The organism is Rhodococcus sp. 27YEA15 (assembly GCF_049739425.1).
In the GTDB taxonomy this organism is placed as follows: domain Bacteria; phylum Actinomycetota; class Actinomycetes; order Mycobacteriales; family Mycobacteriaceae; genus Rhodococcus_F.
In genome coordinates, this window is sequence record NZ_JBMHHW010000001.1 from 5,195,194 (window position 1) to 5,310,536 (window position 115,343).

The 115,343-nt window shown below is 63.4% G+C and carries 92 protein-coding genes, 1 tRNA gene and 6 pseudogenes (2 of these 99 only partly in view); 49 read left to right on the forward strand and 50 right to left on the reverse strand.

Annotated features, from left to right (window positions below; genetic code table 11):
- The 11 genes and pseudogenes from ABH922_RS24285 to ABH922_RS24335 all read left to right on the forward strand — a co-directional run.
- Window positions 1-640, forward strand: partial view of a glycosyltransferase gene (locus tag ABH922_RS24285; protein ID WP_424809371.1) — the 3' end only. 1,226 nt of this gene lie to the left of the window's left edge; 640 of the gene's 1,866 nt are visible here — the last part of the coding sequence; its start codon lies off the left edge, out of view; the stop codon is at window positions 638-640.
- Window positions 621-1,139 (forward strand): phosphatase PAP2 family protein, encoded by a 519-nt coding sequence (locus ABH922_RS24290; protein ID WP_424809372.1) that lies wholly within the window; start codon window positions 621-623, stop codon window positions 1,137-1,139. The genes ABH922_RS24285 and ABH922_RS24290 overlap by 20 nt, the downstream gene beginning before the upstream one ends.
- A complete protein-coding gene (locus ABH922_RS24295) occupies window positions 1,136-2,041 on the forward strand; it encodes a decaprenyl-phosphate phosphoribosyltransferase (RefSeq protein WP_424809373.1) in 906 nt (301 codons plus the stop codon). The genes ABH922_RS24290 and ABH922_RS24295 overlap by 4 nt, the downstream gene beginning before the upstream one ends.
- Window positions 2,019-3,936, forward strand: a pseudogene (zomB, locus tag ABH922_RS24300) (flagellar motor control protein ZomB). The gene ABH922_RS24295 and the pseudogene zomB overlap by 23 nt, the downstream one beginning before the upstream one ends.
- A gap of 353 nt (window positions 3,937-4,289) precedes the next feature.
- Entirely contained in the window at window positions 4,290-5,300 is a 1,011-nt protein-coding gene (locus ABH922_RS24305; protein WP_424809374.1) for an alpha/beta hydrolase, read from the forward strand.
- A 237-nt stretch (window positions 5,301-5,537) separates the two neighbouring features.
- Entirely contained in the window at window positions 5,538-7,421 is a 1,884-nt protein-coding gene (locus tag ABH922_RS24310) for an alpha/beta hydrolase-fold protein (protein WP_424809375.1), read from the forward strand.
- A gap of 112 nt (window positions 7,422-7,533) precedes the next feature.
- Window positions 7,534-8,082 carry a DUF732 domain-containing protein gene (locus ABH922_RS24315; RefSeq protein ID WP_424809376.1) on the forward strand — a complete coding sequence of 183 codons (549 nt, stop codon included), beginning with the start codon at window positions 7,534-7,536 and terminating at the stop codon, window positions 8,080-8,082.
- Window positions 8,083-8,093: 11 nt separating this feature from the next.
- The gene (locus ABH922_RS24320; protein ID WP_424809769.1) at window positions 8,094-9,047 is read left to right on the forward strand and encodes a cutinase family protein; all 954 of its coding nucleotides are present in this window, start codon (window positions 8,094-8,096) and stop codon (window positions 9,045-9,047) included.
- Window positions 9,048-9,747: 700 nt separating this feature from the next.
- Window positions 9,748-11,637, forward strand: coding sequence for a long-chain-fatty-acid--AMP ligase FadD32 (gene fadD32, locus ABH922_RS24325; protein ID WP_424809377.1), 1,890 nt, complete (start codon window positions 9,748-9,750; stop codon window positions 11,635-11,637).
- Window positions 11,638-11,675: 38 nt separating this feature from the next.
- The gene (gene pks13, locus ABH922_RS24330) at window positions 11,676-16,586 is read left to right on the forward strand and encodes a polyketide synthase Pks13 (RefSeq protein WP_424809378.1); all 4,911 of its coding nucleotides are present in this window, start codon (window positions 11,676-11,678) and stop codon (window positions 16,584-16,586) included.
- Entirely contained in the window at window positions 16,583-18,124 is a 1,542-nt protein-coding gene (locus ABH922_RS24335) for an acyl-CoA carboxylase subunit beta (RefSeq protein ID WP_424809379.1), read from the forward strand. Before pks13 ends, ABH922_RS24335 begins: the two co-directional genes overlap by 4 nt.
- 63 nt (window positions 18,125-18,187) lie before the next feature.
- On the opposite strand, the gene ABH922_RS24340 is transcribed toward ABH922_RS24335, so the two are convergent.
- The gene (locus ABH922_RS24340; protein ID WP_424809380.1) at window positions 18,188-19,117 is read right to left on the reverse strand and encodes a LysR family transcriptional regulator; all 930 of its coding nucleotides are present in this window, start codon (window positions 19,115-19,117) and stop codon (window positions 18,188-18,190) included.
- 100 nt (window positions 19,118-19,217) lie between these two features.
- On the opposite strand from ABH922_RS24340, the gene ABH922_RS24345 reads away from it, so the two are divergent.
- Complete coding sequence (locus ABH922_RS24345) at window positions 19,218-20,177, forward strand: DMT family transporter (RefSeq protein WP_424809381.1); 960 nt, start codon at window positions 19,218-19,220, stop codon at window positions 20,175-20,177.
- On the opposite strand, the gene ABH922_RS24350 is transcribed toward ABH922_RS24345, so the two are convergent.
- From ABH922_RS24350 to ABH922_RS24365, 4 genes are all read right to left on the reverse strand, one after another.
- Window positions 20,131-23,448, reverse strand: coding sequence for an arabinosyltransferase domain-containing protein (locus ABH922_RS24350; RefSeq protein ID WP_424809382.1), 3,318 nt, complete (start codon window positions 23,446-23,448; stop codon window positions 20,131-20,133). The two genes, ABH922_RS24345 and ABH922_RS24350, sit on opposite strands and share 47 nt — an antisense overlap.
- A gap of 74 nt (window positions 23,449-23,522) precedes the next feature.
- Window positions 23,523-26,714 (reverse strand): arabinosyltransferase domain-containing protein, encoded by a 3,192-nt coding sequence (locus tag ABH922_RS24355; RefSeq protein WP_424809770.1) that lies wholly within the window; start codon window positions 26,712-26,714, stop codon window positions 23,523-23,525.
- A 157-nt stretch (window positions 26,715-26,871) separates the two neighbouring features.
- Window positions 26,872-27,141 (reverse strand): helix-turn-helix domain-containing protein, encoded by a 270-nt coding sequence (locus ABH922_RS24360; protein WP_424809383.1) that lies wholly within the window; start codon window positions 27,139-27,141, stop codon window positions 26,872-26,874.
- Window positions 27,142-27,191: 50 nt separating this feature from the next.
- Window positions 27,192-29,006, reverse strand: a complete 1,815-nt coding sequence (locus ABH922_RS24365) for a glycosyl transferase (protein WP_424809384.1) — start codon at window positions 29,004-29,006, stop codon at window positions 27,192-27,194.
- A gap of 625 nt (window positions 29,007-29,631) precedes the next feature.
- On the opposite strand from ABH922_RS24365, the gene katG reads away from it, so the two are divergent.
- The 3 genes from katG (at window position 29,632) to ABH922_RS24380 (ending at window position 34,197) form a co-directional block, all read left to right on the forward strand.
- Window positions 29,632-31,866, forward strand: a complete 2,235-nt coding sequence (gene katG / locus ABH922_RS24370) for a catalase/peroxidase HPI (protein ID WP_424809385.1) — start codon at window positions 29,632-29,634, stop codon at window positions 31,864-31,866.
- Between the two features lie 115 nt (window positions 31,867-31,981).
- A complete protein-coding gene (locus ABH922_RS24375) occupies window positions 31,982-32,584 on the forward strand; it encodes a TetR family transcriptional regulator (protein WP_424809386.1) in 603 nt (200 codons plus the stop codon).
- Between the two features lie 14 nt (window positions 32,585-32,598).
- Complete coding sequence (locus ABH922_RS24380; protein WP_424809387.1) at window positions 32,599-34,197, forward strand: MDR family MFS transporter; 1,599 nt, start codon at window positions 32,599-32,601, stop codon at window positions 34,195-34,197.
- Between the two features lie 187 nt (window positions 34,198-34,384).
- Here the strand turns inward: ABH922_RS24380 and ABH922_RS24385 are convergent, their stop codons facing one another.
- The 15 genes and pseudogenes from ABH922_RS24385 to ABH922_RS24455 form a co-directional block, all read right to left on the reverse strand.
- Window positions 34,385-34,606, reverse strand: coding sequence for a hypothetical protein (locus ABH922_RS24385; protein WP_424809388.1), 222 nt, complete (start codon window positions 34,604-34,606; stop codon window positions 34,385-34,387).
- Window positions 34,607-34,707: 101 nt separating this feature from the next.
- The gene (locus ABH922_RS24390; protein WP_424809771.1) at window positions 34,708-35,763 is read right to left on the reverse strand and encodes a substrate-binding domain-containing protein; all 1,056 of its coding nucleotides are present in this window, start codon (window positions 35,761-35,763) and stop codon (window positions 34,708-34,710) included.
- 145 nt (window positions 35,764-35,908) lie between these two features.
- Entirely contained in the window at window positions 35,909-36,526 is a 618-nt protein-coding gene (locus tag ABH922_RS24395) for an HAD family hydrolase (protein ID WP_424809389.1), read from the reverse strand.
- A gap of 93 nt (window positions 36,527-36,619) precedes the next feature.
- The gene (locus ABH922_RS24400; protein ID WP_424809390.1) at window positions 36,620-37,645 is read right to left on the reverse strand and encodes a glycoside hydrolase family 3 N-terminal domain-containing protein; all 1,026 of its coding nucleotides are present in this window, start codon (window positions 37,643-37,645) and stop codon (window positions 36,620-36,622) included.
- Window positions 37,646-37,728: 83 nt separating this feature from the next.
- Window positions 37,729-38,799 (reverse strand): glycoside hydrolase family 3 N-terminal domain-containing protein, encoded by a 1,071-nt coding sequence (locus tag ABH922_RS24405; protein ID WP_424809391.1) that lies wholly within the window; start codon window positions 38,797-38,799, stop codon window positions 37,729-37,731.
- Window positions 38,800-38,827: 28 nt separating this feature from the next.
- Window positions 38,828-39,835, reverse strand: a complete 1,008-nt coding sequence (locus ABH922_RS24410) for a Gfo/Idh/MocA family protein (protein ID WP_424809392.1) — start codon at window positions 39,833-39,835, stop codon at window positions 38,828-38,830.
- A 240-nt stretch (window positions 39,836-40,075) separates the two neighbouring features.
- Window positions 40,076-41,359 carry an MFS transporter gene (locus ABH922_RS24415; protein ID WP_424809393.1) on the reverse strand — a complete coding sequence of 428 codons (1,284 nt, stop codon included), beginning with the start codon at window positions 41,357-41,359 and terminating at the stop codon, window positions 40,076-40,078.
- 342 nt (window positions 41,360-41,701) lie between these two features.
- The gene (locus tag ABH922_RS24420) at window positions 41,702-43,096 is read right to left on the reverse strand and encodes an aspartate ammonia-lyase (RefSeq protein ID WP_424809394.1); all 1,395 of its coding nucleotides are present in this window, start codon (window positions 43,094-43,096) and stop codon (window positions 41,702-41,704) included.
- Window positions 43,096-44,433, reverse strand: a complete 1,338-nt coding sequence (gene hisD, locus ABH922_RS24425; RefSeq protein ID WP_424809395.1) for a histidinol dehydrogenase — start codon at window positions 44,431-44,433, stop codon at window positions 43,096-43,098. Before hisD ends, ABH922_RS24420 begins: the two co-directional genes overlap by 1 nt.
- Before the next feature lie 112 nt (window positions 44,434-44,545).
- Complete coding sequence (locus ABH922_RS24430) at window positions 44,546-44,968, reverse strand: hypothetical protein (RefSeq protein WP_424809396.1); 423 nt, start codon at window positions 44,966-44,968, stop codon at window positions 44,546-44,548.
- A 96-nt stretch (window positions 44,969-45,064) separates the two neighbouring features.
- Window positions 45,065-46,852, reverse strand: a complete 1,788-nt coding sequence (locus ABH922_RS24435; RefSeq protein ID WP_424809397.1) for a thiamine pyrophosphate-binding protein — start codon at window positions 46,850-46,852, stop codon at window positions 45,065-45,067.
- Window positions 46,853-47,061: 209 nt separating this feature from the next.
- A complete protein-coding gene (locus ABH922_RS24440) occupies window positions 47,062-48,603 on the reverse strand; it encodes a PucR family transcriptional regulator (RefSeq protein WP_424809398.1) in 1,542 nt (513 codons plus the stop codon).
- A 101-nt stretch (window positions 48,604-48,704) separates the two neighbouring features.
- Window positions 48,705-49,388 (reverse strand): ThuA domain-containing protein, encoded by a 684-nt coding sequence (locus ABH922_RS24445; RefSeq protein WP_424809399.1) that lies wholly within the window; start codon window positions 49,386-49,388, stop codon window positions 48,705-48,707.
- Between the two features lie 157 nt (window positions 49,389-49,545).
- Window positions 49,546-50,709: an iron-containing alcohol dehydrogenase gene (locus ABH922_RS24450; protein ID WP_424809772.1), complete on the reverse strand. Its 1,164-nt coding sequence runs from the start codon at window positions 50,707-50,709 to the stop codon at window positions 49,546-49,548.
- A gap of 90 nt (window positions 50,710-50,799) precedes the next feature.
- Window positions 50,800-51,303: pseudogene (locus ABH922_RS24455) on the reverse strand (aldehyde dehydrogenase family protein); the annotation flags it as partial.
- On the opposite strand from ABH922_RS24455, the pseudogene ABH922_RS24460 reads away from it, so the two are divergent.
- Window positions 51,303-51,608 (forward strand): annotated as a pseudogene (locus ABH922_RS24460) (LysR substrate-binding domain-containing protein); the annotation flags it as partial. The pseudogenes ABH922_RS24455 and ABH922_RS24460 overlap by 1 nt on opposite strands.
- Window positions 51,609-51,622: 14 nt before the next feature.
- Here the strand turns inward: ABH922_RS24460 and ABH922_RS24465 are convergent.
- Both ABH922_RS24465 and ABH922_RS24470 read right to left on the reverse strand, forming a co-directional pair.
- Complete coding sequence (locus ABH922_RS24465; RefSeq protein WP_424809400.1) at window positions 51,623-52,363, reverse strand: GntR family transcriptional regulator; 741 nt, start codon at window positions 52,361-52,363, stop codon at window positions 51,623-51,625.
- A gap of 69 nt (window positions 52,364-52,432) precedes the next feature.
- On the reverse strand, window positions 52,433-53,587 hold the full coding sequence (locus tag ABH922_RS24470) for an acyl-CoA dehydrogenase family protein (protein ID WP_424809401.1): 1,155 nt from the start codon (window positions 53,585-53,587) through the stop codon (window positions 52,433-52,435).
- Between the two features lie 203 nt (window positions 53,588-53,790).
- On the opposite strand from ABH922_RS24470, the pseudogene ABH922_RS24475 reads away from it, so the two are divergent.
- The 8 genes and pseudogenes from ABH922_RS24475 (at window position 53,791) to ABH922_RS24510 (ending at window position 61,971) form a co-directional block, all read left to right on the forward strand.
- Window positions 53,791-54,646, forward strand: a pseudogene (locus tag ABH922_RS24475) (HpcH/HpaI aldolase/citrate lyase family protein).
- Between the two features lies 1 nt (window position 54,647).
- Entirely contained in the window at window positions 54,648-55,655 is a 1,008-nt protein-coding gene (locus ABH922_RS24480; RefSeq protein ID WP_424809402.1) for a MaoC family dehydratase, read from the forward strand.
- 8 nt (window positions 55,656-55,663) lie between these two features.
- Window positions 55,664-55,957 carry a WhiB family transcriptional regulator gene (locus ABH922_RS24485; protein ID WP_424809403.1) on the forward strand — a complete coding sequence of 98 codons (294 nt, stop codon included), beginning with the start codon at window positions 55,664-55,666 and terminating at the stop codon, window positions 55,955-55,957.
- Between the two features lie 54 nt (window positions 55,958-56,011).
- The gene (locus ABH922_RS24490) at window positions 56,012-56,815 is read left to right on the forward strand and encodes an IclR family transcriptional regulator (protein ID WP_424809404.1); all 804 of its coding nucleotides are present in this window, start codon (window positions 56,012-56,014) and stop codon (window positions 56,813-56,815) included.
- Window positions 56,816-56,884: 69 nt separating this feature from the next.
- The gene (locus tag ABH922_RS24495; protein WP_424809405.1) at window positions 56,885-58,054 is read left to right on the forward strand and encodes a CaiB/BaiF CoA transferase family protein; all 1,170 of its coding nucleotides are present in this window, start codon (window positions 56,885-56,887) and stop codon (window positions 58,052-58,054) included.
- Entirely contained in the window at window positions 58,051-58,854 is an 804-nt protein-coding gene (locus tag ABH922_RS24500; RefSeq protein WP_424809406.1) for a crotonase/enoyl-CoA hydratase family protein, read from the forward strand. The genes ABH922_RS24495 and ABH922_RS24500 overlap by 4 nt, the downstream gene beginning before the upstream one ends.
- Window positions 58,855-58,921: 67 nt before the next feature.
- The gene (locus tag ABH922_RS24505) at window positions 58,922-60,325 is read left to right on the forward strand and encodes an aldehyde dehydrogenase family protein (protein ID WP_424809407.1); all 1,404 of its coding nucleotides are present in this window, start codon (window positions 58,922-58,924) and stop codon (window positions 60,323-60,325) included.
- A gap of 299 nt (window positions 60,326-60,624) precedes the next feature.
- Window positions 60,625-61,971 carry an MFS transporter gene (locus ABH922_RS24510; protein ID WP_424809408.1) on the forward strand — a complete coding sequence of 449 codons (1,347 nt, stop codon included), beginning with the start codon at window positions 60,625-60,627 and terminating at the stop codon, window positions 61,969-61,971.
- Window positions 61,972-62,089: 118 nt separating this feature from the next.
- Here the strand turns inward: ABH922_RS24510 and ABH922_RS24515 are convergent, their stop codons facing one another.
- The 4 genes from ABH922_RS24515 to ABH922_RS24530 form a co-directional block, all read right to left on the reverse strand.
- Window positions 62,090-62,602 carry a cupin domain-containing protein gene (locus ABH922_RS24515; RefSeq protein WP_424809409.1) on the reverse strand — a complete coding sequence of 171 codons (513 nt, stop codon included), beginning with the start codon at window positions 62,600-62,602 and terminating at the stop codon, window positions 62,090-62,092.
- Between the two features lie 54 nt (window positions 62,603-62,656).
- Complete coding sequence (locus tag ABH922_RS24520) at window positions 62,657-63,703, reverse strand: aldo/keto reductase (RefSeq protein WP_424809410.1); 1,047 nt, start codon at window positions 63,701-63,703, stop codon at window positions 62,657-62,659.
- 73 nt (window positions 63,704-63,776) lie between these two features.
- On the reverse strand, window positions 63,777-64,904 hold the full coding sequence (locus tag ABH922_RS24525) for a phosphotransferase family protein (RefSeq protein ID WP_424809411.1): 1,128 nt from the start codon (window positions 64,902-64,904) through the stop codon (window positions 63,777-63,779).
- 950 nt (window positions 64,905-65,854) lie between these two features.
- Window positions 65,855-66,373: a hypothetical protein gene (locus tag ABH922_RS24530; RefSeq protein WP_424809412.1), complete on the reverse strand. Its 519-nt coding sequence runs from the start codon at window positions 66,371-66,373 to the stop codon at window positions 65,855-65,857.
- A gap of 246 nt (window positions 66,374-66,619) precedes the next feature.
- Here ABH922_RS24530 and ABH922_RS24535 point away from each other — a divergent pair, with 246 nt between their 5' ends.
- The 4 genes from ABH922_RS24535 (at window position 66,620) to ABH922_RS24550 (ending at window position 69,923) form a co-directional block, all read left to right on the forward strand.
- Window positions 66,620-66,892 (forward strand): hypothetical protein, encoded by a 273-nt coding sequence (locus tag ABH922_RS24535; RefSeq protein WP_424809413.1) that lies wholly within the window; start codon window positions 66,620-66,622, stop codon window positions 66,890-66,892.
- 219 nt (window positions 66,893-67,111) lie between these two features.
- Window positions 67,112-67,960, forward strand: a complete 849-nt coding sequence (locus ABH922_RS24540) for a hypothetical protein (RefSeq protein ID WP_424809414.1) — start codon at window positions 67,112-67,114, stop codon at window positions 67,958-67,960.
- Window positions 67,961-67,998: 38 nt separating this feature from the next.
- The gene (locus ABH922_RS24545; RefSeq protein ID WP_424809773.1) at window positions 67,999-69,267 is read left to right on the forward strand and encodes a sensor histidine kinase; all 1,269 of its coding nucleotides are present in this window, start codon (window positions 67,999-68,001) and stop codon (window positions 69,265-69,267) included.
- Window positions 69,264-69,923, forward strand: a complete 660-nt coding sequence (locus tag ABH922_RS24550) for a response regulator (protein ID WP_424809415.1) — start codon at window positions 69,264-69,266, stop codon at window positions 69,921-69,923. Before ABH922_RS24545 ends, ABH922_RS24550 begins: the two co-directional genes overlap by 4 nt.
- A gap of 25 nt (window positions 69,924-69,948) precedes the next feature.
- Here ABH922_RS24550 and ABH922_RS24555 read toward each other — a convergent pair whose 3' ends face one another.
- From ABH922_RS24555 to ABH922_RS24570, 4 genes are all read right to left on the reverse strand, one after another.
- Entirely contained in the window at window positions 69,949-70,881 is a 933-nt protein-coding gene (locus ABH922_RS24555; RefSeq protein WP_424809416.1) for a helix-turn-helix domain-containing protein, read from the reverse strand.
- A 138-nt stretch (window positions 70,882-71,019) separates the two neighbouring features.
- A complete protein-coding gene (locus ABH922_RS24560) occupies window positions 71,020-72,864 on the reverse strand; it encodes a galactan 5-O-arabinofuranosyltransferase (protein ID WP_424809774.1) in 1,845 nt (614 codons plus the stop codon).
- Window positions 72,865-72,955: 91 nt separating this feature from the next.
- Window positions 72,956-73,717 (reverse strand): decaprenylphospho-beta-D-erythro-pentofuranosid-2-ulose 2-reductase, encoded by a 762-nt coding sequence (locus tag ABH922_RS24565; RefSeq protein WP_424809417.1) that lies wholly within the window; start codon window positions 73,715-73,717, stop codon window positions 72,956-72,958.
- Window positions 73,714-75,147, reverse strand: coding sequence for an FAD-binding protein (locus ABH922_RS24570; RefSeq protein ID WP_424809418.1), 1,434 nt, complete (start codon window positions 75,145-75,147; stop codon window positions 73,714-73,716). The genes ABH922_RS24565 and ABH922_RS24570 overlap by 4 nt, the downstream gene beginning before the upstream one ends.
- Window positions 75,148-75,229: 82 nt before the next feature.
- Here ABH922_RS24570 and ABH922_RS24575 point away from each other — a divergent pair, with 82 nt between their 5' ends.
- From ABH922_RS24575 to ABH922_RS24585, 3 genes are read left to right on the forward strand one after another with little or no spacing between them, the layout of a single operon-like run.
- The gene (locus tag ABH922_RS24575) at window positions 75,230-75,724 is read left to right on the forward strand and encodes a GtrA family protein (RefSeq protein ID WP_424809419.1); all 495 of its coding nucleotides are present in this window, start codon (window positions 75,230-75,232) and stop codon (window positions 75,722-75,724) included.
- A gap of 53 nt (window positions 75,725-75,777) precedes the next feature.
- Window positions 75,778-76,839 carry a PIN domain-containing protein gene (locus ABH922_RS24580; RefSeq protein WP_424809420.1) on the forward strand — a complete coding sequence of 354 codons (1,062 nt, stop codon included), beginning with the start codon at window positions 75,778-75,780 and terminating at the stop codon, window positions 76,837-76,839.
- Complete coding sequence (locus ABH922_RS24585; protein WP_424809421.1) at window positions 76,836-77,999, forward strand: DNA cytosine methyltransferase; 1,164 nt, start codon at window positions 76,836-76,838, stop codon at window positions 77,997-77,999. The genes ABH922_RS24580 and ABH922_RS24585 overlap by 4 nt, the downstream gene beginning before the upstream one ends.
- Here ABH922_RS24585 and ABH922_RS24590 read toward each other — a convergent pair.
- Genes ABH922_RS24590 through rfbA form a run of 5 tightly spaced genes read right to left on the reverse strand, consistent with a single transcriptional unit; the run spans window position 77,996 to window position 81,916 of the window.
- A complete protein-coding gene (locus ABH922_RS24590) occupies window positions 77,996-79,087 on the reverse strand; it encodes a S1C family serine protease (protein WP_424809422.1) in 1,092 nt (363 codons plus the stop codon). The two genes, ABH922_RS24585 and ABH922_RS24590, sit on opposite strands and share 4 nt — an antisense overlap.
- Window positions 79,088-79,130: 43 nt before the next feature.
- Complete coding sequence (locus tag ABH922_RS24595) at window positions 79,131-79,961, reverse strand: glycosyltransferase family 2 protein (RefSeq protein ID WP_424809423.1); 831 nt, start codon at window positions 79,959-79,961, stop codon at window positions 79,131-79,133.
- Window positions 79,958-80,428 carry a GtrA family protein gene (locus ABH922_RS24600; protein ID WP_424809424.1) on the reverse strand — a complete coding sequence of 157 codons (471 nt, stop codon included), beginning with the start codon at window positions 80,426-80,428 and terminating at the stop codon, window positions 79,958-79,960. The genes ABH922_RS24595 and ABH922_RS24600 overlap by 4 nt, the downstream gene beginning before the upstream one ends.
- The gene (locus ABH922_RS24605; RefSeq protein ID WP_424809425.1) at window positions 80,428-81,039 is read right to left on the reverse strand and encodes a dTDP-4-dehydrorhamnose 3,5-epimerase family protein; all 612 of its coding nucleotides are present in this window, start codon (window positions 81,037-81,039) and stop codon (window positions 80,428-80,430) included. Before ABH922_RS24605 ends, ABH922_RS24600 begins: the two co-directional genes overlap by 1 nt.
- A gap of 4 nt (window positions 81,040-81,043) precedes the next feature.
- Window positions 81,044-81,916: a glucose-1-phosphate thymidylyltransferase RfbA gene (gene rfbA, locus ABH922_RS24610; protein ID WP_424809426.1), complete on the reverse strand. Its 873-nt coding sequence runs from the start codon at window positions 81,914-81,916 to the stop codon at window positions 81,044-81,046.
- 108 nt (window positions 81,917-82,024) lie between these two features.
- Here rfbA and rfbB point away from each other — a divergent pair, with 108 nt between their 5' ends.
- On the forward strand, window positions 82,025-83,035 hold the full coding sequence (gene rfbB, locus ABH922_RS24615) for a dTDP-glucose 4,6-dehydratase (protein WP_424809427.1): 1,011 nt from the start codon (window positions 82,025-82,027) through the stop codon (window positions 83,033-83,035).
- Here rfbB and ABH922_RS24620 read toward each other — a convergent pair.
- Both ABH922_RS24620 and ABH922_RS24625 read right to left on the reverse strand, forming a co-directional pair.
- Window positions 83,032-83,958, reverse strand: a complete 927-nt coding sequence (locus ABH922_RS24620; RefSeq protein WP_424809428.1) for an NAD-dependent epimerase/dehydratase family protein — start codon at window positions 83,956-83,958, stop codon at window positions 83,032-83,034. The two genes, rfbB and ABH922_RS24620, sit on opposite strands and share 4 nt — an antisense overlap.
- Complete coding sequence (locus tag ABH922_RS24625; protein ID WP_424809775.1) at window positions 83,955-84,986, reverse strand: glycosyltransferase; 1,032 nt, start codon at window positions 84,984-84,986, stop codon at window positions 83,955-83,957. Before ABH922_RS24625 ends, ABH922_RS24620 begins: the two co-directional genes overlap by 4 nt.
- A gap of 133 nt (window positions 84,987-85,119) precedes the next feature.
- Between ABH922_RS24625 and ABH922_RS24630 the strand changes: the two genes are divergently transcribed.
- Window positions 85,120-85,749: a class I SAM-dependent methyltransferase gene (locus tag ABH922_RS24630; protein WP_424809429.1), complete on the forward strand. Its 630-nt coding sequence runs from the start codon at window positions 85,120-85,122 to the stop codon at window positions 85,747-85,749.
- On the opposite strand, the gene ABH922_RS24635 is transcribed toward ABH922_RS24630, so the two are convergent.
- Entirely contained in the window at window positions 85,704-87,923 is a 2,220-nt protein-coding gene (locus ABH922_RS24635) for a hypothetical protein (protein ID WP_424809430.1), read from the reverse strand. The genes ABH922_RS24630 and ABH922_RS24635 overlap by 46 nt on opposite strands.
- Before the next feature lie 137 nt (window positions 87,924-88,060).
- Between ABH922_RS24635 and ABH922_RS24640 the strand changes: the two genes are divergently transcribed.
- A complete protein-coding gene (locus tag ABH922_RS24640) occupies window positions 88,061-89,914 on the forward strand; it encodes a glycosyltransferase (RefSeq protein WP_424809431.1) in 1,854 nt (617 codons plus the stop codon).
- Between the two features lies 1 nt (window position 89,915).
- Here ABH922_RS24640 and ABH922_RS24645 read toward each other — a convergent pair whose 3' ends face one another.
- The 6 genes from ABH922_RS24645 to ABH922_RS24670 all read right to left on the reverse strand — a co-directional run bounded on the left by ABH922_RS24645 (window position 89,916) and on the right by ABH922_RS24670 (window position 95,202).
- Window positions 89,916-90,722 carry a TylF/MycF/NovP-related O-methyltransferase gene (locus ABH922_RS24645; protein ID WP_424809776.1) on the reverse strand — a complete coding sequence of 269 codons (807 nt, stop codon included), beginning with the start codon at window positions 90,720-90,722 and terminating at the stop codon, window positions 89,916-89,918.
- 48 nt (window positions 90,723-90,770) lie between these two features.
- Window positions 90,771-91,814, reverse strand: a complete 1,044-nt coding sequence (gene rsgA, locus ABH922_RS24650; RefSeq protein WP_424809432.1) for a ribosome small subunit-dependent GTPase A — start codon at window positions 91,812-91,814, stop codon at window positions 90,771-90,773.
- Window positions 91,815-91,968: 154 nt separating this feature from the next.
- Window positions 91,969-92,865 (reverse strand): glycosyltransferase, encoded by an 897-nt coding sequence (locus ABH922_RS24655; RefSeq protein ID WP_424809433.1) that lies wholly within the window; start codon window positions 92,863-92,865, stop codon window positions 91,969-91,971.
- A complete protein-coding gene (locus ABH922_RS24660; protein WP_424809434.1) occupies window positions 92,862-93,668 on the reverse strand; it encodes an ABC transporter ATP-binding protein in 807 nt (268 codons plus the stop codon). The genes ABH922_RS24655 and ABH922_RS24660 overlap by 4 nt, the downstream gene beginning before the upstream one ends.
- 12 nt (window positions 93,669-93,680) lie before the next feature.
- Complete coding sequence (locus ABH922_RS24665) at window positions 93,681-94,553, reverse strand: ABC transporter permease (RefSeq protein ID WP_424809435.1); 873 nt, start codon at window positions 94,551-94,553, stop codon at window positions 93,681-93,683.
- 85 nt (window positions 94,554-94,638) lie between these two features.
- Window positions 94,639-95,202, reverse strand: a complete 564-nt coding sequence (locus tag ABH922_RS24670; RefSeq protein WP_424809436.1) for a bacterial proteasome activator family protein — start codon at window positions 95,200-95,202, stop codon at window positions 94,639-94,641.
- A gap of 149 nt (window positions 95,203-95,351) precedes the next feature.
- On the opposite strand from ABH922_RS24670, the gene ABH922_RS24675 reads away from it, so the two are divergent.
- Complete coding sequence (locus ABH922_RS24675; RefSeq protein WP_424809437.1) at window positions 95,352-96,554, forward strand: cysteine desulfurase-like protein; 1,203 nt, start codon at window positions 95,352-95,354, stop codon at window positions 96,552-96,554.
- A gap of 66 nt (window positions 96,555-96,620) precedes the next feature.
- Here ABH922_RS24675 and ABH922_RS24680 read toward each other — a convergent pair whose 3' ends face one another.
- Window positions 96,621-97,610, reverse strand: coding sequence for an NAD(P)H-quinone oxidoreductase (locus ABH922_RS24680; protein WP_424809438.1), 990 nt, complete (start codon window positions 97,608-97,610; stop codon window positions 96,621-96,623).
- Between ABH922_RS24680 and ABH922_RS24685 the strand changes: the two genes are divergently transcribed.
- The 9 genes and pseudogenes from ABH922_RS24685 to ABH922_RS24725 all read left to right on the forward strand — a co-directional run bounded on the left by ABH922_RS24685 (window position 97,609) and on the right by ABH922_RS24725 (window position 106,265).
- Window positions 97,609-98,847 (forward strand): alpha-hydroxy-acid oxidizing protein, encoded by a 1,239-nt coding sequence (locus ABH922_RS24685; protein WP_424809439.1) that lies wholly within the window; start codon window positions 97,609-97,611, stop codon window positions 98,845-98,847. The genes ABH922_RS24680 and ABH922_RS24685 overlap by 2 nt on opposite strands.
- Window positions 98,848-98,975: 128 nt before the next feature.
- Window positions 98,976-99,401, forward strand: coding sequence for a MarR family winged helix-turn-helix transcriptional regulator (locus tag ABH922_RS24690; protein WP_424809777.1), 426 nt, complete (start codon window positions 98,976-98,978; stop codon window positions 99,399-99,401).
- Between the two features lie 52 nt (window positions 99,402-99,453).
- Window positions 99,454-99,543 (forward strand) — tRNA-Ser (locus ABH922_RS24695).
- A 457-nt stretch (window positions 99,544-100,000) separates the two neighbouring features.
- Window positions 100,001-100,714: a hypothetical protein gene (locus ABH922_RS24700; protein WP_424809440.1), complete on the forward strand. Its 714-nt coding sequence runs from the start codon at window positions 100,001-100,003 to the stop codon at window positions 100,712-100,714.
- Window positions 100,715-100,813: 99 nt separating this feature from the next.
- Window positions 100,814-101,912, forward strand: a pseudogene (locus tag ABH922_RS24705) (transposase).
- Between the two features lie 709 nt (window positions 101,913-102,621).
- A complete protein-coding gene (locus tag ABH922_RS24710; protein WP_424809441.1) occupies window positions 102,622-103,572 on the forward strand; it encodes a squalene cyclase in 951 nt (316 codons plus the stop codon).
- Window positions 103,573-103,678: 106 nt separating this feature from the next.
- The gene (locus ABH922_RS24715; protein WP_424809442.1) at window positions 103,679-104,605 is read left to right on the forward strand and encodes a D-isomer specific 2-hydroxyacid dehydrogenase family protein; all 927 of its coding nucleotides are present in this window, start codon (window positions 103,679-103,681) and stop codon (window positions 104,603-104,605) included.
- 787 nt (window positions 104,606-105,392) lie between these two features.
- Window positions 105,393-105,788: a hypothetical protein gene (locus ABH922_RS24720; protein ID WP_424809443.1), complete on the forward strand. Its 396-nt coding sequence runs from the start codon at window positions 105,393-105,395 to the stop codon at window positions 105,786-105,788.
- A gap of 42 nt (window positions 105,789-105,830) precedes the next feature.
- On the forward strand, window positions 105,831-106,265 hold the full coding sequence (locus ABH922_RS24725) for a hypothetical protein (RefSeq protein ID WP_424809444.1): 435 nt from the start codon (window positions 105,831-105,833) through the stop codon (window positions 106,263-106,265).
- A gap of 158 nt (window positions 106,266-106,423) precedes the next feature.
- Here the strand turns inward: ABH922_RS24725 and ABH922_RS24730 are convergent, their stop codons facing one another.
- Window positions 106,424-106,579 (reverse strand): hypothetical protein, encoded by a 156-nt coding sequence (locus tag ABH922_RS24730; protein WP_424809445.1) that lies wholly within the window; start codon window positions 106,577-106,579, stop codon window positions 106,424-106,426.
- 435 nt (window positions 106,580-107,014) lie between these two features.
- Between ABH922_RS24730 and ABH922_RS24735 the strand changes: the two genes are divergently transcribed.
- From ABH922_RS24735 to ABH922_RS24750, 4 genes are all read left to right on the forward strand, one after another.
- Window positions 107,015-107,704 (forward strand): hypothetical protein, encoded by a 690-nt coding sequence (locus tag ABH922_RS24735; protein WP_424809446.1) that lies wholly within the window; start codon window positions 107,015-107,017, stop codon window positions 107,702-107,704.
- Complete coding sequence (locus tag ABH922_RS24740) at window positions 107,701-108,036, forward strand: transcriptional regulator (RefSeq protein ID WP_424809447.1); 336 nt, start codon at window positions 107,701-107,703, stop codon at window positions 108,034-108,036. The genes ABH922_RS24735 and ABH922_RS24740 overlap by 4 nt, the downstream gene beginning before the upstream one ends.
- Before the next feature lie 141 nt (window positions 108,037-108,177).
- Complete coding sequence (locus ABH922_RS24745) at window positions 108,178-109,770, forward strand: ATP-binding cassette domain-containing protein (RefSeq protein ID WP_424809448.1); 1,593 nt, start codon at window positions 108,178-108,180, stop codon at window positions 109,768-109,770.
- The gene (locus ABH922_RS24750) at window positions 109,770-111,329 is read left to right on the forward strand and encodes an ABC transporter ATP-binding protein (RefSeq protein WP_424809449.1); all 1,560 of its coding nucleotides are present in this window, start codon (window positions 109,770-109,772) and stop codon (window positions 111,327-111,329) included. The genes ABH922_RS24745 and ABH922_RS24750 overlap by 1 nt, the downstream gene beginning before the upstream one ends.
- 11 nt (window positions 111,330-111,340) lie before the next feature.
- Here ABH922_RS24750 and ABH922_RS24755 read toward each other — a convergent pair whose 3' ends face one another.
- From ABH922_RS24755 to ABH922_RS24765, 3 genes and pseudogenes are all read right to left on the reverse strand, one after another.
- Window positions 111,341-111,964, reverse strand: coding sequence for a DUF899 family protein (locus tag ABH922_RS24755; RefSeq protein WP_424809450.1), 624 nt, complete (start codon window positions 111,962-111,964; stop codon window positions 111,341-111,343).
- 61 nt (window positions 111,965-112,025) lie between these two features.
- Window positions 112,026-112,127: pseudogene (locus ABH922_RS24760) on the reverse strand (hypothetical protein); the annotation flags it as partial.
- 127 nt (window positions 112,128-112,254) lie between these two features.
- A complete protein-coding gene (locus ABH922_RS24765; protein ID WP_424809451.1) occupies window positions 112,255-113,322 on the reverse strand; it encodes an ABC transporter substrate-binding protein in 1,068 nt (355 codons plus the stop codon).
- Window positions 113,323-113,570: 248 nt separating this feature from the next.
- Here ABH922_RS24765 and ABH922_RS24770 point away from each other — a divergent pair, with 248 nt between their 5' ends.
- A complete protein-coding gene (locus ABH922_RS24770; protein ID WP_424809452.1) occupies window positions 113,571-115,130 on the forward strand; it encodes a helix-turn-helix domain-containing protein in 1,560 nt (519 codons plus the stop codon).
- Here the strand turns inward: ABH922_RS24770 and ABH922_RS24775 are convergent.
- Window positions 115,082-115,343: the 3' end of a heavy metal translocating P-type ATPase gene (locus tag ABH922_RS24775; RefSeq protein ID WP_424809453.1), read on the reverse strand. The gene runs 1,724 nt beyond the window's last position; 262 of the gene's 1,986 nt are visible here — the last part of the coding sequence; the start codon falls outside the window, past its right edge; its stop codon occupies window positions 115,082-115,084. The genes ABH922_RS24770 and ABH922_RS24775 overlap by 49 nt on opposite strands.

Consider the following 115,343-nt stretch of genomic DNA (forward strand, 5'->3'; position numbering starts at 1 on the left):
CAACCGCCTCGTCGTCGCCGCCCTGCACATGCCGGGCAACGGCCGCGGACTCGTGATCAACTCGGTGAAAGCCACTCTCAAGCACCTCCTGTGCCTCGAATACTCCACCGTCGCCATCCAGAACAAGGCCATCGCGGACTTCCTCGCCGGCCCGGAACACATCGCGAATCTGCTCCCCACCGCACTCGGACAGGTACACGCTCAACGCAAGGAATACTCCGACGCCGTCGTACTGCCCTCGGCGACATCGCTGCCGCTCCCCTCCGGCGGCGGCGTCGGGGACGTGAGCGCACCCGTCGGAACACTCGCGAAACTCGTCCGCGTCGGCAAGGCCGCCGTCCACAACGTCAAGCCAGTGGACACCCACCATCACGAGCAACCGCAACTCAACGTGCCCACCATCGACGCCAGATGGTTCCTGCTCTCCCAGGTGGACGGCGTCACCGTCACCACCGCAGACGGGCGCGGTGTCGTCTACCGCAAACGCAATCCGGCGCAGGCCCGCGAACTGCTCAAGGAAGCGATGAGGTTGCGCCGCGAACTGGCGGCCCGATTCCCCGAACTCAAGAAGCAGTATCAGGACGCTGTTCCCTCACTGACCAGCACGGAAAGGTGGAAACGTGTCTTCGGCGTCTCCTGAAGTCAAGATCTTGCAGACAGTCCAGTCGACTGTCGGACAATTACCGGGAGCCGTCACGGTCGCCCGCGGTATGTCGCATTTCGGTGAGCACTCGCTCGGCTGGATCGCGATCGCCGCCGTCGGAGCGGCCGTGGACAAACCCCGTCGCCGCGAATGGGCAGGCGCCGCAGTCGGTGCGTTCGGTGCGCACGCCGCCTCCGTCGTCGTCAAGCGTGTCGTCCGACGCAAGCGGCCGTCCGATCCGTCACTGCAGGTCAACGTGTCCACGCCGAGCAAGCTCAGCTTCCCGTCGTCCCACGCCACGTCCACAACGGCGGCGGCTGTCCTGATCGGACGGCTCACCGGGCTACCCTTACCCGCGGTACTGGTCCCCCCGATGATGCTCTCGCGCCTGGTTCTGGGAGTCCATTACCCGACGGACGTGCTCGCCGGAGCAGCGCTGGGCGCAGCTTCTGCAGCGGTGGTACTCAAAGCAGAACAGAAATGTGGAGATAAATGAGCGAGGAACCGGCCACGGTCAGCGGACCCCCCAAGTCGCTGCCCGCCGGCATCGTCAAGGCGCTCCGTCCACGCCAGTGGGTCAAGAACGTCCTGGTGTTGGCCGCGCCCATCGCGGCGGGGACCGCCACCGAAGGCGCCGTCCTGCTGCCGGTGGCACTCGCCTTCGTGGTGTTCTGCCTGGCCGCGTCGGGCATCTACCTCGTCAACGACGCGATGGACGTCGAAGCGGACCGCGCTCACCCCACCAAACGGTTCCGGCCCATCGCCGCCGGAGTGCTGCCCGTCAACCTCGCCTACGCGATGGCCGTGGTGCTCTTGGTCGCGGCGATCGGTCTGTCGTTCATCGCGAACTGGCAACTTGCCGTCGTCATGGGCATCTACATCGCCATCCAGCTCGCCTACTGCTTCGGACTCAAGCACCAGGCCGTTCTCGACATCTGCATCGTCTCGTCCGGCTTCCTGCTGCGGGCCATCGCCGGTGGTGTGGCCGCCGAGATCGACCTCTCGCAGTGGTTCCTGTTGATGATGGCGTTCGGTTCACTGTTCATGGCCGCCGGAAAACGGTATGCGGAATTGCAGTTGGCCGAGCGAACCGGTGCCAAGATTCGTAAATCTCTCGAGAGCTACACGACCACCTACCTGCGATTCGTGTGGACGATGGCCGCAACGACGCTGGTGCTCTGCTACGGGTTGTGGGCGTTCCAGCAGGATGCCATCAAGGACACCAACTGGTACGCGATCTCGATGGTGCCTTTCACCATCGCTGTTCTGCGCTATGCCGTCGACGTCGACGGCGGCGTGGCGGGCGAGCCGGAGGAGATCGCGCTCGGAGACCGTGTTCTGCAACTCCTCGCCATCGCGTGGATCGGGGTAGTGGGTGTCGCTGTCTACCTCGTCTGAGGCCGAGTTCGCGGCCGATCCGGCGCTCGAAGCACCGGTACAGCGCACCACCCTTGGTCGAGGAGTTTTCCTCGGTGGGGTGGTGCTTGCTGCTGCCCTGATGCTGTGGGGAGCGTGGGAACGCCGCTGGATAGCAGACGACGGACTCATCGTGCTGCGGACGGTGCGAAACCTGCTCGCGGGAAACGGCCCGGTGTTCAACGCCGGGGAACGGGTCGAGGCGAATACGAGTACCGCGTGGACGTACGTCGTCTACGCCTTCGGGTGGCTGACCCAGATCCGGCTCGAATACGTGGTTCTGACCATCGCGTTGGTGCTCTCGACCGCCGCGATCGTCTTGGCGATGCTCGGCACCGCCCGGTTGTACCGCGGTGTCCGGCCGCTCGCCGGGGGAACGGTCCTGTTGGCCCCGGCCGGTGTGCTCGTGTACATCGCCGTCCCGCCCGCCCGCGACTTCGCCACGTCCGGCCTCGAGACCTGCCTGGTCATATTCTGGCTCGCACTCCTGTGGTTGCTGCTCATACGCTGGACGCAGGCTTCGGTGCCGTCGACCGCATCGGTACTGACACTGTCCTTCGTGGCCGGTCTGGCGCCGTTGATCCGGCCCGAGATGGCGATTCCCGGCGCGGTGGCGCTGCTCATGATCATCCTGTCGGCCGGCCTCGGTTGGAAGGTGCGAGTTCTGATCGTGCTCGTCGCGGGCCTCGTCCCGGTCGGTTACCAGATCTGGCGCATGGGCTACTACGCGTTGCCCTACCCCAACACCGCGGTGTCGAAGGATGCAGGCGGTGCCAAGTGGGCGCAGGGGTTTGCCTACCTGTGGAACCTCGTCGGGCCCTACCTGCTGTGGCTGCCGCTGCTGTTCCTGCTCGTCGGCGCGATTCTGCTCGGTTGGCGTCGCCGCGGTGAGACTCCCGCGCCGACCACGCAGGAGTCGTCGTCGCGAGTGGTTCGACTGCAGGCATTCCTGCGAACTCCTCGCGCAGCGGTCGCGTTCGTGCTGGGCAGCGGACTGATCCTGGGTGTGTACTCGCTCCGGGTCGGCGGCGATTTCATGCACGGTCGGGTGCTGCTTCCGGTCCTGTTCCTGCTGTTGATTCCGGTTGCCGTCATACCCTTGCGGCTTCCGGCCCGCACCGCTCTGGGTGCCAATCGTGACACCGCGGTCTTCGGCGTCTCGGTCGTGTTGTGGATCGGAACGATCGTCTGGGCGTTCTTCGCCGCCAACACCACGGGCATGCCCCAGGGCGCGATCGTCGGACGATCCGGCATCGTCGACGAGCGAGCGTTCTACAACCCTCAACACCGGGCACGATCACCCGATCCGGGCCGAGGACTACCTCGACTACCCGCGGATGCGGGCCATGACGGAGGCCATCGCCAACACCCCCGAGGGTGGTCTGCTGCTGCCGTCCGGAAACTACGACCACTGGTTCGTCGTGCCGCCGCCGGGCCCGTTGGGCCAACCGGACGAGCACATCGTCTACTTCCTCAACCTGGGGATGACGTCCATGAACGTCGGTCTCGACGTCCGTGTTCTCGACCAGATGGGGCTGGCGTATCCGTTGGCGGCGCATACCGAGCGCCTCGAGGACGGCCGGATCGGGCACGACAAATACCTGTACCCGGACTGGGTCGTCGCCGATACCGGGATGACGGACGTGCATCCGTGGTTGCCGTACTTCCTCGACGAGGACTGGGTAGCAGACGCGAAGTTGGCGCTGACGTGTCCGCAGACGCAAGACCTCCTCACCTCGTACCGGTCGGAGCTGACGTGGGCTCGGTTCAAGCAGAACTTCCGTGATGCCTTCGAATTTGCCGGCTACCGGTTCGATCGGGTGCCCAAGTACGAATTACAACGTTGTGGTCTACTGCCGCCGACATCGACCGAATAAGATGCCGACAGGCGTGACGCCGGGCATAATGTTAAACAGAATTTTAATATCTCGATTTTGTAACGGCGACGCAGTCGTCGTCGATGTACCCGAAGACGAATCATCCATTTCGAGGCCTTGGACGGGTTTCGGAAGGTTGCTCGGACGGTTGTGAAACCAATTGTCCGAATGGCAGGTGATCATTTGTCACAGCTCGAGCTGTGACATACAGTCCACCGAGCGCAGTGTGACTTGGAAGAGGTCCGCTGCCGACCCGAGTTCTTGCTGGGGCCGGCAGGAAAGCCTGTTCCCCGACGGAATCCGTCGGACCCGCCTCCGAGTGGGCCCGCAGACGAAGAGAGAGAGCAGTATTCATGCGTTTTGCCAGAAAGAGGCTGTCCGAGCGCCTCAAGCACCGAGCGATGGCCATCGGTGCCGCGGCACTCGTGCTTCCCCTTGCTGCAGGCGTAACCGGTAGCGCAGTCGCATCTGCTGCTCCCGCTCACTCGGCCCCCAGCCACACTGCTCCTTGGGGCGGTTACGACGAGCTGTGGGTGCCCTCCTCCATGGGCAACATCAAGGTCCAGGTGCAGTGGGCCGCCCGCGGCGGAAACGCAGCGCTTTACCTTCTCGACGGACTCCGCGCCCGCGACGATCGCAACGCCTGGAGCTTCGAGACCAACGCTCTGGACCAGTTCCGCAACGACAACATCACCCTCGTGATGCCGGTCGGCGGTCAGTCCAGCTTCTACACCGACTGGTACGCGCCGTCGAACTTCAACGGTCAGCAGATCACCTACAAGTGGGAAACCTTCCTCACCCAGGAACTGCCGAACTTCCTCGCCAACTACGGCGTCTCGAAGTCCAACAACGCGGTCCTCGGTCTGTCGATGGGCGGCAGCGCCGCACTGACCTTGGCTGCCTACCACCGTGACCAGTTCAAGTTCGCCGGTTCGCTCTCCGGCTACCTGAACATCTCGGCCCCCGGTATGCGTGAGGCGATCCGCGTCGCCATGCTCGACGCCGGCCGCTTCAACGTCGACTCGATGTGGGGTCCGCCGTGGAGCCCGGAATGGCTGCGTAACGATCCCTTCGTCTTCGCGCCGCGCCTGCAGGGTCTCTCGATGTACATCTCGTCGGCCAGCGGCCTGCCGGGCGAATACGATCAGCCCCGCGCTCCGATCGACTATTACAACACCGCCAACGGCATGGGTCTCGAAGCCCTCGCTCTGGTGAACACTCGCGCATTCCAGATCCGGATGAACTCGCTGGGCATTCCGGCCACCTACAGCTTCCCCGCCAACGGCACGCATTCCTGGCCGTACTGGTCGGCAGAGCTGTGGAAGGCTCGCGGCCAGATTCTCGACACCATGAACGCCTGGTGATCGCGGTCAACCGCGTCAACTGACAATCTCTGCACACGTGCCGTTCTGATCTCCGCTTCCGGAGAACCAGGACGGCACGTGTGCGTTCGACGGTCCACCATCGCTGGGTCTGCGTAACAATTGCACCACCGGTAACAGCGCGGCTACCCCGACCGGGGGTCGTTTGCGTGTAGAAAGAGTTCGAACGCGGGGCCCGATCGATGCGCGGACCGAACGTCAGGGAAAGAGAGTGAACTCATGCGAGTAGGCCTTGCCAGGGCGGACCGTCACAGGTCCCGGGCAACCCTCCGGACGAAGGTCGTCGGCGCGCTGGCAGCGCTGCTGGTGGTTCCGCTCGCTGCGGGCGTGACGGGAGCCGGAGTTGCCGCCGCGGCACCGACACCGGCACTGAGCGCCCCGGCAGCGACCCAGAACGCCACCGGCGCCACCGTGACCAAGGTGGAGTGGCTCAGCGAGCGCCGCGTCGCACTGTGGGTGAACTCTCCTGCGATGGGGATTCCGATCCAGGTGCAGATACTGCTGGCACGCGACTGGAATCTCAACCCGTCCGCGTCGTTCCCGTCGGTGTGGATGCTCGACGGTCTGCGCGCCACCGACATCGAGAACGGCTGGACCGCCGAAACCGATGCCGAATCCTTCTACGCCGACAAGAACGTCAACGTGATTCTTCCCGTCGGCGGCCAATCCAGTTTCTACTCCGACTGGCTCTCGCCCGACAACGGCAAGAACTACCAGTGGGAGACGTTCCTGACGAAGGAACTTCCCCCCATCCTCGAGAAAGACTGGCGCACCAATCAGACCCGTGGCGTCGTCGGCCTCTCGATGGGCGGCACCTCGGCGATGTTCCTCGCCGCCAGGAACCAGGGCTTCTTCAAGTTCGCAGCCTCGCTCTCGGGCATTTTGACCACCACCTCGCTCGGCATGCCGCAGGCGATCGGTTTCGCGATGAACGACGCCGGCGGCTTCAACTCGGCCGCGATGTGGGGTCCGCCGTCCGATCCGCAGTGGCCCGCCCACGATCCGTATCAGCTCGCCGACAAGCTCAAGGGTGTGAGCCTGTACGTCTCGAGCGGCAGCGGCACCACCGGTCCGTACGATCAGCCGTCCGGCATTCCCGGTGTCAGCACCAACTACGCGGGTATGGGTCTGGAAATTCTCGCTCGCCTCACATCGCAGACCTTCGCGACCAAGCTCAACCAGCTGGGGATCCCGGCGCAGGTGAACTACCGCCCTTCCGGCACCCACTCGTGGCCGTACTGGCAGTTCGAGCTGCACCAGCTCTGGCCGCAGCTGGCCAACGCGCTCGGTACCGACGTGGACAAGCCCGGCTGCAATGCGGCTGGCGCGATCGGTGCCACCGCCGGCGCCAACGCGTGGATCGGTGATTGTGTCACTCCCGAGTACAACGTGGCCGGTGGTATCGCTCAGGACTTCCGTAACGGCCGCATCTACTTCACCCCCGGAACCGGAGCGCAGCCGGTCGCCGGACGTATCGCCGGTGCCTACATGAACACGGGAGCTGCAGCCGGCCCACTCGGATTCCCGAAGACTCCGGAATTCGGTACGCCGGACGGACGTGGCCGGTACAACCACTTCCAGAACGGGTCGATCTACTGGACTCCGCAGACCGGCGCACATCCCGTCAGCGGTGACATTCTCGCCGAATGGTCGGCGCAGGGATGGGAGGGCGGCCCGCTCGGTTACCCGACCGCCGACGAGATCGCGACACCCGGAAAGGCCGGTAAGGTCCAGGGCTTCGAGATCGGAGCGATGTACAGCAGCGCCGCCGGAACGTACGCGGTGCTCGGCATGATCATGGGCAAATACGGTGAGCTCGGTTGGGAAAACGGATGGCTCGGCTTCCCGAAGTCCAACGAGATCCCGATCAAGGACAACGGTAGGTTCACCGCCTTCGAGGGCGGGAACATCTACTGGAGTCCGGGTACCGGTGCCTGGTCGGTCGAGAACGGCCCCCTGTTCGACGGGTGGAAGAGTGTCGGCTACGAGGGTGGCAGGCTCGGTTTCCCGATCAGCGACAAGTTCGACATAGCCGGTGGCGTTCAGCAGAACTTCCAGTTCGGCTACATCACGGTGATCGACGGTAAGACCGAAGTTCACTAGAGGAAATCGTCGCAGTGACACATGCCGGGCGGGCCCGATCATGGATCGGAGCCCGCCCCTGTGTTGCGTAACCTGATGATGGACTTTCGATCGAAGGCAAGGACGGAAACTGATGGCGCTTTTCTCGGGTAACCGACACACCGTTGCGCGGGCATTCGCGTTGGGTTCGCTGGCGTTGGCCACCAGCACCGCGCTCGTCGCCTGCGGCAGCGACGATTCGACGGCGTCTTCCGATCCGACGTCCGCGGCCACCGCGTCTACTTCCGCAGGCGCCGCTACCTCGTCCGCCGGCGGGTCGACCGCGTCGACGTCCACGGCGGTCACGAGTCCGGGAGCGGCCGCCACGGCGCCGCCGGAGCAGCCGCAGAGCATCGAGGGTTTCCCGGGGCCCACCGTGGTGGAGGTGAGTCCGCAGGCCCAGCAGTTCCTCGACGGACTGAAGGCGCGCGGTATCGACCCGGCCGGTGACGGCAGTGTCGCGGTCAACACGGCGAACTACATCTGCGCGGCCGGGGCGCAGACCGACGACGAAGTACGTACGTTCGTGATCGCGTTCGTCGGTCAGGAGGCCGAAGTCGCCGGCCGGGCGATCACGCCGGAGCAGGCTCAGAAGGACGCTCAGACGTACATCGACGTCGCACACGACAGTTACTGCAAGTAGGCCCGCCGGTGATGGCAAGGCGCGGTAAGCGTCGCGGTTGTCTGGTTCCGCTTCTGATCATCGTGGTGGTCGCGGCGGTCGTCGTGGGCGGCTGGTATCTGTTGGCGGGACGGGTACCCGAGGACAAACCGCTACCGCCCGGTCCGCCGCCGCCAGCCGCGCAATCGGCCGATTGTCCGGATGTCCAGGTAGTTGCCACACCGGGCACGTGGGAGTCGAGTGCCACCGACGATCCGTACAACCCCACGGCCAACCCGGCGTCGTTGATGCTCAACGTGACCAGGCCGCTGCAGCAGCAGTTCGCTCCGGGTCGGGCCGACGTCTACACGGTTCCGTATGTTGCGCAGTTCTCGAATCCGGTCGCGATTCCGCCGGACGGTCAGCAGTCGTACAACAACTCTCGTGCCGCGGGAACCGCTGCGGCAAACGATTTTCTGGTCGAGCGGCATGCTCAGTGCCCGCTCACGAGTTACGTACTCGTCGGGTTCTCGCAGGGTGCGGTCATCACCGGCAATGTCGCTGCGGCGATCGGTGACGGGACGGGTGCGGTTCCGGCGAATCTGGTTCTCGGTGTGGCGCTCATCGCCGACGGTCGACGTGATCCGGCGTTCGGTATCACGGTTGGCCCGGAAGTTGCAGGCGTGGGCGCGGAGCTCTCGTTGAACGGGCTGAATCTTCCGGGGTTGACGATGACGGGTGCACGGCCGGGCGGTTTCGGTGCACTCAACGATCGGACGTATCAGATTTGTGCGCCCGACGACGGGATCTGTGACGCGCCGCCAGCAGCGCTGAATCCGAGTAACTGGTTGTCGTCGGCGGGTCGATTGCTCGACTACAGCAAGAATCCGGTGCACGCGATGTACAACTCGTTCCCGGTCGAGTCGGACGGGACGACGGCGACTCAGTGGATGGTCAGGTGGGCGGCGGATCTGATCGACGATGCACCGACGCCTCCGCACAGTTGATTCGCGCATATGGAACGTATCTGTCGTCGAGCGAGTCGAGGCCGGGTAATCTGCTGGTTTGATCACGGTGGAGTGTCAGGTGACCCCGGCGGGTCACCTACAGTGCTGTCGAAGCGGAGCTCGCTAGTAGGTTCGATAGGCCCGAGTCCGAAGTTCAGAGTTTCGACCCCGCCAGCACAGGAGAAGCGATCAATGAGTTGCACACGTCGTCGTGCCGCGTATTGCGTGAGCCCTGACGGCGTCCCGCTCGACCGGACCATGATCTTGATCATGGTTCCCGTCCGATCACCGGCACTCACCGCGTCGACTGCGACTCCTGCGGGTCGCACAGGTGCGTCGGCGTTCGGGATCGGTAGGGCATCGGGGGCCGTTCCGGCGCGCCCTCCGAGCCAGGCTGTTGGTGCTTTCGGGACGTTCGCGGGCTCGATCCACCGACCGGCTACAGGTCCTCGATGTCCGAAGTCGAGGTTCGGAAGACCGAAATTCCGGCAATCAGCCCAATCGTGGCCGTCGAGTTGGTCGGAGGATACTCACGATGCAAATCTGTAACATATCGATGGTTTGGGATCGATGAAGTGATTCAGGTGAGTTGCGCACACGGTGCGATTCGATTGATCGAAGATGGACCCGAGAGAGCGAAGGAAGTCTGGGGCTCAGGCATGAGGAAAATTGCCTGTGTGATCGCTTCGGAGGAGATGGAATGAACGCGCTGTTCGATGGTTATCTCGACGAGAAGGGCCAGATACGCCTGCAAGAGGGCTTCACTCTGGTCGACTACGTCGAGCAACACTCGCGTGTCAACGCGGACGAGCTCGCGTACCGCTACATCGACTATTCCCGTGAGCGTGACGGCGAGGCACTCGAGCTGACGTGGGATCAGTTCGGCGTGCGCCTGAGGGCTGTAGCAGCGCGTTTGCAGCAGGTCACCCAGCGTGGCGATCGTGTCGCGATTCTGGCTCCGCAAGGCCTGGACTACGTCATCTCCTTCTTCGCTGCCATCCATGCCGGTTCCATCGCCGTGCCCCTCTTCGACCCGGACGAGCCCGGCCATTCCGATCGTCTCGACGCTGTTCTCGGGGACTGCAAGCCGAGCGCCATTCTGACCGCGGCGTCCTCGGCGGCCGGAGTGCGGAAGTTGTTCCGGTCGCTGCCCGCCGCCGAACGTCCGCGCATCATCGCCGTCGACGCCATTCCCGACACGGTCGGGGAGACCTGGGTCCGTCCGGACATCAATTTCGACGAGATCGCATATCTGCAGTACACGTCGGGTTCCACGCGAACGCCCGCCGGTGTGGAGATCACCCACCGGGCGGTCGGCACCAATGCTCTGCAGATGGTCGACTCGATCGAACTCAACGAGGATTCGCGCGGCGTCACCTGGCTTCCGCTGTTCCACGACATGGGTCTGCTGACGGTCATCCTGCCCGCTCTCGGCGGTAAGTACATCACCATCATGAGTCCGCGCGCGTTCGTGCAGCGGCCGTATCGATGGATCAAGGAACTGGCGGCCGTCTCCGACGGTGCGGGTACGTTTGCCGCAGCCCCCAACTTCGCCTTCGAGCATGCCGCGGCACGAGGTCTGCCGAAGGACGGCGACACGCTCGATCTGAGCAACGTGATCGGGTTGATCAACGGTAGCGAACCGGTGACGACGTCGTCGATGCGTAAGTTCAACGAGGCGTTCGCTCCGTACGGTCTGCCGAAGACCGCGATCAAACCGTCCTACGGCATGGCGGAGGCGACGCTGTTCGTCTCGTCCACCAAGCATTCCGACGAGGCCAAGGTCATCTATGTCGACCGCGCCGAGCTGAACAAGGGGCGGATCGTCACGGTCGACCAGGACGCGGAGGGTGCGATCGCCCAGGTGTCGTGCGGTTACGTCGCACGCAGCCAGTGGGCGGCCATCGTCGATCCGGAGTCGTTGATCGAAGTGCCCGACAACCACGTCGGTGAAATCTGGTTGCACGGCGAGAACATCGGTATCGGCTACTGGGGGCGTCCGGACGAAACCGCGGAAACCTTCCACAACAAGCTCAACCATCGCCTGGCTCAGGGCAGCCACACGGTCGGGGTGCCCGGGGACGGCAACTGGATGCGGACCGGAGATTTCGGTGTCTACGTCGACGGCGAGCTGTACATCACCGGGCGCGTCAAGGACCTCGTGATCGTCGACGGCCGTAATCACTACCCGCAGGACGTCGAAGCCTCGGCGCAGGAAGCCAGTGCGGCGTTGCGTCCCGGCTTCATCGCCGCGTTCGCGGTGCCGGCGAATCAGCTGCCGAAGGTGGTGTTCGCTCAGTCCACCTCGGGTCTGCAGTTCGACGCGGACGACGCGTCGGAGCAATTGGTGATCGTTGCCGAGCGGGCCCCGGGCGCAGGTAAGGCAGATCCTCAGCCGATCGCCGACGCGGTGCGTGCCGCGGTGGCCGCACGCCACGGCGTGACAGCTCGCGACATCCTTCTCGTTCCGGCCGGGTCCATCCCGCGCACCTCCAGCGGCAAGATCGCGCGCCGGGCGTGCAAAGCCGGCTACGTCGAGGGCACGCTGCGTGGCGGTTACCAGCAGACCGCATTTCCCGACAGCGTCTGAGGAGCACATCCCTTCATGATCGGTAGCTTGGTGCATTGATGGTTGAACAAGATGGTGGGCAGGGCAACGATGTCGACGGTCAGGACGTCGGCATGAGTGTCGCGCAACTTCGTGACTGGTTGCGTAATTGGATTGCCGAGGCGACCGGTCAACCGGTCTCGACGATCACCGACGATCGGCCGCTGGAAGAGTTCGGGTTGGCTTCTCGTGACGCGGTTGCCCTGAGCGGGGAGATCGAGGATCTGCTCGGTGTCACGCTCAACGCCACCGTCGTCTATCAGCATCCGACGATCGACTCGCTGGCCACGCTCATCATCGAGGGTGAGCCGGAGATTTCGGACGAGAACGTCGACGCCTCGTACTACACCTCGGCGGTGCCGTCGAATGCCCACGACATCGCGATAGTCGGACTGTCCACCCGCTTCCCCGGCGCCGGGCACACTCCGTCGCAGATGTGGGAGATGCTGGCGGAAGGCCGCGACGGGATCACCGATCTGCCCGAGGATCGTTGGATCGAGTTCATGTCCGATCCGGCCATCCGGGCCGCCGTCGAGAACGCCCGCACCAAGGGCGGCTATCTCGACGACGTCAAGGGGTTCGACGCTGAGTTCTTCGCGATGTCTCCGCTCGAGGTCGTCAATGTCGATCCGCAGCAGCGGTTGGCTCTCGAGCTCGCCTGGGAGGCCCTCGAGCACGCCAGGATCGCGGCCAGTGATCTCAAGGGCAAGCAGGTCGGTGTCTTCATCGGAAGCTCCGCGAACGACTACCAGCTGCTCGCAGTCAGTGATCCGGCGACCGCGCATCCGTATGCGTTGACGGGAACGTCCACGGCGATCGTCGCGAACCGGGTGTCGTACTTCTTCGATTTCCGAGGTCCGTCCATCGCGTTGGACACGGCGTGCTCGTCGTCCTTGGTGGCCGTGCACGAGGCGGTCCGGTCACTGCGCAGTGGTGACTCGAACCTCGCGCTGGCCGGTGGCGTCAACATGCTGCTCGCCCCTCCCGGAACTCTCGGATTCGACCAGACCGGCATGCTCAGCCCCGACGGCAAATTGCGCGCGTTCTCGTCGAACGCGGAAGGGATCGTGCGCAGTGAGGGCGGCGGTCTGGTCGTGCTCAAGCGTCTCGAGGACGCCGAGCGTGACGGCGATGCGATTCTCGCGGTGATCGCCGGTAGCGCCGTCAACCAGGACGGCCGTTCCAACGGACTGCTCGCACCCAATCCGGCTGCGCAGGCCGACGTGCTGAGATTCGCGTATCGCGACGCGGGTATCGCACCGAGCACGGTCGACTACATCGAGGCCCACGGAACCGGCACCGACCTGGGTGACCCCATCGAGGCGGACGCGCTCAGTCGTGTCGTCGGCCGAGGCCGTGACGAGGACAAGCCGGCGCTGCTCGGTAGTGCGAAGACCAACTTCGGGCACCTCGAGGCCGCTGCCGGAGCTGCCGGTCTGATCAAGGTCGTCCTGGCGATGCAGGAAGACAAGATCCCGGCGACCATCAACTATCTGGGGCCCAACCCGCACATCGATTTCGAGAAGGCGCATCTGCAGGTGACGTCCGAGGCCACCGACTGGCCGCGGTACACCGGCAAGGCCGTCGCCGGTGTGTCCGGTTTCGGTTTCGGTGGTACCAACGCGCACGTCGTGGTCAAGGAATACGTCCCGGCTGTGGTCGAGGACGCCGGTGCGGCACCGGACGAGCGGCCGGTAGTGCTGGTGGTGTCCGGTGCGTTGCCGTCGCGGCGTCGACGCGCTGCGGCAGATCTGGCGGATTGGCTCGAAACCGAAGACGGCAGCACGACGCCGCTGGCGGATGTCGCACGGACGTTGGCGCGTCGCAATCACGGGCGCTCCCGCGCTGCCGTGGTGGCGAGCACCCGTTCGGAGGCGATCAGTTCTTTGCGTGCGGTTGCGGCGGGCAAGCCGGCCGCCGGTGTGTTCTCTGCCGATTCGCCGTCGCCGAAGGGCGCCGTGTGGGTGTTCTCGGGCTTCGGTTCGCAGCATCGCAAGATGGCGAAGCAGCTGTATCTCGAGAACGAGGTGTTCAAGGCTGCCGTCGACGAGGTCGACGAGCTGATTCAGGACGAGGCCGGCTATTCGGTGGCCGAGATGTTCCTCGACGACGGGGTCGATTACAACGTCGAGACCGCGCAGGTGGGCATCTTCGTGATCCAGGTCGGTTTGGCGGCGGTGCTTCGCCATCACGGCGCGGAACCCGAAGCGGTGGTTCCGCATTCGATGGGTGAGGCCGCGGCGGCGTACGTTGCCGGCGGGTTGAACCTCGAGGACGCGGTGCGCGTCATCTGCTCGCGTTCACGTCTGATGGGCGAAGCGGAAAGTGCCCTCGTCGGTGACGACATCCGATTGATGGCTCTGCTCGAGTACTCCGCTTCGGAGATCGAAGCGCTACTGCCCACGTATCCCAAGCTCGAGGTCTGTGTGTACGCCGCACCGACGCACACCGTGATCGGTGGTCCGCAGCCGGATATCGAGGCGATCGTCGCTGCCGCCGAGGCGGACGGCAAGATGGCTCGGGTTCTCAAGACCAAGGGCGCGAGCCACACGTCGCAGGTGGATCCGCTGCTCGGTGAACTGGCGGCGGAGCTCGCCGGTATCGAGCCGGGTGCGTTGAAGGTGGGCGTCTACTCGTCCGTGGACAAGGACACCTTCTACCGGGCGCGCCACGACGCGATTCATCAGGAGGCGTACTGGGTGAAGGGTTTGCGCCACAGCGTGTACTTCACCAACGCGGTGCGCGGCGCTGTTGCGGGCGGTCACACCACGTTCGTCGAGTTGGCGCCCAATCCGGTGACGTTGATGTCGGTTGCGGCTACCGCGTTCGATTCGGGCTTGCACGACATGGAGTTGGTGCAGACCCTCAAGCGCAAGGAGGACGAGCCCGCGGGCGTGCTGGCCGCTCTCGCGCAGCTGTACGTCCACGGTCACGCCGTCGATCTCGAATCACTGTTCCCGGCAGGCAAATTCGCCACACTGCCGCGTACGACTTTCATTCGCAAGCCGTACTGGCTCGATATTCGAGTGTCTTCGGGTGGAGCGTCGCGGATTCCGGGATCGCATGTCGCGTTGCCGGACGGCCGCCACGTGTGGGAGGCCGATGCCGCCGTGGTCGACGATTTGACTGATCTCGTCACTGCCGCTGCCGCACAGGTGCTTTCGGATGTCACCCTCACCGCTGCTGTTCCTCGCGGTGATCTTGCCGGTGCCGCTACCGTCACCACCACACTCAATCCGCACCCCGGTGGGGCGTCGGTACAGGTTCACGCCCGTGAGAACACCGAGTTCCGACTGCTTTTCGACGCCGTCGTCACCTCGGGTGAACCGCTACCGGAACTGGCGGTCGCCGCGCCGACACGGTCGGCGGGCCCCGTCGAAGCTCTCGCCGAGGTGGTCGAGGATGCCGGCGCGAAGTGGGACCCCAACGGTTCGCAGAGTCTCGACGATCGGCTCACGATCGTCGTTGCCGAGTCGATGGGATACTCACCCGAAGATCTGCCCGCCGAGATTCCGCTGATCGAGCTCGGTCTCGATTCCTTGATGGCGATGCGCATCAAGAATCGAGTCGAGTACGAGTTCGACATCCCGCAACTACAGCTGCAAGCCGTCAAGGACGCAAGCCTCAGTGAGGTCAACAAGTACCTGCGGTACGCGATCGACAATCGCGAAGAGGTGCAGGCTCTCGCCGAGAAGCAGGCGGCGGACAAGGCCGCCCAGGATGCGGCCGATGCGGCCGAGGACGCTGCGGTCGGCGGTGCTGTGGTCGACGGTGCTGTGGTCGACGGTGCTGCACCCGTCGCGGCCACCGTTGCCGGTTCCGACACCGTCGACGGCGCCGTTTCGGATGTTCCGCCGCGAGATGCTGCGGAGCGCTTGACGTTCGCGACGTGGGCAGTGGTGACCGGAAGCTCCGCGAAGGGCATCTTCAACCAACTTCCCGTCCTCGACGACGCGGTGGCCGAGAAGTTGGCTGCACGCCTGTCGGAGCGAGCCGAGGGCGAGATCACGGCCGGTGACGTCCGATCGAGTCGGAGCATCGAGGAACTCTCGGACGTGGTGCGCCAGTACCTCGAGGACGAGGACCGCATCGACGGTGTGGTTCGCACGCTGCGGGCTCGCCCCGAGGGTTCCACCGCCGTACCGGTATTCGTGTTCCACGCCGCGGGCGGTTCCACGGTGACGTACGAGCCGCTGCTCAAGCGGCTACCGGCAGACACCCCGATGTACGGGTTCGAACGCATCGAGGGTTCACTCGAGGACCGTGCCGCCGCCTACGTGCCGCTGCTGCGCGAAATTCAGGGTGACGGACCGTACGTGCTGTACGGCTGGTCGTTCGGCGGCGTCATGTCGTACGCCGTCGCGAGGTTGCTGCGTGAACAAGGTGCCGACGTGCGGGTGGTCGGGTTGCTCGATACCGTGATGGCCGGTGAGGACGTTCCGAACACACCGGAGGAGATCCGCAAGCGTTGGGAGCGTTACGGCAAGTTCGCCAAGCGCACCTACAACGTGGACATGCCGTTGCCGCTCGATCTTCTGGCCGCAACCGAGACGGACGAAGAGCAGATCGAGATCTTGATGAATCTGCTCAAGATGAGTGACGCCAAGATTCCGGGCGGCATCATCGAGCACCAGCGGACGTCGTGGCTCGACGACCGCGCCATCCAGACCGCGAAGATCGAGAACTACGACGGCGACGTCGTGCTGTACATGGCGGACAAGTATCACGACGAGTTGATGACCATCGAGCCCGCGTTCAAAACGCGTGAGCCCGACGGTGGTTGGGGTAAGTACGCGAAGAACCTCGAGGTCGTCTACATCGGCGGGGATCACCTGCAGATCGTGGACGAGCCGTACGTCTCGAAGGTCGCTGCAGACCTCACCAAGAAGCTCGCCGAGATCGGTGCAGCGGAAACCGGAGTACAGAAGTGACCACCACCACCGCGGAGAAGATCGCCGAACTTCGCGAAAAGTTGGAAATGGCAAAGGATCCCGGATCGCCTCGGGCAATTGCCAAGCGTGACGCCGCCGGTCACAGCACCCCGCGTCAGCGGATCGACCTGCTTCTCGATCCGGGTAGTTTCGTCGAGTCGGGCGCCCTGGTGAAGGCTCCCGGTGACGGTGAGCCGTACGGAGACGGTGTGGTCACCGGTCACGGAACCGTCGACGGTCGACCGGTTGCAGTGTTCTCCCACGATCAGACGGTGTACGGCGGCGCAGCCGGCGAGATGTTCGGCCGCAAGGTGGCCGCGATCATGGATCTCGCGATCAAGATCGGCTGCCCGGTGGTGGGAATCAACGATTCGGCCGGCGCACGCATCCAGGACGCGGTGTCGTCGTTGGCGTGGTACGCCAACATGGGTGCCCGTCAGGAGCCGCTTTCCGGTTTGTGCCCGCAGATCTCGGTGATACTCGGCAAGTGTGCCGGTGGTGCGGTGTATGCGCCGATCAATACCGATGTCGTGGTTGCCACCGAAGAGTCGTACATGTTCGTGACCGGGCCGGACGTGATCAAGTCCGTCACCGGTGAGGAAGTCAGTCTCGACGAATTGGGTGGCGCGCGTACGCAGGCGGAGAACGGCAACATCCATCACGTTGCCGTGGACGAAAAAGCGGCTTTCGACTGGGTGCGTGAGTACTTGAGCTTCCTGCCGTCATCGTGTCAGGAATCGGCGCCACTGGTGAATCCGGGCCTCGAACCCGAGATCACGGCAACCGACCTCGAACTCGACACGTTCATGCCCGATGCCGACAACGCCGGCTACGACATGCACGACATCATCATGCGTATTTTCGACGACGGAACCTTCCACGAGGTGGGAGCCCAGGTCGCACACAACGTCATCACGGGTTTCTCTCGGGTGGACGGCGTTTCGGTGGGTGTGGTCGCGAACCAGCCCACGTACCTCAGTGGTGCGCTCGACGCGGCAAGCTCCGACAAGGCGGCGCATTTCGTGCGGCTGTGCGACGCGTTCGGCCTGCCGCTGATCTTCCTCGTCGACACCCCGGGCTTCCTGCCGGGCGTCGAGCAGGAACAGATGGGTGTCATCAAGCGCGGTGGCCGCTTCCTGTTCGCCTATCTCGAAGCATCGGTTCCCAAAGTTACTCTGGTGGTTCGTAAGTCGTACGGTGGCGGTTACGCCGTGATGGGGTGCAAGCAACTCGGTGCCGATGTGAACCTGGCGTGGCCGACGGCGCGTATCGCGGTGATGGGTGCCGAGGGCGCCGTCAACATCATGGGTCGCCGTCAGTTGGCGGATGCCGGAGACAATGCTCCCGCCGTGCGGGCGCAGCTCATCAATTTCTACAACGAATTCGTCGCGACGCCGTACATCGCGGCCGAGCGCGGCTACATCGACGCGGTCATCGAGCCCTCTCAGACGCGGCTCGAAATTCGTAAGGCATTGAAGCTGTTGCGGGACAAGAAAGTCTACAAGAACCCGCGCAAGCACAACTTGATGCCACTGTAGGGGGGCGGAGCCCTGGTGTGTCGCTCTAGGGGGCGAAGCCCCGGTGTGTCGCTGCGCTGGGAGCTATGGGGAGGGCGCACAGGGAGAGTCGACGGATCCGAGCGCGTCGAACTGTCGCCTCAACGCGTCGACGCCGGCGCGAATGGCGGGGCGGTCGCTGTCGGAGCGCCAGGCGAGGTAGATGTCGCGGTGCAGGGGTGGAACCGTCTCGATCAGCTGAACCCCTTCCGGGGGAGTGACTTTCGCGAGTTTCGGGATCAGGGCCACGGCCAGTGCTTGGGCTACGAATTCCAGCTGTGCGGGGAATTCGGCTACTTCGAACTCCACCCGTGGATCGAAGCCCTGGGCGCGGAGGGTGCGGACGGTGAAGGCGTGGAAGTCGGTTCCGCGAGTCCAGGTCACCCAGGCCTGATCGGCGAGTTCACGCAGCGCCACGGTTCGGTGGTGCGCCAACGGGTGTGATGCCGGCAGGGCGGCGACGGCCATGTCGTCGTATACCGATTCGAAGGACAGGCTTTCGGGGAGGTCGACGGGTCGGGTGCTCCAGCTGTCGACCACCACGAGGTCGAGGTCGCGGCGGATCAGGGCTGGAATGAGCTCCTCGGATTCCGCCTCGGTGAAGGTGATGTCGAGCTGGGGGTGGGCACGTTTGATCTCGGCGACGGCTCGGGGCAGGACGGTCCGGCTCGGCGACACCAAAGCGCCGAGACGCAGTAGTCCGGTTGCCTCGGTGCGCAGTGATGCGACGTCTGCTTCGGCGCGGGCGAGCACGGAGAGTACTTCGGCGGTACGACGGGCGAGTATGCGTCCGGCCTCGGTGAGTCTGACTCCGCGCCCGTGTGGGGCGAGGATGGCCACTCCCACTTCGCGTTCGAGTTTGTTCAGTTGTTGTGAGATGCCGGACGGTGTGACGTGCAGGGTTCGTGCTGCACCGGCAACGGATCCGGTTTCGGCGACGGCGTGCAGGGCCCGCAGTCTTTCGACGTTCAGCATTCGAAGATCCTTCCGTCGTCCGATTCGGTAGTAATACTACTGAATCAACGGTTTAATTATTTGCTTGTGCTCAATAGTTCATGCTTGGAGCATTGGTCGGGTGATTACGTCGACCATCTTTACCGCCACCACCAGGGCCGGTATACCGGCAGACCCGCGCCTACTCGTCGTCGCCGGCGCCTGTGCGATCTCGATCAGCTCCGTCCTGATCAAGATCGCGGACGTGGCACCGTCGACCGCAGTGTTCTTCCGATGCTTCCTGGCGGTGCCGGTGCTCACGGTGATGGCATGGCGTGAATACCGACGCGCAGGCCGACCAGGCCGCCGAGCAGTGTTCCTTCAACTCTTCGGTGGCGTTCTGCTCGGCATCGATTTCGCGCTGTGGTCACAGTCGATTCTGATGGTCGGAGCGGGTATCGCGAGTGTGATCGTGAACGTGCAGGTGATTGTGGTGCCGTTGCTGTCCTGGTTGGTCTTCGGTCATCGAGTACATCGGCGGTTTCTGCTCGCCCTGCCGTTCCTGTTCGCCGGTATCGCATTGGCTGGTGGTGTGATCGGCGGCGGAGCCGGTGGATCGGATCTGTTGTGGGGGACGGTTCTCGGACTGATCTCCGGGATCGCCTACGGTGGGTACATTTTCGTCGTGGGGCGGGCCGGGTCGTCGGATCGCGCGGCAAGTCAGGTGTTGATTTCGACGGTGACGGCCGGTGTTGCCGGAACGGCAGTCGGATCGCTGTGGGGCACCGTGGATTTCGCTCCCGGTTGGGAGACGCTCCTCTGGCTCGTCGCGCTGGCGCTGATCGGCCAGGTGCTGGGATGGACGCTGATGGGATACTCGCTCCCGCGGCTACCCGCCGAGGTGGGTGCGAGCCTGCTGCTCATGCAGCCGGTACTCGCAGTCGCGCTCGCCGTCGTCCTGCTGGGTGAAAAGCCCGGCGTCTTCCAATTACTCGGGTGCGCCGTCGTTGTCGCTGCCGTGTCCGCGGTGTCGGTCCGGCGCACCCGAGGTGGGGTCAGTGCACCCGCATCTCGCCGGGCATCCACATCCCTGATCGAGTAGCCGTCCCGGTTTCCACCACTGCCGCAGTGGCATTGGGGAAGTATCGATCGTAGCGTTCGAGCGAACCCCAGTCGCGAGCCCAGTCGTCCTTCAGATAGGTGGGCAAGGTGGTAGCCCCGGCGAGCATCTCGGTGAATCCGAGCGGGCCACCGTTGTCCGCGGACTGCCAGGTGTCGGTGGAACTGACAGCCAGTGGTCGATCCGGCAGAATTCGATAGTTCGGCATCTCCGCGACGCCGTTCTCGTGGCGGAACGGACGCTGGCACGGGAACTGGAGACCGACCGCCCAGTCGAGGAGGATCGGCTGCTCGCTACCGAGGTAGGAGTTCAGCGACGTCAGCACCGGAACCCGGGGCGGGGTGAAGGCGAACCACTGATCGCCGGTGAGGTTCGGGTCGAATGCGCTCACTCGCACGGCGTCGGTATCGGGTGCCAGTTCGTCGATCGGGATGCGCACATTGCGCCACGACGGGGCAGGTCCGATGTCGCGGGGCAGGTACGAGCCCTGGATCGCGACGGTTCCGTCCGGCTGGGTCTTGCCGTATTCGACCAGTAGGGACTGCCCGTATGTGACGTTGCCGGAGTTGTCGACGGACCAGACGCGGCCGGCCACGGACATGACCACCAGCGGCGAATCGTCGCTGCGAGCGGGCAATTGGTACCAACTCGAGATCAGGGAGGCGGGTTCCTGTACGCCGTCCTGGTAGCTGCCCATGACGGGAGTGACGGCGGGGTCGAGACCGAAGGGCAGTTTCGCGATGCTGCCGTTGACGCCGACCGCACCGAAGCCGCCACTCGTCCCGGCATTGGAGCCGGTTTCGAAGCTGGGGCCGACGCTTTGCGAGTCGGTGTTGCCCATGCCTTGTTTGACCTCGACGTAATCGGCTGTCAGGTCACCGGGAACACCGTTGGGTGAGAAGCCCTTCGAGTCGATTCCGGCGAGCGGATCGTCGGGGTTGTAACCCGGTGCCGGGAGCGGTCGTAGATTTCCGGAGTTGGTGTCGGTCTCGACCAGTACGTCCTGGGCCATGCCGCAGGTCTTGCCTGCCAGGGCTTCGATGTTGCTGCGGCCCAACGAGTAGGCGGGATACTGCGACACAGCGCCCTTGGCGAGTGAGAGTACTTCGAGCAGCACCATCAGGCCGGCGACGACGGTCAGTGGTGCCGTCGTGAACTTGCTGATCCGCCGGAACTTCTGGTCGGGCGCGGACTGCGGCCCGGCGAATCCTTCGCGCAGGTACTGCCAGGCGGCCACTACCAGTGCGAGGCCGAACAGTGCCAGGAACAGCGTGTTCGATTGGTGGCCGTTGTAGGAGATGGGCTTGTCGAACCACGGCACGCCGTAGCTCGAGACGTACCAGTAACCGTTGATCCCGGCAAAGGTGAGCGCCAACATGAGGAGCAGTCCGGCGACGAACACCGAACGGTTCCGGTGCGAGCGCAGCGCGGTGGTGGAAACGGCAACGGCCGTCAGCGCGGCCAGTGATCCGGCGATGCCCGCGTACGCACCGAAGTGGTGAGTCCACTTGGTGGGGTTGAACATCATCAGGAAGATGGTGCCGAACACCACACCGACCAGACGCCACGACGGCCCTACCGCCGCGCCGGGTACGCGACCACGACGCAGCAGCATGAACAACGTGGTGAACAGGCACAGGATCATCGTCAAGAATGCGAAGCGGCGCGCAACCGAGCCGTCGACGGTTTCGACGAACAGGTAGTAGTAGCGCAAGAAGTCCTTGTACCACTCGAGATTGGGGCCGATGATCGAACGGACGCGGGTGGCCTCGAGGACGCCCGCGAGGGTCTGATCGGCGAAGATGACCACCAGCACGATGGTGCCCGCGGCGGCGATCGGGGCGATCAGGGGCAGGGTGCCCACCAGCCGGTGGCGTTTGACGACTATCCGCACCAGTGGTCGAACACCGGCGAGAAGGGCTGCGATACACATCAATCCGGTGGGGGCCGCTGCCAGGGTGAACGCGCCGATCAGGACTGCCGTCGCGGCCGGAAGCAGACGGCCGGTGGCGATCGCGCGTTCGATGGAGCACCACGTCAGCAGTGCGCCGAGAGCGACGATGGGCTCGGGGCGCAGACCGTTGTTGTACGCCAACCAGAACGAGAGGAACACAAGTCCGCCGGTCCACAGCGCCACCTTGTTGGTGCGCACCGCCCGGCCGAGCCGCGGAACCACCTCTCGGCTGATGACCATCCAGCACAGGATTCCCGCGAGGAGCGCAGGCAGGCGCATGAACGGGCTGGCCGTGGAGATCTTCGCCATCACCGCCAGTACCTCGTAGTACCAGCCGAACGGTGCCTCGGGAACGCCGAACCAGCGGAAGTAGTTCGCCATGTACCCGGCGTCGGGGGAGACCCGTGCCATGGTGAGCAGGTAGCCGTCGTCGGCGGTGTTCGCGCCGATGAAGTGCCACAATCCGAGCGTGCCGACAACGACCGCGTCGATACCGGTGAACTTCCACCAACGCTGCGGGAGGAAACGTCGATGCTTGCGGCCGTCGGTGCCGTCGAGTCGGCCGAGCGCGACCAGTGCGACGATCGTCGACAGCACGGCGACGATCATCGCGACCAGCTTCAACGTGCTCGGGCTCGACGAGAAGCGGGAGTCGACGGTCATCGTGAAGTTCAGGCCGGCCGGGGCGGCACCTTCGGCGAGGTCACTGAAGACTCCGACCACCTGGGGGCGGAAGTCGCCTTCGAGCTGACCGCGGACCGGATTCCCGTCCGGATAGGTCAGTCCGACGAACTCGGCGCTGGTCCGGTTGACGTCGGAGCTGAATGCGATGGACGTGCACCGGCCCGACTCGACGTCGGCCCGGTTCGCCGACGCGATGACGACGTTGCGATCGAGGACGTCCACGGTCTCGGCGGAGGCGCGCACGAACATCGACGCCAGCGCCGCGCCTGCGCCCTGAGTGGGGGCAGTGGACAGTGCGATGCCACCGCCCTCGGGCAGCGAGCTGACGGCGGTGCAGGGAATCGAGGCTTCGACGTCGATGGGCACCTGAGCCATGAGCGGTGCCTCGACATTGCCGATCACGCCGTTCTGGGGCCAGTTGACCGTCGCCGTGGTCTGCACCACCGGCAGGAGCGCAGTGGCCATGGCCAGTACGAAGCCGAGGAGGCCCGCGATGACGGCGACCCAGCGGGTCCGCCGGAAACGCTCGCGGTCGTCGAGGGCGCCCTGGTGAGCAGAAGCGGGCGGCGGCGGCGAGGTCGGAGTCCGAGGTGAATCTGTCACGGCGTCAGGCACGGCTACCGATGGTATGTCAGAGCGTCACGTGAACCCTACCGAGCCACCGGGCTCGGAAGGGTTCACGTGCGCCGTCACGACTGGTAGCGAATCGGACCAGGGGTCCAGGTGCCGAAACGGTTGGTCGTCTCGACGTTCACCTGTGCCGAAGATGCCGCCGGATCGAGTGGCGTGAACTTCTCGAGTGAACCCCAGTCCCGATCCCAGTCGTCCTTCAGATAGGTCGGTAGAGCGCGCGCCGAGAGCAGCTCGCTGGTCCATCCGAGCGGCCCGCCACCGAAGTGGTCTTGCCAGGCGTTGGTGGACTGGGCTCCGATCCGGTCTGGCAGTACCCGCCATTGCGGGATCTCCGCGACCCCGTCCAGATGGTCGACCGGCCGCTGGCACGGGAACGCCAGGCCGACAGCCCAGTCCAGCAGCACGGGATCGGTGGATCCGACGACGTCCTGCAGCGTCCGCATCGTGGACACTCGCGGCGGAGTCACTGCGAGCCACTGCTCACCACCGACATCGGAATCCGATGCAACCAGTCGCACCGTGTTCGCCTCGGCAGGTAGTCGATCCATCGGTACCCGCAGGTTGCGCCAGGACGGGGACGGCCCGATGTCGATCGGATCGATCCGGCCGAGCGCGGTGACGGAACCGTCGGCAGCTCGCGTTCCGTATTCCACCTGAAGGCTCGCGCCCGGTACGACCACGTTGTCGGTGTTGACGTACCGGATGCGTCCGGCGGCGGCGATGGTGAGCAGCGGTGCCGCGTCGCTGCGTGCGGGAAGCCCGTACCAACCGGTGGTCAGCGCGGAGTCTTCGGTGGAGCCGTAGTTGCCCAGCACGGGTGTGGTGGCGTCGTCGAGTCCGAACGGAAGCGCCACATTGCTTCCGTTGACGCCTGCGGTGGATTGGGAACCACCGCCGGTGCCCGAGCTGGTTCCCGGCGACGCGGTGCCGGTTTGCGAGGTGGTGGCGTCGAGGCTGTTGGCGCTGCCCGCCGTGGTGTCCTCGGCGTCGGCGGTGAGGTCACCTGCGACGCCGTCCGGACTGAATCCGGTGGCTTCGGTGGCCCCGAATGCGCCCGCGCCCTGCATGTCCGTGGGGCGGTCGAGTAGTTGCAGCACACCGGCATCGGGGTCGGATTCGACCAGAACCTCACCGGCCAGTCCGCAGCTGCCGCCGAAGACGGATTCGATGTTGGATTTGCCGATCGAGTATGCGGGGTACTGCGAGACGGCGCCCTTGAGGAGGGACAGTACTTCGAACAGAACCACTGCAGCAGCCGCGATCGTCAGCGGTGACGCAGCGAGCAGGCGTCGACGTCTGGCGGTCGCATTGTCCTCGGACGCCATGCGCTCGTGCGGTTCTCGGACGTGGAACCAGGCAGCCGAGACGAGTGCGAGAACGGTCAGGCCGAGGAACACGGTGGAGAATCCCTTGCCGCCGATGGACGGCGGCTTGTCCCACCAGGGAACGCCGTAACTCGAGACGTACCACCAGCCGTTGGAGCTGGTGAACGCCAACGCCAGAATGAAGAGGATGCCGGCTGCGAACAGGGCGCGGTTGCGTTTGGAACGCATGCTCGACGCGCTCACACCGACGGCGGCGAGAACTGCGACCGTTCCGGCGAGACCGGCGTAGACACCGAAGTGGTGGGTCCATTTGGTGGGTGTGAACTGCATCAGCAGCAACGACGCGAACACGATGCCGAGGATGCGACGCGACGGTCCGATCGCGGTTCCGGGAATGCGGCCTTTACGCAGGATCAGCATGACGCAGAAGATCAGTCCGACGAGCATGACGAACATGCCGAAGCGGCGGGCGAGGGAACCGTCGGGGGAGATGGTCATCAGGGCGTCCCAGCGCAGGCGTTCCTCGAACCAGGGAACGTTGGGGCCGATGGCCGTGCGTACTCTCGTCGATTCGAGCACCCCGGCCAACGTCTGATCGACGAACACCGCGACAAGGACCAACGATCCCGCTGCAAGGACCGGCATGATCTGGGAGAAGAATCCGACGCGTTTGCCGCGTGCGATGAGTATCTTCACGATCGGGCGGGCACCGGCGATCAGTGCGCCTATGGCGATCAGGCCCGACGGACCGGCGGCCAGTGAGAACGCCGCCAACAGGACGGCCAAACCGGCCGGGAGCAGTCGGCCCGTCGCGATGGCCCGTTCTATCGAGCACCACGTGAGCAGGGCGCCGAGGGCGATGATCGGCTCGGGACGCAGGCCGTTGTTGTACGGCAACCAGAAGGACAGGAACACCAGGCCACCGGTCCACACGGCCACCCGATTGCGGCGGACCGCGACTCCCAGCCGCGGAATGACCTCACGGCTGATGACCATCCAGCACAGGATTCCGGCGATCAACGCCGGCAGTCGCATCCACATGCTGGCGGTGCTGACCTTCGCGAACAGGGCCAGGACGTCGTAATACCAGCCGAACGGTGCCTCGGGAACGCCGAACCAGCGGAAGTAGTTGGCCATGTATCCGGAATGCTCCGACACCCTGGCCATACCGAGCAGGTAGCCGTCGTCGGAGGTGTTCGCGCCGAAGACATGCCAGATCACGAGCGTGCCGACCACGACGGCGTCGATGCCGGTGAACTTCCACCAGCGGGCGGGCAGGAAGCGGCGTGCGCGCCGGCCGTCGACACCGTCGATCCGGTGCAGCGCGTACAGCGATGCGAGGGTGGCCAGGGCGGCCACGATCATCGCGAACAGCTTGATCAGGGTCGGGCTCGACGAGAAGCGGGAGTCGATGTCCAGGTGAACGGAAAATCCAGCCGGTGCCGCGCCGTGCAGATCGGTGAAGATACCGACCACCTGCGGTCGGAAGTCGCCGATCAACGTGTTGGTGATGCCGTCGATCCCGGTGACGGCGGCCACTGTCTGCTGGTAGTTGCTGGTGATCGTGAGTGCACTGCAGCCGTTCACGTCGGTCAGCGGCGCCGAGATCACGGTGGTGTCCCGGATCAGGACCCCGAGACGATCGGCGGTGGTGCTGACGGTCAGGCCGCGCGCATTACGGTCCGGCGCGTTGTTCGGCATGGTGGAGAGCACAGTGCCGCCACCCTCGCCGAGTTCGGTGAAGGTGGCGCAGGGGATGGTGATGTCGATGGACGTCGGTGAATACGAGATCAGGGGTGCCGAGACGCTGTTCAGCGCGCCGTTCTGTGGCCAGTCGATGCTCGCCGCGTCTTGTTTGACGGGGAGGAACGGAGTGGCCAGGGCCAGAAGCAGGCCGAGCAGGCCGGTGGTGACAGCGATCAGGCGTGCGGTTCGTACCTGCTGGGAGTCCGACTTCCGAGGGTTCGATTCCGCTGATGCGTCGGGATCGGTCGGGGCGGATGTCGGAGGTCCTGCTGCTTCGAACGGCACAAGGAACGATGTTAGGCGAGTGTGAGTGGCAGCAACCTGAGAGAATCGGTCATGACGCCGCTTCGCGGGTGGTTTGTGGAGTTTCCAGCGCGCGAGCAAGGGTGTCGAGTGAAATACCCAACACCTCGGCGACGGCACTGACGGTGAAGAAGGCGGGCGTGGCGATGCGACCTGTCTCGATCTTGCGCAAGGTCTCCACCGAGATGTCCGCGTCGAGTGCCACCTGGACCATGCTGCGATCGCCGCGAGCAGTGCGCAGCAGTTCGCCCAGTCGTTGTCCTCGCTCGAGTTCTTCCGCGGTCAGCGGTACGCGCACCATGTGGCCTATAGTAATACCGGTATAGTTATCCGCCAAGGCGAGGCGCCCACCTACCGGTTGAAGGTTTTCCCGCCGACCAGATCTCGCACGTCCCACACCCATACGTCGTTCACCCGCACGGCGGGGAAGCCCACCAATTCGTCCACCGTTTGATGCAGTGCGCTGTCACCGTGAGCGCGCGGCAGTACCAGGACGTCGGCGCGCCAGTACCGCAGATCGGTCAGTGCGTCGGCCCTGTTGCCTGCGTCGATGGTCGGAACCTTGCCGGACTTCGTCACGTCGACCAGCAGTGTCGACGTCGGACGTGCCTCGGGTCCGTAGATCCCGGCGCGGGTCTGCGATTGCGGACCCACGAAATAGCCGCCGGCAATGGGGAATCCGAAATCGGCGTCGACCTGCCAGGTCAGGGCCCTGGCGTCGTCCGCACTGGCCACCGGCACGGTGACGAGGGTGCCGTCGCTGATGTAGTCCTCCCAGAGGCCGCTCGTGATGAACGTGGGGGTGGCCGAGCGTTGATCGGCGTCGACCGGGGTGGGGATCAGCGGTACCAGCGCGATCGTCGACGCGATCAGCCAGATCACGGCAACCGTTCGACGTGGTGATCGCAACTCGACGAAAGCGCGGTACGTACCGAGAACCAGGAGTAGTCCGATCGCGGGAATCGCACCCATCGCCAACCGCGATTCCAGTATCGATTCGAAGAGGGGTAAGTGGGCCAGATACTTCCACGGCAGGGTGATACCGGTGTGGGTGCCGTCGACGATCAGTTCCGATCCCAACGACAGCACACCCATCACCACGATCACGGCGGCCGCTGCTCGGGCGATTCGGATCCGCCACAACCATGCCGTGGCACCGAGTAGTACCAGGACGAGCGGCCAGCCGAAGTAGGAGTTCTCCTCGGTCGGATTCATCCGGAACTCGGCGCCCGTCGGATCGCCGGCGACGGATGCGGTCGGATAGGTGACCAGGGAACCGGCGTCGTATCCGGCCTTGCCGTGCGCGACACCGTCGTAGCTGGCCTGACCGAAGAATTGTGACCACAGCGGGATCGCGGTGATCGCGAGTGCGACGGCGGCGCCGACGGCGAGGCCGGGCACGCTTGTGCGTATCGATAGACGAGCACTGCGGATGTCGCTCAGGGCGTACACGGCGGCGAAAACGGTGGCGGACATGGCGAAGATCAGGAGCGGCTCCTCACCCAGGAAGATCTGCCAGGCCAGGAGCAGGCCGAGGATTACACCGTCGCGGATCGGGCGGGTTCCACGTGAAACGCGAACCACCAGGATGAAGATGAAGGGCAATACGAAGAACGAGACGAAATTCGGATGCCCGTTCGCATGCGAGATCATGGCGGGCGCGAATCCGCAGAAACCGGCACCGACGGCGGCCGCGATCTTGCCCCGAACGCCCACGCCGGTCATGACGTGGCGGGAGAAGAGCCAGTACCAGGCGATGGCGCTGCCGGACAGTCCGAGGGTCAGGCTCACGGCGTACGTGGCGGTGGGCCCGAATATCAAGGTGACCGGCGCGAGCGGAACACTGACACCGAACATGGCGGTGTTCGCCATCAGATTCACCCCGACCGGGGCGTTCTGCATGCTGCTCACGAGCGGGCTGTGCAATTGCGCGAGTGCATGCGCGGTATCGGCGAAGAACCATTCCCACATCGCTTGATCTCTACCGGCGTTGTAGAGGTATCCGGATTTCAGGTTGCGCCACAGGTTGGACATCACGTAGATGCCGGCGACGAGGAAGATCGTGGCGACGGTGACGTCTACCGCCCGGCCACGCCGAACTACGGATCGAACCCGCCCGGGCAGCGCTTGTTTCTGCTGAAGGACTCCGGGCACGGTCTCGGTCATACAGTCGTGCCTCTCTGCGATGCTCCTCGACGATCTGCCGATGTTTCGATTCGATAACACTTCTGTCGAGGGTAACGAAGATACGCCTCTTACCGGTTTGCCGCATTTGTCGCTGACGCGCGGGAGCCGGCCGCTCGCGGGGCCCTTCCGATCGGCTCGTCCGCGGCTGCGCGGTGACACGCGGCGGTCGCCGTTTTCGCGCCTGCGGATGCGCGGGTGTGTCGCTACTGCGTGCGCCGCGCGTAGTCCTGAGAAGTCGGTGGGTCGGAGGGAAATCCACTCGGCGGTGGATGCGCGGGACCCGGCGACGTCGGTTTCGGTTCGGCGTCCGCGACGGCGGGCTTGTCGGCGGTCGTATCCGCTGCAGGTCGTTGATCGCACATCGACCCTGAACTCCGGCAGTGCATTTCCGCGATTCAACTTGATCGATTCCAGAAAGATGCTATTACTACAGGGCGGCTCGTTTTCGGCATCCGCGCGTTCGGGGGTCGCCAATGACTCACCGGTAGAACGAATTTCGCGGAGCTGTGCCCAGTTTTCGTCGCGCCCGGTTTTGGTCGCGCCCGGTTTTCGTCGCACTCAGCCCGGTGCGACACCATCAAGGAGATCGTCGGAGGAATATCCAGTGTCAGAAGAACACGTAACCCGCGAAAAAGAGATGAACGAACCTCAGCCCCAGGACGGCGGCGGTTGTCCGGTACTGCACGATCGCCTTCCGCATCCCGCCCAGGGTGGAAGCAACCGTAACTGGTGGCCCACGAGCCTGAACCTGCGGATTCTGAAGAAGAACCCCGCAGTCGGCAATCCGATGGGTGAGGATTTCGACTACGCCGCAGCCTTCAACAGTCTTGACCTGTCGGCGGTCAAGGCCGATATCGAGGCCCTGATGACGGCTTCGCAGCCGTGGTGGCCCGCGGATTTCGGGCACTACGGTCCCTTCTTCGTCCGGATGGCGTGGCATGCGGCAGGCACGTATCGAGTACAGGACGGCCGCGGCGGTGCCGGTGCCGGTATGCAGCGCTTCGCTCCGCTGAACAGTTGGCCGGACAATGCGAGCCTGGACAAAGCTCGCCGCCTGTTGTGGCCGGTGAAGAAGAAATACGGAAAAAACCTGTCCTGGGCCGATCTGATCGTGCTCACCGGCAACGTGGCGATCGAGTCGATGGGACTGCCGACGTTCGGCTTCGCCGGTGGCCGCGTCGACGCGTGGGAGCCCGACGAGGACGTGTACTGGGGGCCGGAGCAGACGTGGCTCGGCGACGAACGCTACACCGGTGACCGCGAGCTCGAAAACCCGCTTGCCGCAGTGCAGATGGGTTTGATCTACGTCAATCCCGAAGGCCCCAACGGTCAGCCGGATCCGGCCGGTTCCGCCGTGGACATCCGTGACACGTTCGCCAAGATGGGCATGACCGACATCGAGACCGCTGCGCTCGCCGTCGGCGGACACACCTTCGGTAAGGTGCACGGCGCCGCCGACCCGGACGCGCACGTGGGTCCCGAACCCGAGGCCGCACCGCTCGAGCAGATGGGTCTCGGTTGGAAGAACAGTTACGGCACCGGTGTCGGAGCCGATGCCATCACCAGTGGGATCGAAGGGACGTGGACGCCCACTCCGACGACGTGGGACAGCACGTTCCTCGAAACCCTGTACGGCTACGAATGGGAGGTCCACAAGGGGCCCGGCGGTGCATGGCAGTGGCGCCCGGAGGGCGGAGCGGCCACCGATCTGGTTCCCGATCCGGCCGATCCGAACAAGCGCCACGCGCCGATGATGCTCACCAGTGACATCGCGATGCGCGTCGACCCGATCTACGAGCAGATCACCCGGCGCTGGCTCGAGCATCCCGAGGAGCTGGGTGCCGAGTTCGCCAAGGCGTGGTTCAAGCTCACGCACCGCGACATGGGGCCGGTCTCGCGCTATCTGGGGCCGGAGATCCCGGCGCAGACGCAGCTGTGGCAGGACCCCATTCCGGCGGTCGATCACCAACTCGTCGATGCCGGTGAGATCGCCGATCTCAAGGCGAAGCTGCTGGATTCGGGCCTGACCGGCGCGCAGTTGATCTCCACCGCGTGGGCGGCGGCGTCGACGTTCCGCGGCAGTGACAAGCGCGGCGGTGCCAACGGCGGCCGTATCCGGTTGCAACCGCAGGCAGGCTGGGAGGTCAACGAACCGGATCAGCTCGCCCAGGTGATCCGTACCCTCGAAGCAGTGAAGGAGTCCTTCGATGCGGTCGGCGCGGCCAAGATTTCGTTCGCCGACCTCGTCGTTCTCGGCGGCGTCGCCGCCGTCGAGGCGGCAGCGAAAAAGGCCGGTTACGAGGTGACGGTGCCGTTCACGCCGGGCCGGACGGACGCGACTTCGGAGCTGACGGACGTCGAGTCGTTCGCGGCCCTCGAGCCGGCTGCCGACGGTTTCCGAAACTACATCGGCAAGGGGCAGCGACTTCCGGCCGAGTACGCGCTCGTCGACCGGGCCAATCTGCTCACGCTCAGTGCGCCGGAGCTGACCGTGCTGATCGGTGGTCTGCGCGTTCTCGGTGCGAATTACGGGCAGTCGCAGCACGGCGTGCTGACCGAGAACCCGGGGGCCTTGACCAACGACTTCTTCGTCAACCTCCTCGACATGGGCACCGAGTGGGCGCCGACGTCCGAGGACGGAATCTACGAGGGCAAGGACACGGCCTCGGGCGAGGTCAAGTGGTCGGGGACTCGTAACGACCTGGTGTTCGGCTCCAACTCCGAGTTGCGAGCCCTCGCCGAGGTCTATGCGTGTGACGACGCCCAGGAGAAGTTCGTCCACGACTTCGTGGCTGCCTGGGACAAGGTCATGTCCGCGGATCGGTTCGATTTGGTCTGATCAGCGCACTTGCATCAAAAATCCGCCGGGGCGATGTCAGTTGTCGTCCCGGCGGATTCTGCTGCGCGGACTTCTGTATTTGCACTTTTGGTTCAATAGTGTAATTTTGCACTCTATGATCGAGAATGCAAATTCTCCGCGTCGGCGTCGTAAGGTCGACACCGCTCGTGGGCTTACCCGCGTCGCGAGGCGGCTGACCACCGAGCGCGGTCTCTCCGGGTTCACCGTCGAAGAGGTCTGCGAAGAGGTGGGAGTCTCCCGCCGGACCTTCTTCAACTACTTCCCGTCGAAGGAGAGCGCGTTCTTCGGTATTCCGGCCGACCGCAACGAGTCCGGGGTGGCCGATCGGTTTCTCGCGGCGGGTCCCAGTGGTGCCGGAGCGCTGATCGACGACCTTGTCGACATGGCGCTCGACCGCTGGGAGATCAGCGGGCTGACGGCCGCGGAGATGGCGATGCTCTCCGTGGCTTTCGAGCGTGAGCCGCGACTGGTCGGCCGACTCCTCGAACTGGCCGGCGAAGAAGAGCGAAGCGACATCGCCCTCGTCGTGCGCCGCGAAGGGTGGGGCAGTGGCGATCTGCGCGCCGGCGCTGCCGTGCAGCTCGTCGGTGCGCTGTTTCGCTCGAGCGTCGAGGAATTCTTCCTGCCCGATACGGATCAGGATCTGTCCACCATTTTGCGAAACCGTCTCGGCGCGGTGCGCGAGCTGTTCCTGTGAACGAACGGAAAGTCATGCCCACCAACGAATCCACGCCGTTCCTGCTTACCAGACGGCGGATCTGGATCATCTTCAGCGCTCTCATCGCCGGGATGCTGCTCGCCAGCCTCGACCAGACCATCGTCTCGACAGCGATGCCGACCATCGTCGGTGAACTCGGTGGCGTCGAACATCAGGTGTGGATCACCACCGCCTACCTGCTGGCCACCACCATCGTCATGCCGGTGTACGGAAAGTTCGGTGACGTGCTCGGCCGACGACGTCTGTTCCTCGTCGCCATCGCGATCTTCACCCTGGCCTCGCTGGCCTGCGCCTTCGCCACCGATTTCTGGTCGTTCGTCGTCTTCCGCGCACTGCAGGGACTAGGTGGCGGCGGGCTGATGATCCTTTCGCAGGCGATCATCGCGGACATCGTGCCCGCCAACGAGCGCGGTAAGTATCTCGGCCCACTCGGAGCGATCTTCGGCCTCGCCGCTGTCGGTGGACCGCTGCTCGGCGGATTCTTCGTCGACCACCTCACCTGGCAATGGGCGTTCTACATCAACATTCCGGTCGGGATCGCCGCTTTTGCCATCGCGTACTTCGCGCTGACCCTGCCGAACAAGAAGGCGGACAAACCCATCGACATTCTCGGTGTTGTGTTCTTGTCCGTCGCCACGACGTGTCTGATCTTCTTCACCGATTTCGGCGGCGACAAGGGACACGGTTGGGTGGCCTGGGAAACATGGCTCTGGGGCCTCGGATTGCTGGTTGCGGCAGCGCTGTTCGTCTTCACCGAGTCGCGGGCGAAAGATCCGATCATCCCGTTGAGTTTGTTCCGGAATCCGATCTTCCTCAACGCCACCGCAATAGGTCTGGTACTCGGCATCGGTATGTTCGCCGCTATCGGATTCGTGCCGACGTTCCTGCAGATGTCGTCCGGTACGTCGGCCGCTGCCTCGGGTCTGTTGATGCTGCCGATGATGGTCGGTCTACTCGGTACCTCCATCGGATCAGGTATCGCCATCACCAAGACCGGGCGTTACCGGATGTATCCGATTCTCGGTACGGTCGTCACCGCAATCGCGATGGCGTCGATGACCACACTCGCCGCAACGACGCCGATCTGGCTGATCTGCGTATTCCTCTTCGTCTTCGGTTCCGGCCTCGGCCTCATCATGCAAGTGGTGGTTCTCGTGGTGCAAAATGCTGTTCCCGCAGCAGAACTCGGGACGGCCACGTCCACCAACAACTACTTCCGCGAGGTCGGTGCGGCACTCGGGACCGCTGTGTTCGGAACTCTCTTCACCACGCGCCTCGCCGAAAACCTCACCGGCGTTTTCACCGACGCAGGCGCATCCGCGACCGATGCGGCACACGCGACCGCAACGATCAGTCCGGGAGTGTTGAACAACCTCCCGGACCAGCTTCGTGACGGGGTGGTGAACGCGTACGCAGATGCGCTGGCGCCGGTGTTCTGGTACCTCATTCCCTTCATGGTCATCGCGTTCCTGTTGGCGCTGTTCCTCAAGCAGATCCCGCTCTCCGATCAGGCCGGCCTGGTGGCTCGTGGCGAAGCGATCAGTGGTGCAGAGGCCGAGCGACTCGAGGCCGAGCAGCGCGGTAACCGTTGACGTGAGTCTCGAACCACAGGTCGCCGTCGATCACCGCGGACCGGTTGTGGGGTGGGTGTCGAGCTCTCCCGTCGTGGCTGCGTCGGAGTTGGATCGTTGCGGTGCCAGTCCCGGGGCGATTGATCGTCAATCTCGATGTCGCGGTCACGCCGAGTGGTTTAGCTAGAGGTAGGAGAAGGCGATCTGCTCACACACCTTCACGTCGACGCCGGATCGTAACCACGTTCACCGCGACCTCCAGCGCCGCGGCTGGACCGGTCTCGGGAGTTGCGGTCCAGCGGGTCTCGACCGTTGCGTCGGAGTTGACTTTCGATTCGAGTGCACTGGCCAAGTGCACCGACTTCATCGACGCCGACGGCAAGTCGATCCCGAATACCGCCGAGGCGTGCTTGCCCGTCGACCCGTTCACCGAGCCCGGGCGGGCTCTGGTGCGCTCATGCAGGAGCGCACCGTGCTCGCGGACTTCGCTCGGCGTCGATGATGCGCTGATGGGGTGCGAGTGGTGCTTGTTCAGCGGCGGCGGAGTGAACTCGACGTGGCAGGGGGATGTGCTGTGGTCTCGCGCACGACGAGTTCGGTGTCGAGGGTGATGCGGCGACGAGAGCCGTTGCCCTGTATCTGTTTCAGGAGCATCGACGCGGCTGTTCTACCTTTCTCCACCAAAGGTTGACGAATCGTGGTCATCCTGCACAATTCGGAGATAGGTGCGCCGTCGAAGCCGATGACGGAAATCTCTTCGGGCACCGTGATCTTCGCGCGGCTGAGAACCTCCAGTGCGGCCGCCGCGTGGACGTCGGCCGTCGCGACGATTCCGGTGATCTCGCCGCGGGTCAGCACACGCTCGGCCGCGCGGATGCCGCTACCTCGGTCTATTCCACCTGTCTCCTCCATGATCAAGTCGTGAGCTGAGACCCCGTACCGGTCACAGGCGTCGAAGTATCCGAGCAGTCGCTCGCGCACCACTCGCTCGGTGGCGTTCTGGACGTGTTCGAGCTGGAAGGGTCCGGGATCTGCGCCGGCGCAGAGTCGGTCGGATATGACGGCGATTCTGCGGTGGCCGAGTTCGAGCAGGTGCGACATCTGTGCACACGCGGCCTTGCGGTCGTCGATGCCCACGAACGGTAATTTGTTCGTCTTCGGTGAGTCGATGGACACCGTCGGTATGCCTCGCTCGATCAGGGTGTCGATCATGGGATGCTTCGTCGGCCCGTTGTGGATGACGACCCCGTCGACGAGACCGCGTATGGCGGGCGAGTTGAGTTCGGTGATGGGCATCAGTGTCAGCGCGACGTCGGCGAGCTCGCCGATCTCGACGATGCCCTTCATCAGCATCATCGAGGACGGATCGTCGAGTGCGTGAACCAGGGAGTCGGTCACCATGACACCGACGGCACCCACTCGGCCCGACCGTAGGCTGCTGCCCATGATGTTCGGGCCGGTGTATCCGATCTGTCCGGCGATCGCGAAGATGTCTGCTCGTCGTTGCGGCGAGATCTTCGGGGAGTTGCTGTAGGCGTACGAGACCGCAGCCAGTGACACTCCGGCCGCAGCTGCGACGTCTTTCATCGTGACCACAGCGGTAGTCCTCTTTTCTCGCCGTCCGTGCCTCTCGCCGAGAATCGGCGGAAGCGGTGTCGAATGCCCGGTGGCCTCGGTGTTGATTGTAGGAGTGCGCTCGACCCGGCAACTCGTTCGGTCGTGGCGACCTCGACTATCGGGTGGACAGCCAGGTGTCGACGACGGGGACCAGACCTTCGTGATCGGTGAAATGATGTCCGTTCATGCCGACGGCCTGTGCCGCGATGATGTTCTCTTCGCGGTCGTCGACGAAGAGGAAGTCGGCGGGATCTGCCCTCAGCGCATCGATGCAATGTTGGAATGCCGCAACATCCGGTTTGGCGGCATTGATTTTGCCCGAGAAAGCGACGTAATCGAGGTCGCCTAGCCACGGCTGCGCGGCGTGGAAGGCATCCGCGTGGTCTGACGGAATGTTGGACAGCAGCGCGACGTCGGCGACGCTACGCAGAGATCGCGCGTAGTCGATCATGCGCTCGTCCACCCGAGAGCAGCTGTCGATGTCGGCGAGCCGGAGCTCTTCGATCAGGTCGGCGTCGGCCGGACGTGACAGATCCGCGAGGACGGCTGTCCAATATTCGTCTGCGTTCTGCTGCGCGGAGTCGTATGGCGCGCGTCGTGAAAGGTAGGCTGCGGTGAAGTCGTCTTCCGGCACGGTGCAATGGGCAGCCATTTCGGTCATCGTGCCAGGGCGCTGGAGGAGTGCAAGGACTCCGTACAGATCGAACAGGACTATCCGTCGATCGGGGGACATGTAGGTTCTCCAGGTTTCCGGGGTCCGGCTTCGCAAGTGACGGCAAGGGCAGGATGTGGCAGCCCCTGCCGTCGCTTCGATGTGGTGGGCTACCTATGCACTGTTCTTCGCGGTCGAATTCGCCAGGCCGCGGACGCGGTTTGCCGCTTCGGTCAGTCGCTCTGCGATCTGCTGGTCGCCCGCTGCCGCAGCAGCCAAGGACCGTGCGACCACAGCGACTTCGTCACCGCCGGGGATCAGCAGAAGGTCGGCGCCTGCGAGCAGACTCACGAGTGCGGTTTCCTCGAGCGAACGCCCGCGTGTCGTAGCGGGAGCATCGAGGTCGTCACTGACGACGACGCCGCCGAAACGCAGGTCGTTTCGCAATGATCGGACCGTGACGGCCGACGTCGTGGCAGGCTCGTTCGGATCGACCGCTTCGATGATGGCCGGTCCGACCATCACGGCGGAAACGCCGGCGTCGACGACTGCTCCGAAGGGAACGAGAGCGTCGGCGCTCCAGTCCTTCGCCGATACGCTCGTGTCGTTCGATGCGGGATCTTGGTCGAGCAGCGGGAATCCCGGGAAGTGTTTGGCGATGGCCACGATACCGGCTGCCTGGATACCGCGAACGAATGCTGCTCCGATGCGCGCGATTTCCGCGTGCGGAAGGTCGAGCGTACGTCCGACGAGCCACGGGTTGCCGCCCACGAGACGATCGAGCACCGGTGACAAGAATGCGTTCACGCCCAGGCCGGCGGCCGCGAGTGCGACTGCGTGGGAGGCGCTTTCGATGTCGGCATCGGTCATCTGTGTAAGTTCGTCGGCCGGCGGGAACTGCGGGACGAGTGTGTGCAGGCGCTGGATACCCCACGGCTCCTGATCGACTGCGACCAGTACGGACTCGTCGGTTGCCGATGCCAGGGCGCTGGTGAGTTCGCGGAGCGACTGGCTGGTTTCGCTGTCGCGACGAGCCGGCGTCATCTTGCGTGAAACGTACTCTTCGCGAGATTCACCGACGATGACGGCAACGGTTCCGCCGCGCAGGAGATCGGCGAGCCACGTGTCCACGTGGCTCGCATCGAAAGCCGGGAACATGACGGCGTACGCGTCACGCTCGAGAGCTGAAAGATTTGACATCAGGAGTTCCTTTTCTCGCACACGGGCGATGATCGCTGATTGTTCGGGCGGAGGGTCTTCGGGCCGGTGCCCGGGTTGCGGCCTCAGACGCGGCTGGGTTCGATCGCGACGCGTACCACTCGGTTGTACGCCTCGACGAGGCGCTCGACCGGGATGGTGCCGTTGTCGACGGCATCGACCAGGGCGTCCGCAACGGCGGAGAGGTCGTCGCCGTTGGTGACCTGACCGGTGACCAGGAGAAGGTCGGCTCCGGCTTTCAGGGCGTCGACAGCTGCGGTGGCGACGCTGTCGTCGCGCGAGTTGGAACGCGAGTTCAGGTCATCGGTGACGGCCAGGCCTTCGAACCCCAGTTCACGACGAAGTAGTTCCACACAGCGCGACGATCGCGAACTCGGCTTGATCGGGTCGATCGCTTCGATGATCGCCGGGCCGAGCATGATCCCCGGTACTCCGGCGGCGATGACGGAACGGAACGGTAGGAGATCACGCTCGGTGCCGTCGATGTTGGGTACTACTTCGCCGGGCTCGATCGCCGGGTCGTGGTGCGCGCCGCGGTGTCCAGGGAAATGTTTTGCCACGACGGTTATTCCGCCTCGGACCTGGCCGCGAGTGAATGCGGAGCCGATCCGCGCGACCTCGTTCTCGTCCGGGCCGTACGCGCGTCGGTCGAGCCAGCCGTTCGGACCGGTCATGACGTCGAGGACCGGCGCGAAGTTCATGGTCACCCCGAGGGCGCGCATTTCCTTGCCCAGCTGCTCGGTGACTCGTTCGATCGACTCGGTACTCAGCGTCAGGAACTCGTCACGGGTGGGCAGCGGCGAGACCATGTCGTGGAGTCGGTTGATACCCGCGATTTCCTGATCCATCGCGACGGCGATCGGTTTGCCGGCGATCCGCGTCAGCTCGGTCGTCAGCGCGATGACGTCGCTCGCGGACTCTGTTGCTCGCCGGTCGTCGCTCATGCTGCGGGCCAGGTACTCCGAGCGCGTCTCGCCGAACAACACTGCCTGACCGCCCTTGCCGAGGAAGTCTCGGATCGGATCGGTCACCGTCAGGCCGGGGAGTTCGGGAATCAAGATCCCGTATGCCAACGGGTACAGATCGTCGCGAGACGACGGCTGTGTGGCTGTGGTGCTCTGGTTGTCAGTAGTCACTTCATACCGCCTTGGGATGGTCTTCCGGTCAGCTCTTGATATCGACGACAGTTCGCGTGGCGGCTGCATGAACGGCAGCTTCGGCGACCCGCAGTGCAGCGACACCGTCGGCACCCGTCGCGGCCGGTACGCCATCGCCCAGGACGGCGCCGACGAATGCGGCGACAGCGGGCTCGTACAGGTCGTGATGATCTACCGGGATGTCAGTGGCGTTACCGTCCCTGATCAGTGCGACGGATCCGCCCGGGGACATGCGCATGACGTCGGTTCCCACGATCGATCCCGTGGAACCGAATACCTCGACAGCCGAGAGGGAGTGGCCGATGGTGAAGGCATCGTGGAAGGTGGCGAGTGTTCCGTCCTCGAAGAGGAGCGTACCGAACAACACGTCGAAATTCGGTTCCACGCACAGGCCGTGGTTCGCGCCGAATGCGGAAACGGCCGCGACGTTTTGCCCGAGAATGGCGCGAAGGGTGTCGGCAGTGTGAATTGTCAGGTCCATCGCGACGCCTGCCGCCGGACCGTCGGTGCGCCATCCCACCGCGTGCGGGGGAAGCTGCACGGTGAAGGACGTGCGCACGCCACGAACCTCGCCGATGTCGCCGCCGCGCACGGCCGCCTGGATAGCTCGATGGGTGGCAGCGCCGCGGAACTGCTGGTTCACCCCGAGCTGCACTCCGGCTACGGCACAGGCTTCGACCACGGCGTTCGCATCGTCAGCGGTCAGCGCGAGCGGCTTGTCGACGAATACGTGCTTGCCGGCCGCGGCGGCCGCGATGGCCTGCGCGGCATGTGCGTCACTGGTGCTGCCGATGTAGACCGCGTCGATCTTCGGGTCGTCGAGGAGCTTTGCGACGGAGTCGTAGACCTGGGGAACCGAGTGTCGGTCGGCGATCTCCTGTGCGCGGGCAGGCACACTGTTCGTTCCGATGGCCGCAATTTCCGATACTGCGGACGTCTTGATCGCTGGAATGACGAAGTCATCGGCAATACGGCTCGCGCCGATGACTCCCCAGCGCACTGATTCCTGGCTCATGTTGACTCTCACTCTTTCCTGGCTCGTCGTCACCACAACGATTGGTGATACGTTTAACCTATGAATTCTGGTGAATCGTATCACCGGGCGTAATCGCCTGCAATACATAACCCTTGGGCATCGGGAAACGCCGCGCCATCGGTTTGCTTGCCTCCACACTGCGCGTGCTCGGCCGGATCACCCGAAGTTCAGAGTTCGTCCGGCCGAGCACGCGGCGTACGGAGTGAAGACGTGTTCGACTCAGCCGATAGGCATTTCTCGGCCGTCCTTGGTGGTGGTTGTGACTGGCTTGTCGAAGTTCGGTACCAATCGCGTGAGCGCGGGCCCACCTACCGCGATGAGCGCGAGCAGAATTGCCGGAACGATCGGCATCCACTGGATACCGGTGGTGTCGACGAGGATCGTGATCGCAGCAGGGCCGACAAGCATTCCGGAATAGCCGATTGCGTTGACAATTCCGATGTTGCGTCCGGCGTTCTCGGGATCGCGGCGTCCTGCTGCCGAAAGCATGAGTGGGGCGATGCATGCCAAGCCCAGCCCGAGAAGTACGAAGCCGACGAGGGCGAGGGGAGTGGAATGACCCAGCAGCGCCAACAGTGCGCCTGCAGATCCGATGGCGCCACTCGCGCCGACGATCGCACGTGCGCCGAACTTTTCGGCCAGCTTGTCCCCGAAGAGTCGGCCGGCGAATTGTGCACCGGAGTAGAAGGTCACGGCTGCAGCAGCCAAGCCTGCCGTTGTTCCGGTGGTTCGGCGGACGAATTCCTGGCCCCAGTCGAGAAGGGCGTTTTCACTGAGCATGGACGCAAGCAGGAGGATGCCGAAGCCGATCAGGATGAGAAGCGTTGCGGTGCTGGTAGGCCGAGTCTTGGCGGATGTCTCGGTGTTCGTGTTCTCCTCGGGTGGCAACAGTTCCGAACGCGTCAGCAGCCACTTGCTTGCAACGAATCCGAGAACGGCCATGACTCCGCCGATCGTCAGGTACGCAACGGTCGGGCTGTCCGTGAAATGGCGAGCCAACGCGCTGCCGACCAGACCGAGTAAGAACCCACCCGCGGGGTACGCGGCGTGGAATGCCGACATGATCGGTCGACCGTAGTACCGCTCCACCTGCACGCCGTGGACGTTGGACGCCGTGGAGGACGCGCCACGCAACAGGCCCACCATCACGCCGGTCAGGATTGCGGCGGTGAGACCGTCCACGAAGGCGAGAGCCACGTAGGACAGCGGGTACAGCAGGTAGACGGGCCTCGCGGCGGCGCGCGGTCCGAAGCGGTCGAGCAGGGGGCCGATGGCCAGACACCCGACAGTGGCACCGACGCCGATCGCCAGCGCCAGCATGCCGAACTTCGAGTCTCCGCTCTCGCCTTCCCAACCTTGGGCGGCGCGTAGCGACGAGGTGCTCGTCGACCACATCAACATCAGCGAGCCCAGCTGGAAGAAGCCGAAGAACGTGGCAAACCTTGCCATTTTGATCCGTGCCATGTCGACCGGGCGCGTTGCCGCCACCTCGTTTGTAGTCATGATCGGTCAATCTCCTGAAAGTAGAGTTCGTGCAGCATTGTTCACGATTGATTCGTTGACAAGCGGTGCACCGAAGGGAGTGTTCGGTCCCGAAGCCGGGGTTCGTCGAAGTCGCGCCCTGTCCGGCGGGACGAGAAGGTGTGCATCAGATTACAAAGCGTGAAGGGGATCACAAAAGGGGCAGGCTGTGCACTGTTCCGCAGCGGAATGCCCGGAGTGTGCAGCGGTCGAACACGACGATGGCCGCCGACCCCCGGTCAGGGGGCAGGCGGCCACTCGACTCGCTACCGGGTCACGAACGCCGTTGTCCGTTGCCTGTTCGGATGCGAGCGATCCGGGCTGTCACCGGCAGATCGAATGCGTGAGGTTCTCAGGTTGCAAAATGCTGTCGAGTTGCTCCAGGGTCAACAGGCCGCGATCGAGGACGAGTGCGGACACCGTACGGCCCGTGGCGAGCGCTTCGGCAGCGATCGCAGTGGCCGCGCTGTACCCGATGTGAGGGTTCAGAGCTGTGACGACACCGATCGACGCGTCCACCGTCTTACGAAGGTGCTCGACGTTCGCGCCGATACCCACCACACACCGTTCACGGAGAACGTCGCAACCGCGAGTGAGTAGTTCGATGGTTTCGAACAGGCTGTGAGCGATGACCGGCTCGAAAGCGTTCAGCTGGAGCTGTCCGCCTTCGGCTGCCATCGTCACGGTCAGATCGTTGCCGATCACGCGGAACGCGATCTGGTTGACCACCTCCGGAATCACCGGATTGACCTTACCCGGCATGATCGACGATCCCGCTTGCACCGGTGGAAGGGTGATCTCGCCGAAACCCGCACGGGGACCGGAGGACAGCAACCGAAGGTCGTTACACACCTTCGACAACTTCACCGCAGTGCGCTTGAGAACCCCGGACAATTGCATGAACGCCCCCACGTCCTGCGTGGCCTCGACAAGGTTCGACGCGGTGATCAGATCGAGGTCGGTGATCACCGCGAGGTGATCACGCACCCGCTTCGCGTACTCGGGATGGGCATTGAGACCAGTGCCGATGGCGGTGCCGCCGAGGTTGATTTCGGCGATGAGCAGCGCCGCTTCGCCCAGTCGTTGCGAATCCTCGTCGAGCATGAGTGCAAAGGCGCCCACTTCCTGCCCGAGTGTCATCGGCACGGCGTCCTGCAGTTGCGTGCGTCCGATCTTGAGGACGTCCCCGAACTCGTCGGCCTTGTGCGTGAACGCTACAGCGAGTTCGTTCATGGAGGCACGTAACCGGCCGATCGCAGTCTGAAGGCCGATCTTGACCGCTGTGGGATAGACGTCATTGGTGCTCTGACTCAGGTTGACATGCTCGAGCGGATGCAGGTGTTCGTAGGCGCCACGGGGGTGGCCCAGGTGTTCGAGGGCTCGGTTGGCGATGACTTCGTTGGCATTCATGTTGGTCGAGGTGCCTGCCCCGCCTTGGATGACGTCGACGACAAACTGGTCGTGCAATGCGCCATCACGAATTTCTCTACAGGCCAACGTAATTGCATCGGATTCGGTATGTGGAAGTAGGCCGAGATCTTCGTTTGCCCGAGCTGCCGCCTGTTTCACCGCGGCAAGTGCGGACACCAGGTCAGGGTGAAGTGAAATCGGGATACCTGTGATCGGGAAGTTCTCGGTGGCACGCAGGGTGTGGATACCGTAGTACGCGTCGTCCGGAACTTCCCGATCACCGAGTAGGTCGTGCTCGAGTCGACTCATCAGTCCGCGGTCACCCGGTCCGAGGTCACCCGGGTCGGGATGTCACCCCACGGCAGCGGTGCGTTGCCGAACTTGGCGGCGCGCAGATCGCCGGAACGGGCATGACCTTCGAACCGCTCGAGACGGGAGACCCGGCCGCAGATCTCGCCCAACTGAGCGCTCGTCTCCAGGTTGCGAACCTCTTGGTAAGTAAGGGTTTTGAGGAATTTGCCTACCCAGAGACCGCCTGTATAGTGCGAGGCTCCGAGTGTGGGGAGGACGTGGTTCGTGCCGATCAACTTGTCGCCGTACGGAACGCACGTACCTTCGCCGAGGAAGAGGGCGCCGTAGTTGCGCATCGCATCGAGCGCCTCACGCGGCTTCTCCGTCAGGATCTGCACGTGCTCGGAGGCGAACTTGTCGGCGAGTTGGTAGGCCTCGTCGAGCGTGTCGACGACGTGCACCTGGCCGTGGTCGCGCCAGGCGGGGCCGGCGATAGCATTGGTTTCGAGTCCGGGCAGCAGCGCGTCGATGTGATCGAGGGTTGCCCGGCCGACGGTCTCGGAGGTCGTGATCAACACGCACGGCGAGTCGGGGCCGTGTTCGGCCTGACTGAGTAGATCGACTGCGATGGTGAACGGGTCGGCATGGGCGTCGGCAACGATCAGCGTTTCGGTCGGGCCCGCGAAAAGGTCGATGCCGACCTCGCCGAACAGTTGGCGCTTCGCCTCGGCCACGTAGGCATTTCCCGGGCCGGTCAGGATCGAGACGGGGTCGATACTCTCGGTTCCCAGTGCCAACGCGGCGATTGCCTGAACTCCGCCGAGGACGAAGATTTCGTCGGCACCGGCAAGATACATGGCAGCGATACTGATCGGCGGGGCTTCACCTGCATTCGGCGGTGTCGTGGCAGCGACGCGTTCGACGCCGGCTACCTTCGCGGTCAACACGGTCATGTGTGCGGATGCCGTCAGTGGGTAGCGGCCACCGGGAACATAGGCGGCAGCTGCTTCGACTGGCACGTTACGGTGACCGAGGAACACTCCTGGGAGAGTCTCGATCTCGATGTCCGCAATGGAATCGCGCTGAGCCTGGGCGAAGTTGCGGATTTGTCGCTGCGCGAAACGTAGATCGTCGAGAACGGTCTCCGGCACGGAGGACACGATGGAGCGCACCTGATCCTCACCGAGGCGGAACGATTTCGGTGCCCAGTTGTCGAACTTCTCGGAGTATTTACGCACGGCTGCTTCACCGTTCGCGCGAACATCTGCTATCACGTTCGCGACAGTGTCGACTACGGCCGAGTTGCTGGAGCGCTGGGCCGGCTCGCCGATGGCGGCCTTGAGGACGAATGTCATGGATGCTTCCTTGGCGTCAGGGATGGAGCTCTCGAACAAAGCATCCCAATGTGAGGCCGAAGACAACAGGCACACCGTGGGAACACTTTGTGGAAGATGGTGCACGAAACGGCTATTCGGTTCGGTCTTCGCTCAGGATCTCGGGACCGACCGACAGGATCCAGCGGCGTGTCAAAGAATACGGCTTCCGAGGTACCACGCACAGTGCAGTGGGATTGCCTGCCGATACGTGAACGAGGTCGTCCTCGTCGAGCCCGAACCCGAGGACTGGGCCCTCGTTCCACACAGACAGGTACGGGGAATGTCGAGAGCCGACCACGACGTCATGGTGTCGCGAGACGAGCGTTGCCGGCCGGTTCAGGCGGATGTCGGTCTTGCGGCGAGTCCAGAGAAGAATCTTCTGCCCGTCGACTCGTCGCTCCTGAACCCACCGAAATGCGCGGTACACGGCCCGTGGGTCCTCGATGTGACTTCCGGTGACGGCGCTCGGGTAGTGAAGGGGCAGTGTAATGTCTGTGCGATCCAGTGCGTGCATCTCACTCCACTTCTATTCGCCTACGAACTGCACGCCACGACGAACGGGGTACCGGCCAGTGTCCTGCACCCCGCTCACACGCTACTGTTCGCGGAACTACTGGTGCTGCTCGTTCGCGCGGGCCTCGCGATACTCGTCGGCGCGCTCGTCCGTGATGTGCGGCAGCGGCGGGAAGTCCAACCAGCCGGGCACGAAGGGGCTGGCGAGGTCGCGGTCCGTCGGAACCTCGACGAGCACCGGGGCGTTGGCATCGAACGCTCGCTTGAAAGTAGGCTCCAGGTCGGCGGGAGAGTCGACCCTGAAGGACTCCAGTCCGAATGACTTGCCGAGGTCCTTGAAATTCGGGCTGTACGGCGTTCCATCCGGCCGATTGAACTCGGTGCCGATCATGCGGTCGGTGGCATTGCGCTGTCCACCGCGAATCGAAATGTACCCCGAGTTGTCCTGCACGACAAACACTACCGGTATGTCATGTTGGATCGCGACGCCGATCTCCTGCGCGGTCATCAGGAAGTCGCCGTCTCCGGTGATGCAGGCGACCTGACGGTCCGGGGCTGCCAGCTTCGCGCCCAGCGCAGCGGGTACCGGCCAGCCCATCGACGAGAAGCCGCCGGTGGTCAGGTGGGTGCGTGGCTCGTACACCGGGAACGTCTGCTTGACTGCGCCCTGCGTGTTGCCGGAGCCGACCAGGACGATGCCGTCGCGGTCCATGACCTTGCGCAGAGCGCCCAGCGGGCGCTGCAGGGTGAACGGGAAGCGATCCGAGTCGCGGCGAGTGGCCAGCGCCTGTTCCCACTTGAACTGGTGCTCGGCGATTTCCGCCAGGTAGTCGGACCTGGCGGGTGTCGCGGACGGCAGACTGTCGACGATGGCGGCAACCGTAGGCTTTGCGTCGGCGACGATACCGACCTCAGCCGGATAGATCTTGCCGATTTCGTGGGGATCGATGTCGATGTGGATCAGTTTGGCAGGCGGGAAGGAGAAGGTCTTTCCGCGGCTGTAGCTGGACGCGGACCAGTCGGTGAAGCGGCAACCGACGGAGATCACGACATCCGCGTTGGCGGTGAGGTAGTTGCCGTGGACGGTGCCGGTCTGTCCGACGCTGCCGACGAAGAGCGGGTGGTCCTCAGGGAAGGCGCTCTTGCCGTTCCAGGTGGTGGCGACCGGAATGTTCTGGGCTTCGGCGAGTGCGAGAACCTCGTCGGTCGCGTTGGCGCTGATCGCGCCGCCGCCCACGACGATGACGGGTCGCTTCGCGCCGGCGAGCAGTGCGGCAGCGCGGCTGACCGCTTCGGGGTCCGGGTACTGTACGCCGACGGGAAGCCGACGTGCGAGATCATGGAACGAGACATCAGCGGTCTCTGCATGCAGGTCCCACGGTACCTCGATGTGCGCGGGACCCCGGCGTCCGGTCAGCATCGCGCTGAACGCGCGGTGCATGATGAACGGCAAGTCTTCGATGCTGTTGGCCACCCAGCTACGCTTTGAAACGGCTTCTGCGACCTGGGGGAATCCGTTGTCCTTCTGGCGATCCAGTTCCTGGAGCACACCTCGCCCGCGCATGTGGCGCGGGGGACCGCCGGTGATCACGAGAACACTGGTGGAGTCACTGTATGCGGTAGCCAGTCCGAGGACGGTGTTGGATGCGCCGGCGCCGATGGACGTCACCGCTGCCATCGGTTGACCCGAAACGCGGTAGAAACCGTCGGCCAGGTGCACGGCACTCTGCTCGTGGTACGTCTGGATGAAGGGAATCTTCGATTCCTCTTCGTTGAAGGCGTCCATCAGTCCCCAGATTCCGTGGCCGGGAATACCAGCGACGTAGGGAACCCCGTACTGCTTCAAGATTCGGCCGATTACTTGACCGCCGTTGAGCCTAGGCATGAAAAATCCTTTCTGATGGGTAGTTCCGCATTGTGGTCCGTGTGAACTCAGTGCGCCGGTGTGCATCCCGTAGGCATCGATTCACGATGCGACCACCTGCTCCGGTCAGTCTGCACGGGAACGGTTCTCGTTGAGAAGATGCACAGTGTGCAACAGTTCCATTGATGTATTCCCATTCTGTGCTGTGCGCCTTTATCAACCGCGGGCGGTTAATAAAGGCGCACAGCAGAGCGTCGCGAGACGACGGACGAGCCTTCCAATAGATCGAGACCTTTGACCGCAAGCAGCAGACTCTGCCGGGTAGCCGCGTCGTCCAACGACTTACCGAGAATCGAGGCGATTCGGCTCAGCCTGTTGTAGAGCGTGCGGCGTTGGATGAACAGGCTCTCCGCCGCTTCTGTCTTGCGCCCGTCCATCTCCAGGTAGGTGCGCAGGGTCGGTAGCAACGGAGTGGAGGACTGTGCGTCTTTCGTGAGAAGCGGTCCGATCTCGTCCTCGACGTAGCTTGCCAACTCCGGCCCCTGGGCAAGTGCAACCAGGAGTCGTTCCACGCCAAGGTCGTCGAAGTCGAGAACCGGTCGAGCAGGCAACGATCGAGCCACCGCTGCAGCACTTTTGGCCTGTGTTACTGCAATCGGAAGCATTTGTGACGTCACCGACCGGCTTACCCCGCCGCCGCGGGTCGAATCGCCCAGATAGCTGATTAGGTCGTTACGGTTTGTGTGTGCGGATGTGACGGCCACCGTGTACTCGCCGAGATCGGCGCTGATCACCGAGACGTCGTCACGTCGCCGCATCGGGGTACTTGTCGGCGATTCGTCCAGGTGTTCCCGGTTCGCGACGGCGACGACGAGACTGCCGGAGCCGAGTCGATAGCCGAGATGACTTGCTTTATCGACGAATTCGACACCAGTCAGGTCCCCCAGCAGCAATCGGGTGATGAGGGAGGTGTTGCGCTGATCGTCGCGGGCTTTGCGGCTGTGATCCGTCAACAACGAGATCGCCACTGCGGCCGCTCCGCGCTCCACCGCGAACACCACACCGCTCCGGTCGATATTCGGGTCGGTCAGTACATGAATCCAACCCCAGGGCTGACCACGCATCAGCACCGGTCGACGCGTGCAGGTGGCGGCGTCGCTGTGGAGTCCACGCGCGTGGCGTCCCCACTCTTCGATCTCCGGGCCGTCCAGATGCCCGGCATAGGCCGTCACCCGGTGTGCGATGTTCTCCAGGACCACCGCGCAGCCGGTGAGGGTGGACAACGTCTGGACGATTGCGACCGAGTCGGCGCCCATCAGTAGAAGTTCGGAGAACGTCGACTCCACTTCTCGTTCGCGTGTGAGAGCACCGAGTCGGATGTTTGTCAGGATTTCGTGTACTTGTGCCGATACACCCGCAAATGACACTTCGTGGGACAGGGCCACGATGGGAAGGCCGCACGCGGTGCCCTCTTCGATGACGGCGTCCGGCACGCGGTCGAACACCCGCCCCGATTCCTCGATCACTAGCGCCGATGCGCCCGCTCGTGAGATGGCCCGAACGAACACCTTTTGAAGGGCGGCGGTGTTGCCCATCCCGAGCCCTGCGGTCAGCAGAACTTCACCGCCGCTGAGAAAGCGAGAGATGTCCGAGATCTCGGACGAATGTACCCAACGGACCTCACGATCGAGGTTCTCGTGGCCTGTCAGAATTCGCGCCCCTGCCTTCTTCAGAAGTTCGAGTTCGAGGGCGTCGGAAACTGTGAAATCCATAGCTCACCAATGTAAATCGTGTAGTCCGGAATGAGAGTTGTTGCCGGATGCGGCTCGTCTACGCTTGCTCTGGAGCCTTGCTCGTCGGTCTCAGGACGGTCTCACTTCTCGGTCTCGGACCGCTGTTCCGCCCGCGCCGCATAGATCAGGCCCTGTTTGGTGAGTCGCCGGATGTTCTGGTCTGCCAGGTCGGCCGGCGTATGTCCGATGGAGTGGTAGAAGACCCGTCCCGAACCCCAATCTCGAACCCAAGCAACGGGACTACGTAAGCCGGCGATCCAGGGAATGTGGTCACCGTCGAATGTCGTCTCGGCGAGTACGTGGTTGTTGGGATCGACATGCATGTAGTACTGCTCGGATGCGACGTCGAAGTCTTGAACGCCCGAGGTGACCTCGTGCTCGTGGTCGGTGACGGTCACCTGGTATGGCTGCGGATATCCCTCTCCTGCAGGGTGTTCGACGAAATCTCCGCCGAGTAGCATGTGGTACCGCAAGCTGGCTCGAAACGCGGCTGCCGCGCCGTGCCACGCGGCTACACCAGTGCCGGCCGCGACTGCGTCCAGTAGGTTCTGCTCTTGCGAGTCACTGAGGTCTTCAGTGGTCAATGCGTTGTTCCAGCCGAACACAATCAGGTCGTACTGTGATAGATCACGGTCGAGAGTGAAAATGTCCTGCGACTCCTCGACGTTGAAGTCGAGTTCGTCGAACAGTTCACGGGCCCAGGCTGCGATGTCGTATGGGTAGTGGCCAGGCCAGCCGCCGTACAGGTACAAAACACGGGTCATTGTACGAACTCCTTGGTGATACGTTTCACTGATTAGGTGAATCGTATCACCAAGGCGGTCGGCGTCAACCTCACTGAATCCACTCGGGTCTACCGCACAGGGTGTCGACGGGCCGGCCTGCATCGCCTGAAGGAGACGACGCGGGCCGGAGCTGAGGTCAGGATCGGAAGACTCGCCGGTACAGCTCGGCGATTTCGTCGGCGGTGGGAACCACCGGATTGTTCGACGGGGAACCCGAAGCCAATGCTTGTTCCGCCATCAACGGAATGAGCTCGTTCCACCGGGACTCGTCTATGCCGAAGGTGCTCGGCGTTGGCACCTCGACATCGGCACACAGCGCGTCGACGAACTCGATCAGTTTTCCGGACGCCACCTCGTCCGAGTCGTGACGTTCGGCGGCTCCCAACTGCCGGGCACAGTCGGCGTACCGGTCGCGTGCTCCCGGAATGGAGAACTCGGTGACAGCGGGCAGCAGCATGGCGTTGGAAAGACCGTGTGCGACATGGAAATGTGCACCGATCGGTCGGCTCATACCGTGTACGAGGCACACGCTCGCATTGGAGAATGCCATGCCGGCCTGGGTGGACGCGTGCATCATCGCCACCCGCGCTTCGCGATCCGAGCCGTCGCGGTACGCCCGCAACAGGTAGGTGCCGATCGTCTTCATGGCCGAGAGCGCGAGGCCGTCGGAAATCGGGTTCGCCTTCTTGCTCACGTACGCCTCGATTGCATGGGTGAGTGCGTCGACGCCCGTGTCCGCCGTCAGGCGCGGCGGCATGGACATCGTGAGCTCGGAATCGACGATCGAGGCGATCGGCAGAAAGGAGAGCCCGGGACAGAGCATCTTCTCATCCGTGGCTGTGTCGGTGATGATCGTGAACTGTGTTGCTTCCGAGCCGCTTCCCGCTGTAGTGGGGATGGCGACAATTGGAAGCGCCGGCCCGGCGTACACCCGCGGAGCCTTGAAATCGCGCATGACACCGCCCTGTCTGAACAGCACGGCGAGCGCCTTGGCAGTGTCCATCGGGCTGCCACCGCCGAAGCCGATGATCGCGTCGGCATCATGGGCGGCGAGCGCGTCGAGGCCTGCTTGCAGAGAATCGGTGGTGGGATCGGGAACCGTCTTCGAGAACAACGCCGCTTTCTTACCCGCCGCCTCCATGATCTCGAGCAACCGATCGGCCGATCCGTTACCGACCATGAACGCGTCGGTCACGAGGAGCGGACGCTCGACGTTCAGATCCGTCAGCACATCACCGAGGCTCTCGACGGCCCCTGGCCCGAGCTTCAAAAACCGCGGAAATGAAATATTGGCAACCATGCCTACCCCTTCGAACGTTGTGAATGTGTCTCGCTGCTTTGGACAGCTCAGTTGTTTTCGGGGAAGCCTAGGTTGATTCCGCCGAAGCTTGTAGTAGGCCATGGGGACGGGGACGTTGATGCCGACCATGCCGACTTCGATGTCGTTGTGGAAGCGTCGGGCGGCGCCGCCGTCGTTGGTGAAGATCGCGGTGCCGTTGCCGTAAGGGCTCGCGTTCACGAGGTGGAGGGCTTGGTCGTAGGTGTCGACGCGGACGACGCAGAGGACGGGTCCGAAGATTTCGTCGGTGTAGATGCTCATGTCGGTGCTGACGTGGTCGATGAGGGTGGGTCCGAGCCAGAAACCGTCGGGTCCACCGTTTGCTTGCACTGTGCGTCCGTCGACGACGACGGTGGCGCCGTCTTTTTCGCCGGTGTCGATGTAGGAGGCGACTTTGTCGCGGTGGGCTCGGGTGATGAGGGGGCCCATGTCGGGGTTGGTGGTGCCGTCGCCGGTGGCGAGGGTTCGGGTGCGTTCGGCGATTTTGGTGACGAGTGTGTCGGCGATGTCGCCGACGGCGACGAGGACGCTGATGGCCATGCAGCGCTCGCCCGCCCGCCGGGCAGACTCAGCTCCAGACCAACAACATTGCCGGTCACTATCAGGCGGTCGAGCACGGAATCGGAATCGCCCCATTGCCGACGTACATCGGCGCGACCGACGACGATCTCGTCGAGGTGCTCCCCGAAGTGTTCCTGATCCGAAGGTCCTACTGGCTTGTCGTTCCGCGTGAGCTGATCAGGTTGACCCGAGTGCGGGCGATCACCGATGCACTCCTCGAGATCGTCGACACGAATCCCGAACTTACGGCGGGTAGCGCGTGGGGTTGCTGTCCTTCCTCGAACTCGGAAGAGCAATAATGCGGCGGCTCGTGCTACCGGCGTCGAAGCGTCGAACGATAGGTGTAGTGCTCGGGCAGGAAATAGCTGATGGACAGTTCGGTCGGTTCACCCGCGCCGTTGGAGTAGAGCCGATCGGCGCGCAGCAGTGGGTGTTCGACCTCGCAGTTCAACTGGTGTGCGATGTCCTCCGTCGCGCGAGCGACGGTGATCGACTGGGCGGCCTCGACGATGGGGTGAGTCAGGCGAGGCTGAAGGAGTCCCATGACGGTGTTGCGGCTCGACGCTCCGACCACCAGTTCCGGTGTGCTCTGGACGTGTTCGGCTACGTAGTCGGGAAGGTAGACGGTGGTCAGTGCGAACGGGATTTGGTCGTGCACGCGTCGCAGTACCACCGAGTGCAACAGATCGGTGTCCAGGCGCAACCGGCTTGCCGCCTCCACGTGCACGCCGCGTTGGAGCGGTTCCACGATTTCCATGGTGGTGTCGGCGGCGAGGTCGAGCAGTTCCTCGATGGAGCCGAGTTGACGCCGATAGCCGGTGTTGCCGTCGTTGGTGAAGGTGCCACGCCCGGGCACCCGGTAGACGGTGCCGTCCGCCACCAGGTCGTGGAACGCGCGACGGACGGTCTGTCTGCTTACTCCGTGCAGCTCGGCCAGCTCGGCTTCGGTGGGCAGGCGGGCGCCGCCCCGGTAGCGGCCGGCCGCGATTTCGCGTCGGAGCTGCTCGGAGACCAATTGGTACGCCGGTACCGGGATCTGTGCGGTGTTGCCCATGATGTCCCGCATCTTATCGTTTCGCTCTTCTGCGCAGCGGCGGGTCGAACCGGGTACCGGCGTCCGATGTCACACGCCGCCGCGTGCCACCAGTTGCGACGCGATGACTCCCTTCTGGATTTCGTTGGTGCCTTCACCGACGATCATCAGCGGCGCATCGCGGAAGTAACGTTCGACGTTGTACTCGGTGGAGTAGCCGTAGCCGCCGTGGATCCGAACCGCGTTCAGAGCGATTTCCATCGCCACTTCCGAGGCGTACAGCTTTGCCATACCCGCCTCCATGTCGCATCGCTCCCCGCTGTCGAATCGTTCGGCGGCGTAACGCGTCAGCTGGCGGGCGGCGGTGAGTTTGGTGGCCATCTCCGCGAGATAGTTACCGATCGACTGGTGCTTCCAGATCGGCTTTCCGAAACTTTCACGTTGTTGCGCGTATTCGAGTGAGTCCTCGAGCGCGGCGGCTGCGACACCGAGGGCTCGGCATGCAACCTGGATGCGGCCCGTCTCGAGACCCTTCATCATCTGGGCGAATCCCTTGCCGGGGGTGCCGCCGAGGATCGCCGCCGCCGGAATCCGGTAGTTGTCGAAGGAAATCTCGCAGCTCTCGATCCCTTTGTACCCGAGTTTGGGCAGGTCACGGGATACGGTGAGGCCGGGTCCGTGCTCGACCAGCACAATGGAGATGCCCTCGTGGCGAGGTTGCGCGGAGGGATCGGTCTTGCACAGCAATGCGATCAGCCCGGCGCGGCGAGCGTTGGTGATCCATGTCTTGGCGCCCGAGATGACGAGATCGTCGCCGTCCAGCTTTGCCGCGGTGGTCATCGCCTGTAGATCCGAGCCGCCGCCCGGTTCGGTCAGCGCCATCGTCGCGCGCACCTCGCCGGTCGCCAGCCGGGGCAGCCAGTGCTGCTTCTGCTCGTCGGTGCCGTACAGGACCAGCAGTTTGGCGACGACGGTGTGCCCGCCCATGGCGCCGGCCAGAGTCATCCAACCGCGAGAGAGTTCCTCGGTGACCTGCGCGTAGCAGGGCATCGATACGGGTGTTCCGCCGTACTCCTCGGGTACGGCGAGCCCGTAGATGCCGATCTGTTTCATCTGCTCGATCCACTTCTGCGGATAGTCGTTCGCGTGTTCGACTTCCTGGACCGTCGGTCGGACTTCCCGGTCGATGAACTGGCGCACCGTCTTGACCAGAAAAGATTCGTCGTCGTCGAGGTTGTAGCTCATGGGGCCTCTTCTGTCGTGGCGCGAACTGCGCCGCTTAAATGTACGGCCAATGTAATGCACGAGGCTCGGAATGTCGTCATCCACGTCGAAATAAATCCTTTCTCCAGCGCACATTTACGACGGTTGGAGTTTCGTTTGGCTCGGATAGTCTCTATATTGGCCGTACATTTAGTTTTGTGAGATTCGAGAGGAACCACCACTTCATGTTCTGTACGTATCCACGTCGACGCGCCGTGCTCGTCAGCCCGGGGCTCCGATCGGCGCAAGTCCGGCAAGGCTCTGCAATCGGCTGCCGACGAGGTGGTTCTCGACCTGGAGGATGCCGTCGCTACCGCTCACAAGGAGGCCGCCCGCGGCCTCGTTGCCGACCTGGTTCGCGATCACCCCACCGGGCGCGGCACCGCTGTACGAGTCAACGCTCTCGGAACGCCGTGGTTCGAGGACGATCTACGAATGTGCGCGAACCTCGGGTCGCATCTGACGTCGGTGATCGTTCCCAAAGTCGAGAATCAAGCAGATCTTGCCGAGGTCGACAGAATCCTTGCCGACGCAGGCGATACCGATCTGGCCGTGCAGGCTCTGGTCGAAACTCCACGCGGGGTACAGAGCATCGACGAGATCGTCACCGGCCCCCGGTTGACCACGGTGATCCTCGGCTACGCCGATCTCGGTGCTGCTCTCGGGCGGGTGGCGTCGACTGCGCCGATGCACTGGCTCTACGTTCAGGATCGCCTTCTGCACGCCGCCCGTGCCGCCGATATCCAGGTCGTGGACGGGCCCTACCTGGGAGTATCCGACAGCGCTGACTTCCGCACCTTCGCCCGGTGGACCGCGGATCTTGGCTTCGACGGCAAGTGGGTCATTCACCCGTCTCAGATCGACTCGGCCACAGCGATATTCACGCCGAGTCAGGATCGTGTGGAGCGGGCCAGGCTCGTTCTGGCCGCGCTCGACGATGCCGAGTCCCGCGGCGCAGGCGCTGCCCAGTTGGACGGACAGATGCTCGACGAGGCGGTGGCAGTCGCCGCCCGCCGTACCCTCACCCTGATCGGAGAATGACATGGCTGCTGCACCCAACGTCGTCGAGGTGGTGGGCCCCTACTTCGACAATCTCACCGTCGGTCAGGTTTTCGACACCGCTCCGGCCGTGACCATCACCGACGGCCTCGCCGCTGCCCATCAGGCAATTCTCGGTGACCGGTTACGGCTAGCGCTGGACGCGACCTTGTCCACGGCTGTCGCTCACGGACCGGTTGCACATGCCGGCCTCGTCACGGACCTGGCCATCGGTCAGTCCACGCTGGTCACCCACCACGTCAAGGCGAACCTCTTCTATCGTGGATTGCGGTTTCATCGATTCCCGTTCATCGGTGACACCGTGCACACCACCACCGAAGTTGTGGCTCTGAAGGAGAATTCGACCAAGCCCGGTCGCAAACCGACAGGCCTGGCAGCGCTGCGGATGAGTACCGTCGACCAGAACGGGGAGACGGTTCTCGATTTCCATCGATGCGCGATGCTGCCCTTGAGCGAGAACCCGGACCCCGATCGTCTCGTCCACTCCGACGACCTCTCGGCCATCGGCCGCTACGATTCTCCGTCCTGGTCCGCACCTGCCGGTTGGGATCTGGCCACCTACCGAAACCGGGTTCCCGGAAGGCATTTCGGCAGCGTCTCGGCCGGGACCGTATTTCGATCGAGCGGAGACGTCGTGACCAATGCACCTGAATTGGCCAGACTCACTCTCAATGTCGCCGCGACCCATCACGACGAACGGGTCGGTGCGGCAGGGCGACTCGTCTACGGCGGCCACACCATCGGGCTGGCCCTGTCGCAGGCTACCCGCGCCCTTCCCGCCCTCGTCACCGTTCTCGGTTGGCAATCGTGTGATCACACGGGCCCGGTGCACGAAGGGGACACACTCACCAGTGACCTGTACGTCGACGCCGTCGAACCGCTAGTCGGCGGCGGTGGTGTTCTCGATCTCCGCTCGATCGTCTTCGCCCATCGTGGGCGGAGTGAGCCGGTGCCGGTGTTGGACTGGCGTTTCACCGCTCTCATGGCGTGAGCGGGTCGATGCTCGAGCACACGCGGATCGACGAGCGGGATTGGCGGTTGCAGGGCCACTGCCGATATCTCGGTGACGTCTTCTATGCACCGGAGAACGAATCTCTCGGTGTTCGGCTTCGTCGTGAACGCACTGCGCGCAGTATCTGTGCGCAGTGCCCCGTGAATGTCAGGTGCCGTGATCATGCGCTGCGCAACCGCGAAGAACACGGTATCTGGGGTGGACTCACGGAACTCGAGCGTAATTCGGTGCGCCGTCCGCATCGGCGTCCGTCGAGAATGTGGACTGCACAACCGAAATGACCGAAACACGACATGCCGTAACTTTAGGAGGAGCCCAGACAGGAGATTCAATAGATGAGCACTACGGATTCTGCAGCACCGAAGCGCGAGCGTAATCCCATTCGGTCACTGACGCGTCTGCTTTCCACCATGGTAGAAAGTGAAGAGCGCTCGTTCGGTACCAGGGAGCTTGCTCGTGCGCTCGACACCGCGCCCAGCTCCGTGCAGAGAACTCTCGAGACTGCGCAGGAAGTGAGTCTCGTTGCGCCGGACGGCTCCGGCGGGTGGGAGCTGGGTTGGGAGCTGTTTCGTATTGCCTCGCTCGCGAGTTCGAAACAGCCGTTCGGGTCAGCCCAACTGTATCTCGAGGAACTACGGGACGCATGTGGCGAAACGGCGGTGTTGACTGTGTACGACCCCCAGCGAGCGGCCCGGATGTTTGTCGTGGCGTGCCCGAGTCGGCACGCCGTGCGGTTCGTGCCCGAGGTCTTCGAATGGATGCCGATGCACGCGGGTGCGACGGCGTTCACCATTCTCGCGCACCGCCCGGAGAGCGAGCGACGCGCGATCTACGACAAGGGCTTTCCGCGCCTGACTGACACCACGCCCACGTCCGCGGATCAGATAGAAGAGGTGTTGGCTGACGTTCTCGTGAAGGGCTACGCGATCACCCGTGACGAGGTCGCATTCGGTGCCAACGCAATTGCCGCACCGATCATCACTCCGCTCGGGGTCACCAGCAGTATCGCGGTCATCACTCCGGTGCAGCGATACACCGAGGAGTTGGAGGAGCGGGTGATCGGGCTGGTCACCGAGTGTGCGACCAAGCTGGCAAGCAGGCTCGGGCATCCGTCGGCCCATGTAGCCTCCATGAAATAGTGTTCCTTATTAGCGTTCTACTGTACGCTTCTAACAGAAAGGTCGATCCGAACGGAGCGAAACGTAGCTATGTCAACCAAGTCAGGTCCACTGGTCGGAATCAAAGTCATCGAGATCGCGTCGGTCATCATGGGGCCCTACGCGGCGTCCGTTCTCGGTGATCTGGGCGCGGACGTCATCAAGATCGAAACCTCGGACGGGGACGTCGGGCGCAACCTGGGTCCGGCGCGAAACAAGGGGATGAGCGCATTGACGCTGAACCTCCAACGGAACAAATCCAGTGTCGTCCTCGACACCAAGACCGAACCTGATCGCGAGTACTTCGAAGAACTGATCAGGGGTTGCGACGTTCTCGTCACGAATCTACGCCCGAAGTCCCGGGAGCGCCTGGGAGTCTCTTATGAGCAGTTGGAGCGCATCAACCCGGGCGTGATCCTGTGTACCGGTCAGGCGTACAGTTCCACGTCGACGATGGCCGACCAACCGGCATACGACGACATCGTCCAAGCGGCATCAGGGATCTGCGATCTCTATCGACGTGTCGAGGGTGAACCTCGCTACGCGCCGTACGTCGTGGCGGACAAGGTGTGTGGACTGATGATGGCACAGGGCGTACTTGCGGCCTTGGTGCACCGGGAACGCACCGGGGTGGGGCAATGGGTCGATGTTCCGATGATCGACGCGATGATCTCATTCAACCTCGTCGAACACCTCTCGGGAAAGACTTTCGTTCCCTCGACCGATCCGGTGGGCTGGAACCGGACATTGGTTCCCGAACGGCGCCCGCACCGGGCGCGCGACGGGTGGGTGTGCCTGATGCCGTACTCCGACCGGAACTGGAAAGACTTCTTCGGTCTCGTCGATCGAAAAGATCTGTTGTCCGACAACAGGTTCGACTCGAATTCGACACGGCATGTGAACGTGGCGCAATTGCAGTCGTTCTTGTGTGAAATCGCACCGACCCGCACCGTGGCGCAGTGGCGTGAACTCTGCACGAGTGCCGACATTCCGTTTCAGGAAGTCGTGGATCTCGACGATCTCGGTTCGTCGGAATACGCACGCTCGCGCGGCATTCTGAAAGAAGTCACGCACCCCACCGAAGGCGACTACATCAGAGTGAGATTCCCGATGGACTTCTCTGCCTCCCCGGTCGAGACAGGTGACTCCGCCCCGCTGTTGGGGGAACAGACCGGGCGATCGTGGCTTCCTGTCACTGCCGGATCGGACGGTGGACGATGAGCAACGGATACCTACGTCGTGAGACGATCGACCACATCGAGCTCTGGACGCTGAACCAGCCCGATACCCGTAACGCCATATCGGATTTCGCAATGATCGACGCGATCCTCGAGTCGATCTCGGATGTTAACGGCAACAATGATATTCGTGCTGTCATTCTCACCGGATCCGGTAAGTCGTTCTCATCTGGTGGTAATCTCGCGCACATGCGGCAGCGGCAGGGGCTCTTCGCCGGTACGCCGAACGAGAAGCGGGAAGGCTATCGACACCGGATCCAGCTGATCTCCAAAGCACTGTACAACTGTGAGGTTCCCACGATCGCAGCCGTCAACGGGCATGCGTTCGGAGCCGGTTGCGACCTGTCCCTGATGTGTGACATGCGGATCGCGTCGTCGGCGGCGAAGTTCGCGATGAACTTCGCCAAACTCGGTCTCATTCCCGGGAGCGGCGGTGGATGGTTCCTCCCCAGAATCATCGGTCATGCCAGGGCCGCCGAGATGGTGTTCACCGGCGACGCCGTGGATGCCGACACCGCCCTGGAATGGGGGCTGGTGTCCGCTGTGGTCGCGCCGGACGAGTTGCTACCGCGGGCGATGGAACTGGCAAACCGCATCTCGAGCAATCCCTCTCACGCTCTTCGCATGGGCAAGAGGCTTCTACGTGAGGGTGCCAGGCAAGAGCTGGACAGTCTGCTCGAGCTGGCTGCCGCCATGCAGGCCCTCGCCCATACGACGGCAGATCACGACGAGGCGCTCACCGCTCTCGTCGATCGTCGTTCACCACTTTTTCTCAATTCCTGAACTACACGTTCGTCGGCGACTGGGATCGCCGATTCACTCATCGAAACGGAAAATGACGATGTCACACATGCGTATATATCTGTCGGGTACTTGGGTCGATTGCGAGCGTGAGGCGATCACGGTATTCAATCCGGCGACCGAACAGCCGATCGGCGCCGTGCCGGAATGTACGAAAGACGATGTCGATCAGGCAGTTCGAGCCGCACGCTCGGCCTTTCCGGCCTGGTCCTCGACCACACGCGGTGAACGGCGCGAATTCCTGCAGCGCATTCTGGACGGTCTCGAGCGTCGGCAAGACGATATTGCGGCGACAATCGTCGCTGACGTCGGAACCCCGATTCGAATCGCGAGCCGGATCCAGGCGACGCTGCCGTTGACCGACATACGAACATACGTCGACCTTCTGGGGGAAGACGAAGGGGAAGAGCGCATCGCGAACTCTCTGATCGTACGTGAGCCGGTCGGCGTCGTCGCGGCGATCACGCCGTGGAACTATCCACTGCATCAGATCGCCGCGAAGCTGGCACCGGCTCTCGCAGCGGGATGCACCGTGATCCTCAAGCCGAGTGAGGTTGCCCCGATGGTCGCCGACCTCTTGTTCGAGGTCCTCGACGAGGTGGGACTGCCACCCGGTGTGGTCAATCTGATCCACGGTCGCGGACCAACCGTCGGTGAAGCCCTTGTCGGGCACCCCGATGTCGACCTGGTGTCTTTCACCGGGTCGGTCGGAGCCGGTGGGCATGTCGCGTCGGTGGCGGCCGCACAGATCAAGCGGATGACGCTCGAGCTCGGTGGTAAGTCCGCCAACGTCGTTCTACCGGATGCGGATCTAACGACCGCGGTGAAGGTGGGAGTGTCCAACGCCTTCTTGAATGGTGGGCAGACGTGTACGGCGTGGACCCGGCTTCTCGTACCGGCGCGGCGGCATGAGGAGGCGTTGGAGATCGCGGGCGCGGCGGCAGTGAAGTTCACTCCGGGCGATCCCATGGACCCGTCGACGAAACTTGGCCCATTGGTCTCCGCCGACCAACGTCGACGAGTACTCGACTACATGCGTCGAGGCGTTCTCGATGGTGCACGTCTGGTTGTCGGTGGCGTCTCGGCCGGAACTGGAATGGACCGGGGATACTACGTTCCCGCCACCGTCTTCGGTAATGTCGATCCGGCGTCAGCCATCGCGCAGGACGAGATCTTCGGGCCGGTGCTCTCGGTCATCCCGTACCGGGACGAAGCCGAAGCGCTTGAAATCGCCAATAATTCGCCGTACGGGTTGCATGGTGCCGTGTGGTCGGGTGATCAGGGCCGTGCTCTGGCTTTCGCTCGACAGATTCGCAGCGGGCAGATCGACGTCAACGGCGCTGCGCACAATCCTCTGGCGCCGTTCGGCGGTTTCAAGAAGTCCGGACTCGGGCGGGAGCTCGGACGGTCCGGCCTGGACGAGTTCTTGGAGACGAAGTCAATTCAGCTCTGATCGGGAGAATGAGCCATGCCAGGCTCTGGGCCGAGGATGTCGGTGCTCTGCACGACAGCAAAGATCCAGTGTGATCTATCTTGCACGCTAATAGCGTGTAGGTGTACGCTTCTAATAACGGTTTAGGGATTCAGACACCTGAACCCAGTGCACCGCTTATGAACAAGCGGTAACCGCATCAGGTGATCATCACACTCGACGTCCTGGCGGCAGCAAGCCGGCCGATGCATGGACGATTACGCTCGAATCCAGGGCAGAGTAGGGGTCGATCACCCATCCATAAGCGACGGGAGTTCTTCATGACGGCAGTCAATGCCAGTCCCTCCGAGCTCGAAGTATCGACGATGAGAACAGTCAGTCGACGCCTCGTGCCCATCCTGGTCATCGTCTGGTTCATCTGTTACGTGGATCGGATCAACATCGGATTCGCGGCCTTCGGTCTGGAACAGACATTCGGAATGACCGCAGCTCAATACGGTTTGGCCGCCGGCATCTTCTACGTCGGGTACATCTTCGTCGAAGTGCCGAGCAATATGGCGATGTTGAAATTCGGAGCGCGCTTCTGGCTTACCCGAATTATCGTCTCCTGGGGCATCGTCCTCGTGATCATGGCGTTCGCGTGGAACATGCCAAGTCTGTACGTCCTGAGATTCTTGCTGGGAATCGCGGAGGCCGGCCTGTTACCGGGAATTCTGCTCTATATTGCGCATTGGTTCCCCAATCGGCAACGGCCCAAGATAATTGCGATCGTCATGATGGCCGTCCCCATTGCGACTGCCTTCGGCGGTCTGTTCAACGGATGGCTCATGGACGTCCTCGACGGGGCGTTCGGCCTCGAAGGGTGGCGTTGGATTTTCCTGGTCGGCGGTCTGATCACTTTCCCGTTCGGTGCTCTTCTGTACATTCTCTTGTCGGACAAGCCTTCTGATGCGAAGTGGCTCTCAGCAGAGCAGAAGCGGTGGCTGGAAACGACACTGCACGCAGAAGAAAGCGAGCGAGCTGTTACAGCGCCCTCGGGGCATCGGGCGGTCTTCAAGGACAAGAAGGTCCTGATTCTGTCGTTCGCGTATTTCTGCATCCTTTGCGGAACGTACCCGCTGTCGTACTGGATGCCGTCGGCGATCAGAGGTGTTGCGAGCGGACTGTCGAGCACCCAGATCGGTTGGTTCACCGCTCTGCCGTTCGTGCTCGGTGCGATCGCCCTCTATGTCACCGGTAAACGGGTCAAGAGTGTGACGTCGACAGCGCCGGTGTTGGTCGGAGTCGGGATATCCGCGGTGGCGTTCCTGATCACCGCTGTCACGTTGAATTCGGTTCCGATTTTCGCTTTTCTGGCCGTGGTGGTCGCGACGATGGCCACCATGACGGCGAAGTCGCTGTTTTGGTCTCTACCCACATCGTTCCTGGCCGGAGCCGGTGCTGCAACTGGAATCGCGGTGATCAACTCGGTGGGTGCCACGGCAGGCTTCATCAGCCCCTACATGGTTGGGTGGGTTCAAGATGCGTCGGGAGGAAACGTCGGCCTTTCGATCGGGGTCATGATCGCGGCGAACGTAGGTGCAATCGTCACGATCCTCGCATTGACGACGGTGGCCAAACGTGAACGTGCGCAAGCTCGAAGCAAGTTGACCTCGGCGGACGTGTAGAGACTCGGGCCCGGACGGGGGGCGGGCCCGAGTCTGTGTCGAGACTCGGGCCCGCCGTGGTGTTCGTGATCGTCGTTTCGCTCGATCGGTACTCGAATGGATCCGAGTGCTCGATCGCTCAGTGCGGTAGTGCGTTGTGCACTGCGCCGACGACGAAGACCGCGAGACGAGCAGGGTGGCGCGTCCGATTGAACCACCTGTGGGCAGTTCCGTTCTGTACCAGGCCGTCGCCGCGTCGGAGCACCACCACCGTTCCGTCGGAGAACTCCACGCACACTTCGCCGTCGATGACGACGCAGCAATCGACCGACGCAGTGGCATGCATACCTGGGGCCAGACCGTCCGGGAACTGTATTCCGTCGATCCCACCGTCGGTGTATTCGGTCTCCTCGTCCGGCAAGATCACCGTCTCGACGAAACGAATGCCACCGATCGGTGGAAACGCGGACGACAATTCCGATCGTGACCCGTCGTCGGGAAACTCGGGCGGTGTATCGGTTCCCCAGAGGAAGTGGACATACGTTCCCGCGGACGGTTTGTCGCCCGCGGCGATCATCCGATCACTGCTGACGCCCGACCTGCCCTTGTCGTCGTGGCCGGTGACGACTATGCGAACGGGATCTAACTTCATGACTGTTGCACCTGTATTCGTCGGTTTGTTCGGGCCGGGTCGTGACGTGTGCACTCAGGCGGACTGTGGCACCATTCCGGCAGCTTCGGTCATTTCTTCGATCTCGGCGTCCGTCAGACCGCCCTGATTTGCCGCACGCGGGGTGTACGGCGCCGAAAGTCGGGCAACTTCTTCGGGGGAGAGTCGGATGTCCAGAGCGCCGATCGCATCGGAAACCTGTGCAGCGCGCGAGCTTCCCACGATCGGTGCAGACACCACGGGCTGCGCCAGCAGCCAGGCCAGTGCGATCTGAGCGCGTGTCGCCCCTCGATCTTGCGCGATCTCTCCGACGACTCGAATGATTTCCTTGTCGCTCTCGATGTTCCGCTTCGAGTAGAAGAGGTCGGCAAATTGATCGGCGGTCGATCGGTTCGTCGACTTGTCCTGGAACTCGCGGGCGAGCCGTCCACGGGCGAGCGGACTCCAGACGATGGTTCCCACGCCTTCGTCGAGGCAAAGTGGAATCATCTCGCGCTCCTCTTCGCGATTGAGGAGGTTGTAGTGATCTTGCATCGAGACAAATCGTGCCCAACCGTGTCGCTCCTGGATATGGAGCGCCTTGGCGAACTCCCATGCGTGCATCGAGGAAGCACCCAGGTAACGAACTCGCCCTGACTTCACCACGTCGTGCAGCGCTTCGAGCGTTTCTTCCAAGGGAGTCGAGTGATCGAGGCGATGAATTTGGTACAGATCGATGTAGTCGGTGCGCAGCCGTCGGAGGCTGTTGTCCACCTCGGTGAAAATAGCCTTGCGCGACAAACCGTGCCCGTTCGGGCCCGAACGCATCGGATGCAGCACTTTGGTGGCGATCACCAGATTGTCCCGATGGATCAAGTTGCCGAGGGCTTTTCCGATAATCTCCTCGCTTCTACCCTGCGAGTACGAGTTCGCCGTGTCGAAGAAGTTGATTCCCGCATCGACAGCGGTTCGAATGATCCCCAGACTGTCCTCTTCGGGAATCGTCCACTCCGGGTACCCGCGGTCAGGTTCGCCGAAGCTCATGCATCCAAGTGCAAGTGGCGAGATGTCCAGCCCAGTTGTTCCCAGTTTCCGGTATTCCATGTCACGAGGCTCTTTCTCTTGAATTGGACGTCAGTTACCAAGATGTCGGTACTGGAAAAAATTGCGGTCGTCGTCAACGCGACGGCGAGCCGCTGATCGTGGCAAGCCCGCCGCTCTCGGACAGTTCGTGACCGATGAGTTTCGCCAAAGCTCGCGTGAAAGGATTGTTGCGCAAGGAATTCGGGTCGTTCGGAATGATGTCGGCCTTCATCATCAGGCGTAGTGCACGGTTCGCCTGTACGGCGCCGTGTATTCCGGACATCACTTCGTAGAAATGAACGTTCTCGGTTGGTCGACCGGTCAGTTCTTCATATCGGCTGACGACTTCTTCGCGAGATGGAAATCCTTCGGGGAGGTCGAATCCGAACTCTTCGGTGAAGGCGCGTGAGAGATGGAGCCAGTGACCCAGGTCTTTCTCCGGTGCGGCGAGCGTTGCGCCTTCCCAGTCGATGACGGAGACGACGCGGAAGGATTCGTCGAAGATCATGTTACCGATTCGACTGTCGCCCCAGGAAAGTCCGACTTCTTCGTTTACCGGCAGGTTGTCTGTGGCCCAGGCGATCGCAGCGTCGATCACTTCGCAGTTGTCGATCCCTACCGCCCAGGAATAGAAGTTCTCGTAATGATCGAGTTCTCGAGCGGCTGCGGAGTCTCCGTCGCCCGTACGCGCGACAAAATCCAGGCCGAGTTCCTTCCAGTCGACTCGGTGAACAGCCGCCAGACTCTTCAACCCGTTGTCCACCAGAAGTGCGCGGTGAGCGGGCTCGAGGCTCATCACCCAGCTTCCCGGCGCCGCAAAGCTGGGATCGTCGGAAGGGATTTCCCCTCGCACGTGCTCCATGACGAAGAACGGTGCGCCGAGTACGTCGGGACTCTTCTCGTTCCACAGCACCGTGGGAACCGGAACCTCGGTTTGAGCCAGCTTCTGCATGACGTTGAACTGGAATTCGACGTCGTAGTGCTGAAAGAGGGTCTCTCCTACCGGTTCTACTCGTGCCACCAACGACTGCGAATGATCGATTCCGTCTTGCTTCCATGCGATCTCGATCAAAATCGTGATGTTCGAGAACCCGCTGTCCTTCGGTCTCGCGAACTTCTCGACAATCAGATCTTCGGCCTCGGGAATTCGCTCGGAAACCCAATTGCGGAAGTTTTCTGCGGCATCCGAATCGGAAATTCCGATCTTGTTGTCGAACAGCATGTCACTTACTCCATTCAAGTTCACGGTTCGAGATCGAGCATTGTGCGAACGCGATCGGCCTCGGTCGTGGCGGCGCTGACGGTCCGGGGACGCCGACGCAACCGAGTCGACCTTCGAGACCGTGGTGGTTTTCGCTCTGCGGATCGTCCGCACGAGCATCGGAAGTCGAAAATCGGTTCTGTCAAAGGGATTCCACGCTTCTTCGAGCAGGATCGACCGTCGCGGGTGCCCAGCTCCGGGTCTGTCGGTATGCACACCTCGATCAGGTAGAAGAATTTTCCGGATAGTGTGTGATCAACCGACTTCGTCAGTCAGATCTGTACCGGAACGAGTCGTCCTCGGCGCCGTGGGAATTGCCTGAGCCGGATGCTCGGCACCTCCGCGTCGGAACCGATGCATGTCTTGGCCGTCACAGATCCGTATTCAAAGTGATGTGCATCTCATGCCGGATACCGTATACCGAAATTTTGGTCTGTGCAAGACTCATGTCGACCGAAGATCTGGGTGCGTTCCGCCTGCGGTCTTCTGGAATTAGGCACGGAGTATTGCAAGGGCGAGTCCGGTTATCTGCACGAGCGCAAGCGAACTCGGCACGGCATCATCGGGAGAGCCGGATTCGACTCGTGACGAAACTCGAACGGCGGGACGTGAACGCCATGTCAAAATGGATACGGTATACCAAAATGGGGCGATGCGGTCTCGAGTAATTTCGTGTGACTGGCGGCTGACGAAGCGTCGATGCGCGTCACGCCGATGGATGTTCGGCCGGCGGTTGCTTGCCGGTCGAAGGTCAGACGCAACCGCACCGATTCTGGCTGGGCAGACGCCGAGGAGCCCGGGATCACCATCCCGGGCTCCTCGTTTTTTTCATCGTCACGTACTCACTGCAGCCCCAGGCCGGCTACCTCGTGGCCGGCGAGTCGATCGGTGCTGCACGGGCCGTGGGAGCTTCAGCTACCGAAGGTTCCGAGCACTCCGCGAACGAGGTTCTGCAGCAGTGCGCCCGGATCGCTGGATCCGGTGGAGGGCGCGCCGTTGGTGGTGACGGTGACCCGAACCGATGCGATGGGGTCCTGGTAGTCGGTGTCGCCGTCTTCCTTGCACTTGGTGCGAACCTGGTACTCGCCTGCCGGGAAAACGGCCGAGGTGCCGATGCCCGATGCGTTGGTCAGGATCTGTCCGGCGGTCATCGTGTCGCCCACGATCAGGTAGCTCTGGCCGACCTTGGTGGTCGAATCCAGAACGGAGGCGTCGGCGCGGTACACGGTGCCCTCGCACTTGACGAATGCCTTGGTGGTGTTCAGGCCGGTGATGGCGGTGGTGATGGTGCCCTGACCGGCGTTCGCGTGTACGGTCGCGCCACCGGTGATCGCGGCCGAGCCGACAGCCGGATTGACGAGCAGAGCCAGCGCCGACATGCCGGCGATGGCGCCGGTGGTGATCAGGCGACGTCCGATACGAGTAGCCATGAATGTTGTCCCTTCGATGGTCAGCCACGCCGCTGTCGCGAGAATGTCCGGTTGGTCCGGTGATGCTGACAGCGGGTGGAGTAGTGCGCCGGAGGTGGCGCAATGATCATCCTGGCGCAGCGATACTTAGGGGATGCTGAGTGCCCGTACCGGCGGTCGGTGTGCTACCCGGAGAAAGCGCCGCTGAACTGGGGCGATTTGGAGTCTCGCGCAACAAAGTTGACGGCTCGGGGCAGGGCACTTCCGGTGAAACCGGCCCACACATTCGTTGACGATTCCGCTGCGTTCGACGAAGGCCGCATCGTTTCCGGCGCTGGACTGGTCTCGATGATGATGTCGGCCGAGCAGACCAGGCCCACGGACCTACTCGCCGATCACGCGTTCATCGCCATCGATTCCCTGCTCGTCCCGACAACGGACACGCCGAAATCGCCGGAAAACAGGTCCTCCGCACAGCCCTCGCCGCTGGTGACGACACTCGGCACCGCGGCCTCCGCGCCGGTCATCGCGAGGATGTAGCTACGAGCAGGCAAGCCGGTTCGGGTTGACTGAGATCGAAGGTCGAATTCTCGGTCGTGATGGGGTGCGAGGCGAATCGCGTGGTCGGTTCGCGAGGTCCTCCTCGAGGTGGAGAGTCTACGACTGCAGACGTAGACGAGCCGGGTGAGAAGTTCCGTCCGTCGCCCGATGTGTACAAGAGAGCGAATTTTCTACGGTTGGAAGACCGGATGACGCGCCATGCACATCCCCGCCCTCGACGAAGGAATCCTCGTGCACCTCACCACGTCCCGACCCCGATCCGCAGGTCTTTCCGAACGCACTCTCGCACTACTGGCGGGCATTCTCCTGATCGCGCTCTTCGTCGCGCCGAGCATCCTGGCGGGCAACACCTTCGGTAACGGTGATCTCACCCGCGCCCTCGGCGACGGCTTCGTCGAATACTGGAGTGCGGGTAGCAACCACCTGCCACCGCGCCTGGACAGCGCCGTGCACTACTGGTCTCGTTTCCACGTCGCCAAAGCCGTGATCGCAGTCCTTCTGTTGGCAGTGGTGACGCCGCTGGGAATACGGTTGTGGCAGACGTATCTCAGGGCGGGTAAGGGCAGACGCCTGGTTCCACTCGTTTCCGGCGTATCGATCACCGCAATTGCATTGTTCGCGGGCCTGGTCCTGATGGCCAACATCCAGGGAGCGCTGGCGCCGTTCTCGTCGTTGCTCTCGCTACTTCCGATGAACGACGCTGCGGGGGACCTCGCCAGCACCCTCGTCGACGTACGAAGGCAACTCGCCGCCGGTGACATCACGCCGGTCATCGACATGATGACCACTGATTTCGGGTGGTACCACGCGGTGATGGCAGTGATCGCCGTCGTCGCGACTGTCGTACTTCTCGGTACGAGTGCATTGTTGTGGCGACGTCGTGTGCGCACGGATTCGGCCGATCGGCGGGCCAGGACAGTGCTGGGTGTGTTCTGTGCCCTGTCGGTACTGCTCATGCTTCTCACCGGGGTGACAGCGCTGGCCAACGCAGGTACTGCCGCAGATCCTGGACCCGCCCTCGTAGGATTCTTCGACGGTGGGTTCTGAGAAGTGGTGTCGCCGAGCGACGGTGAGGGGTGATCGAGATGTCGGCCGTGGTGCAGCGCGCGCGTCTGCGGTGGCGCGAGTGGATCTCGGATACCCCGCGAGAGGGCGCTCCCGGGCGACTCGCATCCACTTGCCTGACGGTGAAGGCCCTGATCGATCATCATCCTACGAGAACCGATACAGCTCTCGCGGTAGTGGCGGGTCTGTGGTCACTGCCGCAGATCATCTACCACGCACGGCATACCGGATCAGGTTTCATCGGTTACCTGCTACTGAGCGTGCTACTGGTGGTGCCACTGGTCTGGCGTCGACGATTCCCCTTGACCACGTTCGCCTTTGCGGCCGCAGTGGCACTGATCCAGTGGTCCGTGGGCCTGGAACTGGCAGCCGACATCACGCTGTTGGTCTACCTCTATACCGTGGCAAGTCGGTATCCGATGCGGGTGGCGCTGCTCGCGGCCGGGGCGATCGAACTCGGAACGCTTCTGGCGTCGATTCGATGGCCACGGGATCTGCAATGGACCGAAATGTTCATTCTGCTGACAGGTCCGGTGGTGGCCGCCCTCATGGTGGGGGTGTACGTGCGGCATCGCCGAAACTCCCTCGATCTGCTCGTGGAGCGAGCAAACCAGCTCGAACGCGAGCGTGATCAACAAGCGGTCATCGCTGCCGCCGAGGAACGCACCCGAATCGCCCGCGAAATGCATGACATCGTGGCGCACAGTCTGCTGGTCATGGTGACGTTGTCGGAGGGCGCTGCGAGAAAGCAGGCGCGTGAACCGGAGCGGGCCGCCGGGGCTATGCGTCAGGTGGCGGAGACCGGCAGGCAGACCCTCACCGAGATTCGCCGACTACTCGGGGTGTTGCGCACCGAAACCACGACGCGGGAGCGCAGCCCACAGCCCGGAGTGGCACAGCTGGAGACCCTGTTCGATCGCGTTCGTGAAACGGGAAGGGGAGTCCAGGCCACCGTGACCGGCAGTCCCGACGCGTTGCCGCCGGGCGCGGAGTTGGCGGTGTACCGCATCGTGCAGGAAGCGCTGACCAACATACTCAAACATTCCGTCGGCTCCACCGTGGTCGGTGTCGGCATCGTGTACACGGCCGACGCGGTGACTGTCGACGTGCACGACGACGGGGCCGCAGCGGCGGATCCGAGCGCGGACACCACCGGTCACGGTGTCATCGGGATGCGAGAACGGGCAGCGGTGTACGGCGGCACCGTCGAAGTAGGACCGGATTCGCTCGGCGGATGGCGAGTTCGTGCACACCTGCCGATCACTACCCGAGCAGAGGATTCCCGATGAGTGATATTCGTGTGCTCCTGGTCGACGACCAGGCGCTGATTCGGGCCGGGTTCCGGATGATCCTGGAAGAGACCGACGGCATCGACATCGCCGGTGAAGCCCAGGACGGAACCGATGCGATTCGGTTGGCGGAAGAACTGAACCCCGACGTGATCCTCATGGACGTCCGGATGCCGGGCCTCGACGGTATCGAGGCCACCCGCCGGATCATGGCCCGCGATGCGTCGGCGCGAGTGTTGATCCTGACCACCTTCGACCTCGACGAATACGCGTTCGCCGCGCTGCGGGCCGGCGCGAGCGGCTTCATCCTCAAGGACGTCGTCGTCGACGAGTTGGCGCGGGCGATCCGTTCCGTGGCGAACGGTGACGCCGTCGTATCGCCGCGGGCGACGCGTTCCCTCTTGTCGGTGTGTGCGCCGCGCCTGCCGGGCAGGGGAGACGGCGCAGCGCCAGGTCTTCTCGATCAGCTGACCCCGCGCGAGCGAGAAGTGTTGCTGGCGATGGCAACCGGACTGTCCAACCACGAGATCGCGGCCGAGTTGGTGGTATCGGAAGTGACGGTCAAGACCCACGTCGGCAACATCCTCACCAAACTGGACTTGCGTAACCGCGTGCATGCAGTGATTTTTGCCTACGAAACGGGCCTGGTCGGCTGACCGGCCACCGGCCGCGAGCGTCGGCTTACGGACGATCGAGCGCCGGCCGCGTAGGCGCCGGCCGGTCCGGTGACCGATACCGCATGACGTCCAATGCGATGGTGGTGTACATGTCGGCGAGCCGACTCGGGCTCAGCGGCCCGTCGGGGCGCCACCAACTGGGCAGCGCGGTGCACATCGTCACGACAGCTCGCGAGGCGTCCAACGGCGAGTCCGGTCTGAAGAAACCATCCGAAACGGATCGGGCCACCTCCTCGTCGATCATGCGCTGCTGCAAGTTCCGCTTGTCGGCAACAGCTCGACGATTGTCGGCGTCCAGGCTTCGCATCTCGCCGGCACCCACGAAACCCAGTTCGCGGCGGTGCGTGTGAAACAGGACCAGGTTTTCCACCAACAGCAGAAATCGTGCCACGGAGTCTTGTCCTTCGGCCCGTGCACATTCCGATCGTCGGAGCAATTCGCCCATGGCGTAGTCGAGAACTGCTCGTAGCATTTCCTGCTTGCTGGAGTAGTAGTGGTATATGCCCGACACCGACATGTCGCAGCGAGCGGCTATCCCTCGCACACTGGCGCCGTGATAGCCGATGTCGAGAAACTCTCCCAGGGCCGCCGACAACACCGGGTCGAAGGTCAGCGGTTCGTACACGCGCCAGTCGAATGATGTTTCGCCGAGCTCAACGCCGTCGTGTCGAGGGTGCCGTCGAAGTTCGGTCGACGCATCCATTCGGTCGTGGGGCGAGGCTTCCAGTTCCAGTATTTCGTGTACTTCGAAATCGAGGATATCCGCGATACGGCTCAGCCGTACCGCAGACAATCGTGTCTTGCCGTTTTCCACGTGGCTGAGGGTTGCCGGGCTGACGCCGAGGAGTCCGGCCAACGTGCGCAAGCTGAGCTTTCGAAGCTCTCGGGCGAGTCGGACCTGCGCACCGAGGATCTTGTCAGGGCAACCATCGCTCACGTGTTCCCCTCAATGCACTGTGCTCGGCTTCAACATACATCTTCGGTTCATCCGAATCCTGGCGACGTGCTACTTCCTCGGCGTCGTGTGACGGACGGACTGTGGCATGGACGAGACGGATTTCCCAAGCGCCGTGTCCTAGGCACGGGTGATCACCACGAAGGGTCCTTGCTCGGTGACGGTGAACCGGGGATCGTCGAACAGTTCCTTCGGGAAGGTAACCGTGTAACGGCGGACGTTCGGATCGTTGGGGTACACGTCTTCGGCCAACCGCAGTGTGTATCCCTCGGCGCCCTGCCGGAAGAGGAACACATCCGGAGCCCGCCACGGTGCGGAGTCCAGTGCGGCGACCAACTCGTCGGGTGTTGTCAGTTCCGACCACTTCGCGATGAGATCGGCGCGAGCGCGGAAGTCGGCCAGCGGATTCGCGTAGTGCGAGGTCAAACCCTGGAAACCGTAGTACGGGTAGAAGCTCAGAAAGCCGATGTCCGCGGTGAGGACCACTGTCTCGTTCGCCGGTCGTGCGAGTTGTTCACCGATGATCCGATCTACGTCGGCGTAGTTCGCTTCGGCACCAGGCGGACGCTTGTCGCCGCGCTCGCCGTTGCCGTCGGTATCGCTGTACGCGACAGCGATGTCGGGGGCGAGAACCTGCGGGATGTTCTGGGCGAAGGCGATCGCCCCGATGACTCCAAGCGTGAGCAACACCGCTTTGACGCGGGGATTTTCGCTGGTGGCCAACACGATCCACCCGGCGAACTCGAAGAATCCGAACACACCGGCGGCGGCAAGCAGGGCGATCAGGACGGGCTCCAGGCGGAACCCGAGCAGGGTGGTTCCCGCCACGGTCACCAGCATGGACAGCAGCGCGAACAGATATACCGCGATCACGCCGATACCGAGTGCCTGGGCCCGGCGCGAGTACAGGAAGCGGGAGACCAGCCAGATGGTGCCGAGCAGGCAGAGCCCGCCGGCGAGGGAGAACTCGAGCATCGGGAAAGGCAGTACCGCACCGGACTTCGGCAGGTAATGCATGGCGGTACCCGACTCGGCGGTGGCGCCGGCGAGCGCCTTGACCAGATAGGGCGCCCATACCGTCAGGGCGATCAGACCGGCGACGACGGCGACGGCCGCCAACCGGATCAGCGGCCCCCACACGGCTTTCCAACTGTGCTGGGCACGTACGGCCAGCCCGGCGGATGCGACGGCCATCAACGTGACCGCGAAGGCGGCGAAGGCCAAGTACAGGGTGTACACCGTTGCGGCGTATCCGAGGAACACGCCGGTACCGAGAATCGCACCCGCACCGGCGAACCGAGACGCTCCCGGCCGATTCAGCGCACCCCACGCGAGGATCAGCACCGGCGCAATCAGCAGGTTCACCACGGCGCCGTACGCCTCGGGTGCGTTGTACGCCAGCACCACGGCGGTGACTGCGGTGGCAGCGACCACGGCCCAATCGCGTCGAACGAGCTTGGTCCACAACACCAATGCCACGACGGCCATGACGGCCAACGACCCGATGGCGTACGGCTTGAACGCTTCCCAGCCGTCCATGCCCAGGAGATTCGCGACGCGGCCACCGGCCCAGAACCAGCCGGCCGGGTAGTACGGCGGCAGATCCACGTACGTCATGTCGTGCAGTGCAGCCGAATCCGTGAGTCTGGTCAGGTATTCGGTGCGGAACTGCTGATCGACCGACACCCCGTGCAGATACAAGGTGGTCGCCGCCAGCGGCAGCCCCAGCGTCGTGGTGACGAAACCCGACAGACCGGCCCACGACAGAAGTTTCGCGAGCCGCTCGTATCGGCGGGCCCGAAACATCACGACCGCGGCGCCGATCACGGCGAGGGTGACGACCTGCAGAACGGTGGTGACGGCCTGGGTGAGATTGGACGACGTGAACGCCGGCCACTGCACGCGACCGAAGGCGAACAGTCCGACAGTAGCCACGACGACGGCAACCACCGCTCCGAGTGCCATTTCCGCCACCGTCGACGCGGTGTTTCGCCACGGCGACGGAGAGCGGAGATCAGGTGTGGGAGCGGTGGTTGTCTGTGTCACGGAGAGGAGCTTAAACCGGCAGCTTCCGGAAGATCGAGCGTGGCACGTGGCGCAGGCCCATCATCACGAAACGCCACGGACCCGGCGTCCAGACGATTTCCTTGCCCTTGTCGGATGCCGCAACGGCCAGCGTCGCCACGATTTCCTTGTTGACCGTCAGCGGAGCTTCCTTGACGTGCGCGCTGAACTTGGTGCGCACCATGCCAGGACGAACGACGGTGACCTGGGGACCGAACTCTGCCAGCGCCTCACCGAGGCCCAGGTAGAAGCCGTCCAGACCGGCCTTGGTGGAGCCGTAGACGAAGTTGGCCCGCTTGACCCGTTCACCTGCCACCGAGGACATGGCGATGATCTTGCCGTAGCCCTGAGCCTTGAACTTCTCGCCGAGGAGCACACCAACAGACACCGACGCGGTGTAGTTGACGTTCGCGACCAGCACGGCTTTGCGCTGGTTCTGCCACAGCTCCTCGGAATCGCCGTCCAGTGCGAACGCGACGATGGCGACGTCGACGTCACCCTTCGCGAACGCCTCGTCGATCACCTTGGGATGGCTCTCGAAATCCACGGCGTCGAAGTCGACGAGGTCCACCGAGGTGGCGCCCTTCGCCTCGAGTTGCTTGACCGCGCCGTCACGGCCGGGATCGCCGGGCAGCGCAGCCAGCACCACGCGCAGAGGGCCCTTCTTCAGGTACTCCTCGCAGATGGCAAGGCCGATCTCGGAGGTGCCACCCAGGAGGAGAAGCGTCTGCGGATTACCTACTGCATTGATCACAATTCAAGCCTTCTGGACATATCGGAGGCGAAAACGCCTGTCGGATCGTACTTTCGGCGCGTCGCCGACCACTCGTCGATGCGCGGGTACATCGCATGGAACGTCTCGGCCGAGGTGCGCGAATCCTTGGCCGTGTACAGGCGTCCACCGAATTCGAGAACCCGCTTGTCGAGTTCGGTGACGAACTCGTTCAGACCCGGCTTGATACGGAAGTCGACGCAGATGTTCCAACCCGGAATCGGGAAGCTGAGCGGTGCCTGGTTACCCTCGCCGAACAGCTTGAACACGTTGAGGAACGAGTAGTGACCGCTGCGCTGGATGTCGACGATGATCTTCTTGAACTCGTCGACGGCCTCCGGCGGAACCACGAACTGATACTGCAGGAAACCGTTGGACCCGTAGCCGCGGTTCCACTCACCGAACATGTCGAGGGGGTGATAGAACTGCGTCAGATTCTGGACCTTGCCGCGGTACGTGCCCGCCTTGCGGTACCAGAGCTCGCCGATCGCGGAGAAGTTGAACTTGTTGGCCAAACCGTTCGGGAAGACATCCGGGAACGTCAACAGTTGCGGCGCGTCGAACTTGAGCGGGTTCTTCTGCAGCTTCGCCGGAAGTTGGTCGAGCTTTGCCAACGAACCGCGAGACATAGCTGAGCGACCAAGCTTCGGCGGCGCGGAAATCGCGTCGAACCAGGCGCTCGAGTACTCGTAGTTGGCCTCACTGCCGTCGCTGTGCAACGCGATGGTTTCGTCGAGCGTGCTCGGCGCATCACCGTCGGCGATGAAGTACGCCGTCTCGGTAGGCGTCATCTTGATGGTGGCGCGCAAGATGATGCCGGTCAGGCCCATGCCGCCGATCGTCGCCCAGAACAGAGCGGCCTTGGGATCGTTGCGCCCGCCTTTGGGAGTGAGGGTGCGGATCTTGCCGTCGGCCGTCAGCAGATCCAACGACACGACGTGGTTGCCGAAGCTGCCCGCGCTGTGATGGTTCTTGCCGTGGATATCGGATCCGATGGCGCCGCCGATCGTGACCTGACGGGTGCCCGGAAGCACCGGAACCCACAGGCCGAACGGCAGGGCCGCCTTCATCAGCTGATCGAGGTTCACCCCGGCGTCGACGTCCACCAGCGCGGTCTCACGGTCGATGCGATGAATGCGGCTCAGCGCATTCATGTCGATGACCAGGCCGCCGGCATTCTGTGCCGGGTCGCCGTAGGAGCGGCCCAGGCCGCGCGCGATGACACCCCGTCGCAGGTGTGCGGGCTTGGAATCGTTCTTCTCCGCCACCTGGGCGACCGCGCCTGCGATCACTTCGACGTCGGGGGTGGACAACACCTGTGCCGTCGTAGCGGCGGTGCGTCCCCAACCGGTGAGGGTGCGGGCTTGGGTGTGGAGAGCCGGCCTCGGCGTCTCTTCTGCTGTCGTGGACATCAACGTAGAGGCTACCTGGCAGTAACGACCAAGTGCCGCTGTGCGCCTTTATTAACCGCCCGCGGTTAACAAAGGCGCACAGGTGGCTAGTCTCGTGCTCGTGCCGAACACGCCTGCAAATCACGAGCACGAGCCGCACGTTCCGCTGCCCGTCGAGATTCCCGTCACTACGAGCATCGCGGACGACGCGCTCGACCTGAAAACCCAGATGGTCCGTTTCATCGTGACCGGTGGTCTGTCGGCGATCGTCGACTTGGGTCTGTACACGTTGCTGTTCAAAGTGGTGGGACTCGACATCAGTGCCGCGAAGGCGATCAGCTTCGTCGCAGGTACCACCACGGCGTATCTGATCAATCGACGGTGGACGTTCAAAGCCGAGCCCTCGCGGGCGCGCTTCGTGGCAGTGGTCGCGTTGTACGCGGTGACATTCGCCATTCAGGTAGGACTCAACGCGGTGATCTATCACGCGCTCCCGGACGAGTGGTGGAGTCTGCCGCTCGCGTTCGTCATCGCTCAGGGAACCGCGACGGTCATCAATTTCGTGGTCCAGCGTGCGGTGATCTTCAAGATCAAATAACAGTTCCGAGGTAAAAGACGTATTCGTCCCGTATCTCGAGAGAGAATCAGCGCATGATCATCGTCCTCGATTCATCAGCCCTCGGTCGAGGAGCGTTGTTCGAATCCGCGATCGCCGACGCGAGAGCGCACGGTCATCGTGTGGTTGTTCCACGGTTGGCCGTGCTCGAGGTCGCCGGCCGTTATCGGGACGAATCAGCGGAGATGATCGCTGCGCTCAGTGTGCAGGCCCGCATGTACGACCGACTCGGTTTGCGACGCGATCTCACCCGATTCGTCGATGCCGCCCAGGACAAGGCGGACAGTTACGTCGGCGACGTGGTGGAAGAACTGGTCGGGCTCGGGGTGGAGGTACTCGATCCGGTGGACGCCTCGCACCTCGACGTCGCGGCGCGAGCGATTTCGCTGCGCCGCCCGTATGTCGCGAAGAAAAAGCGTGACGGATATCCGGTGACGATGAACTGGCTGACAGTTCTGGATCTGGCGGATCGTAACCCCGACTCGGAGGTGGTGTGGGTCAGCTCCGACACGACCGCTTTCGGGGACGGCGAACATGCGCGCTGGCACGATGACATCCGGAGCGAACTCGTCGAGCGCGCACTGGGCGATCGACTCCGATGGGCGTTGCAGATCCCCGCGTTCGGCGCACCGGGCGTCGTGGCCGAAAGGATCGACCGACAAACCGATACCGGGCGACATGCGATAGTGCTGCCCGAGTCGGTGGCCGAGCCGTCGGTCGTGGTCCACGGTGCGTACATGGAGGCCGTGTACGCGAAGGCCGAAACACCGGGCGCCGAAACACCGGGCGCCGAAACACCGGGCGCCGAAACGCCTGACGTCGACGCTGCGGAACCGGCAACCGTGGCGGCGGAAAACCTGGACATCGAATCAGCGGATCCGGTTGTCGATGCGCCCGCGCCGAAGGCTCCCGAACCCGTTGCCGTGGTGGCCAAGCCGGTTCAGCGAGCAGCACGTACCCGGGTCGCGCCGCAGCGGATCCCGCCGGCCCCCAAACCGCCGGGCGGCCTTCGTGGTCTGGGCAAGGTGATCGGTGGACGCAAGCGCAAGATCACCGTCGTCGAAGAGTTGGACGACGTGGATTTCCTCGGACGGTGACGCCTCGCCGTCGATTCACGGTCATGGACCTCTTCTGCGGAACCGGAGGTTTCTCGAAGGGATTCGAGAACTCCGGACCGTTCGACGTGATCTACGGAATCGATCTGCTGCAGAGTTCGATCGACACGTTCGCCCTCAACCATCCGGATGCGCTGGTTGTCGCCGGGGATATCCGGGCGGTACCGCGGCCCGAGGTGGCGCAGCGGCTGGCGGTCGATCGTGGGGGAGTGGATGTGATCATCGGTGGCCCGCCCTGCCAGGGATTCTCGTCGATTCGCCCGAACCGCTCGACGACCTACGACGATCCTCGCAACACACTGTTCGAGGAGTTCGCCGCGTATGTGGGGTATTGGCGGCCGCAGGTGTTCGTGTTCGAGAACGTGGTCGGTCTGGCGACACACAATCGAGGTGCCGATCTGGACGCGGTACTGCTGGCGTTCTCGGCGCTGGGATATCGAACCGATTGGCGGATCCTCAATTCCGGCCATTTCGGGGTGCCGCAGAAGCGCGAGCGACTCATCGTGATCGGCACCAGGTCGGAGGAGCCGGTGGTCTGGCCGACACCGACGCATCGTGGGATATTTCGCACCATCGGCATCCAGGACAAGGCGCGAATGTTGCGGCCGGGTGCTTCCGATTCCGGCGACCTGCCGCCTGCCTGGACGGTGATGGACGCGATCGGTGACTTGCCGAAGATCGCCAGTGGCGAGTTCGCTGTCGAATACGATGCACTCCCACACAACGCATATCAGGCGGCGCGGCGCGGCGACGCCGCCGAACTCACCCTGCACAATTCCACCAGGCACACCGCGAGAATGCTCGAGATCATCAGCTATTCCGGGCCCAACCGCTCGAGTATCCCGACGCACCTGATCTCCACCGGATTCTCCAGTTCCTACTCCCGGCTGGCCGCGGACGAACCGGCACCGACCATCACCGTCAACTTCGTGCATCCGGCGTCGAACAAGTGCATTCATCCGTATCTGGATCGGGCGCTGACGCCGCGTGAGGGCGCCCGTCTGCAGTCGTACGACGACTCGTTCCGGTTCGCGGGAAGCAATCGGACCACCATCGCCAAGCAGATCGGCAACGCGGTCCCGCCGCTACTGGGTCGGGCGATCGGTTCGGCGGTACTCGAGATGCTGACCCGCTCGACCTAGCGCGGTGGACCCGGCACCAGGATCAACGAACCCGATCGGGCTACGCCGTCGGCATCGAGCCAGTTCACGTCGATCCGGTCACCGGGCCGGTGAGTGCTCATCACGCGGGTGAGATCCGCGGACGAGGCGACGGGGTTGGCGGCGAAGCTGGTGATCACCGAACCCTTCGTCAGCCCGAGATGTTCGGCGGGCGAATCATAGTTCACGGCAACCACTTCCGCCCCGGTTGGTGGGTTTCGGTGATCCTTGACAGCCACGCCGAGCACCGGTGTCGGCCCGACGCGGACCGTCTCGGTGGACTGTCCGCCGAGCACCTGGTCGACGACCGTCATGGCGTCGTCGATGGGGATGGCATACGACTGTGGCGCGGGGGAGGTGTCGGTTCGTTCGGAGACGGCGTTGCCCGCGCTGTTGACCCCGACGACCTCGGCGACGGAGTTGACCAGCGGCCCACCGGAATCGCCCGGCCGGATATCGGCATCCACCTCGACCATGCCCTTCAACTGGTTGCGCGATCCGGTGGTGGAGTTACGGGTATCGACGGTGACACCGAGATTGGTGACGGTACCCGGTGCCGGGACCGCAACACCACCGCCTTCGGCGTTTCCGATGGCCGTGACGGTATCGCCGCGTCTGAGAGTGGCGGATGTCCCGACGACGGCGACGGGCAGGTCCGACGCACCGCCGAGGCGCAGTACCGCCAGGTCGTGGACACTGTCGTAGCCGAGGACGTCCACGTCGTAGATCAGCCCGTTGGACAGATTGACCGCCGAGATGTCGGAGGCGCCGCTGATGACGTGGTGGTTGGTGAGCACCACCCCGTCCGGTGAGAGGACGATGCCGGTTCCGGCGGTGGTGGTGAATCCTGCTGTGGCGGTGATGGTCACCACGGTCGGGATGACGCGTGCGGTGATTTCTTCGGGTGGGAGCGGTATCACCGGCGCGGGGGGTGTGGTGGTGATGACGACGACCGGGGGCGATGCGACGGTACCCGGGGTCAGCGACGGTGCCGCCCACGCCAGTGTTCCGCCGCCGATCGCGATGACGGCGGCCGCCCACCAGAGTCGTCGGCTCCGGCGTTCGGTCATCGAGGTGCCCGTCCCCTCACTGGTCGTCGAAGGTGTGTCGGCGTCAGGACATGCGGTGACGCAACATCAGGTACACGCCACGACGCATGAACGAGGTTGCCAGTGCACGTAGGTCGCCGATGCGGACGTCTGTCGCCGATACGAGTGTCGGATCCGATTCTCGCAGGGCTTTGTGAAATGCCGCAGCTTGTCCGGCCTGTTCTTTTGCCAGACGAACGCTCCATTGACCGGCGTTGACGCGGAAGGACGCGAGGGGTTCGGGGATGGCGTACACGTCACCTTGCAGGGCGACGGCCGTGTAGGTGGCTTCGTCGATGACGTACGGGTTGGTGTCGTCCCACCATCCGGCAGCTTTGAGTGCCGAACGTTTCATGAGTACACAACCGGGTTCGCCGAAGATGTTGGCGCCGGCGGTGACGGTCTTGCGGGCCGCTGCCCGCCCGGTGACGAGCCCTTTCAGTCCGGCCAGTCCGCGTGCGGACAGGATCGTCTTGCCGTTCGCGTCGACGAGTTTGCGTTGTGAGGCCACCAACACCACCGACGGGTTTTCGTCGAAGGCCTGAACCTGTTTGGCGAGGCAATCCGGATAGATGGTGTCGTCTCCGCAGACGAGTTTGAGCAGTTCCCCGTTTGCGGCTTCGCTGACGCGGTCCCAGTTGCGTTTGGCGCCGCCGCCGGCCTCGGTGGTCAGGATCTCGATGCGCGGGTCGTCGGCATACCGGGACAGGACCGTCATGGTGTCGTCGGTGGACGAGTGATCGGCGATGATCACTTCGAAGTCGGTGAACGTCTGGTTCAGGATCGAGTCGACGGTTTCCACGATGTAGTCGGCATTGTTGTACGCCGGAACGACTATCGATACGCGCGGAGTCATGAAGTGCCTGTTCTCTTGTGCCTGCTGAACGAGAAATCGCGATAGCCGAAGAAACTTGCCGTTGCGGTGACGGCGGTGATCACGAGTTGCGACGGAATGGGCGGGAAATGCAGGACGGTGACGGCGAGCGTCATCAATGCCAGGTTGACGGCGAACGCACCCGAGTTGACGATCACGAATCGCCAGAAGTCGCGCAGGAAATGACCGCGGACTTCGAAGACGAGATATCGGTACATCGCGAACGCGCACAGCACGTTGCAGAGGTATCCGGCGACTATCGCGAAGTGGTATCCGAACCGGCTACCGAGCGTGACCTGCCAGACCACGAACCAGACGGTGCCGAGAACGGTGTTGACACCGCCGACCAGGAGGAAGGCGAGGGCCTGGTTCTTGACGATCCGCATCAGCGGACCGGGCTTGCCGGTCATCCCGGCCGGCGGCGTCGCCGTGGAGTCCGGTGCGGCCATCAGCCTTCGCCGAACGAGGGCAACAGCCCGGTGGCCAGGGCGTCGTGCAGTGAGGGTGCCGCCGAGTCCTTGGCGGACAGCGTGACGGTCAGTGGTTCTCCGTTGCGGCCGACGGTGGGCCAGTCGACGCCGATCTCTTCATCGAGGGGATGAACCTCGTGCTCGCGGTCCGGGGCGTATTCGGACGAGCACAGGTACACCACGGTCGAGTTGTCCTCGAGCGAGAGGAACCCGTGTCCGAGTCCTTCGGAGATGAAGACGGCCCGCCGGTCGACGTCGTCGAGGAGTACCGAGTCCCAGTGCCCGAATGTGGGTGAGCCGACACGAAGGTCGACCACGACGTCGAGAATCGCGCCCGTCACGCAGGTGACGTATTTGGCCTGACCAGGCGGAACGTCGGCGAAATGAATGCCGCGCAAGACTCCCGCTGCCGATACCGAGCAGTTGGCCTGACGCAAGTCCAGAGTGCGGCCGGCAACCTCGGAGAATCCGGGTTCGCGGAACCACTCCAGGAAAAGCCCGCGGTCGTCGCCGAACTGCACCGGCGTGAATTCCCACGCTCCGGAGATCTTCAGTTCGCGATACCGACTCGCTACCTGAACGTCTGTCATGTCACTAGTCCTTGCCGCGTGAGAGGAGGTCGAGCAGATACCGGCCGTAACCCGACTTGAGCAGTGTCTCGGCGCGCAGCCGAAGCTCGTCGTCGGTGATGAAGCCGTGCCGCCACGCTACTTCCTCGGGGGCGCCGATCTTGAGGCCCTGTCGTTCCTCGATGGTCCGTACGAAGTTCGACGCGTCGAGCAGTGAATCGAAGGTACCGGTATCGAGCCAGGCCGTGCCGCGTGGGAGTACTTCGACCGCGAGGCGTCCGGCATCCAGATACGCTCGGTTGACGTCGGTGATCTCGTATTCGCCGCGGGCGGAAGGTTCGAGATTCTCGGCGATCGCGACGACGTCGTTGTCGTAGAAGTAGAGGCCGGGAACGGAGTAGTTGGAGCGCGGGTGTGTCGGTTTCTCCTCCAACGAGACGGCTTTACCGGCGCTGTCGAACTCGATGACCCCGTATGCGCTCGGGTCGGATACGCGGTAGGCGAAGACGGCGCCGCCTTCGATGTGCTCGAAGCGGGTGAGCTTGTTGCCGAGACCGGGACCGTAGAAGATGTTGTCGCCGAGCACCAGCGCAGCGGTGTCGGAACCGATGTGATCGGCTCCGAGAACGAACGCCTGGGCCAGGCCGTTGGGCTCGTACTGGATTCGGTAGGTGAGGTTGACGCCGAACTGCGAGCCGTCGCCGAGAAGCCGTTGGAACTGCGGGGCGTCGTCTTCGGTGGTGATGATCAGGATGTCGCGAATCCCGGCGAGCATCAGCGTGCTCAACGGGTAGTAGATCATCGGTTTGTCGTACACCGGCACCAGCTGTTTGCTCACTCCGAGTGTGATGGGGTGCAATCTCGACCCCGTTCCGCCCGCCAGGATGATTCCGCGCATGCCTGGCAGTGTTCCAGTGTTCGGCGGAGAAACAAATCTCGGGCGCACAGTATCGTGGGTGACCGGTCAGGTCGACCGGCCACATTCGATGATCGTGGAGGAACGAACATGAGAGTGCTCGTCACTGGTGGGGCCGGATTCATCGGCGCCAATTTCGTCCGGCAGACGGTGGCCGAACGTCCGGGCGTCGAGGTCACGGTGTTGGACGCGTTGACGTACGCCGGAAATCGCGCTTCACTCGACTCCGTCGCGGATCGGATCACGTTCGTTCACGGCGACATCACCGATGCCGTCCTCGTCGACGAGTTGGTCGGAGCAACGGACGTGGTGGTGCATTTCGCCGCGGAGTCCCACAACGACAATTCGTTGGGTGATCCCTGGCCGTTCGTGCACACCAACATCGTCGGTACCTTCACCCTGTTGCAGGCTGTACGCAAGTACGACGTCCGGTATCACCACATTTCCACCGACGAGGTGTACGGAGATCTCGAGCTCGACGATCCGGAGCGGTTCACCGAATCCACGCCGTACAACCCGTCCAGCCCGTATTCGGCGACCAAGGCCTCGAGCGACATGCTCGTGCGGGCGTGGACGCGATCGTTCGGGGTTCGGGCGACATTGTCGAATTGTTCCAACAACTACGGCCCGTACCAGCACGTGGAGAAGTTCATTCCGCGACAGATCACCAATGTTCTCGCCGGGCTACGCCCGAAGCTGTACGGCGACGGATCGAACGTTCGAGACTGGATTCACGTCGACGACCACAACAGTGCGGTGTGGGCGATCGTCGACGGCGGACGTATCGGACAGACGTATCTGATCGGCGCTGACGGTGAGGTGAACAATCGCACGGTCATGGAGTCGATTCTCGACGTCCTCGGACATGGACGCGACGAGTTCGACTTCGTCACCGACCGGCCCGGCCATGACCTTCGATACGCCATCGATTCGACCGTGCTTCGCAGCGAATTGGGATGGGTACCGCGCTACCGCGATTTCCGCAGCGGACTCGAGTCCACGATCGCCTGGTATCGCGAGAACGAGCAGTGGTGGCGTCCCCGGAAGGACGCCACCGAGCAGGCGTACGCCGCCGCCGGGGAGAAGAACACCGGTAGCTAGCGGACGGCCAGTCCGTGACGGATGGAATCGAGAGTCGACGATATCCCCGCCGGTAGCGGTCGGTGTGTTCGTCTGTCCAGATCGGTCCACACGATCGATCGCAGTCTGAGGTCCCTTGCCTGTGCCGACGCCAGCGGCGAGGCGGCGAGAACCACGTTGGGCCGCTTCCGGAACACGGTATGGCACGCACCCAGAATTGCGCCGATCGTGACGCTACGACCGGACGCGAAGATCTTGGTGACGACATCGGACGGTGCGCGTTCGGCCCTGACGAAGCTGTCGGCGACCATTTCGGCGGCGTCGGAGATGTAGATGTAGTCCCGCAGAGTGTCCATGGGCACGTAGATCGATATGGGCATCGACATCAGATAGCCGCGGCACAGGTGCGAGATCAGGCCCTGCGGTTTTGCCAGATTCTGCCCCGGGCCGTACAGGTTCGCGAATCTTCCTATGACAGTTCGGGTTCCGGTTCTTTGGGCGAATTGTCCGACGATTGCTTCGGCGTCGAGTTTCGCCCGCCCGTAGTCGGCGAGCGGTGATGTGGCGCTCGCCTCGGTGTGCGGTGGGCCGAGGGTGCCTGCATAGACGCCGCCGGCGGACGATGCGTGAAAGACGGTTCCGGACCCAGAGCCGGTCGTACCCAGCGCACCGAGCACCTCGCCCATCAGAGTGTTCTCCCGCGCGAACTCGGCGCTGCTCGTGCCGTTCACACCGGCACCGGCACACCACGCCAGTCGCCACGGACCGCCCGCGGCGTCGGAGAGCAGCTTTTCGGCATCGGCGACCAGGATGTTCTTCGCCGCTTCGGAATTGCCCCACGGTACGCGGCTGGTGCGCACGTCGTGTCCGCGTCGGCGCAGATCGCGGGCCACACCGCTGCCGAGGAGGCCGCCGCTGCCGACCACCCACGTCGGGATACTCATCGGGGTTCTGGCGGTGGGGTGCCGTCTCGGCGACCCAGGGGGCCGTCTGCCGGATCGCTCACTATCAGATAGGGCGGTTTGCCCATTGCCGTTTTCACGGCCACACCGATGTATTCGGCGATCACGCCCAGCGAGAACAGCACGGCCCCGAAACCGAAGAGCATCACGATCATCGTCGACGCCCATCCGCGCACCTCGGCGGCTGCGTCGAAGAACAGGTACGACACCAAGACGTAGAAGACGATGACCAGCCCGCCCAATGCGAACAGGAAGCCGATGAGGCTCACCATTCGCAGACCCTTGGTTCCACTGGAGAGGACCATCCGCCAGAAATGTGACAGCAGACTTCTGAGGTGGTAGCCGGAGGGACGTCCGCGTTCTTCCCGCAGGCGAACCGGACTGGTGGTGACCTCCCCGGCTATCCAGCCGAGCGCGACATCCAGGTAGGCCTCGGAACCGGCGTACGCGGCGACCGACCGGCCGACCTCCCCGAGAACGAGCCGAAAACTCTGGTACTTGATCGAGTTCTCGGACGACAGGATCTTGGTGGTGAGCCACTTCGACGACTTCGATGCCGCATTCCGGAGAACCCCGTGCGGTGCGGCGTTCACCGGCTGCGCGTAGACCAGTGTCGCCTGCTCGTCGAGCGCGGTGTCGAGGAGACCACCGATGTCCGCGGGATCGTGTTGGCCGTCCTCGTCCATGGTGACGACCCATTCACCACCACTGGACGCGATACCGGCCAGCGTCGCCGGATGCTGGCCGAAATTACGGGAGAGCCAGATCGGCCGGATGAAGTCGTGCTGCTTCGCGAGTGCGCGGATCACCTCGGCGGAACCGTCCGGTCCGTGATCGAACACGAGGAGCACCTCTTCGACGAACATCGGTCGCCCGCCGGGTGTCGACGTGGTTTCCGTGAGAGGCAAGATCTCGTCGATCAACGCGCTCAGGGTTCGTTCGCCCTGGTAAACCGGCACAACGACGGATATTCGGTGCGGTTGCACCACATCTGGCGTGCTGTCGGTCATCACAGGCGGGGAGTGTATACGCCGAGTCGGGTTGTTCGACGTGGGCGCTCGACTTTCAACCCGTACGCTTCGAAATATCGGGGGGAGCGCGATCCGATCACCTTCCGTGCAGCCGAAAGGTAGTGAGAGTCTGATGTCCGAGTCCGAGAACTCTTCGGAGAAACAGCGCCGAGACACCACCGACACCGAGTACACGGCGCGATTGAAAGAACTTCAAGGGGCGCGGTGGAAGCGGGTGCTCAACGTCCAAGCCCCGTACCAATGGAACATTCGGCGCTTCCTCGGCGGTAGGAGGGTTCTCGACGTCGGCTGCGGAATCGGCCGGAACTTACGGAACTTGCCGGACGGCAGCGCCGGTGTCGATCACAACGAGCATTCGGTGGAGTTCTGTCGGTCGCTCGGTTTCGAGGCGTACACGTCGAGCGAATTCCACGCCGAACCCGACCGGCGCCGCTTCGACGGCATGTTGATGGCGCATCTGCTCGAACATCTGCCGGCGGGTGAGGCGTCCGGGATCGTTGCCGAATATCTGCCGTACCTCACCCCGGGTGCGACGATCATGCTGATCTGTCCGCAGGAACGCGGCTTTGCCAGCGACCCCACTCACACGGTGTTCCTCGACGGCGACGACCTCGAATCGATCTGCGCCGACAACGGTCTTGTCGTCTCGCGGTCGTTGTCGTTCCCGTTTCCGCGGTGGATGGGCAAGCCGTTCGTCTACAACGAGTCGGTGGTGATCGCCGAGGTGCCGAGGCCGCTCTGACGTCGACCGCGGTAGTACAGCACCGTCAAGCCGGCGAGGAGAACGAGACCGAACCCCATTCCGGCGTATCCGAGCCGTTGTCCGGGGGACCGGAAGGTGATCACCAGTTCACCGTCCTGGGTTCCCGGCGGGAGATCGACGTAGAGGAACGTGCCGCCGAGGCCTTTCGTCGGAATGGGTCGGCCGTCGAGTGTCGCGGTGTATCCGGGCCAGGCCAACCGCGCGAAGACGACGCTGCCGCCGTCTTGAGAACTCACTCGCACCCGCTCGGTCTTGACGCTCTCGTACTCCGAACGAGCATCGGCGTTCACCGTCGCGGACACGCGGCCGGCTTGGCCCGAGATCGGGCCCGCGTCACGTTCGAGTACGTAGATCTCGCCCCGCGCCATCTCGGGTACGTCGGCCCAGTGCCAGCCGGGTGGTGCCGGGTACGCGTCGGCGGCGGGATATTGCTTCCGCTGCAGAACCACCCGATCGAGCAGCATCAGGTCGGCGCTGGTTCGACCGGTGTACACGTCCGGCCGGAAGACGTTGTGGAAGGCGTCGTCGCAGGTGGAACCGTCGAACCCCATGCACAGGAGTGAGGCGAAATCGGCGTGGCCCACCGGGGTGTACGCGTTCACGTAGTCGAGATCGAGATCTTTTGCGTAGTTGCCGTACACCTGCGACGACCACGGCAACTCGGTGGTTTCCGCGTCGATCCTGATCAGGCCGCGGTTACCCAGTTGCAGCGTGGTTCCCTGGAAGTCGGGGAAATTGGCCTTCGCCTCGGATTGACTGGTCGGCAGATACCACTTGTTCAACGCCTGCGGGTAGGCGATGACCTGGTACAGGGTCACCGGGGCGATGGTCAGTATCAGCAAGCCCGCCATTGCCGGGGCGCCGTATTTGCGGCCGAGGACCACGGCGAGGGCGCCGACGGCGATGATCGCCACCGCCCACGTGAGGTGGCGGACGAAGTACTGAGGTCCGGACGAGCTGGCACGGATCATCAGGACCAGCACGATCAACGAGGCGGCGGTGAATCGGGACTTGAGGTTGGCGAGGGTTCCGAACCTGCTCAGTAGTACCGCGAGAAGAACCAGTGAATACACGGCGACGAACGGTAGGAGTCTTGCCGGCCAACGAATTTGACCGATGTCACTGGGTCCGGCGGTGAACAGCAGGATAAAGGCGAGCAGAAGCAGTGGCGTGATCCATTCACGCAGTGACGACTGCGTCTTCCGCCAGGCGATGAACGCCAGCGCCGGAAGGGCGAACCACGCGATGTAGGTGATCGGCGCGTACGTCGTCTCACCTGTCCACGATTCGATGCTCGACACCGACGACGGGATACTCGCCGTCAACGTCTCCGACCACGGCGCGGTGAGGAAGTTGTCATTGTAGGTACCTTCTGCGCCGGTACGCCAGGTCACCGCGGACGACAGCAGCCCCGGCAGGAAGGTGATGGCACCGCAGGCTGCGGCGGCCACACCGACCGCCGCCAATTTCAGCGTCGTACGCCACTGCGGCGTCCGGATGTACTCGCCGATCATCAGTGCGCCGACGGTCACGCCCGCCATCAGAGCGGCGTGGACGTATCCGACGCTGATTGCCAGATAGAGGAACACGAATACCGGGATCGGACCAGACCGACCCCTGGCGTATCTGACGCCGCTGGCCCACGCCTGGACCACCCACGCCATCCCGATCAGCGACGTCACCCAGGAGGGGTATTCGAAGTACAGCGTGAAACCGGCCACCGGTATCGCGCTTGCGGCTACTGCCGCCCAGTAAGGCCGCGCACCGTACTCGAGACAGACCCGGTAGACACCCCATCCGAGAATGATGCCGAAGGCCAGTTTCACCAGCGTGGCGAGTAGCGCCAGGTTGTCCACGGACGGTGCGATGTAGTTGACGGCGATCTGGACGGGGTTCCACAACCCGCCCTGCCCCTCCACCGGATAGTTCCCCGCCATCCACTGATCGAGAACCAACGAGGGGAACTGGCCGTCGCGCATCAGATGGCCCAGCTGGATCCAGTTGCCCACTGCACCGGATTCGGTGTCGTCGACGTAGAAGTAACGCGGGTCCACCGTGACGATGGCCAGGAACGCGAGGCACACCACTGCCGGGATCACCGCGCCCCAACTCCAGCGTTCCCGACGGGAAGGAGTGGATAGTTCGAGTGTCACAGGATCTCCAGGTCGCATGGGTGGGCGCATCAGAGACAGTAGCCGAGGTCGGCTTTTCGAGTTTCGGGGGGAATTGCCCCTCGGATACCCTGCGAGTGTCAGGTGCAGCAATTTTCGACAGTCACGGTAGGAGTCAAATGCCCGAGCAGGTAAAGGCGGGGGTGCCGGAGAACGGGCAGGTCAGCTCTCGCCGTCTGGTGGTGCAGCGCGGTGTTTTCGTCGGGATGTCCCCGATCGTCAACGACGATCTGTACGTCGAGTTCCGTCAAGGTTCCGGCCAACGGACACGTCATCGCGTGTCCCTCGACAAGGGTGCACGGATCAGCACCAACACGTACTTCGGGCGTTTCGCGGCCAGCTACTGGCAGCGGTGGACCACTGTCGAGGACGTGCAGGTCTCGCTCCGCATCGAGGGCGAAGGCAGGCACCGGACCAGAATGGTCGCATCGGACATCGCGGGACACCGTCGAATCGTGGGCACCGTCGACGGATCCGGCTCGTCGGACGTCGTGCTGACGTCGTCGTTGGACAAGTTCGTCGACGGTGGAGCGCTGTGGCTCGAGATCGACGCCGCGAACGAGCCGTTGTCGATCGAGAAGGTCGAATGGTCCGTGGCTGCGCCGGACCTCGTTCGCCCCGTTTCGGTGGCCATCTGCACGTTCAACCGGGCGGCAGACTGCGCCGAGACCGTCGCGGCGCTGGCATCGGATGCCACGGTGCGAGACCTGATCAGTACCGTGTATGTCGTCGACCAGGGAAACGACCTGGTCAAGGACCGGCCACGTTTCGTCGAGGCCGCCGACACGCTCGGTGACAAATTGCAGTACCTGAGGCAGCCCAATCTCGGTGGTGCAGGCGGATTCTCTCGAGGTCTGTTCGAGGCGTCCGCCGACGGAGCCGATCTGGCCGACGTGATCTTGATGGACGACGACATTCTGTGTGAACCCGAAACCGTGTTGCGGCTCAATGCTTTTGCCAACATGACCGTCGAGCCGACGTTGGTGGGCGCGCAGATGATGTATCTGCTCAACCCCGACTATCTCAACGTCGGTGCCGAAGACGTGGATCTACGGACGCTGCGGCACGGTCAGCGGGTACCCAAGGCGTTGCTCAACACCAGCATGTTGAAGAAACGTCAGGAACGTCGCGTCGACGCGGGATACAACGCGTGGTGGACATGTCTGATTCCGGCGGAGGTCGTTCGGAGCATCGGCCTGCCCGTACCGATTTTCTTCCAATGGGACGACGTCGAATACGGCATCCGGGCACGTAAGGCCGGGTTCGTCACGGTTACACTGCCCAATGCGGCGGTGTGGCATGCCGATTTCTATTGGAAGGACTTCGACGACTGGGCACGGTACTTCAGTACTCGTAACTCTCTCGTCGTCGGTTCGCTGCACAGCGATCTCGACACCAAAGCGCTTTCACGTCAATTCTTCCGCCAGATTGCCGAGTACCTGGTGGGAATGCAGTACGGTCTGGCGTTCACCACGTTGAAGGGCATCGAAGACTTCCTGGACGGTCCCGACACGTTGCGGGACGGCGGTATCGAGGCGATGGCGAGTATTCGTACCGGTCGCGCGAAATATTCCGAGACCGTCAAACACGATGCCGCCACAGCGCCCGTCGCGTCGAACGAGATGCACACCCAGCGCGCCGGGGGCGAGCCCAGTCTGATGCGGCTGATCCTGGTCAAGCGTGCTCTGGATCAGTGGTTCGGCCGGGTCCAGGGCGGGCTGGTGAACATCCCTCGGGAGGATGCGCACTGGTGGCACATCTCGAAGTTCGACCACGCCGTGGTCACCGATGCCTCGCAGTCGGGGGTACGAATTCGAAGGCGGGACAAGGTAGCTGCTCGCACACTCCTGATCCGTACGGTGAAGGTGCTGCGCAGATTCCGGGAACAGGCGCCGGCGGTGTCCGCCGGATATCGATCCGAGATGCCGCGCCTGACCAGCCGGGAGAACTGGGCCCGCCTGTACGGCAAGTGATTCAGTCCGTTATCCGCACGATGACCTGCTCGTTGTCGACGGTGTAGCCGAGGTACTCGAACGAGATGCCGGTGCGTGCGACGAATTCCGTCCACGCCCGGTACTCGTGATGCTGCCAGCCGGGGTAGTTGAAGAATTCGTCGAATACGACGATCGATCCGGGTACCAGGTGCTTGCCGACGAGATCGAGCACGGTCTTGGTGGACGAGTACAGGTCGGCGTCGAGGTGCAAAAACGCGACCGGTCCGCGCTCGTGTGCCATGAACTCCGGCAGGGTGTCCTCGAACAGGCCCGGAACCAGTTGCACTCCAGGTATTTCAGGGAGTCCGTCCTGGGCGAACTCGCCGGCCGGAAAGCCGGTCCGCCAGGTCTGCGGCAGCCCGGAGAAGACGTCGAACCCTGCGACGAGAGTTCCTTGGCCGCGGAATCTGTCTGCGATCAACGTCAGGGTGGTGCCGGCTGCCACCCCGAATTCCAGTGCCATCCCGGGTATCTCGACCAGGTCGAGGGCATGGCGGAGAGTGTCATGCGGGTGCGCGAAGGTGTCGGCGATGCGCAGGTGCTCGAGGACGAATGTCGCACTCGAGGCCGTCACTTCCAGATCCGTCGCGTACGCCAAGTCGCGTCGGCTGCGGAACTCCAGGTCGTCGATCCGCTGCCGTAGGCCGGCGATGTCGGAGCGGGCCTGGTCGAGAGCGTCGAGTACCTGCGTGAGACGATCGGCGTTGCGCGCATCGACGTCCTCGACCACTTCGGATACCGCGCGCTGAAGTTTGGTCCTGGCGGTGGCGCGTAGCTGCTCGAACATGGGGGTCCTCTCGTCGGAGACGACCCCCATGCTGCCAGGCGAGTGGTCCTAGCGTCCGCGGACTCGATTCAGATCCTTCAAGGATCGAGACCTGGCTTTCATCTTGTGGGCGCGTTCGACCTGTAGTCGCAGGTCATTGCGTGATGCGTTCCACTCGTTCTCCTTCTGTAGTTTTCGGTAACTCGCGAGGCGCCTGGCATCCACGTCACCGTTCTCGATGGCCTCGAGCACCGCGCATCCGGGTTCTGCAATGTGAGAGCAGTCCGAGAACCGGCAACCGGAGATCAGTTCCTCGATCTCGGGAAACGTCTTGCCGATACCGTCGTCGGCATTCCACATGCCGACGCCCCGTAGTCCAGGGGTGTCGATCAGTGTTCGCCCACCGGACATGGGGATCAGTTCACGCCACGCGGTGGTATGGCGGCCTTTGCCGTCGACGTCCCGCACCCGCCCGGTGCGTAGATCCCCGCTGCCGGTGAATGCGTTGGCAAGCGTGGACTTTCCGGATCCGGAAGAACCGAGTATTGCCACAGTACCTTCCAGAACTGCATCGAGTACATCCATTCCTTCGTGGGTTCGGGCACTGACCGCCTGGACTACGGCGCCGGGTGACACTGCGTAGAGTTGAGCGAGAGATTCGGAAATATGTTGAGCAGCATCTATTTTGGTGAGAGCGATGACGGGTGTCGCGCCGCTTTCCCAGGTGAGTGCAAGGAGTCGCTCGATACGGCCCAGGTCGATGTCACTGTCGGCCGCACAGGTGATCAGCACCGTGTCGACGTTCGCGGCCAGTAGTTGACGCTCGGATTTCCCGGACGCGGACGAGCGCACGACACTGTTCGTCCGCGGTAATATGGAAGTGACGGTGTGCATTTCGGGCCCGTCGGCGATGCTTACCCAGTCTCCGGTGCAGAGACGATCGCGGCCGTCGTCTGCGCGAACGATCCCGGAGTCGATTGCGACATCGCATCGTCCGCGATCGACGCGCAGGATTCGACCGGGTTGTTCGCTGCGCGGGATCAACGCCTCGAATCTGTTCGACAGTAGTGAATTCCAGCCGTAGTCGGTCAGTAGTGAGGGTCTTTCGTGCATGGTGAATCGATCCTCGATCGAGAAGAAGGTGTGGTGACAGTAGTGCTGAAAGTGCAGTTCGCGACAGTCATCAGTACTCACTCCTCGAGATCGACGGACGCACCATGCGTCGTCAGGTCATCGTCTCAGGCAGCATTCGATCGGTGCAACCGATTTAACTCGGACGCTCGAACTTCTCCTCGCGGCCGAGTTTGCGCAGACGCATCCACTCCCGCAGCCCGGCCGGATCGCGGCGGGTCACGATGAAGTACCAGCCGAATCGAACCCATTCCTGTGGAAGCAGTTTCCGCATACCCGGCTGGGACAGAAGATATCCGCGGTTGCGGTAGGTGAAGTAGCGCTTCGTCTCGTTGTCCGGATACTGGGTGTGCATCCGCCCGCCGAGGATCGGCTTGAACTCGTCCGCCCCGTTGGGATGAACGTAGGCGGTCTGCAGGCAGGTGCCGAACTTCAGGCCCGAGCGGACCAGACGGCGGTGCACTTCCACTTCGTCGCCGCGCACGAACAGACGCAGATCCGGAACACCCACCGCGTCTATGGCGTCGGCGGTGAACAGTGCGCCGTTGAACAGCGAGGCGATGCCGGGCAGGAGGTCCTCGTCACCGAGTTCGGAACGCAGCCGACGCCATTCGACGCCGCGACGCAGCGGGAACGCCAACCGGTCCGGGTTGTCGATGTCGCACACGACGGGGGAGACCTCGGCGAGATCGTGTCGCAGCGCACAGTCGAGAAGCGTCTCGAGAACGTCGGGGCCTTCCGGGCGGCCGTCGTCGTCGGCGAGCCATACCCGGTCCGCCCCGAGGGAGAGTGCGTACAAGATGCCGAGAGCAAATCCTCCGGCGCCACCGAGGTTGTGCTTGGAGCCGATGTAGCTGGTGGGAAGTGGCGCGCTGTCGACGAGTTCACGCACGTCGTCCTCGTCGGCGTTGTCGACCACCACGAGGTGATCGAGCGGGCGCGACTGCGTACTCAGTACTTTCAGCGATTCGGCCAGTAGTTCACGGCGCTTGTGGGTGACGACGACTCCGACGATCTTCTCGGGTGCGGTCATTCGGACGACTCTCGTTCCATGTCCGCGATGACGTGGCGGACGTGATCGGCGGCGTCGTCACCCTCGTAGGCCCGCACGACGTCCTCGATGTCGCCCTGCATGCGGATCGTGCCGTGATCGACCCACATCGCGCTGTTGCACAGCTGCGCCAGGAACTCGTTGGAATGGCTGGCGAAGACAAGGATGCCGGAGCGTTCCACGAGTTTCTGCAGCCGGATGCGTGCTTTCTTCATGAACTCGGCGTCGACGGCACCGATGCCCTCGTCGAGTAGCAGGATCTCGGGGTCGATGCTGGTGACGACGCCCATCGCGACGCGCACGCGCATACCGGTGGAGTAGGTGCGCAACGGCATCGCGAGGTATTCGCCGAGCTCGGTGAAGTCGGCGATCTCGTCCATCTTGGCGAGCATCTGCTTGCGGGTCTGCCCGAGGAACAGGCCGCGGATGATGATGTTCTCGTAGCCGGATATCTCGGGGTCCATACCGACGCCGAGGTCGAAGACCGGGGCGACCCGGCCGCGGATACTGGCCGAACCTCGCGTCGGCTCGTAGATGCCGGAGAGCAGTCGAAGCAGTGTCGACTTACCGGCACCGTTGTGGCCGACGAGTCCGACGCGATCGCCTTCCTTCAGCGTCATCGTGATGTCCTTGAGGGCTTCGACCACGACGACGTCGGAGTCGTTGCGGCCGATCGATCCGCCCGCCTTGCCGAGAAACGCCTTCTTCAGGGAACGCGACTTCGCGTCGAAGATGGGGAAGTCCACGCACGCGTTCTGCGTGTGGATGCTCACTGGCCGGCTCATTTGTGTCTTCCCTCAAACCCAGTAGGGCACACGGGCCCGGAACTTACGAAGAGCCAAGATCGCGACGGCCCAGCCGACGACGGTGATGGCGAGGACTATGTACCAGTGGTACGCGTGCTGGTTCTGGCCGATGAGCGGGGCCCGAATGATCTCGAGGTAGTGATAGAGCGGGTTGATCTCGGCGAGACGGACGCGCTCGGCGGACTGCCCGCTCTTGTCGGAGAGTGCCTGTGTCGTCCACATGATGGGCGTCAGCACGAACAACAGCAAGGTCAGGCTGCCCAGGATGGGCGCGATGTCCCGGTAACGAGTGGCGAAGATGCCGAATACTATCGACACCCACAGTGCGTTGAGGACGATCAACAGGAACGCCGGAATCGCGGCCAGCGCAGTCCAGCTCAACTTCTCCCAGATCCCGAATGCGAACAACAACACCACGTAGATCACGATGTTGTGCGCGAAGAACAGCACTTGTCGCCACACCAGACGGTAGACGTGCACACTCAACGCCGACGGCAGCTGCTTGATCAGCCCCTCGTTGGCGATGAACACTTCCGAGCCCTCGATGATGGACGCGTTGATGAGATTCCACACGATCAGGCCGACCGTGACGTAGGGCAGGAACTCTTTGAGCGGGATGTCGAGCAGCGCCGAATACAGCAGGCCCATCGCGGCGGCCTGGACGCCGGTGGCGATGGTGATCCAGAACGGGCCGATCACCGAGCGGCGGTAACGCTGTTTGATGTCCTGCCAGCCCAGGCTCAGCCACAACTCGCGCTGGCGCAGACCGTCGCGCAGGTCTTTGAAGGCGCGACGGAACGTCTGGGAGTCGGACGCGGGCAGTGGCACGCCCGGAGTCTCGGATTCGGTTGCTGATGCTGACACGGTGCTCGAGCCTACCGGCCGCGGGTCGGAGTCCGGCGGCTCCTCGGTCTCCGAGCCCGGGATGGCCGTACTGCCCGGTTCGCGTCTACAGATACTGGCCGGTCCCGGGGACCTGCTGCTCGGGGTGCTCCGCTCCGTGCGGGGCGCCGATGCTCATGCCGGGGGGAAGAGCACCCTGTCGGATCTGCTCGAGCTGTGCACGCGCTGCCATCTGCTGAGCGAACACGGCGGTCTGTATTCCGTGGAACAGGCCTTCGAGCCACCCGACGAGTTGGGCCTGGGCGATGCGCAGTTCCGCGTCCGAGGGGATCGAATCATCGGTGAACGGCAGACTCAGGCGCTCGAGTTCCTCACGCAACTCGGGAGCGAGTCCTTGTTCGAGTTCGCGGATGGACGACGTGTGGATGTCCTTGAGTCGAACGCGGCTGGCGTCGTCGAGCGGCGCGGCGCGTACCTCTTCGAGCAGCTGCTTGATCATGGTGCCGATGCGCATGACCTTCGCCGGTTGCTCGACCATGTCGGCGACGGATTCCGGTTCCGCTGCGGAGGAGGTGCTGTCGGCGTCGGGGGCGGTTTCGGCGTTGGGCGCCGGCGCCGGATTGCCGTCGGGACCTATGACGAGTACGCGATCGTTGTCTTCGTTGGTCATGCGTCCCATCTTCTCATCCCGGTATTCGGACGCAGGTCTGAGACAAACGTGATCAATCCCCCATATTGATAGCTGCAATGTAACTGTACTGGTGAGTAGTTAAGCGACTGCCTTCGACTCACGGCCCGTCTGCCCCTAGAGTGACGTGCATGGCTTACGACGTCGCCCGCGTACGGGGATTGATTCCCTCACTCGGTGACGGCTGGATCCATCTCGATCCCCAGGCCGGAATGCAGATCCCGGACGCGGTTTCACGATCGGTGTCCACAGCCTTCCGCGCATCGGCATCGTCATCGTCCGGCGGTCACGTGTCCAACCGTCGCAGCGCGGCCATCGTCGAGAGCGCCCGCAACGCGGTGGCCGATCTGGTCGGTGGCGACCCGGCCGGCGTCGTCCTCGGCCCCGACCGCGCCGTGCTGTTGGCATGGCTCGCAGAGTCGCTGAGTTCGCGGCTGGGCTTGGGAACCGGCCTCGTCCTCTCTCGTCTCGACGAGGAGGCCAATGTCGCGCCCTGGTTGCGTGTAGCCGGCCGTTACGGTGCGCACGTGCGCTGGGCGGAAGTCGAAATCGAGACATGCGAACTTCCGAGCTGGCAATTCAACGATCTGATCACCTCGACCACCAGGTTGGTCGCGGTGACCGCGGCTTCGCCGATCGTCGGATCTGCACCTAATGTCCGGGTGGCAGCAGATCGTGTCCACGAATTCGGCGGACTCATGGTCGTCGACGCCGTCGGTGCTGCGCCGTACGCGCATGTCGACATCGCGGAACTCGGGGCCGACGTCGTTGCGGTCAGCGCGCCGTCGTGGGGCGGGCCCCAGGCCGGTGCCCTCGTCTTCCGCGATCCCGGACTGCTCGACCGGATCCCTGCCATGTCACTGAACCCCTACGCCCGCGGCGCCGAGCGTCTCGAGGTGGGCGCACACCAATTTGCGCTGCTGTCCGGGTTGACGGCATCCATCGATTTTCTGGCCGATCTCGACGAGTCGGCCACCGGAACGCGTCGCGAGCGACTCGAGACATCCATCAGTTCACTGCAGGACTATCAGGACGGCTTGTTCGAGCACCTGATGCGCTCGCTGTCCGCTCTGTCCAACGTGATGATCCTCGGCCGCGCACCGACGCGGGTTCCCACGCTCAGCTTCACCATGGAAGGGCTGGCGGCCGACAAGGTGGCTGCGCACCTTGCCGACCAGCGCATAGCGACCGTGAGCGGCACTCACGGCGGCTCCCGGCTGCTGGACGCCCTGGGAGTCAACGACGAGGGCGGTGCCGTCACGATCGGATTGGCGCCCTACACGACCCGACACGAGATCAATCAACTGGTGGCAGAGCTCGACACCTTGGGCTAAGAATTCACCCCGACGTATACGTCTGCGGGAGTTCGCCCTGGTGGTCGATGCGCAGCACCCCGGATCTCACTGCATAGTGAGGATCACCTTGCCGATGGTTTCCGGTGAATCGAGCAATTCATGGGCAATCCCGACCTCGGTGATCGGTAGCTCGGTGGAGACGATCGGGTGTACCGCTCCGTCCGCGATCAGCGGCCACAGTTTCGAGCGGACCGCCGCGACGATGTCCGCTTTACCGCCAGGGCCGGTCAGCGCCCGACCACGTAACCCGGTGGAGGCGATGTTGCCGCGCTTGGCCATCAATCGCGAGATGTTCAGCTCGCTCTTCACACCGCCCTGCATTCCGATGATCACCAGGTGGCCGTCCAACGCCAACGCGTCCACATTCCGTTCGAGATACGACGCACCCATGTTGTCGAGGACCACGTCGGCTCCGTGCCCGTCGGTGGCGTGGTGGAGTTCGGCAACGAAATCGGTGTCCCGATAGTTGATCAGGATGTCGGCGCCGAGCTCGCGGCAGCGCTCGAGCTTGTCCGCCGAACCGGCCGTGACGGCGACCGTCGCGCCGAGAGCCTTACCGACCTGGATCGCGTGAGTGCCGATTCCGCCGCCGCCGCCGTGAACGAGCAGCACCTGGCCGCGACGCAGATTGCCGAGCATGACGACGTTGGACCACACCGTGCATGCCACCTCGGGGAGGGACGCGGCAACTCGTAGGTCGACGCCGTTCGGGATCGGTAGCAGCTGAGTAGCCGGAACCGCGACTTTCTCGGCGTATCCGCCGCCCGCCAGCAGGGCGCAGACTTCGTCGCCGACGGCCCAGCCCGTCACGTCCTGGCCGATCTCCGAGATGACACCGGAGCACTCGAGACCCAGGATGTCACTCGCGCCGGGCGGTGGCGGGTAGAAACCTTGGCGTTGCAGGAGGTCGGCACGGTTGACCGCGGTGGCGGCGACGTCGACGAGGACATGTCCGCGGGGAAGTTCCGGATCGGGTCGTTCGGCCCACTTCATGACCTCGGGACCGCCGGGTTGGTCGATGGTGATGGCGTACATGGACACGACGCTAGCGAATCGGCCCGGCGGAGGATGTTTTGGCGCTACCGTCGCGAGCGTGACTTACTTCGGGAACATGCAGAACGAGATCTATCTGACCGGCCTCGGCGGGACCGTGCCGGCGTTGCCGATGACGGCGGCGGGTTTGGAGGCTGCCGCTCGCGAGCAGCTGTCACCGGAAGCGTTCGGCTACATTGCCGGGAGCGCGTCCACCGAACGGACCGCCGTGGCCAATGTTCGTGCGTTCGCGGACCACGCGATCGTGCCGCGCATGTTGCGGGGTACGGCGGCACCGGATGCGCGTGACCTGAGTGTCGAGGTGCTGGGTACCCGTTTGACCGCTCCCGTTCTCACTGCCCCGGTCGGGGTACTCGGTTTGGTGCACGACGACGCCGAGGTGGCTGTGGGTTCTGTCACCGCCGAACTCGGTATCGGCTCGGTCCTGTCGACGGCAGCATCCTCGACCATCGAAGACGTGGCGGCGGTATCGGGGGAGAACTGGTGGTATCAGCTCTATTGGCCCGCCGACGACGAGCTTGCCGAGTCGTTCGTTCGCCGGGCCGAAAATGCCGGTGCCAAGGCGATAGTCCTGACGGCGGATACTCCCGGTATGGGTTGGCGACCAAGGGATCTCGAACTGGGTCACCTTCCGTTCCTGCAAGCGAAAGGGATCGCCAACTACCTCTGCGACCCCGTCTTCCGGGCGAAACTGGCGACGCCGCCGGAAGAGAGCTCGGAAGCGCTGAAGATCGCGGTACTGACCTGGGTCTCGCTGTTCGGGAATCACGCGGTGCGGATTGCCGATATCGCGAAACTTCGCCGGTGGACGTCACTTCCGATCGCCGTGAAGGGAATTGTTCACCCCGATGATGCGCGTGCGGCGGTCGATGCCGGCGCCGACGGCATCATCGTGAGCAATCACGGTGGTCGTCAGGTGGACGGCGCCATCTCCGCGCTGGCGGCTCTCGGCCCTGTCGCAGCGGCGGTCGGCGATCGGGTCGACATCCTGCTCGACTCTGGTATTCGTTGTGGTGCAGACGTTGTCGTCGCGCTGGCGTTGGGAGCAGATGCGATTCTGTACGGCCGCCCATGGGTATACGGATTGGGATTGGCGGGGGGCGACGGAGTGCGTCATGCGTTGCGCAGTCTGCTGGCAGATCTCGATCTGACCATGGGGTTGGCGGGAATCGCATCCGTGGCGGAGATCGACCGTTCGATCTTGATGTCTAAATTATGACCTAAGTCCAAGTCACCTACTCGGGGGTAAGAGCGGGTCTAAACTGGGCAGCTGTGACGACAGAAGCGGGTACCTCGGAAACATCGGGTCGGGCAGCGGACGAGACTCCATGGCTCTCGCCCGCCGAGATGCGTGCGTGGCGCGGATACATGGACGGCAATCAGCGGCTCATGGAAATTTTGAACCGTGAACTGCAGGACGCCCACGATCTCTCGTTGGCCGACTACCGCATCCTCGTCATGCTCTCCGAGTCCCCGGACGGTGCCTTACGTATGAGCGACCTCGCCGACGGGGTCCTGTCGTCTCGTAGTCGGCTTACCCACCAAATCCGCCGGATGGAAGCTCAGGACGTCGTCGTACGTGACACCTGCCCCGAGGATGGGCGTGGCGTGCTGGCGCGGATCACTGCCGAAGGGCGGCGTCGTCTCGCCGCTGCGGCGCCCTTGCACGTCCGCGGTGTCCGGAAGAACCTTGTGGATCTACTCTCCGAACACGAGCTCGAAGTGCTGGCCGACGTCTTCGAGAAAGTCGACAAAGCCATCGGCGAACGCTGACTCGGGGGAGCCGTTTTCGCGGTAGGGGCGGGTACCCGATAGGATCGCCGACGGAAGCGTGGCAGAGCGGCCGAATGCACTCGCCTTGAAAGCGAGCGTGGCGTTAAACCCACCGGGGGTTCAAATCCCTCCGCTTCCGCCATGGTCCCTCACCTGTTCGTACAGGTGGGGGACTCTTTCGTGGGTTTCGAGCAACGTCGGTGGTGTCTGGATCGTTGTCGATGGATTAGCGTAGGCGCTCCAGTACGTCAGCTGGCGCATAGAAGTGCGGCGGGGCAGGAAACTCTGTCTCAATCGTCCGTAACTGCTGCACTCAGACATGTTGCAGGCCCCGCGTCGGAGTTAGCGACGCCCGGAACTGCGAGATTTAAGTGAATTGTCTGCCCGTAAAGACGTTGATCGGGGTCGCCCTAGCCTCGCGCTTTCACGGTGAGCGCTTCGAAACCCTGAGTCGGACATAAAGAAAGGCAATCCGACCTGGAAGAATGCGGATTGTTGAGGACCGTATTCATCCGAACGGAAGGATCACCTTTCAGGTGCACTTTTCGGCGTCCGCGCGGCGCCTGCCGCTGTATCGCACCGCCGGTTATCTTCGGTGGATGACATGTCGGTCGTGGGCGTGGGTTCTGGTGGTGGCGATGGCGCTGGCCTGGGTGTCGTTAGCCAGCAACATCACGACCGGCAGCCAACTCTTCGGTGAAGCTGATATCGCATTGGCGGTGCGTTCGACGGTCGGTAAGGTCGTGAACGCCGGAACGGTGTGGGCTGGGTTGGCGGTGTTCTCCGGTTGGTTGGTGCGCCGACCGCTCGGTGCGGTTGTGGCGGGAATCGTGTCTTTGTCTGTCGCGATCGGCGTGCATTACAGCACCGGACTGTTGTTGGGGATGTTCGACTCCGACGTGTGGGCCGACAACGCCCAGTGGCTTGGTGCAGTCGTCTTGGGTGGGCTCTTGGGCTGGGTAGGGGCGATGGGTCGCCGGGCCGATCTGTGGGGGCTCGTCTCGCGCTTGGTGGTCCCGGTCGGCGCTGTTGTGGAGCCTTTCGTGAGGCACATGTTCACGAACCCAGCCTTCATGCCGTGGCCGAACCGTGTTTCGAGTGTCGTCGCCGGAGTTCTGCTGATCGCGGGCGGGCTGGTGGGAGGCATTGCGGTCCTGGTTGTTTCGAGGGCTAAAGGGGTTTCGGCTCCAGCGCTTTCCGTATACCAGGCCTCACCGCCGGGTGGTTGGCGACCACGAATCGGTCAGCTCCAGCAGCAGTTACATCCCGGGGACACTGTGGACCGACAACGACAGGTCGATCCGGACGTGTAGGGCAGTTCGGCGAAGTGAGCGGCCGATATGTGCTGCTTCGCCGCCTTTGTCGGTAAGCATGTTGCGAAGTCTGATTGCCTGGCCTCGGGTTTCACGGTAATTCGCGGTAAACCCGTGTCACCAACAAAGAATGGTGCCCTACCTGGGATAACTCGACTTGCGACAGTTGAATCAATCACAGAAAAAAGTGGCACCATTGCGGTGAGTGAGTCTACGTTCTCGTACCCGAAACTTGCGTTGTCCCTCGCAGTCGGCGGTGACTGCCTCGCGGACATCGCCACCGTGCGCGAACAACCCGCCGTGTTCGGACCGGTCGCATCAGATGCGACAGTGTCCCGGCTGATCACCGGTCTCGCCGCTGCCGGACCGGCCGCATTGTCCGCGATCAACTCCGCTCGCGCTGTCGCTCGAAAATCCGCGTGATCGCACGCCGGTGAACACGCACCCAATCACGACATCGATCCGCAGCACCCCTTGATCGTCGACCTCGATGCCACCCTGGTGACCGCACATTCGGAGAAAGCACTCATGCGTTTGTCGAATATTTTGACCGCTCGGAGATTGTCGTATTCGGTCGGGTTCACATTGTCCGACGTGATGGCCGAAGCAGTCGACGAAATACCTGAAGATCTGTCGATACCGGCTCTGGACTCGAACGGCAAAATCTGCGGCGGTGCCTGGGCTCAAGGAACTGACCGGCCTCGTTCACTTGTCTGGCTGGCCTGCCCGAATGCGGCTCATTGCCAGAAAAGAACGACCTCATCCGGGTGCTCAACTCCGTTTGACCGACCGCGATGGTTTGCGGTTGACAGCGTTCGTGACGAACACCGAGATCGGAAGCCCGCAAACCTTGGAGTTGCGACATCGCCGTCGAGCTCGCTGCGACGACCGCATCCGGACTGCAAAAGACGCTGGTCTGACGAACCTACCGTTGCATGGTTTTGCGCAGAATGAGATCTGGTTGGCGATCGTCGCACTCGCTTCCGAGCTGACAGCGTGGATGCAGATGCTTGCGTTGAACAGCAGTGACGCACGACGGTGGAAGCCGAAACGGCTCCGCTTGCGACTGTTTTCGATTGCCGGGCACATCGCCCGTCACGCCGGGAAGACACGTCTGCGGTTGTCTCCGCGGGCGCCGTGGTCCGGTCTGATCACGGCGGCGTTGTCCAGGCTCGAGGCATTACCGGCGCCGACCTGAACCGGCGAATTCTGTTGGCACGAGCGGAAAGAACACGACTCCGGAATGTGGAATCCGGCAGCATCCCGGCTGCACACGGGTCTACTTGTCACATCCGGATACAGATTCGGGCCGTGAAAACATGACCGGCGAACCGATCCGGCCGGCAGCGGCCTCTCATGCAAGATCGAGGTTAGTCATGGGTCCATTTATTTGACAACAGAATTCGCTTTCTCACGCAGAGGTCCCTGCGGAATATTGTAAAAAAAGTACCCTTGGAAAATGCAATAAGGAGAAAAGCGTCGCAGAGTGCGACGATCGCATGTTCCTTCTTCATTTTTTCGGAGAGATTCCCATGAATGATAGCAGTCGGTCGAGAATCGAAGTTGTGGAGATCTCTCCATCAATCCATTGATTAATTGGGGCCTTCTTCGGCGCCTCGTCATTTTCGTGAGACGGGTTCGTGTTCGACTCGTCATTGGACATGGTGGTTCCTTTCGGATCTGAGTTTGGTGCGTCGATCAGTTGATGCCCAACCAGAACGGTACGCATCGTCACGCCGCCCGTGAAGCTGACAACGGTCGAGAGGGTAGTCGCCTACTACGTCTAGGGTGCGCGCTGCACCCGCGATCGACATCACCGACCTGGCGAAAGTCTCCTCCTGTTACAACCGTGCACGAACCGGATAGATGCGCTGGAAGTCCGGTTGTGCTGCACATAGTCTTGCCACATGGCACCGACTACTGCCTGGCTTCTGAACTCGGACCCGGCATTGCGTTGGCAGGTGGAGCGCGATCTGGTCGGTTCACCACCCGACGTGTGGAAGGCGACGCGGGCCCGGATCGCGACCGAGGGCTTCGGTGCCCGGTTGCTCTCACTTCAGGATCCGGACGGGCAGTGGGCGGGCGGCGCGTTCTTCCCGGCGTCCGGCGACCCCGGGGATGGCAACCAACCGTGGACTGCAACGACGTGGACGCTGAACTCGCTGCGCGAGTGGGGCCTCGACGCATCGGTGCTTCGCGAGCGCGGCACGGCGGAACTCCTTGCCCGCAACAGCCGCTGGGAGTACGAGAACCGACCGTACTGGGACGGTGAGGTCGACTGCTGCATCAATGCATGGACGGTGGCGAACGGTGTGTGGCTCGGTGTCGACGTCACCGCGAATGTCGACTGGTTCGTCCGGCATCAGCTCTCTGACGGCGGCTGGAACTGCGAATGGATCGAGGGGTCCACCCGGTCGTCGTTGCATTCGACCCTCAATTCGCTGAAAGGCCTACTTGCCTACGACGTTACAACCGGCGGCACCGATGTGACACGAGCGGCCCGCCGATCCGGTGCGGAGTATCTGCTCGAGCGCGGTCTGTTCCGTCGGTTGTCGACGGGGGCACCGGTGGGAGCGTGGGTGTCGGACTTCGGGTACCCGTTCCGGTGGAAAGCCGATGTGCTCAATGCGGCCGAGTACTTTCGCAGTGCAGCGTTGGCAGACGGTACCGCGCCGGACCTGCGGATGGCCGACGCCATCGACATGATCCGTGGTGCCAGGCAGCCGGACGGCACCTGGCTTCAGGGCGCAGTCGATCCGGGTCGGGTGTGGTTCGACGTCGACGTCGCCGCGGCGCAACCGTCGAAATGGTTGACCTTGTTCGGTACTCGCGTGCTCGAGTGGTGGGACGGCATGTGACAGTTCGGTGCAGATCGTCGCGGTACCTCGGAACCGTTGTGGCCCGGATGTCGACAGTTGTGGTCTGATCGTTTCGACAGCGCCACTCGAACAGAAAGCAGATTTGATGACAGCGCACAGTGCCACCCGTGTTCATCTCGGCCCCGTCGAGGATCCGTACCTTGCCGACGGAATCCGCCGAGCCGGTGGGGTTCTCGTTTCGCTCGACGAGGCCGAAGCGATCGTGTGGGCGCAGGGGCCGGATACGTTCCCGGCAACGCTCCCCGATTCCGTGCGTTGGGTGCAGTTGCCGTTTGCCGGTATCGAGCCGTGGTTCGAGGCCGGAGTCATCGACGACGAGCGCGTCTGGACGTCTGCGGCCGGCGCGTACGCGGGCAATGTGGCAGAGCACGCTGCGATGCTTCTTCTTGCCGGTATACGTTCTCTCCCCGAGCAGTTCGCGGCGCAGTCATGGCGTAAGGACGAGTTCGATCCTCGGGTGGGCACTTTGCAGGGGTCGACGGTGGCGATCATCGGCTGCGGCGGTATCGGCCGCGCGCTGATTCCGTACCTCACTGCATCGAACGCGAAGGTTGTTGCCGTCACCCGGTCGGGGACCCCGGTGGAGGGTGCCGCTGAAACCTTGTCGGCGAGCCGGACCGGTGAAGTCTGGTCCACGGCCGACCACTTCGTGATCGCGGCTCCGGCAACCTCTGCTACCCGGCATCTGGTCGGCAAGGCCGAGCTGGATCAGATGTCGTCGTCGAGTTGGATAGTGAACATCGCACGCGGTTCGCTGATAGACACGGACGCACTGGTCGAGGCGCTCGACGCCGGCTCGATCGGTGGTGCCGCGCTCGACGTCACCGATCCTGAACCGTTGCCGGACGGCCACCGGTTGTGGACGCTGCCCAACGCGATCATCACCCCGCATGTGGCCAACCCGGCTACGACGCTTCCTCGACTACTGGCAGATCACGTCGCCGCCAATGTCGTTCGTTTTTCGGCGGGAGAGGATCTTGTTGCAGTGATCGATCCGGCGGCCGGTTACTGAAAACTCGCAGCAGTTCGCCGGCGATGGTCGGTCGAGGCGGTACGCCGCATGGCGCATACCGCCTCGACGGCGTTCAGGAGCAGATTCTCCCGTCGAATCGTGCAGTGATTGACGGGCTAACGAAAATTCCGATGCAAGATCACCCGAGTGCTGTCCGGGTGTCCTGGCCCCTGCGGGGTTGTCGGGACGAATTTCGGACCGGGAGGCACGGGCAGAGCGTGGATCGATTCACGGTCACGGCGCAAATCTCGATGTCAGTCTGACAGTCGGGAACACAAGTTGTTTCTTCAAGCATTTTCCCAGGTCACGTTGAAGTTTCAATCGCCAATTTCATTCATGATGCTGAATTTTCGGCGTCTGCTCACCGAGTTTCCCGAGTCCGAAAAGTGACGTTCCTCATATCGGGACCAAGGTCATTTGTGCTGATAGTGAATGTGACGAGACGTTTCTGTTACCGAAATTTTGCCTAAAATACGCTTTCCGGAAAATGTCCCACTGGTGGCCAAACGGGGCAATTGGTACTGTCCGGTAACTGAATCAGTTAGCTGTTGGCTATCGGTTCGAGTGGTGATGCGAGTTACGGGAAAATGATTGCGGGAAGGGAGCGGCCGGCATCCGTCCGGTATCTGGACAGCTGCGTTCACCGCGATGAAAGGGTCAGTGTCCGTAACGAACTCGTCACTCGAATGGGAAACATCTTGCTGATCGGTCGCCGGGGGCAATAGGGCCTTTCCGGATGCGTTCACCAACCCTGCATCGGGGTTGCGCATTTCATCGAGGAGAGATCATGAAGATTCGAACGGTGGTCAGTGCTGGAGCGCTCGCTGCAGGTGTTGCGATGATCGGTGTCGTCGGCGCGGGAGCGGCATCGGCTGCAACGCCATTGGTGGAGCCTGAGTATGGCCGAGTCGGATTGTCACTGTCGAATGCGGAGACTGCGGCTCTGGCTGCCACCCCGATTCCCGACGCGATTGCTCGTGCAGTTCCCGGGTCGCAGCGCTGGGTTCAGCTGGCCCCGGGCTCGAGGATCACCGTCACCGGTGGGAAAGTCGATGCACTCGAGGGCGCTGTGTTCGGCGAAGCGGCGGCGCATCCGGGCGGTTACGTCGACGTGTACCTGTCCGACCCGAATCATCCCGCCAACTTGGGCCACATCGTGCAGACATATCAGCATTGGAACTGATCCTTCGCCGCCGGGCCCCTACTCGTATCCTGGAGTCACGTCATGTCCGTTCCAGACTTCGATCATCGCGGCGATGCTGATTCTGCAAGGCATCGGCGTGCTGAATCGGGGTCTGAACATGTTGTAGTCATGGATGATTGGGATCCAAACAGTGAGCTCAGTCCGACCACGATCGCAGGCATCGCAACTGTAGTGGGGTTGGGGTTGTTGATCGCCGCCGTATCGGTGATCGGAAATTTCGCCGGGTGGGTAGGCGACTTCGGCGCATTTCTGGTCTGTCTTGCGTATCTTCTGTGGTTCGCAATTGCGGGTCGAATTTTCTGGTGGGGTGCGCAGAAGCTGATTTCCGGGCATTACGAAAGACGGAGAGTCGATCGAAAGATGTTGCCGACCAAAGTATCCGATATCTCGGATGGAAGAAGTGCGCGATCTTGTGAAAGAGGGGGCGGATCGAGCACGCGAAGCTTTCAGGTCTGAGGCAGATATGTCGCCACCCGCCGATCACCCGTGATCGGCGGGTGCTTCGGCGTCGCCGAACGCTCCGAGCATGACGGAAAAGCCTGTCCCGCGGTCTGTTCTCGACGGATCTGTCAAACGGGCCTGGTCCTCGGATTCGGGAGGTACGACCGCTCGAATCAGGTGTTGGCCTGGCGTTTGATCCAACCCCACGCTGCGGTCGCGACGAACAAGATTATTCCGATGATTGCCAGCCAGAGCAGGCCTTTGACGACGAACCCCAGCACGACGAAGATCAGCCAGATGATCAAGAGAAATCCTATGAGTCCCAACATATTTACATGTCTACACCTCGATCGGTCCCGGTGTAGTCCGATTCCGTCGATGATTCGGCAAAAGTTTGTCTGCGACGGCGCGCACGCGGCATGCATGCGTCCCGCAGTGTGGGTACCAGTTCGTCGCGACCGCCGACGATGCTGTGGTCGCGGTGAAATCCGATCGTGTCCGACACTCCGAACGAAGGGCATTCCGCTAACGGACGGTTGCCCACACGCGAGTTCGCCCAAACTCGTCGACGGCCTGGCGGTTTCGATCTCGAACACCGCCGATCCGAGCTTCGCCGGCGCCCGTGCACTGTATTGCGGCATCAAAACTCCCGCAATCTACCTGGAGGGAACGGTTCGGCACCGGCCTCGTGATTGACTTTCATGGTTTGTGATGCAAACTAGAACGAGTTTGCATCACAAACCACTCTGAATCGAGGTTCGAGCATGGGAGTGCGGGAACGGCTTTCACGAGATGGGCCGGCCCCGGTGTCCGAAGCCCGACGCCTCGTTCGTCCTGTTCAACCGCGCAAGTGGGTTCCGTTGGCAGGACTGTCGGTGGTCATGATCGGTGCGATGCCGCTCTACGTCCAACGGCAATTCGGGTATCCGTCTGCCGACGACGGTACTGTCGGCGGACTTTCCGGGTTCGGGCAGTTGGAGCGCTCCGATGCCGCCGCAGTCTACTGGTTGGTGACGCTTCCGGTGGCGTATGCGGTGATCGCCACATATCTGGGTCGGCGAGGGCCGCGTTCGGAGGTTCGGCTACGAGCGTTGCGTGCTGCCGGTTGTGGTGTGGTTTTGTTCGTCGCGCTGGTGCTGGCCATCGTGATCCTTCCCGAACTGCAACTACTTCCCGGGAACCTGCTGATACGCGGTCTCGCGCCGCTACTGGCCATTGCGATGGGAGTGATGATGTGGGGGGCGATAGATCACGACTGGACTGTGTTCGGGACCGGCGCGTTCGCCCTGGCCGCCAGCATGGTCGCCAACCTGTACAACATCGAGAGCGTGATCTTGGCACAGGGCGTCGATGTCGACTACCGGTACGCGCTTGTGGTCAATCTTGCCTTTCCGGCTGTGGTGCTGGCGATCGGGGCAATGGCGACGGCCCTGCGGGACCGGCCGATTCGATGACTCATCCGACAAGTTCGCTCGACGATGTGGTTCACCAACGGACTCGGCTCGGGATTCTCCTCGTGCTTGCCGAAGCCGACGCGGTCGATTTCGTGTTCCTTCGCCACACCTTGGATCTCACTGCCGGCAATCTCTCGCGTCACCTCTCGGTGCTTGCCGATGCCGGGTTCGCTCTCGTCGACAAGAAGAACGCGGCCGGCAAGACGCGGACATGGGTGTCGATCACCGAGAACGGAAGAATCTCGCTCGTGAAGGAACTCGCCACGTTGAGGGATATCGTCGCGAGAGCGGAGAAGGCAGTCGGTCGCAGTCGAGGGCAAGGTGAAGCCTAGATCGGCCGTTCCGCGAGTGTAAGAACTTGGCGTGCAGCGATAACTGCCGGCAAGGGATGAAGCCTAGCCTTACTTGATGTCACCGCGTCGTGCTCGGACGCGGATGGCCGGCGTCCCTTCCCCATACCGAGGAGTATTTCGATGTCCCGCCCGCTCGTCGAACCAGCCCTGGCTCCAGCGTTACGCCCGGCGCTGCCCGCTCTCGTACTCGGATCGGTTTGCGCAGTGGCCTCGGGCGTGGCCATGCTGAGCGGACTCTGGTGCGTTGTTCGCCTCGTCGGCGACCCGTCGATCGGCTGGGCCGCGTGGGCCGGAGCGCTGTGGCTGACGGGCGCGATACTGGGATCCGCATCGTCCTGGCTCGCGCACCATGCGGAGGCTCTTTTCGAGTCCCGAGTCCGGCGTCAACTGGCCGCTCACCTTGTTCGACTCCCCGCCAGTGCGTTGTCCCGATACAGCGGCGACGCACTTCGCAGGCTCGTTTCGGGTGACATCTCGGCACTGCACCACATGATCGCGCATCTGCCGTCGGAATTCGCGACGCTCGTCGTGGTTCCGATTGCCACCGTCGCACTGTTGGTGACCATTGCGGGCCCGACGGCTCTGCTCGCGCTCATTCCGGGGGTCCTTGCGGCGCTGTTCTATCTGGTCGTGATCCCGAAGATGGCGTCCCGACACAACGCCGAGCAGGCAGATGTCATGGGTGCCATCGTGACGTCGGTCGACGATCTTGCCCGCGGTGCCCGGATCTGCCGGATCTACGGCGCGCAGACGGGTGCTGCCGCCGACTACGTCGACGCCACTGGGAGGTTCGCCAACGGAATGCTCGATCGAGTACGTCTCGTCGCTACGCCTGCGGCTGTCGCGGTTGCTCTCATGCAGGCTACTGCGACATACGCCGTCGCGTACGCCGTCGGTTTCGACTGGGATACGACCACCTTGGCTGCCACCATCTTGTTCAGCCTCGCGATCGTGACTCCGGCTCTGCGGCTCGGGCACGGTCTCGACTACGTGACGGCCGGTCGCGCCGCTGCCCGCCGGCTCGCCGATGCCTTGGCTGAACCCCTGATCTCGACCGGAACAGGTCGGGTACCGGACTCGTCGGGCAGTATCGAAATCGAGAATCTCACCGCCGCGATCGGCGGCCGCACGATTCTGGACGACCTGACACACGTTTTCCGCTGTGCCGCAGTCACTGCGGTCACGGGGCCGAGCGGCGCAGGCAAATCGACCCTTTTGCGAACCCTGGCCGGGTTCGAAACTCCAGTCGGGGGGAGTGTTCGCTACGCGGGTGTCGATCTTGCCGAGATAGGCGAAGACGCACGTCCCTCGGTTGCCTTGCTCGTCCCCCAGGGCGCCGACGTGCTGCGGGCCACCGTGCGCGAGAACCTCGCACTTGCTGCCCCCGACGCGTCGGATGCGCAGTTGACCGCCGCATTACTGCGGGCTCAGATCGCCGTCTCGCTCGACGCCGATGCCTCGTTGCTCTCCGGTGGTGAACGTCAACGTGTAGGCCTGGCACGGGCATTCGTATCCTCGGCGCCGGTTCTCCTGTTGGACGAGCCGACAAGTGCGCTCGACGGCCGGACCGCCGCCGCCCTGTCGAAGGAGTTGCACCGATTGGCGAACGAGGACGGCAGGACAGTGGTCATCGTGACCCACGACCCGGTGTTCGCCGACGAAGCCGACGAGCGCGTTGTCCTCGACAGTGCAACATACCTGGGAGCCAACTGATGAATGCCACATCGAACAGCACCGACGTAGCTCGCCGTCGACTGATCACGATCGGCCTCGGGTGGGCGTCCGTCGCAGTCTTCGAGGCGATCGCGTACACCACCCTCGCGCTGGCGATCGTCGAACATCGCTCTCCCGCAATGGTTCTTGCCACAGCAGTGATTGCGCTCTTCGTGACAGTTCTCGTCTCGCGAGCAGGCTACTTCACAGGGGCCCGCCTGGTCGGAGACCTCTACGACGCCCTCGGGAATGCATTGAACCGGGCGAAGCTGTCCTGGTTCACGGAAAGCAATCGGGCACTGCTGGCCACCGTCGCCGGTCAGGGGATTCCGTCGTTGACGAGTGTGCCCGCACACCAACTGCAGACGTTCCTGGTCGCCCCGCTCACTCCGCTGTTGCTGCTCGTCGGGACAGCGCTGGTTGCGGGCCCGGGCGTCATGTTGCTGGTCGGGGTATTGCTGGCGGTGTCACTGGCCGCGCAATTGCTGGCCCAGCGCGCGCTCAGTCGCGCGGACGCACGCCGTCACGACGCCGAACACGCGGCTACCCAGGCAACTCTGGAGCTGACCGATCATCTGGAATTGCTGCGAACAGCGGCGGGACCCACCGGTGCCGTCACTCGGATCGAGCAGAGTTGGCTGTTACAGGAGCAAGCGCTGGCGCGGACAAATCGTGCTGCGGTACCGGCAACCTTCGTCTCGGCAGTGGCGTCGGTGTTACCGCTGGTCGGCGTGGTGATCTACCTTGCGGCCAACGGGTTCGAGGACCCCGCGCTCGCGCTCGCACTCTTCGTTCTCACCGCACGCGCTTGCGCGCCACTCGAAGAACTCGCGCTCGCCGGGATCGGAGTCAACGAACTCGCAGCCACAGTCCGGGACTACCGGACCGTGACGTCCGCACCGGCGCTTCCCGAACCCCATGCCCGCGACGCGGCGCGCCCTGCGGCTACCGATATCGAGATCATCGGACTCGGCCACGGCTCGGTATTGCGCGATGTCGATGCCCAGATTCCGGCCGGGGAGCGCGTCCTCGTCGCCGGACGCTCGGGAACCGGCAAGAGCACCCTGCTCGGTCTGCTCATGCGCTTCGACGATCCCGATCACGGTCGAATCACTATCGGCGGCATCGACCTACGAGAGATTCGGTACGACGACCTGGCTGCGCACATCGGTTACGTGCCTCAAGATCCGATCGTGTTCTCGGGAACTCTGGCCGCGAACATCGGGATCGGACGGCCCGGGGCCACCGCCGCCGACATCGAGGGCGCGGCGCGAAAAGCGTTGCTCGGTCCCGTCCTCGACCGCTCGGCGCTCGGCATCAGCCAGGACGTGGGGCATCAGGGCGCAGCCCTGTCCGGCGGCGAACGCCAACGTGTCGCCCTGGCGCGGGCGTTCCTCGACGACGCCCCCGTTCTCGTACTCGACGAGGCCACCTCGGCGCTCGACGAGACCACCGAACAGCTGATCGCCGACGCGGTGCGAGGGCTCGAGGCAACGGTATTCGTGGTCACGCACCGCGACTCGACGATCTGGGAACCCACCCGCACGATCGAACTCTGATCTTCGGCACCTCAGTGGTGGTCCTCGCCCCGGCCGAGTGTCTGTACCGGGGTGGCGCCGGGGCGAGTCCACTGCGGTGTCGGACGGCTGCTCGGGCCCCAGGTGGAGTTTCCGTCGGAATCCGAGCGCCACGACCAGCATGCGTCGAGACCTGCCGGTCGGTCGGCAGGATTGTCCTCCCACGCTTCGCGGCGTCCGTATGCAGTCATGTCGAGTAGGCCGAGCGAACTGTTGACGCGCTCGTTGCCGCGGCCTGTCGTGGAATAGGTGAGAAACGTCCGGTCACCGTCGCGGAGACAGCAGGTGATGTGACCCATGTCGTGACCGACGGGTGCATCGAGACCACGCACCGAGTACCAGGGTTGGGTGTATCCCATGAACTCGACGTACGCGGCCACTTCCGCCCACGCACCCGAGGTCACGATTGCGAACGAGACGCCACGAGCGTTGAGGTAGGCGGCGTCGTTCAGATGCCAAGCCGTGGTGGTGCACCCTTCGCATTGGCCTTGGTGTGGAGCTTGGTCGTACCACATGTGTTTGTAGACCACGAGCTCGTTCCGGCCCTGGAACACGTCGAGAAACGGGACGGCGCCGTCGGCTCCGATCACCTCGACGGTGGCGTCGAACTCCACCATCGGCAACCGGCGGCGGGCGGCGGGCGGCGGCAATCGCGTCGCCCGCACGGGTGTGGGCCTTCTCGTGGACGAGCAACTCGTCGCGGGCGGTCTGCCAGGTGACCTGGTCGACGACGGCGGGCCGGCCGGGTAGCGCGGCCCCGCCGTTCGGTGTGGGTGTCATGGTGCCCTCCGGGCTCTCGAGTCGCGGGTAGTCACCGGTGCAGACTCGGCGGACGCCCGGAACTCATTGCGGCGGAGGCCACCGGTGCCAGGTCGGTCGGCCCTCCGGGTACCGGCGGTTGCCGTGGTCAGAGCTTGGCGTCGACGAGCGGGATGATCTGTTCTGCCGCCCAGGTCGTTCCGATGGGGCCGCCGCTGGTGATGGCCCAGAGGATGTCGCCGCCGTCGGCGGTATGCGGGGGCACGCCCACCCAGTGCCCGGACGAGACGGCGCCGAGGTTCTGAAAGAGTGGGCCGCTGGTCAAACTGTCGAAATCGTCCTCGTCGGCGGCGGCGCTGCGACCCAGGAGCAGGAAGTCCGCATCGATCGTATCCAGCAGTTCCGGGCTCACCGTGTTGGTGGCACTGAATGTCGAGGCCCGCGGGTTCGCCGCAAAACCGAGTTCACGAAGGAACGTCTCCGGAGCCGAACCGGGCTGCGAGAAATACACCAGGCCGTAGTCGGATCCGTACCAGACTGCCCAGGTAGCCGTGCGGCCCGCCAGTTTCGGGTTCTCGCTACGGAGCATCCCGAAGTAGTCGTCGTGCTCGGCGATCACCTTGTCGGCAGCCATCGACAAATCGACGGCCGTACCGAGGAGACGGATCGAATCTTGCCACGGGACAAGCATCTGAGACGTCGTATCGGCATTCGTCAGCACCGGGGCGATCGAGGACAATCGGTCGTAGTAGTCGCCCATCGACATGCCTGCAAGACCGTCGCCCCACCCGACGGCGACGATGAGATCCGGTTCGCTCGCTGCGATCGCCTCGATCGGCAGGTTCGCGCCGACGACGAATTCGTAGGTATCCAGGCTTGCCGCGTCGTAGGGCTTCAGATACGACGTGGACGCGGACTCGTTGATCATCGACGAGGAGAGCACGGGCCTGATACCGAGGGCGAGGAGCATTTCGGTGTCGACGGCGGTCGGTACGACCGCTGCGATCCGTTCCGGACGCTTGTCGAGAACGGTTTTACCGTAGGGGGATTCGAGGGTCAGTGGGTAGACGGTTGTGCCTTCTGCGGCGGGGAGAGCACTCTGTTCTGCGTCCGAAGTGGCTGCGGAGGACGAGCATCCGGTGGCGAGAAGTGCTGCGGTGAGCACGATTCCGATCAATCCGGCGATTCGGGGCAGCCGGGTGTGTAGGGCCTTCATAGTTGCCTTTCGAGGTGCGTAACCGGATGGTTCGGGAATCGAGAGGCCTTCGTGGGGCGGCTCGGTATCGGGAGTAGGCGACGGTCGGACGAACAACAGCGGACACCCTCACTCTTGGAAGCGGAAAAGATCTCGTCGGCCACTGCACGGAAGGCCAATAGATGAAGGTAGCCTTACCTGATCCGTTCGAGTTATCCGTATACGCCGACTTCTTGTACTCGTGAACGGTTCGGCCGAGAGGGGTGTGGATGAATACCCGGCAGCTATTTCCCGCCGGCGACTTTCCTGAGATCCCGACCTCGAGACTGGCCGCGATCGTGAACGAGCGAGAGCCGCTGTTGTTCTGGGTGCACACGGGTCACGCAGAGCTGAGCGTCGCAGGGCGAGTGCACAGCGTGTCGGCGGGATCGGCGGTCTGGGTACCCGCTGGAGTCGCATACGGAATTCGCGTCGACCCCGAAGCCGTTGCGTTCCCGATCCCGCTACCAGCCGTCGATCTTCCGCCTGCACCGAGTCGAATTGTCGAACTGGAGATCCCGGACGCCTGGCAGGACTGGCTCGTCCACCGGTTCGCCTACAACCTGGGATTCCTTCGCGGGTCCACGACCGGAGGATCCGGGTTGCTCGAGCTTGTCGCGGGAACACGGTCCGGTCACGGGTCACCCTCGTTCTCCGCACCGGGTCTACCGCGCTCCACCGAGGCGCTCGAGGTCGCTCGCACTCTGTTGCGCACCCCGGCAGACGATACCGAGCTCTCCCGATTCGCCGTGCAACTTCGGATCGGGGTGCGCACCTTGCAGCGTCGATTCGCCGAGGAGACCGGACTGTCCTTCGTTCGGTGGCGTGGTGCTGTCCGGATCGCGGCCGCTACCGCCTATCTCGACGAAGGTCGTGAGATCGGTTGGACAGGAAGACAAGTCGGATTCCTCACGCCCGCAGGATTCACACGGGCATTTCGTGAGCACACCGGCCGGACACCCAGTGACTACGCGCGCACCAGCGAGAGCACGGTTCCGGCTCGGGCGAGGGAAAACCTGGCCACCGGTATCGCTCTCCTCGCCGACGACACGCATCCGCCGCCGCCCCCGCCGATCCCGCCGAGTCAGACCTGGGCCAGGGTCAGCGACTTTCACGTCGTCGTCTGGGTTTATCGCGGCACCGCACGGGTGGCGTTCGGCGACGGTACGTGGAACCTGCATCGAGGTGACGCGATGTGGCTTCCCGCCGGCGTCCGCAACAGTGTCGAGATCGCCGCGGGCTCGCTTCTGCTTCCTCTGGGATCGCAGCCGGGGATCACCCCCGTTCCCGGACCGGCCCGGATACTGCATTTCCCTCGTGCGGTCGAGGCATACCTGCTGCACACGGTGGTGGCCAACTACACCCACCTGCGCCCCTCGATTCACGACGTAGGCCGGATCACGCACCTCGTCCGCAGCGCCGCGGTTCCAGCCGCGGCTCTCGGTGCCGAGCCCGTCGAGGCAATTCTCGCGGCGGTGCGAGTGAACCCGGCCGATTCGCGCACGACTGCCGACTGGGGATCCGAACTCGGAATCCGCCCCGATCTGCTACGGGCGCGGTTCGTCTCCGTCACCGGTCAGACGTTCCCGCGCTGGCGTGCTCAACTGCGGATGACACTCGCGCGGACATACCTGGAGGAGGGCATCTCGGCCGGGGAGGCGGCGCGCCGCCTCGGGTACGCGCACGCATCCGGCTTCACCAAGGTCTTCCGCGCCGCGCACGGCATGTCGCCGCGGGAGTATCAGCGAAGCGGGTGGAGGGGGACGGCGGAGAGACTTCTCGATCCGTGAAGTGCCGCGAGAGGTGCCCCGGCAACCGGTGATGCCTGGCCGGTGAACGGGGTGGTGCGTCCGGCGCGTATGGCATTGACCACAACGAGGACTTCAGCCAGTTCGTGGACGACGATCACGGTGGTCAGCCCGAGGACACCGGTAGCAGCCAACGGAATCAGGACACCGATGATGCCCAGCGACAATCCGATGTTCTGCAACATGATTCGCCGT

Excerpts from the sequence above, each read along its gene's own strand:
- ABH922_RS24690 (WP_424809777.1), top strand. The coding sequence starts at position 98,976 with ATGCGTGCGTGGCGCGGATACATGGACGGCAATCAGCGGCTCATGGAA.
- ABH922_RS24320 (WP_424809769.1), top strand. The coding sequence starts at position 8,094 with ATGGCAAGGCGCGGTAAGCGTCGCGGTTGTCTGGTTCCGCTTCTGATC.
- ABH922_RS24430 (WP_424809396.1), bottom strand. The coding sequence starts at position 44,968 with ATGCACGCACTGGATCGCACAGACATTACACTGCCCCTTCACTACCCG.
- ABH922_RS24295 (WP_424809373.1), top strand. The coding sequence starts at position 1,136 with ATGAGCGAGGAACCGGCCACGGTCAGCGGACCCCCCAAGTCGCTGCCC.
- ABH922_RS24710 (WP_424809441.1), top strand. The coding sequence starts at position 102,622 with ATGGCACCGACTACTGCCTGGCTTCTGAACTCGGACCCGGCATTGCGT.
- ABH922_RS24440 (WP_424809398.1), bottom strand. The coding sequence starts at position 48,603 with ATGGATTTCACAGTTTCCGACGCCCTCGAACTCGAACTTCTGAAGAAG.
- ABH922_RS24520 (WP_424809410.1), bottom strand. The coding sequence starts at position 63,703 with ATGGAATACCGGAAACTGGGAACAACTGGGCTGGACATCTCGCCACTT.
- ABH922_RS24675 (WP_424809437.1), top strand. The coding sequence starts at position 95,352 with ATGGCTTACGACGTCGCCCGCGTACGGGGATTGATTCCCTCACTCGGT.
- ABH922_RS24505 (WP_424809407.1), top strand. The coding sequence starts at position 58,922 with ATGCGTATATATCTGTCGGGTACTTGGGTCGATTGCGAGCGTGAGGCG.
- ABH922_RS24630 (WP_424809429.1), top strand. The coding sequence starts at position 85,120 with ATGTCCGAGTCCGAGAACTCTTCGGAGAAACAGCGCCGAGACACCACC.
- ABH922_RS24480 (WP_424809402.1), top strand. The coding sequence starts at position 54,648 with ATGGCTGCTGCACCCAACGTCGTCGAGGTGGTGGGCCCCTACTTCGAC.
- ABH922_RS24750 (WP_424809449.1), top strand. The coding sequence starts at position 109,770 with ATGAATGCCACATCGAACAGCACCGACGTAGCTCGCCGTCGACTGATC.
- ABH922_RS24660 (WP_424809434.1), bottom strand. The coding sequence starts at position 93,668 with ATGAGCCGGCCAGTGAGCATCCACACGCAGAACGCGTGCGTGGACTTC.
- ABH922_RS24500 (WP_424809406.1), top strand. The coding sequence starts at position 58,051 with ATGAGCAACGGATACCTACGTCGTGAGACGATCGACCACATCGAGCTC.
- ABH922_RS24655 (WP_424809433.1), bottom strand. The coding sequence starts at position 92,865 with ATGACCGCACCCGAGAAGATCGTCGGAGTCGTCGTCACCCACAAGCGC.
- ABH922_RS24395 (WP_424809389.1), bottom strand. The coding sequence starts at position 36,526 with ATGTCCCCCGATCGACGGATAGTCCTGTTCGATCTGTACGGAGTCCTT.
- pks13 (WP_424809378.1), top strand. The coding sequence starts at position 11,676 with ATGGTTGAACAAGATGGTGGGCAGGGCAACGATGTCGACGGTCAGGAC.
- hisD (WP_424809395.1), bottom strand. The coding sequence starts at position 44,433 with ATGACATTCGTCCTCAAGGCCGCCATCGGCGAGCCGGCCCAGCGCTCC.
- ABH922_RS24465 (WP_424809400.1), bottom strand. The coding sequence starts at position 52,363 with ATGGGCAACACCGCACAGATCCCGGTACCGGCGTACCAATTGGTCTCC.
- ABH922_RS24730 (WP_424809445.1), bottom strand. The coding sequence starts at position 106,579 with ATGTTGGGACTCATAGGATTTCTCTTGATCATCTGGCTGATCTTCGTC.
- ABH922_RS24415 (WP_424809393.1), bottom strand. The coding sequence starts at position 41,359 with ATGACTACAAACGAGGTGGCGGCAACGCGCCCGGTCGACATGGCACGG.
- ABH922_RS24600 (WP_424809424.1), bottom strand. The coding sequence starts at position 80,428 with ATGGCCGCACCGGACTCCACGGCGACGCCGCCGGCCGGGATGACCGGC.
- ABH922_RS24700 (WP_424809440.1), top strand. The coding sequence starts at position 100,001 with ATGACATGTCGGTCGTGGGCGTGGGTTCTGGTGGTGGCGATGGCGCTG.
- ABH922_RS24485 (WP_424809403.1), top strand. The coding sequence starts at position 55,664 with ATGCTCGAGCACACGCGGATCGACGAGCGGGATTGGCGGTTGCAGGGC.
- ABH922_RS24605 (WP_424809425.1), bottom strand. The coding sequence starts at position 81,039 with ATGACAGACGTTCAGGTAGCGAGTCGGTATCGCGAACTGAAGATCTCC.
- ABH922_RS24545 (WP_424809773.1), top strand. The coding sequence starts at position 67,999 with ATGTCGGCCGTGGTGCAGCGCGCGCGTCTGCGGTGGCGCGAGTGGATC.
- ABH922_RS24305 (WP_424809374.1), top strand. The coding sequence starts at position 4,290 with ATGCGTTTTGCCAGAAAGAGGCTGTCCGAGCGCCTCAAGCACCGAGCG.
- rfbB (WP_424809427.1), top strand. The coding sequence starts at position 82,025 with ATGAGAGTGCTCGTCACTGGTGGGGCCGGATTCATCGGCGCCAATTTC.
- ABH922_RS24390 (WP_424809771.1), bottom strand. The coding sequence starts at position 35,763 with ATGAAAGACGTCGCAGCTGCGGCCGGAGTGTCACTGGCTGCGGTCTCG.
- ABH922_RS24550 (WP_424809415.1), top strand. The coding sequence starts at position 69,264 with ATGAGTGATATTCGTGTGCTCCTGGTCGACGACCAGGCGCTGATTCGG.
- ABH922_RS24620 (WP_424809428.1), bottom strand. The coding sequence starts at position 83,958 with ATGAGTATCCCGACGTGGGTGGTCGGCAGCGGCGGCCTCCTCGGCAGC.
- ABH922_RS24380 (WP_424809387.1), top strand. The coding sequence starts at position 32,599 with ATGCCCACCAACGAATCCACGCCGTTCCTGCTTACCAGACGGCGGATC.
- ABH922_RS24315 (WP_424809376.1), top strand. The coding sequence starts at position 7,534 with ATGGCGCTTTTCTCGGGTAACCGACACACCGTTGCGCGGGCATTCGCG.
- ABH922_RS24560 (WP_424809774.1), bottom strand. The coding sequence starts at position 72,864 with ATGGCACTCGGAGCGGTGGTTGCCGTCGTCGTGGCTACTGTCGGACTG.
- ABH922_RS24540 (WP_424809414.1), top strand. The coding sequence starts at position 67,112 with ATGCACATCCCCGCCCTCGACGAAGGAATCCTCGTGCACCTCACCACG.
- ABH922_RS24680 (WP_424809438.1), bottom strand. The coding sequence starts at position 97,610 with ATGTACGCCATCACCATCGACCAACCCGGCGGTCCCGAGGTCATGAAG.
- ABH922_RS24510 (WP_424809408.1), top strand. The coding sequence starts at position 60,625 with ATGACGGCAGTCAATGCCAGTCCCTCCGAGCTCGAAGTATCGACGATG.
- ABH922_RS24470 (WP_424809401.1), bottom strand. The coding sequence starts at position 53,587 with ATGAGCTACAACCTCGACGACGACGAATCTTTTCTGGTCAAGACGGTG.
- ABH922_RS24570 (WP_424809418.1), bottom strand. The coding sequence starts at position 75,147 with ATGTCCACGACAGCAGAAGAGACGCCGAGGCCGGCTCTCCACACCCAA.
- ABH922_RS24725 (WP_424809444.1), top strand. The coding sequence starts at position 105,831 with ATGTCCGTTCCAGACTTCGATCATCGCGGCGATGCTGATTCTGCAAGG.
- ABH922_RS24645 (WP_424809776.1), bottom strand. The coding sequence starts at position 90,722 with ATGTTCGAGCAGCTACGCGCCACCGCCAGGACCAAACTTCAGCGCGCG.
- ABH922_RS24495 (WP_424809405.1), top strand. The coding sequence starts at position 56,885 with ATGTCAACCAAGTCAGGTCCACTGGTCGGAATCAAAGTCATCGAGATC.
- ABH922_RS24515 (WP_424809409.1), bottom strand. The coding sequence starts at position 62,602 with ATGAAGTTAGATCCCGTTCGCATAGTCGTCACCGGCCACGACGACAAG.
- ABH922_RS24490 (WP_424809404.1), top strand. The coding sequence starts at position 56,012 with ATGAGCACTACGGATTCTGCAGCACCGAAGCGCGAGCGTAATCCCATT.
- ABH922_RS24640 (WP_424809431.1), top strand. The coding sequence starts at position 88,061 with ATGCCCGAGCAGGTAAAGGCGGGGGTGCCGGAGAACGGGCAGGTCAGC.
- ABH922_RS24715 (WP_424809442.1), top strand. The coding sequence starts at position 103,679 with ATGACAGCGCACAGTGCCACCCGTGTTCATCTCGGCCCCGTCGAGGAT.
- ABH922_RS24340 (WP_424809380.1), bottom strand. The coding sequence starts at position 19,117 with ATGCTGAACGTCGAAAGACTGCGGGCCCTGCACGCCGTCGCCGAAACC.
- ABH922_RS24755 (WP_424809450.1), bottom strand. The coding sequence starts at position 111,964 with ATGGTGGAGTTCGACGCCACCGTCGAGGTGATCGGAGCCGACGGCGCC.
- ABH922_RS24625 (WP_424809775.1), bottom strand. The coding sequence starts at position 84,986 with ATGACCGACAGCACGCCAGATGTGGTGCAACCGCACCGAATATCCGTC.
- ABH922_RS24420 (WP_424809394.1), bottom strand. The coding sequence starts at position 43,096 with ATGAGTCGACTCGAGCACGACCTACTCGGTGATCGGGAAGTTCCGGAC.
- ABH922_RS24670 (WP_424809436.1), bottom strand. The coding sequence starts at position 95,202 with ATGACCAACGAAGACAACGATCGCGTACTCGTCATAGGTCCCGACGGC.
- ABH922_RS24740 (WP_424809447.1), top strand. The coding sequence starts at position 107,701 with ATGACTCATCCGACAAGTTCGCTCGACGATGTGGTTCACCAACGGACT.
- ABH922_RS24360 (WP_424809383.1), bottom strand. The coding sequence starts at position 27,141 with ATGGTGCGCGTACCGCTGACCGCGGAAGAACTCGAGCGAGGACAACGA.
- ABH922_RS24445 (WP_424809399.1), bottom strand. The coding sequence starts at position 49,388 with ATGACCCGTGTTTTGTACCTGTACGGCGGCTGGCCTGGCCACTACCCA.
- rfbA (WP_424809426.1), bottom strand. The coding sequence starts at position 81,916 with ATGCGCGGAATCATCCTGGCGGGCGGAACGGGGTCGAGATTGCACCCC.
- ABH922_RS24770 (WP_424809452.1), top strand. The coding sequence starts at position 113,571 with ATGAATACCCGGCAGCTATTTCCCGCCGGCGACTTTCCTGAGATCCCG.
- ABH922_RS24530 (WP_424809412.1), bottom strand. The coding sequence starts at position 66,373 with ATGGCTACTCGTATCGGACGTCGCCTGATCACCACCGGCGCCATCGCC.
- ABH922_RS24435 (WP_424809397.1), bottom strand. The coding sequence starts at position 46,852 with ATGCCTAGGCTCAACGGCGGTCAAGTAATCGGCCGAATCTTGAAGCAG.
- ABH922_RS24590 (WP_424809422.1), bottom strand. The coding sequence starts at position 79,087 with ATGACCGAACGCCGGAGCCGACGACTCTGGTGGGCGGCCGCCGTCATC.
- ABH922_RS24365 (WP_424809384.1), bottom strand. The coding sequence starts at position 29,006 with ATGACCGAGACCGTGCCCGGAGTCCTTCAGCAGAAACAAGCGCTGCCC.
- fadD32 (WP_424809377.1), top strand. The coding sequence starts at position 9,748 with ATGAACGCGCTGTTCGATGGTTATCTCGACGAGAAGGGCCAGATACGC.
- ABH922_RS24735 (WP_424809446.1), top strand. The coding sequence starts at position 107,015 with ATGGGAGTGCGGGAACGGCTTTCACGAGATGGGCCGGCCCCGGTGTCC.
- ABH922_RS24745 (WP_424809448.1), top strand. The coding sequence starts at position 108,178 with ATGTCCCGCCCGCTCGTCGAACCAGCCCTGGCTCCAGCGTTACGCCCG.
- ABH922_RS24310 (WP_424809375.1), top strand. The coding sequence starts at position 5,538 with ATGCGAGTAGGCCTTGCCAGGGCGGACCGTCACAGGTCCCGGGCAACC.
- rsgA (WP_424809432.1), bottom strand. The coding sequence starts at position 91,814 with ATGCACGAAAGACCCTCACTACTGACCGACTACGGCTGGAATTCACTA.
- ABH922_RS24685 (WP_424809439.1), top strand. The coding sequence starts at position 97,609 with ATGGACACGACGCTAGCGAATCGGCCCGGCGGAGGATGTTTTGGCGCT.
- ABH922_RS24410 (WP_424809392.1), bottom strand. The coding sequence starts at position 39,835 with ATGAGCCAGGAATCAGTGCGCTGGGGAGTCATCGGCGCGAGCCGTATT.
- ABH922_RS24580 (WP_424809420.1), top strand. The coding sequence starts at position 75,778 with ATGATCATCGTCCTCGATTCATCAGCCCTCGGTCGAGGAGCGTTGTTC.
- ABH922_RS24400 (WP_424809390.1), bottom strand. The coding sequence starts at position 37,645 with ATGTCAAATCTTTCAGCTCTCGAGCGTGACGCGTACGCCGTCATGTTC.
- ABH922_RS24525 (WP_424809411.1), bottom strand. The coding sequence starts at position 64,904 with ATGCTGTTCGACAACAAGATCGGAATTTCCGATTCGGATGCCGCAGAA.
- ABH922_RS24450 (WP_424809772.1), bottom strand. The coding sequence starts at position 50,709 with ATGGTTGCCAATATTTCATTTCCGCGGTTTTTGAAGCTCGGGCCAGGG.
- ABH922_RS24595 (WP_424809423.1), bottom strand. The coding sequence starts at position 79,961 with ATGACTCCGCGCGTATCGATAGTCGTTCCGGCGTACAACAATGCCGAC.
- ABH922_RS24720 (WP_424809443.1), top strand. The coding sequence starts at position 105,393 with ATGAAGATTCGAACGGTGGTCAGTGCTGGAGCGCTCGCTGCAGGTGTT.
- ABH922_RS24765 (WP_424809451.1), bottom strand. The coding sequence starts at position 113,322 with ATGAAGGCCCTACACACCCGGCTGCCCCGAATCGCCGGATTGATCGGA.
- ABH922_RS24375 (WP_424809386.1), top strand. The coding sequence starts at position 31,982 with ATGATCGAGAATGCAAATTCTCCGCGTCGGCGTCGTAAGGTCGACACC.